We start from the raw sequence: 96,361 nt of genomic DNA on the forward strand, positions 1-96,361 counted from the left end.
TGATTTCGATGTTACTCGTGTTTCGCACCAATACAGCCTACGACCGCTGGTGGGAAGGGCGAAAACTTTGGGGTTCTTTAGTCAACAACAGCCGCAATTTTGCGCTGAAACTAGACCCCTTACTAGCCGTCGAACACGTTGAAACGCGTGCGTTTTTTCGGGCTATGATTCCTAATTTCGCCTTTGCGCTAAAAAATCACCTCCGTCAGGAAGACATCAACGCTGAATTTACCGAAACAGCTTCGTTTAGCCTACAGAACTTGCATCTGAACGAACACGTACCGCAACAAATTGCGCTGGCTATGTTTAGCAAGATAAATCAGCTCCAGCGGCAAGACATCTTATTACCTGAGCACCTGATCATACTCAATCCTGAAATTCAGGGATTTATGGACGTATGCGGAGCTTGTGAACGGATTAAAAACACACCCATTCCGTTTTCCTATAGCTCATTTATTAAGAAATTCATTTCCATTTATTGCCTGACGCTTCCCCTTGGCTACGTATCGATACTCCATTATTTAGTTGTTCCGCTGGTTGTATTTGTTTTTTACGTGTTAGGCAGTCTCGAAATTATTGCCGAAGAAATTGAAAATCCGTTTGGTACCGACGACAATGATCTTCCACTCGATACGATCTGTAAAGGCATTCATAAAACCGTAACCCAATCGTTCGATCATACCTTAACCCTCGAACAAGCCGAGCAGGTAGGCCCCCCAAAAACGGGCTTCCGGTATGATAGATAAATTGTAGATAAAGTCACATACCTTCAAATAGACCAATTTGTCCGGCCCGTCGGAATAAGCGGGTGGTAAGGTTTGGGAGTTCTCCATTTTTCAGGTATTTCTGGCAGGCAATGCGGTGCAATTGGGAAATGTTCTCGGCATAATTTCCCTGCCCTGTCATACGGGTTTTGAATCGGGAATCATTCAATTGGCCGCCATGACAATCAGCAATCTGATTCAGCACACGGTCAGCGCGATCAGGAAAGGTTTGATTGAGCCAATCGGTAAAAAGTGGGCCTAACGCTCCGTTTAGCCGGACAATAGTATGACCTGCCCAGCAAGCACCATTGTCGGCAGCAGCTTCAATCAGTTTAGGAATTTCCTGATCATTCAAACCGGGAATAATTGGAGCCGTCATTATACCAACAGGTATACCTGCCTGATGCAGCGTTTTCATCGTTTTCAATCGCTGGCCTGCCGTAACGGTTCGAGGTTCCATCAGCAGACGTAATTCTTCATTCAGTGTTGTAATCGAGATAGCGACATTGACCAGTTTGAGTTTGGCCATCGGCTCCAGAATATCTAAATCCCGGAGAATGAGCGCATTTTTCGTAATAATCCCGACCGGATTTCGGTACTGTAAACAAAGCGTAAGCAGTTGGCGCATGAGTTTATAGGTTCGTTCGGCTGGCTGGTAACAGTCTGTATTACCAGAAAAATGAATCACTGTAGGGCTGTAAGAACGCGACTGAAATATCTTTTCAAGCAGTGTAGGTGCGTTTTTTTTGACCATGATTTTACTCTCGAAATCAAGCCCCGCCGAAAAACCCCAGTACTCATGCGATGGGCGCGCATAGCAATAAATACAGCCATGTTCGCAGCCCTGATAAGGATTAATCGAAGCCTGAAAACCTATGTCTGGGCTATTGGGTCGACTAATAATGTTTTTGGGCGTCTCCTCAAAAAACTGCGTTTTTATCGTTGGTTCGGGAAAATCCTGATCGAACGATTCAGCCGATTGATCGGGTTCGTATTGATGTCGGGCAAACGAATTTGCCGAATTGAATTGCGCTCCTCTGCCTTTTTTATAGTCGCCCATGAGTATACAAGTGAAATGCAATTATATTTTACTTGTATTATATAAACAAAATTTTTCACGCTATTTTATTCAGAAGGACGCCAAAAGGCCGTTGACTAACTCACTAATTTGCCGCAGATTGCAGGAAACTTCGGCCTCATCAGTCAATCTTTATGGAAACGTGTCCAAATTGCTCAGCTACGTTAGAACAGCATTTTGCATACTGCCCTAATTGTGCACAGACAAAGGACCTGCCTCGCTTTAAAATCAGCCATATTCTCGACGAGTTTTTTCAAGCTATTTTTAGCGTCGATAAAGGTGTTTTGTCTCTAACAAAAGATCTGGCACTTCACCCAGGAGCAACTGCCCGCGAGTATATCATTGATCGGAAACGCAAAAAATATTTCAATCCGTTCTCATTTCTACTGCTGGTATTAGGCCTAAACTTATCCGTAAATAGTCTGGTAAAACCTTACACAGCTGGATTTACGACGCAGAAAACCAGCCAACGTGTAGCAAAAAACATCTCCAAAGAAGAGTTGCCTTATTATGAGCGACGACGACAGTCTACGCTTTTTATTGAAGAAAATATCAACGTGATTGGTTTAGCGGCTATTCCCGTTTTTGCGCTCGTTTTCTGGCTCTACTTCCGCCGAAGTGGTATTGATTACGCTGAGCATCTGGTCGCTCAGGTTTTCTTTTCGAGCTTTTTCTCGTTGACCAGCATTCTGGCCATCCTGATACTTGGTTTTCTTCTGAATGACTATTTGCCATTCCTGAACCGATCACTCCTCATTTTTCAACTCATTTATCTATCCGTTGCCTATTACCAATTCCTGAATTACCACAAGTTTACAGGTTACCTGAATACTCTCATAGCCACTGTATTAGCCCTTGGTAGTTGGGTAGTATTATCCGGTGGAGCCGTTTTTCTATACATTAAATTCGGCTAGCAATCCATTAGCGATATAAAACAAAAAGCCAGAACGGATTAGCATTCTGGCCTTTTGCAATACAATAAGTCGCCCGATTTATGCGAGTTTTTTCTCTATTTCCTCAACTTCAAGCATAGCCGTTTCCCACTCGTCCTGCAATTGAGTAATCTGGGCTGTTATACGTCGATATTCATCGTTCTTCGCTTGCATTAGTTTATCATCGCCGTAGGTAGCTGGATCAGCGAGTTCTGCTTCGAGTCGTTTTTTACGCTCTTCCAGCTGACCAATCTTCGTTTCTGATTCCTCAGCCTGCTGCGATAATTTTTTCAGTGTACGCTGCCACTCTTTCCGATCATTATCATTGGCAGTGGGCATAGGACTTGGAGTAGATGGTACCGTCTGATTAACTGTCGACTTTGAGTTCTTGCCCTCAGCCACTTGCCCTTTGCCCTCTGCCCGACGTTCTTCCATCCACCATTCGTATTCGTCATACGTGCCCGGATACTCTTTGATCTGTTCGTCTTCGATATACCAGATTTTATTGGCAATCTGCGATACAAAATATCGGTCGTGGGAAACAACTACATAGGTACCTTCGTATTGCTCCAGCGCCTGAATCAGAATGTTTACTGATTGCATATCCAGGTGGTTGGTCGGCTCATCAAGCAGCAGAAAGTTAGCCTGTGAAAGCAACACTTTCGCCAGTGCCACCCGCGACTTTTCCCCCCCAGATAACACTTTGATTTTCTTAAAAACCTCGTCGTTGGAGAATAAAAAGCAGCCCAATACCCCACGCAATTCACCTTCTGTTTTAGTCGGATTCGCTTGTTTCAATTCTTCAAGCAGCGAATCTTCTACGTTCAGTGACTCCAGCTGGTGCTGTGCGTAGAAACTGAAGGAGACATTATGACCCAACTGTCGACGACCATCGTTCAGCATTTCTGAACCTGAAATGATCCGCAACAGCGTCGATTTTCCCCGACCATTGGCCCCAATCAGCGCAACTTTATCGCCCCGTTCAAGTCGAATATCCGCATGGGTCAAAATCCGCTTGGCACCGTAATGTTTGGTAATATCTTCGAGATGTAGAATATGCCGACCAGGTTGGGTCGAGAACTGAAATTTGAAGTTCACCCGAGCCGATTCGTCAATCACCGCATCGACCAGTTCCATACGGGCCAGCTGTTTCACCCGGCTCTGCGCCTGTTTCGCTTTGGTCGCTTTAGCTTTAAATCGCTCAATAAACCGTTCCGTTTGTCGAATTTTAGCCTGCTGGTTTTCATAGGCTCCTTTCTGGATTTCATTTCTCAGTGCTTTTTCTTCCAGATAAAACGAATAATTACCAGGGTAATAATTGAGCTTGGCACCCGCTACTTCAACCGTTGTGTCGACCACATTATCCAGGAATTCGCGGTCGTGCGATACGACAATCACGGCCCCTTCGTAGGTCTGAATGTATTTTTCTACCCATTGGATAGAGGGCAGATCCAGGTGGTTAGTCGGCTCATCGAGCATGAGCAGCGATGGCTTCTGAAGTAATAATTTTGCCAGAATCACCCGCATCCGCCAACCTCCGGAGAAAGTCCGAAGTGGTTTTTGAAGATCGTCGGTTGAGAAGCCGAGACCTTCCAGAATTTCTTCAGCCCTTGCCTGTACGGTATAGCCATCAAGCGCATCGAATTCTTCCTGTACTTTTCCGAGCTTATCAACCAGTTCATCGCGATAATTTGTCTCCATTTCATGGAGCAACTCATCAATTTGAGTTTGAAGCTGATTCTGGCGTTCGAAAGCCTGCATGGCCACCGATAAAATTGACTCATCGGTTTGGTATGACAACAAATCCTGGTTTAAGAAACCGAGCGTTACGTCACCAGCTTTCGAGATTGAGCCTCCATCGGCCTGATATTCTCCATTGATAATGCGGAGTAATGTGGATTTACCGGTTCCATTAAGACCGATCAGACCGATTTTTTGACTTGGCTTGATATGAAGCGAGGCATTTTCATAAAGAGCCCGGCTCCCGAGGTAATACGAGAGGTTTGTGATGGAAATCATGGTGCAAATTTACCAAAAAGAAGCCGGATACTTGCGTTCATAAATTCCAAACGGTTATATTTGCACCCGCAAACAGCATAAAAGCCTCCTTAGCTCAGCTGGTAGAGCGACGCATTCGTAATGCGTAGGTCGCAGGTTCGAATCCCGTAGGAGGCTCATTTTCGTATAAAGGCTAATCAGTTTTAGAGTGAAAAACCTCTATATCAACTGATTAGCCTTTTTAGTTTTATAGCCTTTATTAAAGCCTATAAGAGAAAGTAAAGTAAATCCCTCCTGAAGTCTCCCCTGCTATATCTGCACTGATAAAGGTTGGCACATTCTGACCGAAGTAGCAAAGTCAACACCCTCGACTATCTGTCCCCCTTGACCCAGTTGGTTTACTCGTACTTTCCGTGCCGTTTCCTCACTCTGTGACGAGTAATCGATCCGTAATCTGTGGGACATGGTTAGTATAAAAAACAACGTTCATGAAAAACCTTTTTCGAAAACTGCCGGTACAGCGTATCGGCCCAGCAACCTTTGTTGCCTTTTTTATCCTATTCTTTGTTGCCGCTTGCCAGGATCACCGCATTCCGCTGCCCGGCCAATCGATCCAGTCTAATGCGCCCAAGCCTTCCTGGGGGCCAACCATCACTCCTCAAATGTTGGCAGTCATTGAGGAACTTGGGCGGCTCAGCCCCGTTCCGCTTTATTCGCTGCCACCTCAGCAGGCCCGCCAACAACCATCATTTAAAGATGCAGTCAATTCGCTGCTCGATAAAAATAAGATCGTGCGTCCGACCGCGAATGTCACAGTGACCCAGCAGATGATTCCGGGAGCCGGAGGGGTTTCCATTCCAATTGTGGTCTATACGCCTAATGGGGGTACAAGCCCAAAACCTGTTATTGTGTACTACCACGGTGGAGGCTGGGTAATTGCCAATACACAGGTATATGAATACTCTGTAATGGCTCTGGCTCAGTCAACAGGAGCTATTGTAGTATCGGTAGATTATCGTCTGGCGCCGGAAAATAAATTCCCAACGGCCCATGAAGATGCTTTTGCGGCCTATAAATGGGTGAAACAAAATGCGGCTTCGCTGAATGGGAACCCGACTAAAGTGGCTGTAGCTGGCGAAAGTGCCGGTGGAAATATGGCCATAACGGTTAGTATGATGGCTCGTGATCAAGGTGTGGGTTTGCCAGTACATATTCTGTCGGTTTATCCGGTGGCTGATAACAACCTGGATACCCCTTCCTACAACATCTATCAGGATGCTAAGCCACTGAACCGGCCTCTGGTAAAATACTTCACAGATAATTATTTCAACTCCCCAGCTGATGGAGATAGCCCATTGATTTCCTTAGTAGACAAAGCGAACCTAAGCGGGCTACCACCTACCACAATCATCGCAGCCGAAATTGATCCGCTACAGAGCGAAGGGATGGAACTGAGTAAGAAACTGCAAAACGTTGGTGTGAATGTCACGTATAAATTGTACAACGGCGTTACGCACGAATTTTTCGGCATGTATGCCATTGTCCCCGAAGCTCAACAGGCACAGGAGTTAGCCGCTACGCAACTTACGAATGCGTTTAACTAATGAATCTGTAGTTTACTGTTATACCCCTAAATCCCCTGAAGGGGACTTTTCTCAAGTGTTAAAATAGTCCCATTCAGGGGATTTAGGGGTATAACAGGCTGACAAAACCAAAGAATTATCCGTGAAAAGTAAATCCTAAAACAGCTTTAGTATCCTGAGCTAACGGATTCCAATCTCAACGTATATGATTTATGAAAAAAAGAATTCTGACCACGCCGTTGCTGTCCTTTACATTGGCAACCTGTTTATTAATCGCTTGCAATAAGAACGAAGTAGTTGATCCTCAAATTCCTGAGACCAACAAACAGCCAACCTCGGCACAGGTAGAGGGTAACGTCTTCGAACCTGCACTGGTGGAGGCTACCGATCAGCGGATCGCACAGTTGAAAGTACCGGCAGGCTTCAGCATTACGAAGTTTGCCGATCAGTTGGGTAAACCCCGAATGCTGGCTGTTAGCTCATCCGGTAATGTATATGTGACCAGTCGAGATGCCGGAACCGTTACTCTGCTACGCGATACGAATGCCGATGGAAAAGTCGACCAAAAACAGGTTGTAGCCAACATCAAGCAAGTACACGGTGTTACGATCTACGGAAATAAAATGTATCTGGTAGCTGTCAGAGAAGTTTATCGGGCGGATATAAATACCGATGGTACGTTAGCACAGCCGCAAATGCTAATCAGTAATTTACCCGACGGAGGTCAGCACCCAAACCGGACCATTGGTTTCGGCCCGGATGGCTTGATGTATCTTACTGTGGGTAGCACCTGTAATGCCTGTGCAGAACCCAACGCTGAAAATGCGACGATCCTACGCGCTAATGCAGACGGAACCGGCCGGTCAATTTTCGCTAGTGGCCTGCGGAATACGATTGGATTTGGCTGGCATCCGCAAACAAAGGAACTCTATGGGCTCGATCATGGAATTGACTGGCTGGGCGACGAGCAGCAGTTAGAAGAACTGAATCTGATTAAGCAGGGCGCTTATTACGGCTGGCCTTATATCTATGGCGACGGCAATTATAATCCGCACCCCCGACCCATGGGCGATACGACCTATGCGCAGATTCTGGCGAAAACAACCTTGCCGAGTTTATCCTACGATGCTCATGCGGCTCCAATGGGCATGGTGTTTTATACGGGTAGTATGTTCCCCACCGAATATCAAAACGATGCGTTTGCAACGATGCGTGGCTCCTGGAATCGTACGCAACCGTCGGGCTATAAAGTTGTGCGGGTTCATTTTGATAATGGCAAACCTACCCGCATCGACGATTTTGTGACGGGGTTTCTGGTGGATAACAATCAGTCGCAATTTGGTCGGCCGGTTGGTATTGCTACGATGCCCGACGGGACGCTGTTATTTACTGACGACAATAATGGGGTAATTTATCGAGTCGCGTATCAGAAATAAGTTGAGTATCTCATGCGCCTGCAAAGGCATAACCGGGAGATTTTCTTAAAAATTAAAGTAGGAGACGTAGTAGTTCAGAATGGTCTGTGTCGGTATAAATCGCTGATGCAGACCATTTTTCTACGGCTTTTCACCCAACCAATACCTCGCTGCTCCCTCGAATTTACCCATTTCGTAAGCCCTTTGTCCGATTTGACAGTTAAATATTGTGTTTCCACTAGACATAGACTTATGAGTGAATACCAGACGAAACACCACTGGTGGCAGGAAGGCATTATTTATCAGATTTACCCCCGATCGTATCAGGATAGCAATGGTGACGGCGTTGGCGATATTCAGGGGATTTTACAACGACTCGATTACGTTAAAGAATTAGGCGTTACAGCTATCTGGCTTTCACCGATTTACCCGTCGCCTATGGCCGATTTTGGCTATGACATTTCTGATTATGAGAATGTTCACCCTTTATTTGGCTCATTAGATGACTTCGATGAATTGGTGGTCGAGGTACATAATCGGGGGATGAAACTGATTTTGGATCTAGTTCCGAATCATACGTCGGATCAACACCCCTGGTTTCTGGAATCCCGCTCCTCGCGCGACAATCCAAAGCGGGACTGGTACATCTGGCAGGATAGTGGTCTCGATGGGGCTTTGCCGAACAACTGGCTGAGCGTGTTTGGTGGCTCGGCCTGGGAGTGGGACGAAACGACCCAGCAGTATTATTACCACGCGTTCCTGAAAGAACAGCCCGATTTGAATTGGCGCAATCCAGAGGTTCAGGAAGCCATGCTGGATGTAATGCGGTTCTGGCTGGAAAAAGGGGTAGATGGCTTCCGGGTGGATGTGATGTGGCACATGATCAAGGATAAGAATTTGCGCGATAACCCCGTAAATCTCAATTACCAGCCGCACATGGCGACTTATGAGCAACTGTTGCCCGTATATTCTACCGATCAGCCGGAGGTACACGACCTGGTGATGGATATGCGGCATTTGTTGGATAGCTATGACGACCGGATGATGATTGGCGAAATCTATCTACCTATCCATCAGCTGGTTGCGTACTACGGTATTGATGGTAAAGGTGCGCATCTGCCATTTAATTTTCAATTGTTGCTGCTTCCCTGGGACGCCCGGCAGATTGCGGCAGCCATTGACCAATACGAAGGCGCTTTGCCTGTTCACGGCTGGCCAAACTGGGTGTTGGGCAATCACGATCAATCTCGAATTGTCAGCCGGGTGGGGAAAGACCAGGCTGAGGTAGCGGCTATGCTACTGCTTACTCTAAGAGGAACACCAACTATTTACTATGGCGACGAGATTGGTATGCACGATGTACCTATTCCGTTTGAGGAGGTGCAGGACCCGCAGGGCTTAAATATGCCTGATAAAAACTTAAGTCGCGACCCATCCCGAACGCCTATGCAATGGGCAAGGATGCCCAACGCAGGTTTTACGTACGGAAAACCCTGGCTCCGGCTGGCCAGAGATTTTTTCCGAACCAATGTCGATCTGCAACAGCATGATTCCTATTCGATGCTTTCGCTGTACAAGCGACTCATTAAATTAAGACAACAAGAACCTTCGTTGCGGATTGGCGATTACACTCCCGTTTATGCCGATACGCAACTCATTGCTTACATACGACAATGGGAAGATGCGCCCCGCTTTCTGATTCTCCTGAATCTCAGCCATCGCCCGGCGTATTTCAAAGCTAAGGATAGCACACTCAACGGCGTCGTTGAAATCTCGACATCACCTGAATGGGAAGGAAGTCTGATAACGGACAGCATCAGTTTGGAAGGCGACGAGGGATTACTCATCCGATTAAACTAGCACTCTTATTTAGAAACGAATGAAGTCAATAGGTGCAAATTATACGGGAAACGGACATTGTGTATTCACGGTTTGGGCTCCGGAAAAAGAACGTGTGACTCTCCAACTCGTCGAGCCACTAGAACGGGAAATTCCAATGGAGCGTAGCGAATGGGGTTACTTCCGACTAGAACTGGATGACATAGAACCCGGTACGCGGTATTTCTATAAACTGGATAATCAGGGAACATTTGCAGACCCGGCCTCACAATGGCAGCCCGAAGATGTACACGGCCCCTCGGCGGTAGTTGACCATTCTACCTATGCCTGGCAAGACGCGGGATGGCGAGGACTACCGTTTCACGACCTGATTTTCTATCAACTACACGTAGGAACATTCACGCCAGAAGGAACATTTGAAGGCATTATTCCCCGGCTTGACGATCTGTTGCAGCTAGGCGTAAATGCACTGCAATTATTACCCATTTGTCAATTTCCCGGCGACCGAAATTGGGGATATGATGGCGTATATCCCTACTCGGTTCAACAATCTTACGGTGGACCTGAGGGGCTAAAAAAACTAGTCGATGCCTGTCATGCACGTGGTCTGGCTATTTTTCTGGATGGGGTTTATAATCACCTGGGGCCGGAGGGCAATTATTTCACCCAATTTGGCCCTTACTTCACGAACAAGTATCACACTCCTTGGGGTGATGCCTTGAATTTTGATCGGGACTGGTCGGATGGCGTACGGGATTACTTTTCGAATAATCCCCTGTACTGGTTCGAACATTATCATGTAGACGGCCTTCGGTTCGACGCGATTCATGAGGTATACGATACGGGCGCTGTTCATATATGGGAACTAGTACATACAAAAGTGAAGCAATTGGAGCAGCAGTTAGGTCGTAAGTTGTACCTGGTTGCTGAGACGGATTTGAACAGTCCACGAGTGCTTAAACCGACCGAATTAGGTGGATATGCATTTGATGCCCAATGGCTTGACGATTTTCATCACGCGCTGCATGTATTGCTCAATAAAGAAGGCAAAAAGCGCTACAGTGATTTTGGCCGCATGGAACAACTAGCTAAAGCGTATACCGACGGCTTTGTTTCCAGTGGTGATTATATGGACTTCCGAAAGCGAAAGTTCGGGGCTTCGTCCGCTGGAACACCCGGTGATCGATTCGTTGTCTTCAACCTCAACCACGATCAGGTCGGTAACTTATTGGGAACAGAGCGACTATCGAATCTAGTTGATTTCGATCGGCAGAAAGTAGCGGCTGCCGCTATATTGCTATCGCCTTATGTCCCGTTGCTGTTCATGGGAGAAGAATATGCTGAAGAATCGCCATTTTATTACTTTGTCAGCCATACCGATCCCGACTTAGTAGAGGCTGTGCGCAAAGGCCGTAAGAAAGATTTCGAAGCCTTTATCGGCGATGCCGAGTTGCCGGACCCGTTCGCCGAAACGACCTTTCTCGACTCGAAGATACAATGGCAAAAGCGCACCGACGGGAAACACCAGATAATGCTCACCTGGCATCGGGCATTGATTCAGCTCCGGCAAGCGGTTCCAGCTTTACGAAATGTCAGCAAAAACGATATTCGGGTAACAGTACTGAGTCAATCCGGTTTTGTACTGCATCGACAAACGGTTGATGGACAGCAACAACTAACCTGTCTGTTCAATCTGTCGGATGAAGAAATTCCTTACGCGCTACCCGTCTGGGTGAGTGTTTGGGAAAAACTGCTGGATTCAACCGAAAGGCAATGGCAGGAAATAGAGGGGGCGAAAAATGAAGGGTTACCGGTACAAGTTAAGCCTGGCGAATTGCTGACGTTGCCTCCCCGTAGTGTAAGTGTGTATAGAGGGAGATTGAATACGGATTGGGGCTGACCTCACCCCTAACCCCTCTCCTGTTTTAGGAGAGGGGCCGGGGGTGAGGTCGACTCTTTACTTCAACGCTTCTACCCAATCATGATGGCCACAATTGGAGCAGGTGTCGGTTGCTCGGTGTGGAGAAGGCTGTGCATTGCCGCAGTGATAACAAACGTATTGCCCCGGTGCTTTGGGCTGTTGAGCAATAAAATCAGTGTCCCATTCAGGTAGAATTGATAGACCAGGTTTTGGCGTAGGCTCCTCAATGAGTGTAAAAGCGCCATTTGCCTCCATGTACAGCCGTTTTACGTGCCCCAGATGCAATAAACCGCTAGATCGAAGCTGAGCAAAAAGCAATTCGCGGGTAATGCGCGACCCTTTCATATGGTCCAGCTGCATAACCGAATTCTCCACCATTGTGCTCAAAATATCCTGAGAAATACCCTCGAATTTCTCATTTTTGGCCGCCCAGTACGAAACAATCCGCTGGGTAAATATCACAATCAGGGCGATAATAAACGCGGGTAACAGGCCTCGATGTGCGTCCAGAATAGGTACCCCAATGGCGGCTGCTAATGAAATCATTGCCGCCATTTCATTCCGACTTAACTGCGAGGCCATGCGTCTGCCCATGAGTCTCATCGAACCTACCAGTAGTAAGTAGACAGCGGCTGCTCTAATCAGAATTTCGACATAAAAGATTCCCGGTACTTCCCCGACCAGAATCCGTTGCCAATCGTATAAATGAATATCTTCCTTGTTCATGCTGGTTTTATTGGATGGCGTCGGCCCAGTTATTGGCGTGGCAAATAGGGCAAGAAGCTAGTTTAGGGGCCGCCGGAAGGGTATTGCCGCAATTGGTGCAAGCCATACTTTTTTTATCGGGGTGTTGATGAATTGAATGAACTTCGTCGTCAGAGGATGGCAGGACGGATAAACCCGGTTTGGTTTCCTCATCCTGATACACACTGAACATGCCGTAGGCCTCTAAATACATCCGTTTTACCTTTCCCATATTGTACACATTCTCGCTGCGTAAAGCTGCGTAAATCTGTTGGTGAGAGAGCCGGTTTTTCGCCATCACATCCAGTTGGAGGATTCCATCTTTGATAATAGTCGTTTCAGTTCCCTGAATGGCCTGCTCGAATTTAGAACTTTTGAAACCTAGCAAGTTAGTGCCTCTCAGAAACGTTAGTGCACAAATCATGGCCAAAATGCCTGATAAAAGTCCCCGGTCGGGCAGCTGCATAGCGGGCGAAACAATGGCTCCCATAGTGAGCATTACGGCTAACTCCAGATTGGTGATCTGCCCATTCATTCGTTTCCCCAGCAGACGCAGGACAACCAGTAGGATCAGATAAATTAGCGATGTACGGATGAATACTTCGAGTAAGAATTCGGAGGGAGCGTCGCCAATCAATATTCGATGCCAATCATTCAGTTGAATATCTTCTTTCTTCATGCCCCCCTAACTTCTCATTTAATCAAAATGATTAGAGAAAAGCTAAGTTTTCTGATCTATTTATGTAATTACACAGATTATGAATAATTCGTAGGCCATAGCCTCACAAAAGGCTTTTATGACTAACAGATGGAGGTTGCCGGGGTTGAATTTATCAGCGAAAGATATGTCCATTCAGCACTTCTTCATGAAGAAATTAACGCTAAGTTTAGTCATCAGTTTATGTATTGCCTGCCAGAATAACCCTTCCGAAACAGAATCGAAAGAGATTCCGGCGGCTCCCATACCAACCGATTTCATCCAGGAACTGTGGTATAAAAACGCCCTTTTATACAGCGTTGATGTCGAAGTATTTAAAGACTCGGATCATGATGGCGTCGGCGATTTTAACGGCCTTACGCAACAACTCGGTTACTTGAAGAAACTAGGCGTTGAAACGATCTGGCTGGCTCCGTTTCAGCCCACACCAAACAAAGACGATGGCTACGACATTTCCGATTTTTACGGCATTGATAAGCGACTGGGTACAACCCAGGACTTCGACGAATTTATGCGTCAGGCCAGCCAGCAGGGGATTCGGGTGATTATGGACCTGGTTACGAATCACACCTCCGATCAGCATCCATGGTTTCAGCAAGCCCGTCAGCGCCCCGATTCGCCGTATCGTTCGTGGTACGTTTGGGCCAAAGAACGTCCGAAGAAATGGGATAGAGGGATGGTTTTTCCGGGCGTACAAAAAGATGTATGGACGCTTGACAAACAGGCTGGCGAATATTTCTACCACCGATTTTATGCGTTTCAACCGGATCTGAACATGCAAAATCCGGTTGTACAGCAGGAAATGCGCAAAATCATCCGGCATTGGCTCGACAAAGGCATTTCCGGTTTTCGGGTAGATGCCGTGCCGTTTCTTATTGAGATCGCTAACCCCGATTTCGATCCGGATAAGCCTGACCATCAATTCGATATCATTACTCAAATGCATCAGTTCATTCAGTGGCATAAACGAGATGCGATTGTGCTGGGCGAAGCGAATGTTGACCCAAAAGAGCAGGAACCCTATTTCGGAAAGGACGGCCAAAATATGCAGACGATGTTCAATTTTTTCGCGAATCAACATCTGTTTTACGCCCTGGCTACCGGCGAAACCAAATTACTCCGAAAAGCCCTGGACGATACCAAGAACATTCCTCCAACGGCACAGTGGGCACATTTCCTTCGCAACCATGATGAAATTGATTTAGGTCGGCTGAGCGATGCCGAACGTGGCAAAGTATACGACCGGATGGGTCCCGATTCGACCATGCAACTCTATGATCGGGGTATTCGACGCCGATTGGCGCCTATGCTGGGCGATAAACGGTTGATCGAATTGGCATATAGTGTTCTGTTTTCACTGCCCGGCATGCCCGTTATACGATACGGAGAAGAAATCGGCATGGGCGACGATCTGGGATTGCAGGAGCGATTATCGGTTCGTACACCCATGCAGTGGTCAAATGGTGTAAATGGAGGCTTTTCAGACGCGTCAAAAACCGTTCGGCCAATAATCAGCCAAGGTCCGTATGGTTATCCAAAGGTCAACGTGGCTGCTCAACAAGCCGATTCAACCTCGCTGCTAAATCAGGTTACCAAGTTGGCTAGGTTGCGCAAACAGTGCCCAGAAATCGGTTGGGGAACGTGGAAATTGCTCGATACGGGGTCGCAGCATGTGCTGGCTATTCAGTACGATTGGCAAGGCCGCTCGTTAGTAATGATTCATAATTTCAGCCCTGAGCCGCAACCCTGTGCGATAGCTACCTCGTTAAAAGCTAACCGTTCGTTGATCAACCTATCGACGAAGCAACCAAGTCAAGTTGACGCGAAAGGAGGGTATGCGGTTCAGCTACCAGGCTATGGCTATAGTTGGTTCCGGGTGATTAATGAATAACCATCATCTCACCTTTTACCGTTATACGTTGAATTGGCCTTTTGGAATATGCGTAATGCGGCAGGCCAGATCGCATTCCCCCGAAGCCACGATGTACTGATCGCCCGCATCGACAATACCTGTAGTAAAGACGACGTCGGACAGATACAGTTGGTCCTTAATAGGTTCGATCAACGCTGAATTTGATTCCAGTACAGGTTTTGTATCCTCCAGATGAAGAATATGGCTTGGGTCTTGCGCATCCAGCAGCGCCCAGAACGTGCGGTAAATGCCCACCACCCCTTGCAATTGAACACCATGATAAAGCATCAGCCAGCCCTGATCGGTTAAAATTGGCTGCGTTCCTCCTCCTAGTTTCATAGTCGAAGCGGAGCCTTTTCGGGCGCGGATGAACGGTTCATCAACTGGTTTCCAGTGTAGGCCATCCGGCGATTGAGCGAGATTAATGGATGGACCGGCATAATAAGGGCTACCCGGTCTAGTGGCAAAATACAAATCACCGAGTGGGCGGGTCAGAGCAAAAAACTTCCCTTCGATTTTACCCTCGAAAAACACCATATCCTTGTTCTGATGGTCCAGAATGATACCTTCGAGTGTATAGTTAAGTCCATCTGTTGACGTATACAGCGTTGTCGAGTGCCGATCCGAACCGACCGAACAGGTGGTCATGTAATAGGTATCGTCAATTTTTGTAATCCGTGCATCTTCTACGCCATATTCCTGATAGGTTCGCTGGGGCGCAATAATTTTGTCGTAATGAATCTGCACAACGCTTGTTCCATCGGCAGACAATTCGACCGGCAATAGCCACGACAGGGATGTGAGCGCCATAACCTTGTAAGGATTTCCCAGCAGTTGAAACTTGCGCGGGTCGGCGGCATTGACACTATTCAACGGATACGCATCGAGCTGATAACCCGCTTCGGCATCCCAGCGGATGGTATGAATTAGCTCGCCAATAATGGGTTGTCGAAGCGCTTCCGCTACCCGAATCATGATGAGCAGATTGCCATTGGGCAGCCAGGCAAGCCCTGGATTGAATGCCCCCAGCACATACGTATCGACCTGAATCGCTTCGCGCAGAGGGGAATAACTCAGGTCGATATCATTGGGTGAGAAGATGAGTTGATCGACTGAAAAAGCCATATAGTAACGGAATCTTGCTTCAAATAATCCTTCAGATGGGTAACAGGTTAACTACTTCTACCCTGAGTCTTCGACTTTCTTGTTGAGAAAATAAGCTAACGGCCCTGGGCAGTTGATTCTCCAGCAGAACCCTTTTAAACGAGTTAACTCCTAATGGTCTATCTCCTGTGTTGTTTCTTTACACATGGCCAGGGACCATTGCCTTATTGCCACCAGACGACCGTAAACCCATTTTTTTTTCTAAGGTTGTGCATATACAGTGAAGGCTGATAGCCACAGAACTGTTGTTGTAAAATGGAGTTTACTTTTTATGGAATCACACATACCTGTAGATACCCGATTGATTGGCGTAACTTTTCCAGCGGGTAATCAGGCTACAGTGCGCGTTTGGGCTCCGCTCGCCAATCACGTAGCGCTTCATCTACACGAATCCTCGAAGAAGCTGCCGTTGGTCCGGGAAGAGTTAGGATATTGGACACTGAAAACCGACGAAATCAAACCGGGTGATTTATATACGATCATCCTCAACGAAGAGGCCGAACACCCTGACCCCGCTTCGCTTAGTCAGCCGCAAGGATTCTACGGCCCTTCGCAGGCCATTGATATAACTACCTTCTATTGGGAAGATCAAAGTTGGGTTAACCCACCGCTGGAAGATTATCTGATTTACGAATTGCATACAGCCACGTTTACCCCCGAAGGTACGTTTGCCGCCATCGAATCGAAATTAGATTACCTCAAAGCGCTGGGCATAACGGCCATTGAAATCATGCCAGTCGCTCAATTTTCGGATGACCGAAACTGGGGATATGACGGCGTATTTACCCATGCTGTTCAACATTCGTATGGAGGAGCCAGCGACCTTCAGCATCTGATTAATGCCTGCCATTTTAGGGGTATTGCTGTTGTACTGGATGTAGTTTATAATCACTTCGGACCGCAGGGGGGCTTTCTAAAGGAGTTTGGCCCATACCTGACCAATAAGTACTGCACACCCTGGGGCGATGCCGTAAATTTTGACGATGCCTGGTGCGACGGTGTTCGCCAATTCGTGATCGAAAACGTGCTCATGTGGTTTCGCGATTTTCAAGTTGATGCCCTGCGCCTGGACGCCGTTCATGCCATTAAAGACTGTAGCGCGCGCCATATTTTAGCCGAACTACGTGAACATGTGGATCGACTGATGGCATCTACTGGTCGTCGACATTACCTGATTGCCGAATGCGACTTAAACGACCCTCGCTTCATTAACCCGCTATCCGAACACGGTTATGGCATGGATGCTCAATGGATAGACGAATTTCATCATTCGTTACGTGTGACGGTCGGGGAAAAACGCATCGGTTATTATGCTGACTTCAACGGAATCAATCACCTGGCAAAAGCCTATCAGGATGGGTACGTATATGATGGACAGTTCTCCGAAGTCCGGCAGAAATTATTTGGTTGTAAAGCGGAGAATAATCCGGGTCAGCAATTCATCGTCTTTTCGCAAAACCACGATCAGGTCGGTAATCGCAGGCGGGGTGAGCGCTCGAGTCAATTATTTAGTTTTTCGGTCGTGAAACTTATGGCTGGTGCAGTTCTGGTCAGTCCGTATATTCCGTTGCTGTTCATGGGTGAAGAATGGGGCGAATCGAATCCGTTTCTGTTTTTCTCCGGTCATCAGGAACCGGAAATAGCCAACATGGTTCGGGAAGGCCGGCAGGCAGAGTTTGCGTCGTTTCATTCGGAGCACGAAGCCCCCGATCCACAGGACGAAGAAACGTTTTACCAGTCGAAACTACAGTGGGATTTAGTGGATCAGGAGCCTCATCAAACGCTGCTACGCTACTATCAGACCCTGATTGCGCTTCGCCAACAGTTGCCTGCGCTTCATAAGCTCAACCGCCATCAGATGGAGGTAATAGCTTATGAGGATCAGCAGACGATTGTTCTGCATCGCTGGCACGACGATCAGCATACGCTTTGTCTGATGAATTTTTCCAAAGAATCCCAGTCGTTATCGATGGCTATCACAGGAGGAGGAACGAAATGGCAAAAACTGCTCGATTCTTCTGATAACCAATGGGAATTATCATCTGAGTCAGAATCAAATTCGGCTCCCGATTATTACGAATCCACAATGGCTCCCGTGTCAATACAGGCCGAGTCCATTGTTATCTATGCTCAAGGTCATGAAAAATTTCACATCAACGTACCGGATCCAATTTCACAAAGATTTCACTTTTCTTGATTTTGAGCGGGTTATCCCCTATCTGGATAAACTCGGGATTAATACCATTTATGCGTCGCCCATTTTTGAGGCCGTACCAGAAAGCCCACACGGATATGATGTCGTCAATCCGCTTCGCATCAATCCCGAAATCGGAACGGAAGATCAATTAAGAACGATCAGCCAGGAGTTGAAAAGCCGGGGCATGTACTGGCTTCAGGATATTGTGCCCAATCATATGGCGTTTCATCCGGCTAATGGGTGGCTGATGGATGTGCTGAACAAAGGTCAACGGTCGCCCTACGCCCGTTTTTTTGATATCAACTGGACCTTACCCTATCATCAGGAGCGGCTTATGGTGCCTTTTCTGAGCGATTCGCTGGAAAACGTCTGTAAATCGGGCGATTTGCAGGTGGCTTATCAGAACCAGCGACTGGCTTTTACGTACAACGAGGCCGCTTACCCGCTGCACTTACGTTCGTATACAACGATCCTACAGGCTGGTACGGGTGGTCCAGGTCCGGCAATTCAGACACTTGTATCGGCAATAGCTGACATTGAAGCTATTGAAGATGCCGAAAACTATGCCTTACTGTCAGACGAGTTTTACCAAAAGCTGGCTTTTTTGCTGGAAGATTCAGGCCAAAAAAAGTATCTACAAACTTGCCTGAAAGCGATTAATTCGGATGCCAGTCGTATCCAGCAAGTGTCTGATGAACAGGCATATCGGTTGTGTTATTACGGAGAAACGAACGAGCAGATCAACTACCGACGATTTTTCACGGTCAGCAGCATGATTTGCCTGAATATTCAGGACCCTGTTGTTTTTGAGCAAGTACACGCATACACCAAAAAACTACTGGAAGAAGGCATTTTTCACGGCTTACGTATCGACCATATTGATGGTTTATATGATCCGAACCGTTATCTGGAACAACTCCGGAAATTAGCGGGCGAAGAAACGTACATCATCGTTGAAAAAATTCTGGAGCAGGGCGAAGGCTTACCCCAGCGTTGGCCCATCCAGGGAGCGACTGGTTACCAATTCCTTTCGCTGGTGAACAACCTGTTGACGCAGACCAAGAGCCAACAGACGTTCACGAAGTTCTATCGGAAATTGCTGGGCGAAGCGAAACAAGTTCACGAAGAACTCCACAACAAAAAAGAATTCATTCTGTATGAATATATGCAGGGTGAACTCGACAATCTATACACGCTTTTTCTAGACCTAAATCTGGTCGATACGTATCAGTTAGAAGCGGTATCAGCCGAAAAGCTGAAAGCTGCGATTGCTGAGTTTTTGATTCGATGTCCCGTCTATCGATACTACGGTAATCAGATGCCGCTTAGCGCTTCAGAAACCAACGCTGTGCAGGACATTCTAACCCAGATAAGTACCGATAAACCAACACTAAAGCCAGCCACCGACTTACTGTGTAACAGCTTGTTATCGAAACCGAAAGAGGCTGATGAGGATTACAATAATCGGGTATTGCGGTTCTATCAGCGGTGCATGCAATTTACGGGGCCATTGATGGCCAAAGGGGTAGAAGACACATTGATGTATACCTACAATCGCTTTCTTGGACACGACGAAGTTGGCGATTCGCCCGAGTTTTTTGGCATGACGATCGACGAGTTTCACCAAAGCATGGTGGAGCGGCAGAAGCGCTGGCCGCTGGCGTTAAACGCTACGGCCACGCACGATACCAAACGGGGCGAAGACGTACGAAGTCGGCTGAATGTGTTGACGGATATGGCCGAGGAATGGACGAATGAAATCCTGAACTGGCAATCACTGGACCAAACGGTAAAGGCTCCTGATCGAAACGACGCTTATTTTATCTACCAGACCTTAGTAGGTGCTCATCCAATGCCTGGCCTGGAATCTCGCGACGATACGCCTTTCGCTGATCGGCTGATGGAGTACTTACAAAAGGCCTTACGAGAAGCCAAACGGCATTCGACGCACGATGCTCCAAATGAGGAATATGAGAAAATAGCCCAAACCTTCGCCCGTCAATTGTTAGATCAGGGCCGTCCATTCTGGGGCCAATTTTTTCCTTTCTATCAGCAAATAGCCGATTTCGGAATCATCAATTCGCTGGCACAGGTTGTCTTGAAATGTACCTGTCCAGGCATACCGGATGTGTATCAGGGTAGTGAACTCTGGGATTTGAGTCTGGTCGATCCAGACAATCGCCGACCTGTTGATTTCGACCTACGAAGACAAGGGCTGGATGAGCTTTTGGCCAATTCAGATGTTGATTGCTGGGCTGATTTGTGGAAAAATCGATATAATGCGCGAATCAAACTCTGGCTGTTGCATATTCTGTTAACAGAACGCCAGACACAGATTGATCTGTTTCGTGAAGGCATATATATACCTCTCACTATTGAAGGCCGTTATAAACAGCATGTTATGGCTTTTGCCCGACATCATGAACAAATATGGTACGTTGTGGCCATTCCATTAGGTATCGCCTGTCTCTGTCAGGAGCAAAAAACGGATCCTAGTCGCCTGACCTGGGGAGACACCCAAATTCTACTACCACCGGAAGCACCCACTCACTGGCAACACCGATTCCTGGATACAAAGGGACGGATTGAAACAGGCATTGTTCTGGAGCATGTATTTTCCTTTTTGCCGATGGCAGTACTGAAGCTGTCTGCCGCTGAAGATTAACATAAAGAGAATGTAAAATTCACATTTCTCATTCCGCTCTCAAGCTCTTCACCGGGTTTACAATGGCTACTACTTGGACGGATTGAAACTAACCGTAAATAAAGCGCTTACGCTGGTTCGTAATAGATTGTCTATTACGAACCAGCGTAAGCGCTTTTCAGGCTTCTAATACCCAGGGTTTTGTGGAAACTTCGGTCCTTCTACAACCCGGTCGATTTGCGTTTGCGGAATGGGACGTAGCATATGAAAATCCTGAACGTAGGGAGCCGCTTCCGGATTCCAGGCTTTCACGCGACGCACCAACGACCGTGTACGAACCAGGTCATGCCACCGTTGCCATTCGCCAAAGAGTTCGCGGCTACGTTCATCCAGAATAAAATCTACGGTTACGGCGTCCGCTGTTATGGTCATGGCCGTTGCAGCGGCTGCATTCTGGGCAGCGGTGTTCGTTTTGCGGTAAGCAGCCCGTTGCCGTACTACGTTCAGCAGCGCAGCCGCTTTGGTCGCATCACCAGCTTTCAGGTACGCTTCAGCACCCGTCAGGTATACATCGGCAAAGCGGTATAGTACACAGGGGCGGGTTGATGGGTCGTTGAAGTTGGCACCCCGACTAGGGTCCATGAATTTCTTTATAGCAGGGAAAACATTATTATCCCATAAACTAGGCGGAACAACAATTCCTTTGAACGGCCGCGTTCCGACAAATTGTGGCGCTCCCGCTACTTCAAAATCGGGTATCCAAACGGCCGTATCCGCTCCTACGACAGTCGTATAACCGATACCCCGACTGTTGTTGGCAGCATTGGCGGTATTGGTAACGGCCGTATTGGCAATATAAACCGTATAGAACGAGTTCATGAATCGGGAATCGGTAGTCCGGTTCGTAAAGGCCTGATCCAGAAAGTAATTCTTACCGGTATTGGCTCCCGTGGTCCACTTGTAGCTGTTGGGGCGCATGCGACTGTAAGGACGCCCATACTGAGAATCCCGGATCATCAGTGAGGTACCGTTATTGACAATCGTTCCCGCAGCACTTTTGTAGGAGTTAATACCGCTGAAGTTCGGGTAATTCCAGTTCGTGAACCAGGGCGAAAGATTATTGGCAAAGCCCCCTCCTTCTGCCGCACCTACTTTATAATAGCCATATTTCGGATCAAGTACGTGATCGCTGACAAACATGGTTTCTTTGCCGTAGTCGTTAGCCGGTACAAACGCATCGCCGTAATCCTGCCATAAATCCAGCCCGTACGAAGCTTTGTTGGCAATAATATCAGCACAGAGGGTAGCGGCCTGCGTAAAATCAGCGGCTGTATTGTTCAACCATCCCCGAGTCAAATACGCTTTAGCCAGCAGCAACTGAGCCACTGGTTTGGTAGCTGCTTTCCCCAAAAACGGTGCGGTAGGCTGGTTAGGCAAATCAGCTGCGGCCTCAGTCAGGTCCTTGATAATCAACTCATAGATCTGCGCTGCGGGTTGACGGGAGGCCGCCTGCGAAGGGGTTGTAATAAATTCCGTACTGAGCGGCACATCACCCCAGGTTTGCACTAAATAAAAGTACCAGAACCCACGCAGAAATTTAGCCTGTGCCAGATATTGCTTCCGGGTGGCTTCCGGCAGATCAATCGTTTGGCCGTACTTCAGTACGCCATTGATCGTATTGATATCTGTAAAAGCAGTACCCCAGGCCGAGCCGAAATTACTCCCATTTAGCCCATTGTAGGTATAGGGCGGTACACCTCCGCTGCTGGATGCCTGAATAAATTCGTCGGTTCCGGCCTGCATTTCAACCGTAAACCCTTCGGTGCCCCACTGGCCCCGGATGTCGTTATATACCCCCGCAATACCGCCCAACACACCAGACGGCGTATTGAAGTAAGAAGGAACAATCTGCGATTGGGGATTTTCCTGTAATATTTTTTCGCATCCCGTGCTTAGCAGAGCCGTAAGGCCGATCACGGCGCAAAGTTTTATGACGTTCATAGTAGCTTCCAAGATTAGAATTTAAGATTGACACCCAGGGTGAATTGTCGTACGGGTGGGTTGTTCAGGTTTACGGCGATTTGACGCTCTGGCGTCCCTCTCTCGCTGGCTCCCTGGGGGTTAAGCGTCGACTGACCACTGGCGTAGCTGTTTCCTTCCGGATCGATTGCCAGACGATCGCGAACCAGTGGCGAATACAGGATAAACGGATTGGTGGCGTTGAAATACACCCGTGCTGAACTCATCCCGATTTTCCGAATCAACTCGGTTGTAAAGGTGTAGCCCAGGTTGATACTTCTGACTTTGATGAACGATCCATCGTAATACCCTAACGTAGAGCCAAACCAGGCGACCGCCTGACCCGCATCGGGCGCAGGAAACGCATTGGTTGGGTTTGTTTCGGTCCAGTAATCGGTTTTTAACTGGTTTACCCGGCCCTGGTTGAAGAACGCAAAACCACCTGATCCGGTAGAATTACCCGTTAGGTACGGAACAATCACTTTCATACCCATGCGAGCAAAGGTGACAATCGACAGATCGAAGTTTTTAAAGCTGAACCGATTGGTTAGACCACCTTCCCAGGCGGGTTGGAAATTACCTAGTATCTGACGATCATTCGCATCAATTTTCCCATCGGCGTTCACATCTTCGACCCGGATTTGACCGGGAAACTGAACCGGTGAGGTTTGTTTAGCCAACGTTCCGTTTTCTTTATCCGACGTTTGCCAGATACCAATCTTTTTGTAGTCATAAATCACCGAAAGCGGTTGACCAACAAACCAGCCAGCCCCTACATTGGAGAGTTCAGCCGGGGTTGTGAGCTGCGTAATTTTTTCTCGATTAAAGAAGTACGTCACATCAGCACTCCAGTTGAATCCTTTCGGATTTCTGAAAATGTCAAACGTTAGCGCAGCCTCCAGCCCTTTTCCCTCCGTTCGTCCCAGGTTTTTCAGAGTTGAACCGGCCCCATTGCTGGGCGGAAGTGGTACAGACAGCAGTATGTCTTTGGTTTGCTGATGATACCAGTCGACCGAGCCGGTAATCCGGTTATTCAGGAAGCCAAAGTCAATTCCCAGGTCCACCTGCGAGGTCGATTGCCAACCCAGGCCGGTAGCCGGTAAACTGGTAACCGTATACGCCAGTTGCTGTCCAGCGGTTCCGGTACCAAAATTGTAGTAGCCAGCCGATAATGCGCCCAGCGTAGCATATGCCCCTACGTTTCTATTGCCGGAAATACCCCAGCTACCCCGCAGTTTCAGGTTCGAAATGAATGGCGCATTTTTCATAAAACCTTCCTCGATAATGTTCCAGCCAGCCCCAATAGCCGGGTAGTTAAAATACTGGTTACCAGGAGACAATGTAGAAGATCCGTCGCGTCTGAGCGTTAAGGTCAACAGGTAGCGATCGTTGTAGCTATAATTGACCCGGCCCATATAAGAAAGCAGGCCAAGCTCAGAAAAGGAATTACCAAAGTCCGAAGGGGCAACAGGCGTCCCGGAGGCTAGCGAGAAATTAGAGGTTTTGATATAGTCGGCCGGAACCCCGGTTATCGTAAATCGGCTACCCAGCGAGTGGTTTTTGGTGATTTCATACAGCCCCGTAACGCCTATTTTATGTTTTCCGAACGTCTTATCATAATACAACAGGTGCTGAAGATTGATATCCCAATATTCCGTATTGCTGATTTCGGCACTGGAAGACGACTGAACCGTAGCGTTGTTAAAGTAGGTCAGCGGGCCGCCATAGCCATTGTAGTTCGACTGGCTGTAGTTCAACCCTGCATTTACCCGGTAGCGCAGTCCGGGCAGAATGTTCACCTCCGCATATAAGCTGTTAAAAGTGCGTATTGAGCGGGTGCGGCCCAGGTAGGAATCCTTTTTGGTAATGATTGTCAATGGGCTGATTGTAGCGGCATCAATAGAACCTTCCGCTGGAAACAGATTCACCGAACCATCCGTATTGTAAGGTGCGGCCAGTGGCGTCAGGCGTACCAGACCACCCGGAACACCACCCCCACCCGGTGTATTGGTATAGGTAAGGGTGTTTAATGTATTCAGTCCAAACTTGATCCGTTTGCCAAGACGCTGGTCAATCGTCGCCCGGATGGTATAGCGTTCAAATTTTTGACTGGGAATAATTCCTGTTTCGTTGAAATAACCCAGTCCCATCGAGTATTGAGTTGTTTCAGTACCGCCAGCCATACCCAACTGATGATTGGTGTTGAAGCCTTGTTTGTACAGTAAATCCTGCCAGTCGGTCGAAATTCCGGCCGCCAACGCATCTTTTTCTTTCTGGGTAAGCGGATAGGCGGTCGTGCCAGGGCTGGTGCGGTTATATTTGGTTGCATCCTCCTTAAACTGTGCATACTCCGCGCCATTCATTATATTGAATTTACCCATAACCGTAGTTATGCCATGATACCCATCATAGCTGAATACGGGTTTCCCAACTTTACCCCGTTTGGTCGTGATCAAAATAACGCCCCCTGACCCTCTCGACCCATAAATAGCCGTGGCGGATGCATCTTTCAAGATTTCGAGATTAGCGATATCATCAGGATTAATATCGTTAAGTCCGCCATAGGGTATGCCATCCACAACAACCAGTGGACCATCAAGTCCATCTGCTGATCCAGAGCTAGTTGTCAAGGTACGGTTACCCCGAATTCGGATCTGTCCCTGCGAACCCGGCGTCGAGCCATTACTGACAATCGTTACCCCTGCAGCCCGACCTTTTAATTGGTTGACCAGGTTAGGCGCAGGCACTTCCCTCAGCGTTGTTTCATTCACCGAAACGACCGATCCTGTCACGTCGCGTTTACGTTGGACTCCGTATCCAACAACCACTACTTCGCTCAGGGTTTTGTCGTCGGTAGCCAACGTAACATTGACGGCCGACTGCGATCCAACCGTTATTTCCTGGCTAACGTAGCCAATAAAGGAAAACACGAGCACCGCATTACGGTCGGGTACACTGATCCGGTAGGTACCATTTCCATCAGTTGTAGTCCCCCGTTGTGTAGTCTTAATCTGAATGTTTACACCGGGCAATCCTTCGCCATTCTCACCCGTAACCCGACCGGTTATCTGGATATCCTGCGCCTGTTCAGTGTTTATCTCGCCAGAGGTCTTATCGGGCAAAACACTGGCGGGAATGCTCTCTCGCTTTATTACGATCTGTTGGCCAACTACCTCATAGCTTAAATTGAGGGGCGACAGAATATGGTCTAGTACCAGCGAAAGTTGTTCATTTTTGGCCTGATAATTCACTTTCCGCTTCGATTGGATGATCTCCCGGCTGAATAGGAACTGAACGTTAGCCTGTTTTTCAAGTCGCCGGATCGTCACCTCAACATCCTCATTTTGAGAAGATATACTCACTCGACGGTTCAGAAGCTCCTGCGCTTTGCCATCAAGGGCAAAGCCTATATTGGTTAGGGTAAGAGCAAGTAAGAGTTGCAGGCTTGAAATTTTCATAATCCTGATCCAAACATTGCGATTGGTGAAACTGTAATGCATACATTTATGCGTTTTTGTTGGTTTTTAGGAAAATTTGACAAAACACATGTCCGCTCACTAGGGAAAGTGATAATGTGTGTAGAAGACACATTTAAGGACAACTGAGCGATAGTGTTGGTAGCACTATCGCTTTTCTGTTGAAAAGAGACAGGTTTATACCATAGAAATGAAGCGGGTTAAACGGTTAAGGAGATAATTAACTACAACCGTGGCTGTAAATGACCACCTGGTTGTTAACGACTTCGAACGTTGACTCAATGGTTAGACAGATAAGTCTAATTTTTTCCAGAAAAGGGGCATCGTTGAGTTGACCAGTAAAGGTGCAGTTCGTAAGCAATTTGCGGTCATAGTGGATCGGCATATGGTAACTGGCTTCCAACTGGGTGAGTACGTCACTGACAGGAGTGAATTCAAACGTAAATTGCTGATCGACAATGGCGGGTGACTTATCCCTGGATGGAACAAGCTGCTGCTTAACCACTTTCTCCGTTTTGGTTTCGAACCGCAATTGTTCATTCTTTTTCAGGACAACCGGTTGTGTAGGTGATTCAACCGTGGTTACTGAAACGTTACCTGTTTTTACTTTGACAAAATCTACCGTTTCTTTGCCGAAAGAGCGCACCTGAAAGCTGGTTCCCAGCACTTTAGTTGTCAGATTGCTGGTATACACAATAAAAGGTTTAGCCGGGTTTTTAGTCACTTCAAAAAATCCCTCACCGTCAAGAAACACTTCCCGTAACGCATGCGTGTTTTGTTTATGAAAACGCAATTGGCTTCCCGGCGATAGTAATACCGAAGAATTATCTGGCAGGAGTACGACCAACGGTTGACTCGTTCTATTCTTGGTTAGTTTCCAATCAGCCTGCTGAACAGGTTTCTCGACTTGTTTATCGGATACTGCGGTCTGCCTGGAAATGGGATTATCTACTTGCCAATAAATCAGCAAACCAACGACCGCTGCTGCTGCTGCCCACCTCCCCCATTGCCAGTTAATTAGTGGCTTTACAACCGTAGGGGCGTCAGGAAGCTGTTTTACTAGTTCCTCCGTTTTGGCTTTTACCTGTTGATCAGAAATCAAAGGCTGTTTTCCTTTAAGCACCAGGAAGGTGGCAACAGCCTGCTCATAAAGATCTCTTTTTTCTGGGTGTTGGGTCAGCCACTGCTTCCAGTACAGCTGATCTTCCGGTAGCCCATTTGTGAGCCAGGTCCGAAATGCGTCGTTTTCTAAGAAATCCTCAACCGTCGACAAATCCTCGGGTAACCCATTCATTGGTACTTTTCTACTATTTTCAATGATAGTACGAAGAACTAGCCCAACGATACCCTACTCAAAGCAAATTTTTTTGAAAAAAAATACAAATGGCTGATACTAAATGAGCAACCCATTGACCACGCAGTTTATGGAGTGCTTTCTGCAGGAAATTTGAAACGGATTGGCGATTAACGTTCATTACTTCGGCAATCTCCGGGACGGACAGGTTTTCGTAATAGCGCAGATAAATTGCTTCCCGCTCACGCGGTGGTAAAGCCTCCAGTTGGGCTTTTATGGTATTCATTAACGTAGATAAGGATTCTTTCTGAATCAGAAGAGTTTCGGGATTTATCGTTTCGTCTAATAAGACTGAACTGTCCCAGTCCAGATCATCGACAGCGGTCTGTTTTTGCTGCCGTACGTGTTGAACAATGTGGTGCCTGAGCGCTTTGAACAGATAATGTTTTACGGAAATTGTGGAATTTATCTGTAGGCGATTTTGCCAGAGTCGTAAAAAAAGTTCTTGAATACAATCGTCAACCTCAAACTCATTCACTAAAAATTTCAGACCATAGTGCTTCAATCGACGATAATAGCGTTCAGCCAGTTGACCTAATGCCTGCTTATCGCCCTCACGATAGGATTGCCACAACACCTGGTCTTCAGAGTACATGAAACCTAGAGATTTATACTCAAGTTAAACTTAAGAAAAGATATAAATATAGAAAAAATTGTACAATAATAGGTTTACATGTTATTAGATTACAAACATAAACGCTTCTGGGCTCGACACAAAACTGGCGGTAAAGTGAGAACAGATGGCTTACTAAAGAAATACAGCGGCATTTCGGAACACTTATCATGGAAAGTCAGCAAGGAGCAGGAACAGCCTTTATAATTCACTTACCTGCCAGGAGTTAGTGGCCTTAAGCTTCTGAATTAGCTACTAATTGCGGATGTCCCAAACGGGATAGTTTATGGCCCAAACGAGATAGCCCTCTCTGTTTGGGCTCTTTAATTTTGGCTATTCATAAATCCGTATTGGCGGCCACCCTTCTACCATGAAAAACCTACCGTACCTACTTATCACATTCCCGGCTTCGGTCCGAAAACGAAAACAGATTTCCATTGATCGCTTTGCCGGATTAGATACCGCTTTTGCCCGCATTCTTACCGACTGGAAAGCGGTCGGTTTTGCCGTTGCTGTAGTCGAGAAAGATAAGGTGGTATAGGCCAAAGGTTTTAGTTACCGCGATCTGGGATAAAAATTACCCGTTACGACCAACACCCTCTTTTCGATTGGCGCCTGCACCAAAGCCTTTACGTCATCTTTGGCCAGGCTGCTCTAGAAAGAAGGTAAACTCGACTACAACAACCCGTTACGACATACCTGCCTGGCCGACCAGAATATGAACAGACCTATACCAGCAATCATCGTTTGCGATCAAAAAACGAAGCGGTTATAGGGCTCAGTTCGATATAAACGGCAAAGGAGAAGTAACGGTAATGACATCCATTCAGCCCAATGGCAATTTTAAAGCTACTCGAAAACCCCGAAGCCCGTCAGTGCCTCCAAGAACTGATTGTTTATTTTAAAAACGCCATCCATTCAACCGATGAAAATCAAGAAACGAACCTGGAAATTCTGGGTTTCCCGCACGGTATTGCTGTTGCTGCTGATTGCTGCCGGCTGGCTTATTAACCTCATCTGGTTTCGCCCTTTCAATATTCGACATTTCTATGATCGTGTATTTATTTCCGCCATGTTGCGCAGTCCTGAAACAATTACTTACCTGGGCCTTCCCGTTTTGTACGACTGGACAAAAGATGAGTGGGACGACCTGTCGGATGCCCAGCAATGGCGCAATGTTGACAAGTTGAAAGACGATTATCAAACCCTGCAACGCTATGATTTCGAGAGTCAGTCGCCTGAAAATAAACTGAATACCAAAATTCTGACCTGGTATCTGGAAAGCAATGTAGGCAGCGACGTATTCTTCTACTACAATTACCCACTCAACCAGATGGATGGGGCTCAGCTTAAAGTTGTCGACTTGCTTCTGAACAAGCACCAGCTACGAAACCGAAGCGATCTGGAGGCCTACATTGCCCGACTTACCGGCATCGCTACCAAGTTTGACCAGGTGCTGGAAGGAATTATGATCAGAGAGCGAAAAGGCATTGTCCCACCCAGGATTATTGTGCAACGGGTGCTGGAACAAATGAAAGAGTTTACTAGCGGAGGAGTCAGCAAAAACGTCCTTTATACTCATTTCTGCCAGAGGATAGCCAGCATCAACGATTTGTCGGCCACAGAAAAAAAGGACTATTCGAGCCGTGTAGCCGAAGCCATTCGTACGTCTGTTTTTGGAGCCTACCAGAAATTGATTGCTTATAATCAGGCCTTATACGAACGGGTTGCACCCGACGAGGGCGTTTGGAAACATCCCTATGGCGATGTCTATTACAGTCATCAGTTACGGCTACATACTACAACCGATCTGAGTCCGGAAGACGTTCACCAGCTTGGTTTACGGGAGGTTCGCCGGATTACTCAGGAAATGAGGGCTATTCTGAAACGTCAGGGCTACACCGATACAAGCCAGGCGATTGGACCAATTCTTCAAAACTTAGCCAAAGAAGAACGCTTTCTGTATTCCGAAACCCCTGCCGGAAAAGGGCTGATTCTGGCTGAATACAAACGCATCATTGACGACGCGGGTAAACGGGTCAATGTCGCCTTTAGCCTCCGCCCGAAAGCATCTATCACTGTAGAGCCAATGCCCGTGTTTCAGCAAAACACCGGAGCGCTTGGCAAGTACGACCTACCCGCTCTGGATGGATCGAAGGGGGGAGTTTTTGTGGCCAATCTGCGAACAGTGTCTGAACACCCCAAATTTTCCATGAAGACGTTGGCCTATCACGAAGCCATACCGGGGCATCATTTTCAACTGGGTATCCAGACCGAACTAAAAGGACTTCCAATCTTCCGCACTGTAATTCCCTTTAACGCCTACATCGAAGGATGGGCTTTATATAGCGAACAATTGGCTTATGAGCTAGGCTTTTACCAGAATGATCCGTTCGGTAATCTGGGCCGTCTGCGGGATGAATTATTTCGAGCCGTCCGACTCGTAGTCGATACGGGTATTCACCATAAGCGTTGGACGCGAGAGCAGGCAATTAGCTATATGGTTGCCAATACGGGCTTGACAACCCGTGCGGTAACAACCGAAGTTGAGCGATACATCGTCTGGCCTGGGCAAGCCTGCTCATACAAGATTGGGATGATGAAAATTCTGGAACTGCGCGAAAAAGCCAGACAGGCACTCGGTTCCCGATTCGATTTAAAACAGTTTCATCAGGTTGTCCTAGCCAATGGCTCTGTGCCGCTGCCCGTTCTGGAGGAGATTGTGGCTACCTACATCCAGCGGTCTAAGCCTTGATTGTATGAAAGGCCATATGCTAATTCCTGACACCATCAATCATGAAACGATATTTTACTATCCTGCTCCTTGCCTTGCTGGCCTTCATGCTGATCCTGGCACTGATTATCTGTTCCTTTTTTATACAGACCTAACTGCATCCATAAATCCAGGATAAATAGGCAATTCAACACTCTTATTCTCCTTATAATCTACTCCATATGTACTGAGCTGATAATAAATAACTTGTATCCATATCATGCCAGCTCTGTCAGCGATTGCGCCAATCCGGTAATTCCTCGCGGGTAATGACGTCCGTATCGGTGTAAACTGCTTTTAGTAAATCGAGAGGCTGTTTTTTGATCCAGTCCGAACCATTCCAGACAGCAAACCAGGACCACCACGTATTGAGTGTGCGAACATTCTCCGGCTTGGGTAGATGACCCACTTCCGAGAGCGTCACCAGTTTTTTACCGTTAAATGTTGTTTGAGTATTTGTCCAGTTACTGGTTAACGTGGCGGTCGGCTCTGTGTAGATGTCAAGCCCAACAATGTCAACGTAGCCATCGCCGGGATACCATTCCGGATTGATGGTATCGGTGCCAGTGTACACCCAAATCAGGTTATGGAGTTGATGATGGTTCGTCAAACGCTCGTACAGGATTTGCCAGAGTTCCTTGAACGGACCAGCGCCTTTTGCTCCCCACCAGAACCAGCCCCCCGGCGCTTCGTGCAACGGTCGCCAGAGCACAGGTACGTCGGCGTCCTGAAACTTTTTGAGTTGTTCGGCAATGGCGTCAATGTCACGTAGCAAAAGGCCGTACCGCTCGCCGTTTTTATCCGCTAGTGTAGCCGCCAGATCGAACGTAGTAGCTTTCGTATAAAAACCGCTCCACCAATGTTTGTCGGGTGCCTGATTGATCAGGTCGGTGGGAGCGTTCCAGTGCCAGCACAAACTGATGATACCTCGTCCCTCGCCTTTCTTCGCCCATTGAATACAGTTCTCGCTGGTACGTGTCGGCTTACCACCAAACGGAACGCGACTTGGCGAATAGTCCATTAAATCGAATGCACCTACGGCGGGCTCTTTGCCCGTTTTTTCCAGTATGTATTCCACATCATCCTGCTGCCCCGATATTACTTTTTGACCGTATTGACTGATCAAATACGAAAACAAGCCCTTTGTCGATGACGTAGCACGATCATCAACCAGTTGACTGGCGGGTTTTGCGGGATGTACTACGTTATCCGACTTCTGCGTGGTGTCAGCCGAAACTCGTGGTTCAGCCGCCCGGCAAGCGGATAAACTGCTCACTATGTATAAGGCAAGCAAAAATACTTTCATAAGGCTAAGCAATCTCCATATATGACATTCCCGTAGGCGGTGGCTCTACGGGAATGTTTTTTAGCGTTTTGTGATGGTGTTACTTCACCAGCATGATGTCATCAAAATAGAACGTTTCGTCCTGTTTATCAGGGCCTTTAATACGGAAGCCCACTTGCTTCAACGTTTTGCCCGCTAGCCAGAAATCCATGTCTGACAGCTTGATTTTGAAGTAATTCCAGACCCCCGCTTTCACATCAACCTTGTTCGTCTCCACATAATCGCCAAATGCGGCTTTGCCAGCATCCGTAGTCAGATACAGCGAATAATCGGCAGAAGCGCCCTTGATCCAGCCCGTCACGTAGGTATACTCCGCCGAATACGGAATAGCCGACGCCGACCAGTTGGCAAAGGCGATCAAGTGCCAGTTCCCTTTCTGATAGTTTTTGCCAATCGATGCCGCTCCCGACTTAAATTCTTTGGTTGAGATAGCAGCTGCATCGCCCCAGGAACCGTCCTGGAAACCAGTAGCGTAGGCATCGGTAAAAATCTGATACGCTTTGTCTACGTTCACGAATTCCTGCTTGGTCCGCATCCGTCCAGTGCTGTTGGTAATGCTTAACGTACCGCGCGAAAGCGTAGTCGTCGGCATCTGAACAACCAACTGCGTTTTCGATTTCGACACCACCGTAGCAGCGTCCGAGACGCCTTTCACCGAATCGGCAATGGCTACGGCCGTTACGTCGTCGAAGTTATTGCCAGTGAGCGTGATAACCGTTCCTTTTGTGAAGTTATAGTTTGATACGTCTGAAACTGTCGGATACGCCAGCGCTTTGAACGGAACGGTCAACGTAGTACCCGCGCTGTTGGTGAACGTAATGTTTTGTTTGCCGCCTAATACGTCGGTTGGCACCCGGAAAATTAGTGTATTCTCGGTGTTAAGCGTTGGCTGGAAACCGGCTGGTACGTTCTGTTTTTCGAAGACAATGCTACGTATGTCGCCCAGTCCTGAACCCGTCAACGTAACAATGGCTCCACCGGCGGCTGAGTCCGGCATGATCTTCGTCAAAACGGGGTTTCCGGCTGGAATTTGCGGACTGCCGTCGGTATCTTTTGTGCAGGAACTCATGCCTAAACCAGCAACTGCGGCCAGAAGGGCAAATCCTGCTATTCGATTTATCTTAGTCAATTTCATCAGCTTATTCAGGAGAAATTAGTTGTAGTATGGAACGGGATCTTTGCCTAGCTCGGGGTCCTGAACAATCTCACCCGCCGGAATCGGTAGAAATAGTTTGTCTTCGGTGAAATTGGTCAGGTACGTAGCGCCCGTCACCGTTCCGCGATTTTGTTTCTCGATAATCACCTTGGCTTTGGCAAAACCCTGCCGCTGAATATCATACCAGTAATCGCCTTCGAACGCAAATTCAACCCGACGCTCGTGCAGAATATCGTCGTTCGTGATAGCCGTTTTTGGCGACAGTCCGGCCCGGCGTCGTACCTGATTCAGCGCGTCGAGTGCTTTGGCATCGGCGGTCGATGCGCCACCCGCCAGCACGGCTTCCGCATAAATCAGTAGGACATCAGCGTAACGTAGCAGTACTACGTTGTTCCCCGAATTCTGGCCTAATACCGGCTCACCCCCGAAGCTTTTACCCGGACCGGCGAAGTACTTGACCAGGTTAGCGCGGGTTGGACTTAAGCTTCCGCCATCGGCCGTCGGCTGCAACGTATCGTATTTAAATCCGTTCGCCATGAATTCATTGTATTTCGGCGCATTGGCACGCTGGGGTTTCCAGTTCGGATTTGTCCAGCCCTGTTCCATCACCGACCATTTCCGGCGCAGATCACCAAACTCGTATTCTTTCAGCATATCCAGCGACGGTACGTACATTTCCCAGGCATCAGCTTCGGCGGTACGTAGCGCACCTGCCCCGCGATCCGGGTTTTTGATGTTGCCCGTTCCCCAGGGGTCCTGCGCAAACTGGTGCTGGATCGAGAAGATGGCTTCGGCGTTGTTGTTCATGCTCATCTTTGTGAACATGCCCGTGTAGTCGTCAACCAGCCGGTATTTACCCGAGTTGATTACTTCCTCAGCTTTGACTTTGGCGTTCGCGTAATCTTTGCTGTACAGGTACATTTTCGCCATCAGCGCCTTAGCCGCGTACTTCGTCACCCGGCCCGGTACATCCGATTCAGGCAGACCCGTTTCGGCCATTTTCAACTCTTCGAGCGCAAACCGCAGTACGTCTTTTTGCAGGTAACGCGGGATGTTGAAATTACCCGAAAGCGCCGTTGCCCCGGGATCGGTAATGATCGGAGCGGCTCCCCACGTCCGGGCGATGTAGAAGTAAAGCATCCCACGAATGAAGTGGCACTCAGCAATGGCGGGGTCCAGGTAAGCCGCACCGCCACCAGCAGCTTTCTTCTCTTCGAAGGTCTTGATCATGACGTTGGAATAGCCGATGATCTTGTAGAACGCACCCCAGGCCGCACCAATCCGGTCGGAAGCCGACGAGACGGTGAAGTTGAGATATTCGACGTCAGTATAGGTAAACATGTTACCGCCCATGACGTCGCCGATGGCATCCTGCGCCCGGCTTTCGTAGTTGCGCCAGGGCAAACCGCTGTAGAGTGTACTGGTCGCGGCCCGAACCTCGTCCGCGTTGTTGTAATAGTTACCGGTTGTGGTGCCTGACAAAGATGGCCGGTCAATGAAGTCTTTCGAGCAGGAAGACAACAGTACCGCCGGCAGCATCAGGGCATATAGTGGCTTGAGTTTCATGACTTTTATAGAATTTTGAATGATTGATTGATAGAATGATTGAATAGGCTGACGCCGGAGGTATTCACTCATTCTATCATTCACTCATTGAGAATTAAAATTGTAGATTCGCGCCTACGGTGAACGTACGAGGGTTCGGGTAGTGGCCTGTATCTACGTTCATCAGTTTGATGCTGTTGTTGAAAGCACCAATTTCAGGATCGTAGCCCGAGTACTTGGTGAAAGTTTTCAGGTTCTGAATCGAGCCGTAAATCCGGAGGTTCTGAATCTTCACCCGATTGAGCAACGTTTTTGGAAGCCGATATCCTAACGTAATGTTCTGGATACGAGCGTAAGATGCATCCTCTACGTAGCGGTCCGACATGGCCGTGTTGTTCTTGTTCGTATTCGTGAACCGAGGCAACGCGCCGTCTGTGTTATTTTCCGTATACCGGTCGGTTACGGTTTTCATTTGGTTGGTATAAGCGTTGTTCAAGCCCTCTAACTGCCAGCGCAGGAAGTTAAACGCTTTGCCACCCTGACTGCCTTGCAGGAAAATTGATAAGTCCAGATCGCCGTAATTCAACGTATTGGTGAAGCCCCAGGTGAATTTCGGTAGCGGGCTACCAAGGTACGTATAGTCCTGCGCGTCGATTTTCTTATCGCCGTTGATGTCCTTGAAGCGGATGTCGCCCAACCAGGTTTCGGTTTGATTCACCTTGTAGCCAAACTGTGGCAGACTGGCATCTAACTCCGCCTGCGTCCGGAATAATCCATCCGTGACCAATCCCCAGAACGAGCCAACGGGCCGACCCGGTGTTGTGTGTGTGACGAGGTAATTGTTGTAATACACTTTACCATCCAGCGCCGAAGCTGCACTAGCCGCCCGGTCATAGCTGTTGGTGAACTGCGTGAACACTACGTTGGTCTTCCAGCTGAAATTGCCTTTTTTGATGTTCGTCGTGGTCAGGCCAATATCGACACCGGTGTTGGTCATCTGACCAGCGTTGCCCAACGGTGCTTTGAGGTCGTCCCACTGGTCGCCGACGCCAATCAGGTTCGGCCCAGTCAGGAAGATGATCATGTCCGACGTAACCTTTTTATACACATCAATCGTCGCGTCGATACGTCCGTTCAGGAAGCCAAGGTCAATACCGGCGTTGGTTGTTTTCACCGATTCCCATTTGAGGTTCGGGTTCGGAATCCCGTTGATCATGTTCGACGAACCGAAACCTACCGGACCTGAGAAAAACTGCACCGCACCAACATAGGCTGGGTTCGGAGCACCTCCGGGGAAGTTCTGGTTACCCACCAGCCCATACCCAACCCGCAGTTTCGCGTAATTCAGTACGTTTGAAATTTTGCCTTTCAGGAATTTCTCGTTCGAGATCGTCCAGCCCGCCGATACACCGGGGAAATAACCCCAGCGGTTGTTCGGTCCAAAGTTCGAGGAACCATCCGCCCGGAAACTGGCCGACAGCGAGTAGCGATCATCGTAGGTGTAATTGGCACGCGCAAAGTACGACTCCATCGCCCACTGACCTTTTCCACCGCTCAAACCCCAGGTCGTCTGGTCGGCGCTACCCGTGTTGAGGTCGAAGATGTTAGCCTGCAAATCTACTTTCGTACCCGAAATCGACTGATAGTACGAGTTCTGCACCTGATGGCCGACCGTAGCCTGAATACCGTGTTTTTGCAAGTTTTTGGTATAGGCTAGGTAATTCGTCAGCGACCAATAGTAGCTATCGGAGCGCGAATCGATCAGTTTGCTGCGGAACGACGTACCACCCACGTTACCCGCTTTCTGGAACGCAATGTTGTTGTCCTGACCCAGCGAATACGACAGTTCGTTACGTAGCGACAGATCTTTGGTCAGTTGTAATTCAGCATATAAACTCCCAAATACGTTGTTCGAGGTTTTGGTATTGCCCCGAAACTGGCTGTTTCCGACCAGGTTGGCGTTGTTATACTGAACGCCACCAACCGTCTGACCACCACCCCACGTACCGTCGAGGTTTTTCACCGGAATCAGCGGGCTGGTTGAAGCTCCCCACCAGATCGTTCCTTCGGCAGCGTCGGCCAGTGATACGTTCTGAATGCTACGTGATACGTTGGCGCTTAAGCCCACTTTGACCCAGTTTTTCAGTTGGGAATCAAGGCTAAAACGGCTGGCGTACCGTTTGAAATCCGACCCCAGCAGAATGCCTTTGTTGTCGAAATAGTTTAACGACAGGTAATACGTTGTTTTGTCTTTCCCGCCCGAAAAACTCAGTTGGTGATTGTTGATTTTTCCGTGCTGGAACATGGCTTCCTGCCAGTCGGTACCCGTACCCAACAAATCCGGATTCTTAAACTCGTCGGCTACCGGGTTACCAATGATGGGCAACACCTCGTTCTGATAACGGGCAAAATCCCGCAGGTCCATCAGGTCCAGACGCCGGGCCACTTCCTGAACGCCCGTGTACATCTCGTAATTGATCTTGCCTTCGCCCTGCTTGCCTTTCTTGGTGGTAACCAGAATCACCCCGTTAGCCGCCTGCGAACCGTAAATAGCCTGCGCCGAGGCATCTTTCAGTACGTCGATGCTCTCAATATCGTTGGGGTTGAGCATGGCCATGACGCTGTTTCCGGTTTGACCATCGCCACCGCCTAGACCGGCATAACCGGTGCTGCTGGACGTATTACCCCGCACAAATGGTACGCCGTCAATTACAAACAACGGGTCGTTGCTGTTGATCGACGTAACGCCACGCACCTGCACCGATACGCCACCGCCGGGCTGACCGCCGTTGCTGGTGACGGTTACCCCGGCAGCTTTTCCCTGCAAAAGCTGGTCGATGCCAGCCGCCGGAAGGTCTTTCAATTCAGCCGCTTTGACGGTCGTAATCGAGGACGTAACGTCAGAACGCTTGGCCGTACCGTAGCCGATAACGACCACTTCATCGAGCGATTGATCGCCCGTCTGTAGCGTGATATTTAACGTAGTACGGGAGCCGATTTCCACTTCCTGCGTCTTCATTCCGATAAACGAGATGACCAGCACTTTCGACCCGGCTGGCATATTGAGCGTGAACGCGCCATTTACGTCGGTTGTGGTACCGAGCGTCGTTCCTTTTATCGAGACAGTCGCACCGGGAAGCGTATTTCCTTTTTCGTCGGACACCGTCCCTTTGACCGGCCCTTTCGTATCCGATACTACGTTGGCAACGGTTTTAGTCGCTTTTATGGTCGCCAACGTCGGCGGATTTTTGCCCACAGCTGCACTGGTTATGGCTCGCTCCTGCGCGTGGACACTCATCCAACTGCTCAGGAGGAAAGCCCCCGAAAGCACATGTTTGATCATATACAATAGAAATTAATTGTGAACTTAGGTAATAGGGTTACTAGGCTAGTTTATGAATACGCATCCTGGTTAAGCGCTCGACATGCGTTTATTAAGCGACGACTGTAGTTGTTTTGATGAGTTTCTGCATCGGCAGCGAGATCATAACCGACGTACCTTTTCCCACTTCGCTCTGCCACATCACCTGCCCGCCGAGGTACGCTATTCGTGATTTAATGTTGGCTAATCCATTGCCATTTGAAGGTTCTTCCGAAAAATTTCCGCCCTGCCCGTCATCGTCAACGCTGATCAAAGCGGTCTCGTCATTCGTCATGATTTGCACCGTAATGGTTTGGGCGTGAGCATGTTTAAGTGCATTGTTTAATAACTCCTGAATCACGCGAAAAAGCATCGCCGAGGCTTCTTCACCCAGGGGCGGCAATTCGCCGTAATGCTCCAGTACCAGCGTTGTTTCGTTAACCAGATTTAATTTCTGTACTAGATCTTCTAAAGCCGGAATCAGCCCGAACGTCGATAGTGCATACGGACGTAAATCGTTCGAAATCAGCCGCGTTTCAGTGCAGGCTTCATCCAGAAACTGGTTCAATGGCTCTTTTACTGACAGCGGCAATTGCTCCTGATGCGCTTCCACAAATAGCTTGATGCGTGAGAGCTGAATACCCAAGCCATCATGTAAATCGCGGGCAATCCGGCTCCGTTCGCCCTCCTGCCCTTCGATCATAGCCCGTAGCGACTTCAGCTCCAACTGGCGAATTTGCTGCTGCGCAATAACGGCCTGCTGACTGGCAATCAATTTTTGCTGACGACGTAAGAAAACCAGAGCCGCTACGCCCGCAATGCTGATTAACAGCACACCCACCAGCACCGAATTTAGAAAACGCTGCCCTTGGCTCTGTTCTTCAGCCAGTTGTTTTTCAACCGCCAGCGTCTTGATCTGACTATCCAGCTCCTGCAACCGAATGCTTTTAGTTTGTTCGGATTCGTAAAACTGATTCGCAAAGTCCAGTGTCTTTAGCGACGATTCATAGGCGCTTTTATAATCACCCATGTGGGAATACGCATCGGCAGAATGTTTGGACAATTCCCGCAGCATCGCTACGTTTTTCTCTCCTTCAGCCAGTTTGTAACTTCGCTGATACGCGTCGATGGCCCTTTTGGAATGATTGCCAAATTGATCGACAATACCCTGATAAAAATGATTCAGACTAATCAACCATCTGACATTCAGACGCTTCGATAGGATTAAACTCCGGCTAACGAAATACTGGGCCGAGTCTGGATTCTTAAATCGTAAGTACGTATTGGCCAGTAAATTCAGCGCATACGCCTGCGAAAACGGCTGCTTATGTTGTTCACTCATCCGTTCGGTTTCGCGCAAATCCGTCAGCAAACCAGCTGGTATAGGATTTTTCTGCTGAGCGATATTCGCCAGAGCCAGTCGGCACTCAATCACCTTGGGCATCTTATGCGTACGCTCAAAATACTGGCGCGCTTTGTTGAGGTACTTCTCCGCCGACGGCTGCATGAAATAATCATGCAAGTAGTAATCACCGATCGCCAATTGTGCGTTGTAATACCCCGCCGAATCACCATCCAGACTATAATATTTCAAGCTGTTGAAATACGAATCCAGGGTGTATTTGTTGTAGCCGTACACTTTATGATAATATCCGCCTAGCTGCTCATAGGCTTTAGCCGCTGGAACGTATCGATTATGTACAACCAGTTGTCTGATCTCTTTTTTAAGACTATCAATGCCCGGCGTCTGCGCTACGATGCTTACCGACGGGCACAAAACAGACAACACTACGAGCATGGCAGCTAGTAGACCTGTTTTTTTCGCCAGAAAGGACGTAGCATGTTGAAGCATATAGCGAGACAATCTGTAAAGCAAAATTCTGTTAATCAATGTATTGCATTTCCATGGCCGTTTTTATTAACAAAGCCGTGTTCGGTACGCTGAATTTCATGAGCAAACTACTTCGGTGAAACTCAACGGCTTTGGCGCTGACGAAAAGTTGGGCGGCCATTTGCTGGGTTGTTAATCCCTGTGCCATGAGCATTAGTACTTCCGATTCGCGGGGTGTGAGATTCGGTTTAACCCCAGCCGCCGATTTCTTGACCTTCGGTCCATCGTGCAGTAAGATCGACGTAATGATTTCGTTGAAATAAGGCTTTCCCTGATACACCGTCCGGATCGCCTGCAACAACTCGGTTTTGGTGGTATTTTTCAGCAGATAACCTTTGGCCCCTTTTTTCACAATCCGCTTGATCAGGCTGGCGTCATCGTGCATCGTCAGCGCCACTACGTTCGTGTTTGGATACGTACGCGTGATGTACTCACACAACCCAAGCCCATCGTCGATGTGTGGAAACGAAATGTCCAGCAACACTACGTCAATTGCCGCATGTGCCAGTTGCTCTATTACCGATGATACGCTGTAACACCGTTGTGCTACCTCAATCTCCGGCGATCCGGAAATCAGCGATTCAATGCCTTCAACGAAAACATTATGATCATCAGCTATCAGTACTCGTATCATGAAATCACTCGGTTGACAATGAATTCTGCCAACAAAAACTGGTTAACGTTCTAGTTTAATTTAACCGTTCAAGGTTATAATTGAACGATTCTCTTAAATAGAACTTTGTTTAGCAAAATTAGGATTAAGTATACGGCTTAGGGAATAGTGAAAACCCGAATTATATAAAACTAGGGTTTACCCTAGCAAAGGCCCCCCGTTTACTGCCTATCAATAAGGCTACCAAGAGATGAGTCTGAGCTTATATACTCCTTATTTGTTAACGTAACAGAACGGTTTTTAGATCGTATTTTGGTAAACTATACATGATAAAAATCACAACGCGCCGGCCTATCTAAACTCCCGTAAGACGTTGCTGATATTTGTTTTTTGTCATTCTGACGCAGGAAGAATCTTAGGGTATCATCACTCACGAGTAAGGATACCTTAAGATTCTTCCTGCGTCAGAATGACAAAAACCGTTCTAGAAAAACGCTTAAACAGGCTCGAATTTTTTACGGCTTACTTTTTAGCTACCCGTGTCTGCAAGGCTTCCAGCGCGGTGGCCAAATACACCAACGGAGCGTTCCAGTTGATGGCAATTTCATTGGAGGCATAGGAGCAGTCGGCATCTAAAAAAACCTCATCGGCGACTGTGGTTGTATAACCGGCGCATTTGTCCTGCCGGGCTGCGTTCGCGTTGGTGCCCCCCGACAGCAAACCGGGAACTGGGGCTTCGATGCCGTCGGCGACGGACGGACGGTGGTGGGGATGAAGTGGCGTTTTGCTACCAAAACCCGTCACGAAGGAATAGCCAACGGCGTTACGTCCCAGCAGATAATCCAGGTTGCTGAGTGCAGCATCGAGGTATCGCCAATCATTCGTAAGCCGATACGCCTGAAGCAGCGCGACGCCCTGATTAGCCGCCACCGCGCTACTGCCCCAAATGAAATCCTTCGCCGATTTCCCCATAACCGTCCCAAATGCCTGTTGATCAACACCAGCCAGCAACGAATCGGCCTGGGTTAATAAATGCTTTTTCACCGTAGGCAAATCCTTCTGACCGCGTGGCGTTAGTTTATCAGCGAAACGGGCCAGCGAATAGTACGCCAGCGTTCGGACCTGCGGCCACGATGGTAACGGGGTTTTGGTATCGGGAAAGAGATTGACGGCCGTGTAATACGTATCATCTTTGGTGGTCAGATACAGTTCGGTAGCCGCCCATATCCACTCGTCACTTGCATCACGATCGCCATACGTGCCCGTGACTACGTCAGGATCGAACTCTTTATTCATGGCGTCCTGATTGTATAACGTAGTGGGATTTTGTTTCGCCCACCCCCAGGCACGAACAGCCGCCTTCACGCACGTATCGGCAAGTCCCGGCAACTCGCGGTTGTACCCACGTAGCACCCGACTTGCCTGCGCCATAACAGCAGCAAAATCGAGAGCAGCCGTTACGCTCTTCTGCACTACGTAGCGGTCGGGTTTCGCGTTGTCGGGCATCACCATTCCATCAAATTTTGGATTAGTCAGTTTGTGGTAAATGCCCCCATCGGCGGGGTCCTGCATGGTGAGCATCCAGCGGAGGTTCCAGAGCGATTCGTCGAGCAGGTCGGGCAACCGGTTACTACTTTCGGGAATATTTGTAGTTAACGATTTGCAGAAATCGGGGAAATCTTCGTACAGCGAGAGCAGCGTTCCCATCGTGATGCCCGAATTGACGATGTATTTATTGTAATCGCCCGCGTCATACCAGCCCTGCGGTGATGCGATGGTACTACCCGCCGGGCGAGTGGCCGAAGCTGCCGAGGGATGAATCAATACGTGACTATCGGGGTGACCAGCCGGTCGCGCCCACTGTCCGGCGTATTTAGCGGGCAAGTCTGTAGCCGCTCGCTGGTAATAAAACCCTTTCAACGAACCTGCAGCCAGATCATGATAAACAGATGGGCGAATCTGGAATGGATACGACTGCCCTAAACCGGGAATAACCACAACGAACGTACCGGTTTGTTTGAAGCCAGAGAAATCGGCCATCACCGTGGTTTTTCCCGAAATGGCGTTCTTACGCGGTCCAATCAGCATTCCCGAAAACAAGACCTTTTTCCCATCTGGACTGGTAATTTGAAAGGGCTTTCCTGCTGAATTACTCTCTGTTTCGTTAACCAGTACGGCTATTTTTGGCGCGTTGGGATAAAAACCAAGCTGATTCAGGCGGATCGTCGTTTGAGGTATGGGTTGCGCATAGGTAAAGTAGAAAGTGAGTAACCAACTGGCAAGTAGGCTAATTCGTAAGCTAAAAAATGACTTATTCATATCGTTTTTTAACAAGCAATTCAGATAGTAGGCAATTATGGACAAAGGTAGCTGTTGAATCTCGTCTCAGGAATCCATTTTGTTAATATTGGCCTTTTGTCGTCTCAATAGCCAGACTGTCAATCGGCTTTACGATATAATTTATATAGGTCATTTGCCGTAATCTGTTCATTTAGTGTTCTACAGAAAAAGACTGCAACGACTGAACTTGGGTCTAGCCGTACGGCTACTAAACTGCTATTGACATTCGCCACGACCAAGTCGGCTTTCCCATCACCATTAAACTCACCTATTGTTACTGATCGAGGGTAGTGTCCAAAGCATAGTTGGGGGCCGACTGAAAACGCTGCATCCTAGCGATCCAGATTAGGTCATTTTTTTTATATAAAAACCTCAATAAATCAACAGAAATATAGATCAAAAAAAATACGTTTCAACTAAATGATAAATTATTATTTAATGGCCACAACGATCAAAAATCGAGTAAATAATTAATAAGAAATGAAAAAATATAATTAGTCAAAAATAGCTATAACATTATTATAATAATTTCATTTATTAACAAATAAAACAATAATAATAAATGACAAAAATAAAGTGATCATATATTTAAAAACAATTAATAGTATCAATTATTATTTCCAATGAAATATAAAGAGAAAATATAAAATCCAATAACAAGCAATTACAAAACATTAAAAGAAAAAAATTATAGATTTAAGCAGGTTTTTTAATCAATATCATTTGCATTCTCTTTTTTAAAACTTATGGAATCATTAAAAAGATACAGGATATCCTCCCTCGCCAATCTACTTGCTACACAGGAAATTATCAGTCAAGAATTAAGAAGAAGGCAACAACGTATTGTTGCGATTGATGAACATTTGAGGGTTCAGGATCTGCCTCTTCGTGCCGTAACAAGAACTACCTTGTTAATCGATGTAAAGCGTCATATTCCTGCAACCGCCACGTTTGATCAAACAATAACAGTTCAAAATTTATTATATCAATTACCTGTAACGTATTGGAGTGATTTCAGCAAATCTTATCCAAAGTTTTATTTAGAAATTAAAGATGCGCTTCGGCAAAAGAAAATTGATTTAAATCAATTTGCAGAATAACAATTTAGTTCTTATAAAAAGAGCCTCAATTAATTGAGGCTCTTTTTATAAGATTCACCTTTATCATTTCGGGAGTTTTTGACCATACGTCTATTTTTTACTTTTTTTATTTTTGTAATTAATTAGCAAATTTATACCTACGTACTACTTATCACCAAACAGTTTTTTTAGTTGAACTAAGCTTGCTTATTTGTAAGATTTAGTTCAACAAGTTTTTGATAAATCAGGATCATTTATTCCTTAATTCTGTCTTCAACATCAGTATAACTACCATACGTATTGATCTCAAAAATCCTTTGAGATCGGGCTCAATACAACATACACTTCGTCCCATTTTTAGCCCAATTCATCCCATTTTTCCATTCCGCCTGAATTGCCTCGGTATTCTTGCCGTAAGTTACTGGAGCATTTATTATCAACTGGATCATGATCGGAAGCTACATCAAAACATCGAGACGTAACTTATTGCACAACAAGCTGTTCTCATTCATCAATATTGCCGGACTTGCCATTAGTATGTCCGTTGGGTTACTGCTGATCGCGTTCGTACTCGATCTGCGTTCGTACGACAGGTTCCACGAGAATGGTGACAGGATTTATCGCATCACCAACGTAGCGACGGTCAATGGTGAACGAGGTGGCAAGTTTGCCACCACATCCATAAAGACCGGAAAGCTTATCCGGAAGAAAGTAACCGGCATTGACGAGGTGGCTATCATGCGTAACGATTTTTCGCAGGATGCCAAGATTGGCGACGATGTTATCCCTATCAAGGGGCTCTGGGCGGAGCCATCACTATTCAGGGTGCTTACATTCCCAATGCTGGAAGGCAATCCCGAAACTGCCTTGAAAAACCCGTACTCGATCGTCCTTACCCAGACGGCTGCCAGGAAACTCTTCGGCACCGAACATGCGCTGGGTAAGGCAATCAAGTTTGATACCCTCGCTTATCAGGTAACGGGCGTCATAAAGGACGTTCCCTTCTTTTCACACATTCATTTCGAAGCACTGGTATCGCTGTCGACAGCCGAGCAGCTCAATAAGACTAACAAGACCTTCTACAACTGGACAAGCATGTCATCGAACTACGTCTATCTCCGGCTGTCTCCAACTGCCGACCTGACATCAATCCAGTCGCAGCTCGACGCCATTGCCAGAGAGGAAAATCTCGCTGAGGAGACTACGAAGATTCAACTCGAACTTCTTCCTTTACATAGTATTGTGGTCGGAGAAGAGTTTCGGGCCTCCGAAGGAGGTCCCGGGGCTGTGGGCCCTCACATGTCTCCACGTGTACTTTGGATACTTGGCGGACTTGCCCTTGTCGTGATTTTGTCCGCTTGTTTCAACTATACCAATCTTTCGATGGCGCGCGCCATGCGCCGGTTTAAAGAAGTTGGTATTCGCAAAGCGATCGGTGCCGGGAAAAGCCAAGTGTGGCAACAATTCCTGGCCGAAGCCATCCTGATTTCGCTGGCAGCCCTCGTTCTATCTTACCTGATCTTCCTCGTCTTACGGCCGCAATTGATAAACCTGGCTCCAGAAATGCAACGCACCGTAAAGCTCGAGCTTACGCCGTCGATGGTTATCACTTTTATCATCTTTTCGATCTCCGTAGGAGTTATGGCGGGTTTCGCACCTGCCCTATTCTTTTCGAAAGTCAGCGCGATCAAGGCCCTCAGGAATGTGTCCGCTCCGACGTACCGGTCGGTGAAAGTATTCAAACATCTAACACTCCGACGCGCGCTGGTAGTGATTCAATACACGCTCACCTTGATCTTTATTACAACAACCGCCATTGGCTATGTACAGTATAAAAATATACTGGCATTCGACCTGGGATTCAACACCGAAAACATCCTGAACATTACTATGCAGGGGAATAAACCCGATGCATTTGTGCAGGAACTGAGCGAGATGCCGGAAGTAAAGGCATTATCGCGGTCGTTGATAATCACCAGTGTTGGGAATGCCTGGGGGGGCTATATGAAATACAACGATTCGCGCGACTCTGCGCTGGTGATGACCAACAACGTTGACGAAAACTACCTGACTGTGCATGAATACAAGCTCATTGCCGGGGGCAATTTTATAGCACGGCCTACTACAGCCAAAGCCGCTACAGAAGTGATCGTTAATCAGCAGGTGCTAAAACGATTTAACATCGGTAATAACGATCCCGAGAAAGCAATTGGGAAAGAAATCACATTCAGCAATTTCGGCGGTACGCGCCAGATGACCATTGTTGGCGTCATGAAAGACTTTCACTATGGCAAGGTCGACAATCTCGTTGGGCCGGTAGCCTTCATGCACTGGACACCCGAAGATAGAGCAGTCATTAACGCCAAAATACAAAGCAAAGACATTTTAGCAACCAGAGCCAAAATCGAGTCAATCTGGAAGAAGATCGATCGTGTTCATCCATTTGAGGCTGAATTTTATGACGAAGCCATAGAAGAGGCCTACAGCGAATTTTCTACCATGATCAAGATCATCGGCTTCCTTTCGTTCCTGGCCATTTCGATTGCATCGATGGGCTTGCTCGGTATGGTGGCATTCACAACCGAAACCAGGTTGAAGGAGGTCAGCATCCGTAAAGTGATGGGCGCAAGCCCTGGCAACCTGGTTTTTTTATTAAGCCGTGGCTTCCTCGTGCAGCTGTCGATAGCGGCACTCATCGCTCTGCCTGTAACCTACTTTTTCTTTGAGAAGGTGGTGCTCACTAATTTTCCGTATCACACTCCCGTGCAGGTCGCCGAGTTATTCGTCGGTTTGCTGGTGGTATTGCTGATCGCATTTCTGATGATCGGATCACAGACGATGAAAGCAGTAAAAAGTAATCCGACGGAAATACTGAAAAACGAATAAAGATAACTTTATGAGCGGCCAGCAAAGCTATTTTTTGAATCGATACAAATAAGGAGCTTTGTTGGCTGCCCCTGTAAATTTCTTTTCAAGGCGTTGCAAAACATTCAAATCCAGAAGCCTCTTCTGGAAATTAGTAATAACAAAGGGCCTATTATAAACGGCCTCGTAAAGCTCCTGAACTTCCCGCATGGTGAACGTTTCGGGCAGAAGATTGAAGCCAATTAATTTTTGATCAAGATTTTGGCGAAGGGCGTCCAGCGCATACGCCAGGATTTCGCTATGATCATGAATCATTTCGGGAATATCCTTGATGCTCCGCCATTCGAGATAATCATCAAATTCGCCGGATTGCGGAGCCACTTTATTTATGTCAACAAGGGCATAATAGCCAATACATACAAATCGACTTGTTAACCAATCAGTCACTTCGGCATTAAATCGTTGCTCATCAAATTTGCGTAGCTCCGATTTTACAACATTCTTATGATGACTATTTACGATCCGGTTTTCATCGCCAAAAACGCGGAATTGCTCTAAATAGATATCCTCCAGCCCAGTCCGTTCTTTTAATATTCGACTAGCGGCCTTATCGATTCCTTCTGTTTTCAGAATATAGCCGCCCGGTAAAGACCAGGTCCCTTTTCCAAATTTGAATTTGGAAATCAGCACGTTCAATTCTTTATCCCGATAGCCGAAAATCACACAGTCGATCGAAAGGTGTGCTATATACTGGCCGTCCCCAAATTTCTCCATTGTGCTGCAAAAGTAGAGTTTATACGCCTAATTAACTCCTTACGCTATATACCTATTCTAATTTATTACAGTAATAATTTTATCTATTTTATTTTTTTTATAATATAATAGCAAACTGACTACATTTGTCTTTGTCAGCTTTTTAGTATAAAATCAACCCTTTCATTTTATGAGAAATTCGCTTCTAGTACAATCCTCTTTGCTTCGTTTCAAATGGCTTGGCGGGGTCATCTTTTGCCTGCTCTACTCGTTTTCTTCCATGGCACAGGTCAAAAAAGATACGACGAGTTATATCCAAACGCTCGACATTAAAACGGGAAAGATCGATACCATTCTCGCTATCAAAACCCATTTTGAAGCCCCGAATTGGCATCCTGACAATTACCTGATACTCAATAGCAAGGGTAAAATTTACACCCTGAATCTGGCTTCTAAAAAACTAGACGTACTCAATACGGGTTTTGCAACTGCCTGCAACAACGACCACGGTATTTCGCCCGATAAAAAGTGGTTGGTGGTCAGCCATAATGACAAAAGCGACCCCTCTACAAAGCCCTATAAATCAGCATTATATATTCTTCCGATCACTGGCGGGCAACCGAAACGAATCACACCCGAAGTCCCTTCGTTCTGGCACGGCTGGAGCCCTGACGGTAAAACTTTAGCTTATTGTGCTGAACGTAACGGCAATTTTGATATTTACACGATCGGGGTTGACGGTGGAACCGAAAAACGATTGACAACCACCGAGGGCTTAGACGATGGCCCCGATTATTCACCCGATGGGAAATACATTTATTTCAATTCGTACCGTACGGGCCACATGCAGATTTGGCGGATGCTGGCCGATGGTTCGCAACCCGAGCAACTAACCGCTGATGAAAACTCAAACTGGTTTGCTCACCCCTCCCCCGACAGTAACTGGATTGCTTATATCGCTTATACATCTGATCAAAAGCAAGCGCATTTGTTTGGCAAAGACGTTAAACTACGCCTGATGAATACCAAAACCAAAGCGATCAGAGACCTCACTCCCGTTTTTTATGGCGGCCAAGGCACAATCAATGTACCTTCGTGGAGTCCTGACAGCCAGAAAATCGCCTTTGTCAGCTATTTAGTTAAATAACCATTAATCTTAAACTTCGCATGAAAAAGGGAAACGCCAGCTCCAGACGGCGATTTTTGCAACAGATTGGCGCTACCAGCCTGGTGGCAGCATCTTCACCATTGTCTTCTCTTGCGGCAAAGGCAAAAGCCGAAGAACGCATATTGCAGTATGAAAGGCCGATTTCGTCTAATGATACAATTCGATTAGGGGTTATTGGGTACGGCGTTCAAGGCCATTTTGACTTAAATACAGCGCTGAAAGTGCCCGGCGTAGAACTGGCTGGTATTTGCGATTTATATACGGGCAGAATCGAAAATGCCAAAGAGGCCTATGGCAATGAACTGTATACCACCCGTAACTATAAAGAACTCCTGGACCGGAAAGACATCGACGCGGTGATTATTGCCACGCACGATGTCTGGCACTCTCGCATCACGTTAGACGCTTTAGCAAAAGGCAAACACGTGTACTGCGAAAAACCAATGGTCTATAAAATTAGCGAAGGCTACCCCGTGATAGCAGCCGCCAAAAAGGCGGGTAAAGTGTTGCAGGTGGGTAGCCAACGGGTCAGCAGCATTGGATATGCCAAAGCCAAGGAATTGCTGGCATCTGGTGAAATTGGTAAACTTAACATGGTGAATGCCGTCTATGACCGGCAAAGTTCGATTGGCGCCTGGGAATACACGATTCCAAAAGACGCAAACGCTATGACAACCGATTGGGAACGGTTTGTCGCGGTCACGGCCAAGATGCCTTACGATGGCAAAAAGTTTTTTTGGTGGCGGGCCTTCAAAGAAGTGGGTACGGGCGTAGCGGGCGACTTGTTTATTCACCTGCTGAGTGGCACTCACTTTATGACCAATTCAAAAGGGCCCCGGAGTATTTACAGCACCGGCCAGTTCAGCTATTGGAACGACGGGCGTAATCTGCCAGATGTAATGTCGGGCGTGATGCAATATCCCGATAGTCCGGAACATGCTGCGTTTCAACTGACGTTACAGGTGAATTTTATCAGCGGTACGGGTGGCCAGGAAGTAATTCGTCTGGTTGGTTCTGAGGGCGTCATTGATGTGCGAGGCAACAATATCACCGTAAAACATAGTCTTATGCCCCAAGCGCCCGGTTTTGGTGGGTATGATTCGCTGTTTACGTTCTCAAAAAGTATGCAGGAGGAAATGCAAAAGGAATATGACGCCAAATGGACCCCCGAACAACGAAAGCGCCCAACCAAAGAAGATATTGTCTTTAAAGCGCCAGACGGCTACAGCGACCATTTAGATCATTTCACCAATTTCTTCGATTCGATTCGAACGGGAAAACCCGTGGTTGAGGATGCTGAATTCGGATTTCGGGCAGCTGCTCCGGCTCTGGCTTGTAACGCAAGTTATTTAAGCAAAAAGATCATACACTGGGACCCTGTTGCGATGAAATTGCCCACTACGAAAAAAACGTAGTTTTGGCCAATTAACGCGCAGATAGGCCTTGATTTACAATACGTTACCGGGTTATATTGCAACAGTTATCACCCGGTAACGTATTATCGAACACGCCAACAGCTACAAACTATCAGACTATTTCTAGGCTAATTTTAGCCAGATTCGCAAACGAACGGACTTAACTTTGGCCTTACGTTTATAAAGGATTAGTTGACCGATCTGTTATGAAAAAACTTTCTGTTTTAGTTGCCCTACTTTACAGTGATTATGTCCTGGCCCAACAACCGAATACCCTTCCTTCTGACACCAATCCTTCATCAACGACGGCTATACCCAAGCCAGCACTCGAAAAAAACGAGCTGAAATACAACCTCAACGAATCGGGTTCGCATTTTTTCAAAGTCACGTTTTTAAACCAGTCCTGGCTTCGTTTCAATCAGAGTAATCCGGGCTCTACGGTCATCAGTGAGCCGAAAGACAATACGTTCGACATTGGCCTTCGTCGAACTCGTATGCAGTTGTTTGGGCAACTCAGCGACCACGTCTTTATGTATTTCCAGTTCGGAATGAACAACTTCAATTACCTGAATGGAGGATTCAGTCCGGCCGCTTCCTCGAACCGTAAAATCCACGCTTTCTTTCACGATGCCGTCGGAGAGTACTTGGTCTGGAAAAATAAAGACTACCTGAAAATTGGCTATGGTTTAACCATCGTCAATGGCTTATCCCGTTTTTCGGCACCCGGTGTGAGCAACATTATGACGATGGATGTGCCCGTATTTGCTCAGGCCACTGTCGATCAAACAGATCAGTTTTCGCGTAAACTAAGCTTGTACGCACGGGGCCAGGTGGGGCATCTTGACTATCGAGTGGCCGTTAGCGATCCGTTTCCAATTCAAACCAACGGAGCCGCATTACCCACCTACGGACCGAATGCTATTTTCGCGTTGAAAGGGCACAACAAACAATTCCAGGGCTTGTTTCTATGGCAATTCTTTGATAAAGAGTCACACCAGACACCCGGTTACAACACCGGAACGTATCTGGGAACGAAGAAAATTTTCAATCTGGAGGCCGGTTTTATCACGCAGAAAAATGCGATGGTCAGTGTCCCTACAGCTGGCGATACTGTTTATCAGAACATGAATTTATGGTCCGTTGCTTCCTTCCTCGATATGCCTGTTAATAAAGAAAAAGGAACAGCGATCAATGCTTACCTGGGTTATTTCAATACTAATTACGGCGCGAACTACCTGCGTTTCAACGGTATTATGAACCCAGCTAGTGGCGTATTATCGGGCTACCCGGCCGGTACGCAAGGCAATGCTTTACCCATGTTTGGAACTGGTAGCGTTGTTTACACACAGTTTGGCTATCTGATGAAACGGGATTTATTTGGCCCCGGCAACGGTACGCTGATGCCGTATGTGCAGGCACAAATCGCCAACTATCAGCGTATTACCCAAACACTCGGCATTTATAATATTGGTATCAATTACCTAATCAAAGGCCATAATGGAAAACTGACGCTCGATTATCAGAACCGACCCTATTATCGGGCATCAGGAAATCAATACGCGCCCGGTGGTCGACGTGGTCAGCTAACCTTACAATACCAAGTGTTTATTTAACCCAGCTAATTGATATCGCTATTTGCCTAAATTATTTTGTCATCCTGACCGTAGGGAAGGATCTTAAGGTTCCCTAATACTCCAATAAAGAAGCGTTAAGATCCTTCCCTACGGTCAGGATGACAAAAATAATTTAATAGAAAATCCCCACTAGAAACTGGTGGGGATTTTTCTTGCGTACTAACCTAACCTAATCACTGAAAATCTTTATCGTAGGGAAACTGCCGGGACGCTTTCCGCATAATCGTCGTAATGATGGTGCCAGTATTGCTACCAAATCCCCGAGAGAGCGTTTTATCGTACTTCCAAAGTAGTTCGCCCGTTTTGCCGTCGTTGATGCTAATTGTAGTTTTACCCGTATTGGTAGGCCCACCAAAGCCAACGGTAAGCGCCATCGCAACAGCGGCTCCATTCGACATCGGCTGGGTACTTTCGAAGGTGCCGGATACAATGCCGTCTACATTCAGGATTTTAGCCAACTCTTCCGGAGTGAAACCCGATAGTGTTTCGTAGGTGACGGCGTTACGCTCCAGCAACGCATTAGTGCGAGCAGGATCCTGAAAATCAATCGTGATATCGTTACTTTCTTTGCGCTTCAGGAAGTATGAATGAACGGCACTTTGTACGTCTAATCCTTCGCGTTTTTCGAGAGCGGCTACACCAGTTGGACCGCCGTTTTTCTCTACCTCTTTGGGCCGAAGTTGTAAAGTCGTTTTGAAAGGTAAAATCGCCAGGATTTTATGCGTTTTCGCCAGCGTTGGAAAATTGGGGTTGGTGTAAATTTCGCGCGTCTGAGCGAAACCCGTCAGGATTGTGCTCAGCATTAGTACAGTTGTTAGTAAGTGTTTCATAGAAAGAGGACTGTTACAAAAACAGTACATAGTTACGACTGACCTCTTCCCTGTCCCAAACCAGTTGTGCTGAAACGACAGTATTGCTGCTTGAATTGACAAAATACAAAAACCGGCCGTAGTAGCCGGTTTTGCATGTATAAAAAAATGATGATGACTAAACACCAATGTTCAGCGTGCTCAGTACATTGTTCATATTCCGAACCGCATCGGCTGATTTATTGAATGCAGCCTGCTCTTCATCGTTCAGTTTATAGTCAATAATTTCTTCCCAACCGTTTTTGCCCAACACAACCGGTACGCCAAGGCAAATATCCGACTGGCCGTATTCACCTTCGAGCAATACGCAGGATGGAATTACACGTTTCTGATCGCGCAGGATACTCTCGACCATGTAAGCGCCAGCGGCTCCCGGTGCATACCAGGCTGATGTACCAATTAAACCTGTCAACGTAGCACCGCCTACCATTGTATCGGCAGCTACTTTTTTCAGCGTTTCTTCATCCAGGAAATTGCTTACAGGTACTCCGGCTTTAGTGGCTAGGCGAGTCAATGGAATCATCGTTGTATCGCCATGACCGCCAATTACTGAAGCCTGCAAATCATTAGGCGAGCAGTTCATGGCCAATGACAAATAGGTTTTAAAGCGAGCCGAATCCAGCGCACCACCCAGACCAATTACCCGATTTTTCGGCAAACCCGACGATTTCAGTGCGAGGTAGGTCATCGTATCCATTGGATTCGAGATGATGACGAAAATCGTGTCGGGCGAGTGTTTCAGAATATTTTCCGTTACCCCTTTTACGATGCCCGCATTGATACCAATCAGGTCTTCACGCGTCATACCTGGCTTACGCGGCAAACCTGATGTAATAACGACGACATCCGAACCCGCCGTTTTTTCATAATCATTGGTAGAGCCAACCAGCTTGACATCACAGTCGAGCAAAGTGGATGCCTGAAGCATGTCGAGTGATTTTCCTTCGCTAATGCCTTCTTTGATGTCGAGAAGAACAACTTCATGGGCGAGTTCCCGGCGGGCAATATTATCGGCACAGGTAGCCCCAACGGCTCCGGCACCTACTACGGTAACTTTCATACAGTATTCGGAATTAAGAGTTAACAAGCGATTGCAAAAGTACGGCCCCGGTTCAAGACAAACCAATAGCGATTCGAATAAAACTTCTGGTTCGGTTCCTGCGTTTATACTGGGAGCGTACTCTATTAGATACGTACTATCCCTTGCTTTGTATTCTGACACTCTCCGCAGTGGCAACAAAACCAATGAAAAACAACAGTCTTATATCCAGGATTCTGTCCTCTATTTTTTTTAAGCGGGCCAATGCGGGTGCCGCTCGTTACGCACGTAATACCCGAAGTTTAGTTGAATTGGTCCGGGAAGCTATCGAAAAAAGCGGTGGGCTGTCAGGCGCAAACTTTGCCACGTTTCGTGAACAACTGAGTGTAGTCACTAGATTGCTCAAAGCCTATGCATCAGGTGATTATCGGCAGTTACCCTGGAAAACGTTGCTCCGGATGATTGCGGTTCTGATTTATTTCGTATCGCCCATTGATATCTTACCCGACTTTCTGCCCATAGTAGGATTGACCGACGACATTGCTTTAATGCTCTGGTTATTCAACGGAATTCGGGATGATATTGATAAATTCCGCGACTGGGAAAGTAGTGGAACTACTTCTCGCAAAGAGAGTACACGTCAACCTGAGACAATTAAAATCGGGTAAGCTGACTGGCGATTTACAAACGACAGCGAAAAAAAGTGAAGATTGTAAATCGAATAATGCATTTCTATACGTAAGTTTCACTACGTTTTAATAGATTGTACGAGAGAGTTTTGTTAATTTTGCATACATTCAAATTCCAGAAATCATGATTTCGGCAAGTATTTTGGCATTTATGGGTTTAGGCGGTCAGGAAATGATCTTTATCTTCCTGGCATTGCTCCTATTGTTCGGCGCGAAAAAAATCCCCGAACTCGCACGAGGTCTTGGTAAAGGCATCAAAGAATTCAAAGACGCTACCAAAGACGTTCGCGAGAATATCGAAGAAGGTCTGAAAGAGTCGGATAAGCACTAAACATGTTTAGTGTCTAAACAGACAATCAGACGGTTCCAACGGGAGCCGTCTGATTGTCTGTTTTTATTAGTTTGATGTTCCAAGTTTGAGGTTTGAGGTTAACTGCTATCTACAATCTGTACGTCGGTCAACTCTAAAACGTCAAACCTTAAACTACTCCCTGTGTCCCTTTACCGTAGCTTCGCTTCAGTTCAGGCCGATCTTCAATCCGGCCAAATTACCTGCCGACAACTGGTAGAACACTATATCGCCCGCATTCAGGAACACCAGCATCTTAACGTTTTTACGGAAGTCTACGCCGAAGAAGCTCGTCTTCAGGCAGATATCGTCGATCAGAAATTAGTAGCCGGAACGGCTGGTCGATTGGCGGGTATGGTAATTGGCATAAAAGATGTGCTGAGTTATGCTGGCCACAGTGTTCGGGCAGGCAGCAAAATTCTCGAAAATTTTACCGCTCAATTTACAGCCACTGCCGTCCAGCGCTTGCTCGACGAAGATGTCATCATCATCGGTCGGCAAAACTGCGATGAGTTTGCGATGGGCTCATCGAATGAAAATTCTGCCTTCGGTCCAGTTCGAAACGCAGCGGATACCAGTCGCGTACCTGGTGGCTCTAGTGGCGGATCAGCTGTAGCTGTACAGGCCGGATTATGTTTAGCTAGTATCGGTTCCGATACAGGAGGTTCTGTTCGTCAGCCAGCCGCTTTCTGTGGCGTTGTTGGGCTGAAACCTACGTATGGGCGAGTAAGCCGTTGGGGTTTAATCGCTTATGCTTCTTCTTTCGATTGCATCGGTCCCATTGCCAATACAGCTGACGACGCAGCTCTTCTTCTCGAAATTATGGCTGGTTCGGATGATTTCGATAGTACTGTATCGAGTAAACCGGTTTCTGCTTATGCCCAATCAACCCTTCCTGATCGACCTTTACGTATTGCCTATTTACGCGATGGCGTGGAAAGTGAAGCTCTCGATTCCAGCATTCGGAAAGCTACCCAGCGAAAAATAGATGAACTGAAAGCAGCGGGCCACATAGTAGAACCTGTTGATATTTCCCTTCTAAAATATCTACTCCCAACTTATTATATCCTGACGACGGCCGAATCCTCATCAAATCTGTCGCGATTCGATGGTGTACGATACGGTTACAGAAGTCTATCTACTGGTACATCGGGAATGGATCTTTTAACGTTGTACAAAAAAAGCCGGACAGAAGGGTTTGGCGCTGAAGTACGTAGGCGCATCTTGCTGGGTACGTTTGCACTCAGTGCCAGCTATTACGACGCCTATTATACAAAAGCACAGCAAGTTCGGCGATTGATCCAGCAGGAAACCGAACGGCTGTTTGAGCAATACGATTTTTTACTTTCGCCCACCACACCCACACCAGCCTTTCGGTTGGGCGAAAAGACAGAAGACCCGTTACAAATGTATCTGGCCGATATTTTTACCGTTCAGGCTAACGTGGTAGGCTATCCGGCTATATCGATTCCGAATGGGGTTGATTCAGCAGGTTTACCAATTGGCGTACAACTGATGGCACCGCCTTTTGCAGAAGGAGCATTGATTGCATTGGCAAGAAAAATGATGTAGTATACTATGTATGATGTAGAATGTATGATGTATTACTAGTTCTATAAACTTACATCATACCTCCTATATCCTATATAATACCGAAATACGTAACGAATCTAAAATCTATATGAACTACCTGAACCGTAGCCTGTTAAGTATGGGGCTGTTGAGTGTGGTAGTGGGTCTGACAAGCATCGCCCACGCCGAGACTACGATTCAATTGGACAGTACAATCGTCAAGAAAGACACACTGGCCTACGTACCAACCGTACCAGACAGTCTAATTCGCGAACGACTATCGAAGTTACAGAAAGACATTCCCTTAAATTACCACAAAGCCGTTCAGGCCTATATTGACTATTTCACATTCCGCCGAGCCAGCTACACACAAAGTATGCTGGAGCGGATACCGCTTTTCTTCCCACTTTATGAGCGCATGCTGGCAGAATACGAACTGCCAAATGAATTAAAATACCTCTCTATTGTTGAATCAGCCTTAAATCCGCGCGCTATTTCCAGAGCCGGAGCAGGAGGATTATGGCAGATCATGCCCGGAACGGGTCGCGATCTCCGGTTGTATCAGGATGATTATGTCGATGAGCGAATGGATCCCGTAAAAGCAACGGAAGCGGCCTGCAAATATCTTCGGGATTTATATAAAATCTTTGGCGATTGGGAACTGGCGATGGCAGCCTATAACTGTGGACCAGGTGCTGTTAAACGAGCCATGCGCCGAACAGGTGGTGATTCGTTTTACACCATCTATGATGCGCTTCCGAAAGAAACGCGTGGTTATGTTCCTCAGTTTGTGGCCTTCACGTATCTGATGAACCATGCGAATGACCATGGCATCGTCGCCGAAAATTTTCAGTATCCGATTCCGCACGATACCATTCAGATTACGGGCTATTTCAATCTTGAAGCGTTTGCCAGACACAGCCTGATGCCGTTGGCTGATTTGCAGAAGATGAATCCAGCCATTACGACAACCATTTTGCCTAATTATACACGTAATTATCCATTGCGTGTCCCCCGCGAACAATACGATTATTTTGCCAGTCATCGCCGGATGATTATGGATTCATCCGGCCGAATACCTGGACGCATGGAGCATATTTTGCTGGCATCGGCCGAAGATGTTCGCTATGGTGCTGACTCAATGGGTTCCTGGGCAGCAAGAAGCCATAATGCATTGGCAAACATTACGCTGGAAGCATCGGCTGCGGAATCGGTTCGGGTAGCAGCCGTTGATCTAGATGATGAAGAATCGGAAGAAGATATCGAAACTGTTGTTATGCGGAAACCCCGCAAACAGACGTATGTCGTCAGAAAAGGAGATAACCTGGGCGAAATAGCTGACCGTTTCAACGTTGAATTATACGATCTAAAACGATGGAATCATCTTCGTTCCACCAAAATTCAGCGGGGACAGAAGTTGACGATTTTAAAAGAAGTAAAAGAAACCCGCACCGAACGACTTGCTCATCAGGGAACAACTAAAGGCCGCAAAAAAGCGGAAGAGCTTGCCAAGACAAAGCGTTATAAACCACGCTACCACCGTGTTCAGAATGGTGATACGCTCTGGAATATTGCTCAGCGATACGACGGGCTGACGATTGAACGACTCAAGAAGCTGAACCATATCCGTAACAGTTCACTCCGACCAGGGCAGAAATTAATCGTAGGCTAGGGTAACCAAACAGTAAGTATATCGTCTGATTCATTATATTTACCTAATTGATGAATCCCCATGACCTCTGACGAGCGATTAGACCAAATTGAACCTGTTTTAGCCGATGTAGTTCGGACGCAGGGACGTATTATTTTCCAGATCGGAAAAATTGTCGATTACGTAACGGATACCCGCGAACAGGTTGAAGTCGTTATTCAACGCCTTAATCGACTGGAAGTAAAAGTTGATTTATTAGAAGAACGGACCAACCAGATTGCCAATGATGTTGCTGGCTTAAAGACGGACGTCGCCGTTCTAAAAGAAGATGTTGCTGGTTTGAAAACAGACGTCGCCGTTCTAAAAGAAGATGTTTCAGGTTTAAAAACAGATGTTGCTGATTTAAAAGCTGGTCAAGCTCGTATGGAAGCCCGGCAAGACGAAATGCAGCAAGACGTTAAAGCGATTTTTAGACTACTGCAGGAAAAACTTAATTAAGAGAACACAGCAACGTAAAACCGACGATTTTTCCTAGAAAAAGTCGTCGGTTTTTTGTATCTTTATATACACATAACAGGCTTATCTATAAGCCTTTAAAGCTCAGTAATGATTGCTTATTTAGACGGGATTCTCACCTACAAAGAGCCAACTCATACCATAATTGATGTTCATGGAGTTGGCTATATGGTTCATATTTCTCTACAGACCTACTCAGTGTTGCCCGGCGGTGGTGATCGCATAAAACTGTTTATTCACCACCTGTTCCGCGAGGATAACCAAGCGCTTTATGGGTTCGCTAATGCCGACGAAAAGTCACTTTTTCTGGACTTGATTGGTGTTTCGGGAGTTGGTCCGAATACCGCGTTAGGCATGCTTTCGGCTATGCAACCAGGCGATTTGCGATTGGCAATTCTGGGTGAAAACGTTCGGGCAGTACAGGCAATTAAAGGTATTGGCGCGAAAACGGCTCAACGAATTATTCTCGAATTACGCGACAAGATGAAGCGTTCGGGTGTGGTTCCTGATGGGCCAACCTATCGCCAACAAACGACCAATCCCGTTCGTGAAGAATCGCTGGCGGCACTGGTTGCGTTAGGATTTCCCAAGCCAACCGCCGAAAAAAGTGTGGACGATGCACTAAAAGCAGAGCCAAATCTGACGGTTGAGGAAGTCATACGCCGGGCATTGCGACAAGGATAGCCATAAAAAAACGTAGTCAGAGGATTCTGACTACGTTTTTTACTTGATGTGAATCAATTGATTATTGAATGGTGGAAACTCTATTTATTCTTAACTAATCCGCTGCTAATCAACACCAGCGGCTTTTTTCGTTTTTACTTTAGCGACAGCTTTTAGCTCTTTAGCTTCGCCTTTTAATTCTTTCTTTTCAGCTTTTTCTATTTTTCGGTCGGCTTTGGCCATTCTTGTTTTCGAATCGGAAACACCAGCTACTTCAATACCTTTGCCAGTTCGGGCATTATGCCGAAGTTCATGCGCCTTAGATACTTTCTTCTCAGCTTTCATTTCTTTTTTAGCTGCTTTCCCTACCTGAACTGCCTGAGCAAATCCTGGTTGTGCGACTGCCAGCAGAGCGCAGGCAGAGGCAGCGATGATTAACTTTTTCATAACGATTACTGATTAAATTATGCCTCTATCAGTTAGTAAAGGCTTTCAGTATTAATTAACCACTAACCAATAAGTTTGTTTAAGATTCTGCTAATCAGCCACATAGACTATTAAATCTGTGGAGAGTAAGTATTTTTACTAAGTAATTGATTATGAGTAATTTTTGTTAAAAAAAATAAACCCGACTAATATGGAGTCGGGTTTATTTTTTAATTTACTGGAGCTCCTTTCAAATTCGTTTCCAGATAGGTTGTGTATTGCTGATAGAGGAGCAATTGCGTTTCGGCACTATAAGCAACGCCATGCGCACCGGGTGGATAAATCCGCAAATCGGCATCCTTCCCAGCGTCTTCCAGGGCGTTCATGAGTTGAAACGTATTTCGGACGTGTACGTTTTCGTCCATGGTCGAGTGCGCGATGAACATCTTTCCAGCCAAGTTTTTGGCGTAGGTTGTCACGGCACTCGCTTTATATTTCTCGTTATTCTCAGGCAGTAATCCCATGTATCGCTCCGTATAAATCGAGTCGTAAAGCCGCCAGTCCGTGACAGGAGCACCAACAATGGAGAGTTTGAATACACCGGGATGGGTCAGCATGGTATAGCTGCTCATGAATCCGCCATAACTGTGTCCCCGAATTGCCATACGGTTGGCGTCTATCCAGGGAAGTTTCGCCAGGTAGGCAGCCGTCTCCGCAAAATCCAGGCTTTCATATTTACCCAGCTTTTCGTAAACAATCTTCTCAAAATCACGTCCGTAGCCACCGCTACCCCGGTTGTTTACGCTTACAACTACGTAGCCCGTTTGAGCCAGCCACTGGTGCCAGCCCGTTGTTGCAAACTCGTTATACACTGATTGAGCGCCGGGGCCACCGTAGATATCCATCACAACCGGATATTTATTACTTGGGTCAAAATCAACGGGTTTGATAATCGAAATATCTATTAGTTGACCATCCGAAGTCGTAAAACTAGCCAGTTCTTTAAAAGCGTAGCCATGATTGGCAACGTAATCAGACACGCGTTTATTCGTTTCCAACGCCTTGATTAACTGGCCTTTCGTATCCCGTAATTCAACCTGAACGGGCGTTGATACGTTTGAATATTTATCAATAAAATACTGACCATTTGGTGAAAAATTTACTGTATGCTTTCCAGGTACGGTAGTCAGTCGTCGCTTGTTTTTACCATCTACATCTGCCACAAATAATTGCCGCTCTAATGGCGACGCTTCGGTCGAAGTGAAATAGACTTTCTTCGCTTTCGGGTCAATGTGGTGCACGTAGGTCACTTCCCATTTCCCGCTCGTAACGGCATTGAGTAGTTTGCCAGCATAATTATACCGATACAGATGAGCATATCCATCGCGTTCAGAAACCCAGAAAAACTCCTGCACACCAGCCGGAAAATAGATCAGGTGATTGATTCCCGCGAAGAAATCAAAGATGTCGATCCAGGCATTTGACTTTTCCTCCATGACCTGACGAGCGTTACCCGTGCGCACATCGGCCATGAACAATTTCAAATGATTCTGTTTGCGGTTCAGATGCATCAATGCCAGTTGACCTTCCTGCGATGTCCAATAGATTCGCGGAATGTAGCCATCACCTAGCTCTACTTTCATCCACTGCTTTGTTTTGGCCGTAACATCAATGACACCAATGCGAACGGTTGGATTTTGATCGCCAACACGTGGATAAGGTAAGGAATCGTATTTTTCATCGAACCCTTTGTAATCAGTCAATCGGTAGATTGGGACCTGTCGTTCATCCGATTGCCAGAACGCCATAAACTTGCTATCCGGCGACCATTCCCAGGCCTGCGCTAAACCGAATTCTTCCTCATACGCCCAGCCAAAACGACCGTTGTAGAAAGCCGCTTTCGCATCGTCGGTTAGTTGCGATTCTTTTTGGGTAGCAAAATCAAAGACGAACAGATTGCCTCCGCGTTCGTAACCGATTTTCTGTCCATCAGGTGATAGCTCAGCCGTTTGCGCATCTTTAGCAACTAATTTCAGGTTTTTATTGGCTACCGAATAAACGTAGTAATCCGAGATACCAGAATGCCGATAAACAGGCCGAAAATTGCTTTGGAACAGGATATTTTTCGAGTCTTTCGACCATTGGAAGGAGCCATACGCAAAAGCCCGGTCTGTGCCCGGAAACTTTAGCTGACTTCCGTCGAAAACGACTTCTTCTTTCTGATCTTTGGGCGACAGCGTCTTGATCGTATTCTGCCCGTCGATAAATGAAAATTTAGCCCCTTCCTCAATCCAGTTGACTGAACGAGGCCCTTGCGAACCCATCAATTGCCCTCCTGCAAAGAGCGCTTGCCGCAAGTCGGAATAACGCTGTTTGGTTTGCTGGGCATTGGCCAGTTGGGTTACCAGAATAAGAATGCTGACTATCCAGCCGGTTTGCGAACGATTGATCATGAAGTATATAGAACTTATCAAAGATTCAAATTTACTAAAAAAGGCATTTAGATCTTTTGCAACGAAACTCGAAGTGACAATGTCTTTAGGCAGGCTTTTATAGCTATATTTCCTGTTAAATTTAGTTTCCTTTTTATTTTACCTACTAACTTTTACTTACCTATGAACAACAAGTACGGGTTTGTTCACCAGCGTATTCATCATCTGTGGATGGTATGTCTGGCTTTAGTGCTTTGTACGTCAGCAATGGCGCAAAGTAATCGATTTACAATCAGTGGCCGCGTGACCGATGCTAGTGGCTTAGGACTTCCTGGTGTGACTGTACAAATCGTAGGCACCAACACCGGAACGGCCTCCGATCCAGATGGGAATTATTCATTTAGTACGAATCTGGCACCCGGCGCTTACTCGCTTAATTTTTCGGCGATTGGCTATGCTTCTGCGAAACAGAGCATTTCGCTTGGAAACGCCGAAACCGTAACGGCAAACGCCACGTTAAAGGAAGACATTGCTAATCTGGATGAAGTCGTTGTTGTCGGTTCTACATTGAGTGGCCCTCGTCGTCAGTTGGGTAATGCGATCAGTACAATCAAAGCCGCTGATTTACAGCAGACGGGTTCTGCTGGTTTGTTGAATGCTTTGCAGGGTAAAGTTCCGGGGGCTCAGATTACCCAGAACTCCGGCGACCCTTCCGGGTCAATCTCGATTCGTTTGCGAGGTATAAAATCGCTCTCCGGCTCTTCAGATCCACTGTATGTTATTGATGGTGTTATCGTTAGTAACCAGAGTGCAAACGTATCACAACTGGCGGTGGCGGATCAGATTGGTTCTGCTCAGCCCGGAACAAACCGTCTGGCCGATATAAATCCAAACGATATTGCTACCCTGAACGTCATTAACGGAGCGGCTGCGGCTGCTCAATACGGATCGCGGGCAGCTAACGGGGTTGTTTTGATTACGACTAAACGCGGCTCAACAGGCGCCCCCAAGGTTACTTTCTCAACTTCGTACAACATCAACGAGCTACGAAAAAGCGTTCCTGTTAACTTATATAACAAAACCTTTGGTAACGCACAACAACGGCTTTTCCCAATTCAGGTATTTGCACCCGGATCGGCACAGACAGCAGCATTGGCGCTAAATCCAGCCACTACGTTTACAACCATTGTTCGAGATGGTACCAATAACCCACTGCTGTCGAATGTGGTTGATAATGTACCGCGTTACAATTATTTCGATCAGATCTTCCGGACAGGCTACGGCACCGACAACGCCATTTCGATTTCGGGTGGGCGTGATAACACGCAGTATTATGTTTCGTTCGGCTACCTGAAAAATGAGGGTATTATTAAAGGAACGGATTTCACACGCTACAATCTGCGCGCCCGCGTCGATCAGCGGCTAACAAACTGGGCTAAACTTTCGGCTGGCTTAAGCTACGTAAACAGTTTCTCCAACGAGAAAGCGAACGGGAACGTATTCTATAGCCCAATGAACTCGGTGACCATTCTGAACAACATCTACGACATTACGAAGCGGGATGCTTCAGGCAACTTACAGGCCGTGGAAGGCCCACGTGTGAACCCATTGTCAACTATTGAGGACATGAAGTTTACGCAGTCGGTCAACCGGACGATCAGCGATGTACAGTTGAATCTGACTCCACTGAAAGGGCTAACTGTAGACTACATTCTGGGGGTTGATACATATGGCCAGGTTGGGCAGAACTACATCCGGCCTTATCCTTACGTCGCTCAGGCATCTTTGGGAGCGAACTTATATCCACAAGGTTTTTCGGCTACGGGTAACAACACTGTATTACAGTTGAATTCAGATTTCAATGTTAGCTACGAACGTCAACTGACGGACGATTTTAAACTGAATGCCGTAGCTGGGTATAACTATCAGTTTTTCCGATCCGATTATTCGACAGCTCAAGGCCAAAACCTATCGCCATTTATTGAAACAGTACGCGGAGCCGCTAGTACGACCGTTCTGGCCGACTACAGTCTGGATCGCTACAATCTGAGTGGTTATTTCGTCCAGGCAACCTTTGGCTACAAAAACCTGGCCTTCCTGACAGGAGCCATCCGTCGCGACCAATCATCTAAATTCTCTCCTTCCGTAACCAATCAATTCTATCCGAAGGTAAGTGGATCGCTGGTTGTATCTGATCTGGATTTCTGGAAAAATGGCGCGTTCAATGATGCGTTCAATAGCTTGAAATTACGCGCGAGTTATGGTGAAGCCGGAAACCTGTCGGGTGTTGGTTCATATAGCCGATTCTATCAGTTCTCGCCAGTGGCTTATCTGGGCAAAAATACATTGCTGCCAAGTTCACAATTGGCAAACCCGCTGGTTCGTCCAGAACGGATGGCTGAAATTGAAGTGGGCGCTGACCTGTCGTTCCTCAAAAACCGGATTGGTTTAGGCGTTACGGTTTACAATCAGCAGATTAAAGATCTGGTCGTAAACCGCGTGCTGGCTCCATCAACAGGCGGAGCAAGTATTGTTAACAACGTGGGCACGATGGAAAACAAAGGGGTTGAAGTTGTATTGGACGTTGTTCCGGTTAAAACCAAAGATTTCAACTGGGATTTCACCGCGATTTTCAACCAAAACCGTAACAAGGTACTGTCGTTAGGTAGCCCTGCCATTGCTATCTCGTCACCGGCTGGTGCGCCTTATCTGTTACAAGGTCAGCCCGCCAGCGTTTTTTACGGAACAGGCTACGCCCGCAATCCAAATGGCGACCTGTTGTTAACTCCACAAGGATTCCCGCAGTCCGAACGGGCATCCAGCCAGGTAGTAGGCTCGACAGACTATACAGTCGCTCGTATTGCAGAAGGACAAACGAATGCTGGCCAGCCCGATACAAAATTCCCAACCGCCAATATCGTTATCGCCAACCCAAATCCGAAATGGACGGGCTCGTTCTCGACAAACCTGAATTACAAGGCGTTAACGCTGCATATTCTGTTGGATATGGTTCAGGGTGTTGATGTCTTCAACGCAGACCGACGGACTCGCCAAGGGGTGGGTATGGGTGATTACGTAGAGAAAGAACTAAAGGGCGAACTACCTCGGGGCTACATTTTCGCCATTTATAATACCGAAGAATGGCGGGTTGAAAGTGGTGCCTACACCAAATTGCGGGAGGTTTCGCTCAGCTATACGCTGCCTAAACTGATTAAATCGGTAAGCAATATCAACGTATCGTTGATCGGTCGCAACCTGTATTCGTGGGATAATTACACTGGCTTTGACCCTGAAACTAACGCAGGTGGCACTAACGATTTATTACGTGGTCTCGATTTTGGTAATGTGCCTATTCCACGTACATATCAACTCAAACTGGGCGTAACATTCTAAACCAGGTCAATCGCCGTAATGACTTATAAAATCATGAAAAAACTTCTTATAACGACTGTTCTATCAGGTCTGCTCATCACGCAAAATGCCTGTAATCAGGAATACCTGAACCCCAGTACGGCCAGCCAGCCGCAGGTAGTTAGCTCTGCCGATGGACTGATCACCGTATGTAATAGTCTCCAGTACCGCTATTCAGTTGGCGGTGGTGGTTCTGTCCTTGGAAGTGCCGTAACCGCTAGTGGGCTAACAACCAACGAAATGATTGTACTCAATCAGGGAAATGGTGAAGAATTTGCGCTGCAACAAGGGCAAGCCAACGTGACCAATAGCAATGGTGTTGTTCGCACGATCTGGACACAGGCCCAATTACTTCGTTCCAACGCTGATTTGGTGCTGGCTAATACAGGTGTTGTCAACGATCCGGGTACGAAAAGTGGAATCGTGGCTTACGCATCTATTTTCCGGGCGCTGGCGTTGGGCACACTGGCTCAGTTTTTCCAGTCTGCGCCGATTATTTCGCAGGATAATTCACCCTTTGTTGAACGGGCACAATTGCTGAAAGAGGCTATTACGTCTCTTGAAACAGCCGCTACGATGGTAGCAGCCAATCCGGTATCCGCTAATTTTACGGGTAAGGTTCCTGCTGGTATTGATATTCCGAATACATTACAGGCACTCATTGCTCGTTACGCACTTTTTGCAGGTGATAACGATAAAGCGTTAGCCGCAGCTGCCAAAGTTGACTTGACCAAGAAGTCGGTTTTCAATTTTGACGACAACTCCCGGAATCCGTTCTTTCTGTATGCGTTCAGCAATGTGAACGTGGTGGCACCAACAAACGTAAATCTTGGCTTGTCGGGAGCGTTGCAGCCAGATCCGGCTGACAAACGTATCGCGTTCTATACACAGACAGCCAATACGAAAGCCAATCTGGGCACTGGTTTCTACACTGCCAATAATTCGCCAATTCCGCTCTATTTACCCGGAGAAGTATTGCTGATTCAGGCAGAAGCGTCTGCCCGGAAAGGTGATTTAGCCGGTGCTGTAACAGCGTTGAATAAAGTACTGACCAAAACGGCAGCAACCGATATTTATGGTTTAGGAGCAGGTTTGCCCGCTTACAGTGGCCCTCAAACTGCCGATGCGATTTTGCTGGAAATTCTACGTAATCGCAATATTGAATTGGCTTACTCAGGGTTCCGGCTGGAAGATAGCCGTCGGTTCAGCCGTCCTGGTCCAGGGGCTGCCGGTTCGGAACGGACTCGCAATTTTTATCCCTATCCACGTACTGAGCGGGATAACAATACCCAAACGCCAGCGACTGATCCGAGCTAGGTAAAGCGTAGGAAGTACAAACCAAAACGGGCAGAAGATCGATAGTAATGATCTTCTGCCCGTTTTGGTTTTGATCCAAGACTACATCTTCACGGGCAATCCTGTCCGGGTCGATTCGTAAATGGCCTGGAAAAGAGCGACTACTTTACGTCCATCTTCGCCAGTCACAATTGGCGGGCGATTCTCGCGGATAGCGTCGCGAAACTCAGCGATTTGCAAACCGAAATAGTAGACTGTTGCGTCGATTGTATTGAAGAAAGCAGTGTCTTCAGCGACAAATTTGGCTAATTGATCTTCTTCGCCTGGAACCGTCCAAAGATCATTGACAGGTGGATCGGTAATGGTGGACATACCAGCGATAAATAAAGCTCCTCCATCAGTTTGCACACCAACGGATGCGCCATTTTCGCCATGAACGTGGACTTTTCCGAAAATCCCCGGTTTCTGACTGTTGCTGACGATGATGTTGCCTAGGCCACCATTTTTGAATTTGATAATCGCCAGAGCCGTATCGTCAACTTCAATATACGGGTGATTCAGGTTTCGCCAGACACCGTATACTTCGTCAATATCGCCCATGTACCAAAGCAATAAATCCAGTTGGTGAGGGGATTGATTCACTAATACGCCACCGCCTTCGTCGGCCCAGGTACCGCGCCAGGCATCACTTTTGTAATATTCCTCGCTACGCCAACCTAGCATTTGTACAGTACCCAACACAGGTTTTCCGATCTTCCCCGTATCAATTGCTTCCCGAATCCGCATGGAAGGCGCATAGAAGCGACGCTGGCTAATCGTCCCGAGATACCGGTTATTTTTTCGGGCTGCTTCGATCATGGCATCACAATCTTCGAGCGTCGACGCCAGGGGTTTTTCCACCAGTACGTGCGAGCCAGCATTGAGTGCTGCTACCGTTGGCTCCCGGTGCGACGGGTGTGTTGTACAAACCAGACATAGATCGACGTTCTCCCGGTCAACCATGTCGTAAATATCACTGTACGCCCGAATGTTATATTGATTGGCAAAATCTTCCGCTTTTTGGTAGGTACGTCCATAAACGGCGACTAATTCGGTATCGGGTGTTTGCAAGGTCGCTTTAGCATGTAAATGCGCAACTTTGCCAGGGCCAATAATGGCGACGCGAAGAGGAGTAGGCATTAGGTTATTATTTGTTCATCAAAAAATTGGTCGAATCCACGTAAACGAAGTCCGGTTTTTAATGCTTCATCGCGCGTCCAAAGTTGACCATTTAACTCAAGTGTTAAGGCAATGTAAGCCGTATCGTTTTCATCAATGTCTTTACAAAGATGATATGCCGTGAAGAAGTTTTCGGTGCTAATTAGTTCTTCATTGAAAAAATGAACTTTCTGTATGACCTGATTCAGGTAGCTAAGAACCTCTTCTTCAGTCGCTTTGGATTTCTCAATGATTCGCTGTCGATGCTTAAATAATTCAGCAATAAGATAATTGGGTGTATAAAAATGAAACGAGTTCGTCAGTAAACGTTGGCGGGTAAGTGACGAGCTTGTGTAAATGGCCGCAAACAAAATGTTATGGTCAATAATGACTGGACGCATCAGGACTCTTTAATAAAACGATGCTTGTTTTGTTGCCACCAGTTTGCATTGATTTCTTTACCCAGCGTAAGTATTGATTCATCAAAATCAATTTTCTGTGCTAATTGCTCCATTTGTAATCGCTCAAGTAAATCAAGCATAAACTCTTGACTAACTGAGCCTTTGTCAATACTGATCACATAGCGATCAGCTTGATTTTGTATGTTGATTGCATTCATGGGTTGATCCTTTTAATCAATATACAGAAAATTAATCGCCCGAAAGTACGCTGAATCGCCCAGAATTATATTGATATAGTCTGAGTATTGTTCAGATTCTATAAATCGTGTTCCAACTAAATGCCCAAAAATAGAGTCATCTACTCAAAAACCGATAATATATATGAAAGGCTGGCTTTGGGGATTATTTGTCTGGATCGTTGTTGCAGGGTGTAGCAAGGAAGAAGAAGCTTTGCCTACTGACCCCCTGTATCGAAAATGGTTAATGACCAAAGTACAGTATCAAACCGGCGATCCGTCAATTGTATCACCAACAAGTTTGTGGGCAATTGTTGAGTATAAATTCAACGGAATGATTCTGTATGGAACCGATGGCAAATATGATCCGTGCTGCTCGCCCTATCGATTTAAGCGGAAGGGTAATATACTAGACCTTGTGAATGTAGAATCTATTCCAATGCCTGAACGCACGCCCAATGGCATATGCGCTCAAGTTAGTTGTGTTGCGATTGATAATCAATGGGAAATTGTTGCACTAGATTCCACACAACTCGTAATAAGAACATCGCGGTCGACGGTCTACTATAAACCTTATCCCTAATTAAATAGTAGCTAGCTGATAAAGGTCATTTCGTAAAGGCATATGAGAAACCTCCTGATTACCATCGCTTTTCTAGTAGGTTTAGCTGAAGCCTGTAAAAGCGATACCTCAATTGGCTCAACAGATGATTTATATAAGCGTTGGCGTCTAAACAGGGTTCGTCAGGCACAGGATTCGGAATGGACAATGTACGATACGGATGCAGCTTACGACATAGAGTATACCTCCGATGGTACGCTTGTTTATAGGCGAAATGGAGTCGTATACGCGACGCCTTGCTGCTCAGGAGGACGATTTAAGCGAAATGGGGTACAGATTGAGTACAGTGAATTCCCAATATGCCCAACCGTCAAATGTGCGTTTCGTTCAACTGCTACAATCATCATGTTGAACAAAAACGTACTTCAAATTCAGATAGGTACTCAATTTGAAGAATACCTATCCGTTGATTAAGGTCGGTTAAGGCTTCAATACGACTTTAATCAATCCTTTCTCTTTTGCATACAACCGGCGGAACCAGTCTGCCCCTTCTTCAAGCGGGACTTCGGCACTCAGAATCGCTTCAACATTCATTCGACCGGACGAAATCAACGCTAGAGCCGCTTCATATTCTCCATTGATCGCACAGGACCCCTGAAGCCGCAACTGGCGCGTTACAACGGCTTGAAGCGGAAGCTCAACCGTTGGAGCCAAATTGCCAACCAACGTAACCGTTGCCCCTTTGCGGACACAATCAATCGCCGTTTTGACCGTTGGCCCAGCTCCGACAACCTCGAACGATACGTCAGCTCCGCGACCGTGCGTCAATGCCTGCACTTGTTTAGCCATATCGCCACTACGAGCGTTCAGCGTGTGCGTTGCTCCTAACGTCTCCGCCAGCGCAAGTCGATCATCATCAAGATCAATTGCAATGATCGTTTCGCAGCCTGCCAGTTTCAGCGCCTGAATGACGAAAAGGCCAATCATCCCAGCACCAACCACAACCGCCGAATCATTGACTTGAATAGGCGTCAGGCTCAAGGCGTGAAGCGCTACAGCAACTGGCTCAACCAGAGCGGCTTGGGTAAAGCTAACGTTATCGGGAATGGCATATAAAATATGCTGAGGTACGGATACATATTCGGCAAATGCCCCCTGTCGTTTGAAATCGGGTGTCGATACGCCCACCACTTCCCGACCATCACTAAGGTTATATTGCCCCCGTCGACTGTACCAATCATCCAGTGCATACACTGTCGAATCGAAAGTGACCCGATCACCCGTAGACCAGCTTTTTACGTCCTCTCCCACTTCGGCAATAATACCCGACGCTTCGTGCCCCATGACGATAGGTGGAATCCGTCGGCCACTACTTCCGTCCATACCATGCACATCGGAACCGCAGATACCTACGGCCTGCACGCGAACAAGTACTTCGTTTGGTTTGATGGTTGGCTTCGGAAGATCCTGTAAGTCAAACTGATTGTATTCGGTTAGAACGAGGGCACGCATAGTGGTTTTTGAATTACGATGGCTGATCGTGCAGGGGCTCCATCACGATTTATTTCGTCCATCATTTTTGATAAATCCGGATAAACGTTTCTACTGGTACCTGCACATAGTTTCCCTGTTGCAGGTTCGGGTTGATTTCGTACGTTACAACGTCATCAATAGCATCAGGCATTTCACCAAATAGTTTATTAGCATTACTGGCCGTGTATTTCTTTTTTGTCCAGACCAGTCGCTGATCGGACTCTTTGCCCCAGGCCGAATTATCGCCCAGCACCAACTGAATTTTGGCCCAGTCATTGAAGAAATACTCCTGCAATAGTGGAATAATCCGATCGCGAAACGCCTGACAAAGATCAGCATGTGTTTGAACATTTGTTAAATACGCATGACCAATCTGATGATCGCGATCCAGCAAACATTCAATGCGCTCGTTCATCGTTCGAAGCAACTGCGCCAAATCAACACTTTCGACTGGACCTAGTATCGACGGATTGGGCATCATTTCACGAAACGAAAACCGCCGACGTAAGGCAATGTCCAGCAGTGCAATCGATCGGTCAGTTGTGTTCATGGTTCCGATCACAAACAGGTTGATAGGTACACCAAATCGCTCCTGCGAATACGGCAACGTTAACCAAAGCTCCTGTTCAGCCCCAAGACGTTTGTCTGCTTCGAGCAACGTGATTAAATCACCAAATACGCTGGCGACGTTGGCGCGGTTTACTTCGTCAATCAGCAGATAATGAGCTGGCGCCCGTTTCAGCTTTTTCGCCCGATTCTCAGCAGAGTCGTTCAGACAATCGGCCAACGTGCCATATCCTGCCTGTTGAATAGCCAATTGGCAGGCGCGATAAAAAATACCTTTGCGAATTTTATAACTAATCTGTCCACCAGAAACTTCTGGCCGAATACCTTCTACAAATTCCTCATAACTGTACGATGGATGAAAGGTAATCAGGCTTGAATTTTTGTCTTTCAGATACGGCTGTAAAGCAAACGTTTTCCCCGTACCCGGTGGCCCAAACAAAATCAGATTGTGCGGCTGATCGGGTAATGTTGGTTCTGGCTCGTAAGTCGTCTCTGGTTCTTCTACTGCAAGTCCATTCAAGACACGGTCACCTAGTGTAGGATCATCGGCCAGTCGGATCAATTCGGTCAGGAAAGCCTCGTCTTCGGCAGCTTCATACACATCGGTATTGTGCCGAGCCAGGTGCGGGCCTCGCTTCGTGCTTTCAACCAGCTCGAGCAGGCAATCTTCCCAACAGGTTCGTAGTGTCAGATTATAAAGCAGATGAACGGTCGATTGGCCGACAATAACCGTCAGGTAATCAGACTTTTCAGTCAACGGCTCAAAGACTAATTCCTCTATGTTTTTGAGCCGGTCGTAACAGGATTTCTTAATCGTTAAGTGATATTCAACCTCTCCCTTTCGCGGTTTTTGAATTCGTAAAGCCTGAAAGAAGTTAATGTTGGCCGTAATCGATGCTTTATCCGATCTAACAACAAAGGCCAGTCGCGCATCGCCGTTGGGCAGGTTGATGATGTCGATCAGTTCTTTCAACAACCCAAAAAAACGCCGGACGGCTTCGGCATGACCGATGTCGCGAATACGTTCAATAAGGGCTTGTTGCTGGCTATCGGCAATCACAGAAAGAGCTATGTATAGCTTACTAAATTACGATTTTTTCGGGATAATTCGGCAAAGATGACACAGTTTCATTCATGCACAATTAACTCGTTATTATTTAGTTCGATGAAACTATGCTTTTCGAATAATGTATCAATTTGTGACATTGTCAGCCGGAATAAATCGAGTAATTTCCTGTTTTTGATATTTCCAGTCGTTACAAACAATAAACGAGGTGGTTGCTTAAAAAGCAGATAACTGTCTTGGAAATCAGAATCTTTAGAGACTACAATCCAATCGTTATATGCAGCAAGCTGGCGAATTACAGTATCACTTGTTTCATCTTTATTAGGAAGTTCATCGGTATGCGTCACGTCAAATCCTTTCTGACGTAACACTTCGGCCAACAAATAAGGTAATTGAACATCAATAAGATACTTCATGCGAGCACTTTATGAATGCTTTTCACGCTCGCTAACCGACTTGCATACGCTAGGCACGCACGAATGTCATCTTCTTCCAATGTTGGATAATCATCCAAAATCTCCTGATGAGTCATTCCAGCTGCCAGAAGGTCAAGAACTAATTCAACCGGATAACGTTTATTACGAATCGTCGGCTTGCCATGACATATATCCGGATTAAGAGTAATCCGTTGTAACAGAGCATTTTCCATAGTAGCTTTTTTCATTTTAATACAAACCTACGCCAAATAACTCCCGATACTGACTACATCGGCGAATACGCCGGAAGCTGTTACTTCAGCACCCGCACCGGGGCCTTTTATCACCAGCGGACGATCTTTATAGCGCTCTGTTGTAAATGAGACGATATTATCGGCACCAGTGAGTTGATAAAATGGGTGCTCCTGTCCTACCGGACGTAAGCCAATTGTCGCTTTGTTATTCTCGAAACTTGCCACAAACCTAAGTTTTTCGCCATTTGCTTCGGCTTCAGCAAGCAGACTTTCAAAATAGTCGTTGTTACGTTCGAGTTCGTCAAAAAAGGCGGGAACAGACGGTGCCTTCTGGCAGGATTCGGGTAATAAGGGTGTAATGGTAACGTCCTCAGGTTCGAGCGGGAAACCGGATTCGCGAGCTAAAATCAGGATTTTCCGGGCTACGTCCAATCCACTTAAATCATCACGAGGATCGGGTTCGGTATATCCTTTTTCTTTCGCTTCGCGTACGACATCAGCGAAGGAGGTACCGGGTCGGAAGGTGTTGAAAATGAACGATAATGTACCCGACAGAATGGCTTCTATTTTCAAAAACTGATCGCCAGCCGTCATTAAGCCCTGAACGGTATTGATGATCGGCAATCCGGCTCCTACATTGGTTTCGTACAGGAATTTAACACCCCGATTTAACGCTGTCCGCTGCAATCGACGATAGTCGGCGTAAGGCCCCGAGTTAGCCACTTTATTGGGTGTCACGACCGAAATATTACCATCTAACAGCGACTCGTAAAATTGCACAATATCTTTATCAGACGTACAATCAATAAATACAGAATTCGGCAGATTATAATCTTTAATTCGATCAACAAAAGCTGGCAATGAAGTAGTTACCCCTTCGGTCAGTAGTCGCTCCGGCCACTCGTCCAGCGAGATACCTTTAGGATCAAGCAGCATTTTTTTGGTATTCGTCATTCCGACTACGCAAACTTTCAGCAGCTTTTCGGTGCGAAGAAATTCCGACTGATTGTAAATCTGTTTCAGGAGGGTTTTACCAATCAATCCAGTTCCAACCAGATACAGATTCAATACCCGCGCTTCGGATTGGAAGAAAATATTGTGCAGTGCATTAAGTGCTTTTGATAGGTTATTTTTATTGATAACCACCGAGATATTAATCTCCGAAGACCCTTGCGCAACCGCTACAATATTGACCCCATTTTTGCCTAATACAGAAAATAGTTTCCCGGCAATACCTGAGCTTTTTTTCATCCCCTCGCCCACTGTAGCAATCACCGACAAATCGCGTTCAATGGCAATGCTATCGATGTGACCATGTTCAATTTCGGTGGCAAATTCAGCCTCCAGAATCACCTTTACGTGTTCGGCTCCGCGTGGATCAATGGCAAAACAGATGGAGTGCTCCGACGAAGCTTGTGAAATCAAAATCACGCTGATACGGTGCATGGCCAGTACACCAAACAGTTTGGCCGATACCCCCGCGACACCAATCATCCCCGAACCTTGTACGTTCACCAACGCAATGTCATCGATACTCGAAATACCGGTAATCGTGTATTGTCGACGTTCAGCCGTTCTACTAACAACGGTGCCATTGTGCGTTGGATTGAATGTATTCAGTACCCGAATCGGGATGTTTCGGGCGAACGCGGGTTGCAGGCTGGGTGGGTAGATTACTTTCGCGCCGAAGTGGCTGAGTTCCATTGCTTCGGCGTAGGTAATCGTCGGAATATTGAACGCGTTCGGTACTTTGCGCGGATCGGCGGTCATCATTCCGTCAACGTCGGTCCAGATGTCGATAACGGTGGCATTCAGGGCAGCGCCAAGAATACTGGCCGTATAATCTGATCCACCCCGACCTAGCGTTGTGGTTTCGTTCTTCTCCGTCGACCCGATAAAACCCGTAACCAGTTGTATATCTGTGGCTTTCGAAAAATGGGCTTGAATTAGTTGGTTAGTCAGCGTATAATTTACTTCGGCCTGCCCAAATTGTGCGTCTGTTTTGATAAGCTGGCGGGCATCACAAAACTGCGCTGGAATCCCGCGACTTTTTACACATTCGGTAATGATGGTTGTAGAGAGTCGTTCACCAAAACTGGTGATCAGGTCGTGGGTACGGAGGGTAAGTTCACGAATCAGCGAAACGCCCCGCAGCAAATCTTCCAGTTCATTGATAATACCCCGCACATGCGCAAACACCTTACTTTGTTCCTTCACCGGAATCAACGCTTTCACGATAGTAAAATGCCGGTCTTCAATGCGCCGAACCAGTTCCATATAATCGGTTTCGCCCGTCGTGGCCATCCGCCCGATCTCAATGAGTTGGTTCGTGACACCGCCCATCGCCGAAAAAACTACGACAATCTGGTCGCCGTTCTGACGGTGATTTTCAATGATTTGGATAACTTGTTTTATGCTCTCAACCGAGCCAACCGACGTGCCGCCGAATTTAAGAACCTGCATTAGTAAGGATAAATCAGTAAATGGCCTAACTAGGCTTGTATCATCTGCTTATCTAGCAAACAGACTGCCAAATAGTCGCGCAAGTTAATCAGGAAGCAGTTGATGAGGGTAATTTTGTCTACGGAAGATGCGATTAAGGCCAGAAGCCATAATTGATTCTTCCTCTTCATACGATTAGCTAAAGCCAAACCGCCCGTTTTGCAAAGCATTGTAAAAGAGAAATATAAAACTGCATATTTTACATATTCCTACTAAATCGATCAATATCTACTGGTGAACCCCCTATTTTCTACTGACTTATACGTATCTTCAAAGCCTAATTTAACTAAGCGCAAAAAATTATCTCCTTTGATGAAAAAACGTAACTTATTAGCCTCTTCACTGGTGTTAAGCGGTCTCATCGCTCAATCGTCGTTCGGACAGGTGGCTACCTTAAATACCCGAATGGATAAAATGGCGGAAGGCCTTGAAAAGAAAGTCGTTACCTGGCGCCGGGATTTCCACCAACATCCTGAACTGGGTAATCGTGAGTTTCAGACAGCCGCCAAGATTGCCGCTCACCTGCAATCGCTGGGTATGGAAGTAAAAACAGGCGTTGGTAAAACGGGCGTTGTCGGGTTGCTTAAAGGAGGAAAACCCGGACCCGTCGTGGCTTTGCGTGCTGATATGGATGGTTTACCTGTAACAGAACGAGTTGATTTGCCTTTCAAATCGCAGGAACGGACGGAATACAATGGGCAGCAAACGGGCATTATGCACGCTTGCGGTCACGATACGCACGTTGCTATGCTCATGGGTGCGGCTGAAATTCTGGCTTCCGTAAAAGCTGATTTGCGCGGCACGGTAAAATTCATTTTCCAGCCTGCTGAAGAAGGAGCTCCGCAAGGTGAAGAAGGGGGTGCCTATCTGATGATTAAAGAAGGTGTTCTGGAGAGTCCCAAAGTCGATGCCATTTTTGGTCTGCATATCAATTCACAAACCGAAGTTGGTACCATTAAATACCGTCCTGGTGCAACGATGGCTGCAGTTGATTCTTACGCGATCAAAATTAAAGGTCGTCAGGCACACGGCGCAGCCCCCTGGTCGAGCGTTGACCCGATTGTTACCTCAGCCCAGGTAGTTATGGGGTTACAGACAATTGTTAGCCGAAATCTTACGCTTACCGAGAATCCTGCTGTAGTGACTGTTGGCGCTCTGCACAGCGGTATTCGCCAGAACATCATTCCGGAAGAAGCGAACATGATTGGTACCATTCGGACGTTTAGCCCCGAAGCACAAAAATTGGTTCACCGACGCATCAACGAAATTGCGACGAACATTGCTGAGAGCGCGGGTGCGAAAGCTGAAGTGAAAATCGACATTATGTATCCGGTAACGTACAACGATCCGAAGCTAACCGATCAAATGGCACCTACCCTCGAAGCGGTTGCCGGTAAGTCGAACGTAAAACTTACAACTGTGCAGACGGGTGCCGAAGATTTCTCGTTCTTCCAGCAGAAAGTACCGGGTTTTTTCTACTTTCTGGGCGGCATGAGCAAAGGAAAAAAAATCGAAGAAGTACCTTCGCACCATACGCCTGATTTTCAGATTGATGAAAGCTGTTTCGTGCTGGGTATGAAAACGCTCTGCCACCTCACCACTGATTACATGGAACATTCCAGCAAAGGTGTTGCGGTGAAAGAATTGACGGTGGGCGGACAATAGATTGGTTTGAAGCTGAAGTTCAAGCTTTAATTCCAGTAAATTTTTGTCATTCCGACGCAGGAGGAATCTCAAAGTTCCATAGTAGTCAAGCTTGAGATTCCTCCTGCGTCGGAATGACAAAAAACTATTTACAGAAACTCCAAAGAATTAAGTATCACGTGCCTTTCCGCTTCCGTAAAATTCTCGATAGCAAACTGGGGAAAAATCGCTTGAGGTAGATACCGTAGATTTCGCTACCGCCAATGTACACTTCCTCTTTTTGCGCGCCAACGGCTTTTAGCAATCGCTGGGCAAATTCATCAGGTGCCATGCCTTTCTCCTGATTTTCATCCATTTTAGCGTGTTTGCTTCCCGTAGCGTTTAAAGCATTTAGGGAAATAGCCGTTCGGATATAGCCAGGACAAACGATTGTCACACGACCCCCTTCGTCATACGTTTCGGCCCGTAACGCATCGAAAAAGCCATGTAACGCATGTTTGCTGGCCGAATAGCCAGAGCGCTGTTTGGTAGCCAATTTTCCAGCTACACTGCTTGTGACAATAAAATGTCCACTTTTTTGCGCTAATATAATCGGTAAGACAGCTTTGGTAAGTGCTACAACACCAAAGAAATTCACGTCCATAATTCGCCTATAAACAGACAAATCGGTATCTGAAACGGTACTTCGCTGAGTAATGCCTGCGTTCTGAAACAGATAATCAATTCGTCCAAATCGTTGGCGTACCGTTTCAACGTGAGCTGGCAGACTGTCGAAATCCGTCATATCCATCGGCAGCACCAGTACATCATCAGCTGGTAAACCTGTTTGCTGAGCTACTCGCTGCAACTCTTCTTCACGCCGTGCTGATAATACTAGTTTGATGTTCTGGCGCTTGGCAAATTCTACTGCAATCGCTTCCCCAATCCCCGACGAAGCGCCCGTAATCCAGATAACCGAATTGAGAAAAGTCATGTGATGCGTTCTACGATTGATTAACGAGTTGGCCGAAATTGATTTGAGCCGTTTGCTCCTGCACGATTAATTCAACAGTCCCGCCGATCGGTAAAGCCAGATTAAACGGAACGTGCCCAGCCGGGAAATTGAAGAGTACAGGATAGGAATAATCGGCAACCGTATCGGCAATAATTTCAAAAGCGTCTTTCCCAAAAGGAAGCGACGCATTGGCGCGCATATCGGTGAATTGCCCAACGAGTAAGCCTGCCAGTTTTTCCAATCGCCCGGAACGTCGAAGCTGGGTCATCATCCGATCAAGCGAGAAGAAGGTTTCGTCGATATCTTCAATGAACAGGATTTTTCCGGCAAAATCTACATCGGTTGGTGTTCCGAGTGAATTGCTGAGCATCGTTAAATTACCCCCAACCAATATTCCCTCTGCGCTTCCAGGTCGATTTAGCGAATGAGGTTCTACTGCATAATGTGAGGGAAACCTGCCAAACAGCCATTGCCGAACTGATTCCAGCGAGGCTGCTCGGTCAGGATCACCAAATTGGCGAGGCATTAGTCCGTGTAGACTAACGATGTTGTTTTTAGAAAAAAGACTTAACAATACTGTCACATCGCTGAAGCCAATCAGCCACTTTGGATTGGCTTGTAAACCTGAAAAATCGAGGTCGTCAGCAATTCGGTAGCAACCGTACCCTCCCCGAGCGGCAAACACCGCCCGAACGGTTGGGTCATCGAATAGCCGTTGTAAATCAGCCCGACGGAGATCATCGGAGCCGGCAAATGGACCGTCGATGGCGTGTAAACTATCGCCTTCAATCACGTTCAATTGCCAATCGTCGCGCAGAATGCGCAAACCATCGGCTAGTTCGTCATAAGGAAACCAACTGGCGGGCGCCACTACACCAACCGTATCGCCAGGGCGTAAAAAAGGGGGGAGAATCACAATGTATTAGTTTGAAGTTCGAGCTAATTCAATTCAGCTTCTTCTGTTTCGTCAAGTGTATCGAGGTCGAGTGTTGTCTGATGCTCGGAATCGAACATAGGTCGGAACTTATGTCCCCAGCGAATTTCGTCGTATCGATACGAGAATCTCGTATGTACACTCTGCACAAACGTATCGTCCAGTGCCTGTAAGGAAATCAATAGTTCGGTATCCGATTGAGCTAGTTCTTCAGGAGTAGACCCGTATAGCGGGCTTTTTTCAGTAATCGGATGAACTAGCGTCCAGTTCGCCGGAAAGAAGGAGACTTTGTTCCGTTCCAGATTCAGCGGATAGTATTTTCGGGAAAGCGTCCCATCTACCTTTGGCTCCAGCCGCGATAAAGTGACGGTTACCTCTAAATTGATTAACTGATTGGCGCGCGTGTTCACGATCCGAAACATCCAGGCATTAACATCCAGATACGGCGCGAAAACGGAGTTTTTTGAAAAGCGAATGTGTGCCAGTGGACGAGAAAATCGTCCATAAAGCAGTCCCGTTGCCAGAGCGAACGCCAGCAAACCAAGCATCGACTCAAACGCAGCAATGGAACTGGTCAAAAACGTATTCGGAGAAATATGTCCGTAGCCAACAGTTGTGAGCGTTTGCGAGCTAAAAAAGAAGCATTTCCAGAAAGGACCATTTACGTTTTTATCGGCAATACCGATCAGCGTATCCGAACCGGCCAGCATATAAATACCCGCGAAAAGCGTGTTGACGACCAGATACGCGAGCAAAAGCCAGCCAAAAAACGCGGGCCAAGTCATCGTAATCAGGCGATTATAGATATTGAGTCGATCCCAAAGACCGCTGTTGATTCGGGCAATGTTAAAGGTCCCATCCTGATTGACCAGTCTCGATTTCGAATCGGTTAGTTTCGTTCCAAAACCAAGGTCAGTCCGACGTTCTTCCTGTTCAACCAATTGGCTATCGGTCGGTGTATGTGTAAAAAGTTGTCGGTTCGATGAATTCATAACCACTACATTTGTTACGTAGCAAAGGCTCTAGTTCGCTAACAAAGTTATAGCAAATTTGTCGCGCACTTCATTGCATTCGTTAATCAATCCATTGCATGCATCCAGTTGAGATCGTAACCGGTTTACTTGGCGTAACAACATTATTGGCGGTAGTTGCCCGCCGACTCCGTCTCTCCTACCCGATTCTTCTAGTTATTGTAGGATTGCTCATCGGTTGGATTCCTGGTTTACCGCCGGTTATTTTATCGCCCGACGAAGTGTTTCTGGTTTTCTTACCACCACTGCTCTACGCGGCTGCCTGGCAAATTGACAACATCGAACTAAAGTTATATAGTCGCTCAGTATCGTTACTAGCCGTTGGACTGGTGTTATTTACTTCAACAGTTGTTGCGCTAGTTGCTTATGCCGTCATTCCTGGCTTTTCATTGGCGCAAGGTTATTTATTGGGTGCCATTATTGCTCCTCCCGATGCGGTAGCAGCCTCCTCAGTCATGCGCGGGTTGAATGTTCCAAAACGAATTACGACCGTATTGGAAGGAGAAAGTCTGGTCAATGATGCCACCAGTTTGATTATTTACCGATATGGGCTGATTGCTATTCTCACGAATCAGTTTGTGCTTTGGGAAGCAAGTCTCCAGTTTGTCGGAATTGCGGTAGCGAGTGTCGCCATTGGGTTAGCGATTGGCTGGATCATGGTTTATGTACATCGTATAATCAGCCGAGATAACGTAACCAGTACGGCTCTTACACTTTTGACGCCATACGGATCGTATCTTTTGGCCGAAAACTTTCACCTGTCGGGTGTGCTGGCAGTTGTGACCACCGGGCTTTTTTTATCGGCACGTACCTCTACCTTATTCTCCTATCATAGTCGTCTGCAAACCAATTCGGTTTGGGAAATTGTGGTCTTCCTGCTCAACGGACTGGTTTTTATTCTGATTGGCTTACAACTACCCATGATTGTTTCCAACCTGAATGGGTACACACTTCCACAAGCTGTTAATTATGGCTTATTGATCAGCCTCGTAGCCATTATTTGCCGATTGGCGTGGGTTTTTCCCGGTGCTTATCTGCCTCGCTGGCTAAGCGCAGGTATTCGTCAACGGGAGGTTAGGCCTACCTGGCAACAGATTGCTATTATTGGTTGGGCGGGGATGCGTGGAGTTGTATCACTGGCAGGTGCATTGGCGCTGCCTAATACCTTACGTGATGGCCAGCCATTTCCAGCCCGCGATCTCATTCTGTTTATTACGTTTATTGTTATCCTGATTACGCTGGTGTTGCAGGGGCTAACGCTTCCACTTCTAGTGGAAGGACTTAACGTACGAGAAGATATTGACGAGAAAAAAGAAGAACGTAAGCTACGGCGCAAAATGGCGCTACAGGTTATAACGCATCTAGAGGCTAATCACGCGGGCGGGTCGGTGCACGACGATGTATTGAACTACGTAAAAAACACATACGAACTACGTATCAACGAAATCAACGGCTTTTTACGAGGGTCCGATAACGCCCAACGCCCACCCGAACTTTATCAACAGGCCATCCAGCTTCAACTGGAATTGATCAACGTTGAGCGAACTGTTTTGACAGAGCAACGCCAAAGTACGTTGCTGGATGGAGAAATTCTCCGAAAAATCGAGCAGGAGCTAGACCTCGAAGCAGCACGACTTTCGCTAGCTCAACCTATGAGCTAAACAGATCCTCCAGCGTAAAAAAGCAGAAGTTATTGATTAATAAAGGATTAACATTTCATATAAAATAAATATAAGCTAGATTACCTATACAAGTATTGATCTTTAGGTAAATATACCTATATTTATACCCAGTTTGAAAAAACGATCTCCGTAACTACTTTGATAAAATAAATCATCTATGAGATTTCATCCAGGTATGATCAGCTTGGTTGTACCAGCTTTTAACGAAGAAGAAAATTTGCCCGTCTTGATCCATCGCCTTATGGCCGTTATGGAGCGATACGATTCCTACGAAATCCTGATTGTAGATGATGGTAGCTCAGACCAAACTCGATATGTACTACGACAACTGAGCCAGGAATATCCAGTAGTACGATTTATCTCTTTTTCACGGAATTTTGGTCATCAAATGGCTCTTCGGGCGGGTTACGATAACGCTCGGGGAGAAGCGGTTATTTGCCTTGATGCCGACCTTCAGCACCCACCCGAGCTAATCCCAACCTTGATCGACAAATGGCGTCAGGGCTTCGAAGTAGTTTATACCGTCCGGCAGGCCGACCCAAAACTTTCCTGGTTTAAGCGGACCACATCAAAGTATTTTTACCGAGTACTTCGCAGCGTTTCTAATCTGGAAATTGAAGATGGCGCAGCTGATTTCCGGTTACTGGATCGCAAGGTGGTCGATACGATCAAGCAATTCAAAGAGAATGATTTATTCCTGCGTGGGGCTATCTCCTGGGTTGGGTTCCGTCAGTGCCGCATACTTTACGAACCAGCCGCCCGCTATGCAGGACGTTCCAAGTACTCGTTCCGTAAAATGCTGAAACTGGCTGCCATGGGAATTACATCATTCTCGACCCGGCCGCTGTATTTATCGGTTATGCTCGGTTTTGGTATGTTTCTGTTTGCTACGCTATTCGGCATGGAAACGCTTTATGAGTATTTCTTTACGAACGCAACTGTATCTGGCTGGACGACTCTGGTGGTGCTGTTAGTGCTAATTGGTGGGGTCCAGTTTATTATGATCGGGATTATGGGCGTATATTTGGGGAAAACGTTCGTTGAAGTGAAAGGCCGACCGGCTTATATCATTGGCGATACGAGCGAGATCGAGGAGACTACAACCCCATGGCGATCCCCAATCGAGGAAGAAATATTTTATTCACCGTTGACGTAGAAGAATTTGATACTGCTGTTGAATTCGGCCACGACATTCCGTTGAGTGAACAAGTGGCCGTTTCAACGCGGGGTTTAACCTTATTAGCCGAACGCTTTGATCAGATAGGAGCTCGTACAACACTCTTCACAACGGCCAACTACGCGCTTCACGAGCAAAATCTAATTAAGCAATTAGCGCAGAAGCACGAAATTGCATCTCACGGCTACTTCCATACGACGTTCGAACCCGCTGATTTACTCAAATCCCGGTTAGCGCTGGAAGAATTACTAAAGCGTCCAATACTAGGTTTCCGTCGGGCGCGTATGGGCTATGTTGACCCAAATGACGTTCATCAAGCTGGTTATCAATACAATTCTTCGCTGCATCCAACCTGGCTTCCGGGCCGTTATAATCACTGGGGAGAACCGCGACATCCCTTTAAGGAATTAGGTGTGTGGCAAATTCCGGCTTCGGTTACGCCTACGCTTCGGCTGCCTTTGTTCTGGCTCAGCCTTAAAAACTTTCCGTTCGCTTATTACAAAGCACTTTGTCGGCACACACTTGAAGCGGATGGTTTTCTGAATCTATACGTGCATCCCTGGGAATTCACGGATTTGTCAGGATATGAAAAAATCCCGACATACGTACGCCGATACTCGCGCGACGAACTCCTCGATCGAGTGGAAAATTTGTTGCGCTATCTAAAACCGATGGGTGAGTTTAGCACAATGGGTGAGTTCACACAGCAATTGGCTTCTGGCGCTTCCTGAGCCTACAATCGTTCTAACCTGCTGATGATATCCTTTTTTAAAAAGCCAATTTTTAGCGATTACCGGTTTATTTTCGGCATTTACGCACTCGTCACCTTATTTGCCAGCACCCGAACGGTTATTCTCCTCGATTCCAATAATTACCGGATTTTCTATTATTCGCTTTATCATCTGATTGAGGGGGTAAGCCTCTATTCGGTTTATCCTGCTCAGTATGAAGATCATTTTCACTACGCGCCCACGTTTGCGGCTTTATTTTCACCCGTTTTTGCCCTGCCATTTCCGGTAGGATTATTTCTCTGGCATTTGTTGTTTGCGGCTGTCTGGATGCTGGCGATCCATAAGTTACCATTTACGCATCAGCAGAAAGTATTTATGTATTGGTTTGCCTTGCAGGAATTATTCACTTCACTCGTGAACAGCCAGACCAATCCGTTGATTGCCGCGATTCCGATTTTTGCCTTTTTGTGCTTCGAGAAACGACAACCGATCTGGGCTGCTTTTTTTATCGTTTTGGGTTTTAACATCAAGATATACAGCCTGGTAGCGGGTGCTTTATTTCTGCTTTATCCGCAAAAGATTCGGTTTTTAGCCGGTATAGCTCTCTGGGGAATTGTGCAGGGATTACTTCCCGTATTTTTCACATCACCCGCCAAATTGATATGGCAATACCAACTGTGGATCAATCAGTTATTGATTAAATCAGATCATGACAAATGGGCGAATACGTCAATTCACCGACTGATTCACGTATTTATTTCTCCCGATGTAGAAACGTCTGTAATTATTGGCTTAGGTGTGGTCGTGTTCTGCACCGTTTATATACATATAAAACGATTTGGAGAGCGGTCTTTTCGGATGTTGATGGTTGCTTCGATTTTAGTTTTTCAGGTCATTTTCAATCCGGTTTCGGAATCGCCAACCTACATTACAGCAGTTACAGGCGTACTCATCTGGTGGTTTTATTCTCCTCAAAACTGGTTCGATAAGGCACTTTTGATTAGCTGTTTTATCCTAACTGTACTGTCGCCCAGCGATTTTTTCCCGCATTTCCTTCGGTCGAAATTCGTCACACCGTATGGTCTGAAAGCCTTACCTTGCGTGCTTATCTGGTTCCGAATCATTTATCTTATGCATCGGCCAGAAAGTAAACCTGCGAGTATTGGCTCACCCCAGTTGACAACCTAAATTGTTCTTAGGTGTTTCATAGAAGTCTATCCGGCTTTAAAGAAATAATATACGATTCTCTAAATAAGTAAATCGAATGGCAGTAACATGGCTTGATTTCTGGCAGCAGGAAAACGAATTTGATCAATCGATGTCCGTAAATTATGCCTATTTTCTGGCTCGGGTCGAGAAGTATATCCCGTTATCACCAACGCAGACAGTGCTGGATATAGGATCTGGGCCTGGTAATCTGGAGGATGCCTGGTACGATCGGGTCAAAGAGATTCATGGGCTGGATATTTCCAAACGCTACAACGAAATCGCCCGCGTCAAACACGCGCAACATCCGACTATTTATTTCCACGATTTATCGGCTGATGACTATCTGAATTTCAGCCCGGTAGCCAATAAGCGATTCGATGTGATCATTGTGATGAGCGTGGTACAGTATTATCGGAACGCATCGGAAGTGGAGCAACTTCTGGCAGCTATCAAACAAGTCGCTGCTCCCGGTGCCAAAGCTATGATCTGCGATCTGATGGTTGGCGGCAGTGTCCTCAGAGATATTGGGAGTATGATTAGTCGTTCCCTCAAACAGGGACAATTACTGGATACGATTAAGCTCCTTTTCCGACTACGGTTTTCTTCTTATTACGCTGTGCGACAGGAAAATGGGTTTCTGATTTTACCGAAACAGGATTGGCTGAAAATTTGCCAGAAACTGGGATTAAATGCCCGGTTTATTGAGGAACCTCTAACGATGCAACAGGAACGACAGAACCTGTTTATTCAATTCTAAATACTAAGCAAACCTAGCTGAGGCTATTTCCAGTCTGTTTAAGCCCTGAATTCGCAGAAGGGGATTGGGGTTGGGGTATTAAATGAAGATAACGTCTTCAATGACATCACTTCCCATGTCTTTATTGACGAGTTGGATAAGCTTCTGCTTAGCATTGACCAGTTCGTTTCGTAAAGGAGCTGATCCAATTTCGATGTAGAGTTTTCGATCACGAACATACAGCCGGTTCGTGCGCGACGCGATGGCAGGGCCCATCATCTTACCCCAGAAGGCCTCCAGATAAGTTTCATTAAACCGTGTCTGGAGTTGATACGCCTTCAGTAATTGCCCAATAGCATCCTTAACGGTTGTAGTCCCGGCTACACGAGTAGCATTTTCGCGATTGTAACGGTAGGTTTGGTTCATACTGGGCGGATGTCTTATTACAAAAGTAAACAAGGAATCGACTTTATACATACCGATTCATTCGACTCGGCAAAAAAATAAGCGAACGGTAGAAAAACCCTTTCTCGTTTGGATTCACGCCATTTGGCTGTTATACTTGCGTTATCAAGTCAATGGCGAAGCGTCTAATTCATCACATCGGCGCGCGTTGATTTATAAAGAAGCGGGGAGAGATCAGGCTCTGCGAACCGCTGGCAACCTACCTCACGGCAAGGTGCTAACTCCTGCCTAAAACCATTTTAGGGCCTATAAATCGTTCACTCAAATGCACTACACTGGTCAATGTATGCCCCGTGGGGCCTACTAAGCAACCTCACCAACGACCACGAAAACTGGGAGAGTTTGTCGTGTATACCGCTTCGGTTTATCGTTTTCGGTATATAGTGAGCTAATGCAGCAACTTTTGCGCCAACTTACTATATACGAAACACCGTAAATCGTAATCCGTAAATCGTAAATTCTTTTTCCATTGGATCTGCATTATTTCGATTATAAATATTCGTTTACGCTCGAATCGGGCGAACGCTTGCCGGGCTTCCGACTAGCCTATACTACACGTGGCACCTTGAATGAAGATGGCTCGAATGTAGTGTGGGTATGCCATGCCCTAACCGGCAATGCTGATGCGGGCGACTGGTGGGGCGGTATGGTTGGATCAGGCAAATACTTCGATCCAGAACCACCGTCTGGAGAGGGGTATTTTGTGGTCTGTGCCAATGTATTAGGCTCGTGCTATGGATCTACTGGCCCCCTATCCGTCAATCCCACAACAGGAAAACCCTATTACCATGATTTCCCGATGGTTACGATTCGGGACATTGTAAATACGCTGGATTTACTCCGGCAGGAACTCGGTATCGAAAAAATCCATACGTGCATCGGAGGGTCAGTCGGTGGCGAACAGGCAATGGAATGGGCGATATTACATCCTAATCTCATCCAGAATCTGATTATTATTGCTGCTAGTGCAGTGGCATCGCCCTGGTGCATTGCCTTCAACGAAGCGCAGCGCATGGCTATCGAAGCCGATCCAACCTGGCGTGAAAAATACGACACTGCGGGAGTAGCCGGAATGAAAGCGGCCCGTGCTATGGCTATGATTTCGTATCGCAACTACGATACGTATGGGTTCACGCAGGCACTCGACAACAATGAACAATTGGATGACTACAAGGCCGCTGGTTATCAACGCTATCAGGGCGACAAACTAGCTGATCGGTTCAACGCCTTTACCTATTGGACACTCTCTAAAGTAATGGATTCCCACAATGTCGGCCGAAATCGGGGGAGTATTCTAAACGCATTGGCCCAGATTAAAGCGCATACGCTAGTTGTTGGTATCCGGTCGGATTATCTCTTTCCGCCTACTGAACAGCAATTTCTGGCTCGTCATATTCCCGAGGCTACCTACGAGGAAATTGATTCGTTATATGGTCATGATGGCTTTCTGATTGAATTCAGACCCTTGACCAATATGATTCGGAAATGGATGGCCAGCAAGGCCATGAATCCAGTAACTAATTTTGAGAATGTTGTGAGCCGACAGGTTAAATAGCTGCCTATGTTTTGGTATGAAGCCGAAGTTCAGCAATTAGAAACGAAACTCAAAACGTTGTCTCCTGCATCGGACAGGGTCGTTTTTTATGGCAGTTCCTCCATCCGACTCTGGGCAACATTAGCGCAGGATTTTCCGCAAATCAACACTGTTAATCTGGGTTTTGGTGGGTCTACGCTTGCTGCCTGTACCTGGTTTTTTGACCGGTTATTGATTCCCGCACAGCCTAAATCCATTGTTTTTTATGCGGGAGACAACGATTTGGGCGATGGGCGAAATCCTGAAGAAGTTTATCTTTTCTTTTGCGCTTTTGCCGAAAAAATGCACTGTCTTCTCCCTGCTTTACCCTTCTCATTTTTGTCTATTAAAATTAGTCCCGCTCGCTTGCATATCGTCGACCAGATTCGCTATACCAACCATATCATTGGCAAGCAGATCGAGAAAATTGAGCGTTGCCAATACATTGATACAACTACGCCTTTGCTAGGAACAAACGGCCAGCCACGTCGGGAATTCTTCGAAAATGATGGGCTACATTTGAGTCCAGCCGGATATCAGGCCTGGAAACAGACACTCCAACAGCAACGGCAGTTTTTTTAACGATTTTTTTACTTAAACCTCCACCATTTTCCCTTGTAGTAGTTGTATTTTCATGAATACTTAATACATACATAGAAAATGCACCGTGAGTATCATAAGTGGTTCAGTCCGAACCTGAACCGGGATATGGAATTACTCGTTTTTGGTCATGCAGGAGCACGGGTGTTGGTATTTCCAACCCGGCGGGGACGATTCTATGAGTATGAAAATCTTGGTCTGGTCAATGCGCTGGCCGATCGGATTGACAACGGTTGGCTACAATTATTTTGTGTGGATAGTGTCGATCGGGAGAGCATTTATAACCGTCACGCATCACCTTTCGACCGTATCCGACGACACGGGCACTATGAACAGTACATTCTAAATGAAGTCCTGACGTTTTCGCGTCTGAAAAATCCTCAGCCGTTTATGATTTCACACGGCTGCAGTTTGGGAGCTTATCATGCACTAAATATTGCCTTTCGCCATCCGCAGTGGTTTGGGAAAGTGGTGGCTTTCAGCGGGCGTTATAATTTATCCGAACCTGTAGCTGAATTCCGGGGACTATTCGATAATTATTACGATGATGAAATCTACTTCAATAGCCCCAATCATTTCCTCCCAAATCTCTCCGACAATACACAGCTTGACCATTTACGCCGAATGGAAATCGTAATGACCGTTGGAACGGATGACCCATTTATTCAGAGTAATCTAGCCCTGAGCGATACGCTATGGTCTAAAAACATTTCGCATGAGTTATACCTGTGGGATGGCCGGGCACATCAGGCAGACGATTGGTATAAAATGGCGCAGTTGTATATGTAATAACCTGGCTTTCAGGGCAACTTCTCCGCCAAGAATAAGTAAGGCGGGTGGAAGTGGTGTACAAAAATCTGCTCTTTACTATCCGGATATTTTGCGAAATAAGCGCTATCAGCTAGCAGCACAATTGTATTCCCGGTTCTGACGTAGTGATTGCTTTTATAATACTCGGGTGCTACGTAGCCGTTCAGATTTTTCTTTACCGTATTGGAAGCCAGTTTGCCTAGATATTTCTGGTAGTTTTTCTGTGCTTTCAACGATGGTTTACTCATGCTGTTATATACGTATTTCAGGACTATACGCTTCAACAATTTCTGCTTTTTGATCATAGCTGGCGCCCCAACAAACGGATTCGTCGGGTTGAAATCGTTCACAGTTTGTACGGAGAACGGCACTTCAGGCACCCAATCAGCAGAGTTGACAACGTTATACGCCCAACCCGCCTGCGTAGCCGCTTCATACTCATACGCAAAATGCAGATTCCCAGGTTTCGGACCAGCGCTGCAATACGTTTTAAACTGAATATCAGTAGGCAATCGACCTTGTTTCTGTAAATTACGAAGATGAGCTGTGAGCAAAAAAGCAATGGCCCCACCCTGGCTATGCCCCAGAATAATCATGTTTTTAGTGCCAGACCGGTAACTTGAGTCAATTTTAGGCAGCATATCTTTGGCTAAAAAAGCCGTACTCACCAACCAGCCGACATGCACAGCCGCCAACGGGCTAGATGCCAGTTCATACGTAAATTTCTCGGTATCGCTAAGTTGGAGTTCTCCTTTGGCTGGAACCATAGCGGCATAAAAATTAGCCAGCCAACTTACGCTGTTAGCCGTTGTTCCCCGAATGCTAATCACCGCAACCCCGTGATTATCCATCCATAAATCCCAGCGATTTTCCAACCCAATAATGGCAGATCGATAAATCGGCTTGAAGCGTTGGGGAGAAGGAAATGCACTAACATAAGTCGAATCGCCAAAGCGAGCCGAAACTTTCAATAGCTCGATGTATTCTGCCTTATTGAAGCCCGGTTTTAAGGCCTGACCGAATAGAATCGATGGTAGTATGACCAGGAAGAAAACGATGAGCTTTTTCATGGTTGAGGAATGGCTAGCGGAAAATTCCATTTTGCACAATATACTCCCAAAAATGACCGAAAAAGAGTTTGTTGAGTAGTATACAGACATCTTTTGACGGAACGGTTTACAAGGCCTTTACCAGCGCAATCACCAATTTTGCTGAATTCCGGGCGGCTGTCGGGTAAAATTTGTCGTAGGCAATATGTGCCTCAGCATCAGCGCGGTCGCTCAGGCTGCGGATAATGAGATGCGGCACCTGAATCTGATAGCAAACCTGAGCTACAGCAGCCCCTTCCATTTCGGTAGCATCTGCCCCAAAATCAGCTCGTAAACTTTTCACTTTATCGATTGAGGCAACAAATACGTCACCCGTCACAACGGTTCCGGTCATGACCTTCACAGGACGATCTGAAACTCCTCCTGATGCCAGCGGAATGCCTTCTAATGGCACCGTTTTAACCACAGTCTCAGCCAGTCGCATCAACGCTGAATCGGCAGGAAAATACAAGGGATTGAACTCTTTGGTAATCGCATTACGAGTCTGGCGAGTAAGCGTATTTTTAGCTGTAGTCGAACTGTAATCGTGGTGAGCAGTTTTGCCGGAAATGACAATATCGCCGGGCTGTAGTTCTGGATTAGTCCCCCCGGCAATGCCTGTAAAAAGGACCCGTTGCGGTCGAAAATGATCGAGCATCAGCGACGTAGTCATGGCGGCATTTACTTTACCAATCCCCGTTTCAGCCACAACAACCCGTTGATTCCCAATTCGGCCACAGGTAAATACCACGCCATCGACAATAACTGTCTTCGGCTTCCGGAGCGATTCTTTGACTAAGGCTACCTCAGCCCCGAAAGCCCCCAATAAACCGGTAATTGGCCTGGATTTATAGCGTTGAGCAACAACGGGCGCCGGAGAAAGAGCGAAAAAAAACACGGTAAAAGCGAATAGCTTCTTCATGGAATAAAAAAATCAATGGCTGTTTGTTAAAGCCAGCACGCAAAATGCATCAACAATCCATAGACTCAAGGGTACTTCATTCGTTTTTCCAGTCGCCACTTTGATAACTGTCCACGATAAGAATCCCCAAATCAATCCCTGCGTTATGGAATAGCTAAACGGAATAAGGACCAACGCCAGAAAAGCAGGTAGCGCATCACCCAAACTTCCCCAATTAATACGGGTGATGGGTTTCATCATGAAAGCTCCCACAAGGACAAGGGCGGGAGCCGTAGCAATGGCTGGAATTACCGACAATAAGGGCGATAGAAACAGAAAGGGCAGAAAACAGCAACCCGCCACAATAGCCGTTAATCCTGTCCGTCCACCTTGAGCAATACCCACTGCCGATTCAATATAAGCCGTTCCGGGACTGGTACCAAATAGGCCAGCCAGCGTCGTAGCAACGGCATCCGTTAATAAGGATCGATTCAACTGACGCGGATTGCCGTCGGCATCCTGCAAACCACCCGCTTCAGCAACGCCCACAAACGTAGACAGACTATCGAATAAATCGGTGAAGGCAAACGCAAAAATAACTGGCCACAACGACCACGACAGCGACCCGGCTAAATCCAGTTTTCCCAACAAAGAGAAATCGGGCGTTGCCAGAATTCCCTGAAAATTGACCAGCGTTTTCTGTCCGAAATTAACGGCCGACGCATCACCCCAGAATCGACCGATAGGCCAGGCAACCAATGTTGTCAGAACAATACCGATAATAATCGCCCCCGGCACATCACGAACGACTAAGACACTTGTCAATAATAATCCGAAAATAAATGTCAGTATAATGGGATCATTTAGGGGGGCAATACTTACCAGTGTAGCTGGATTTGCCACAATAAACCTGGCATTCTCGAAACCAATCAGCGTGATGAATAAGCCAATCCCTGCTGAAACGGCATATCGTATCGGATGTGGAATGGCTCGTACAATGGCTGAGCGAACGTTTAATACGGACATTAGCAAAAACAATACGCCCGCCCAAAAAACGGCTCCCAATGCCACTTCGGGACGGATTCCCAATCCTTTTACGGCGGTAAACGTAAAAAATGCATTCATACCCATGCCTGGTGCCACCACAATCGGGTTCCGAGCATACAAACCCATCATCAGACTGCAAAAAAACGACAGGAGTACAGTTGCCGTCAGAACCCCACTAAAGGGTAGCCCGGATTGGCTCAGAATAGCCGGGTTGACCACAATGATGTACATCGTGGCTAAAAAAGTCGAAATACCAGCTAAAATTTCTGTGCGTTGGGAAGTAGTAGTTGGTGAAGTAGTCAATCGTTCGAAGGTTGTAGTTTGAGAACTAAAGCTATTATAAAAAGACTTTTGTCATGCTCACGAAGAAAGCATGGCAAACTACCCATTTTATACTTGTCTTAAACGGTTACATAGCTTTAAACCTCAAACTACAAACTTTAAACAATAATCTCAAACCAAACTTCCAGCGGCCTCATCAACCCATACGCGCACGTTTTGCTGCGTTTGGACTAAACTGGCAGGTACTTGCTCGGTTACGGGCCCTGTCAGAACATCACGCAGAATAGACGCTTTTTTCGCTCCGCTAATCATCAGAATAACATCATGAGCACCTGCCAAATGACGAAGCCCCAGGGTAATACCCTGACTTAGTGCGGTCTCTGTTTTAAAATATTTCTGACCAACCGTTATGGTACTTTCAGCTAAGTCGCCCACATGACAGCCTAACGTAAAAGGCGTTCCAGGTTCATTCAGGCCAATATGTCCGTTCATCCCCATACCGACAAGTAATAAATCCAGCCCCCCTTTTGAATCAATTAAGGTATCAATTCGGGTACATTCAGCATCGAGATCGTCGGCTTTTGCATTGAATACATACATCTGTTCTGGGCGAAGATTCAGCGGGACAAACAAGTCGCGAAAGAGGTAGTACGAACAGCTCCCAAAATCTTCTGGACCAAAACCAACCCATTCATCTAACCCAACAAACGTACATTGGCTACTATCCACACGTCCTGCTTTTACCAAATCGACAAACCGATGATAGGTTTCGATGGGTGTATCGCCCGAAGCAATGCAAAGAACCGCGTCTGGCTTTTGACTAATAATTGCAGCCATATGCTCAGCTGCGCGTTGCGAAAGGGTAGCGTGGTCAGGAAATTTTTGAAGAATCATAAATATTTGAGTTGGGAAATACAGCGAACGAACCTGCGTAATCTTGCCAATCAGGCTCGATTACGCAGGTTCAATTTTTTCCGTCGGAATGAAAAATTATCGGGTTTGTCGGCTACAGCCGAAGGGGTTGGATCTGAAACTGGGTCGGGCAGGGCAGGCTCACCGTCTGGCCCCCGATTCACACGTTGTATATGTGGTTTTTGCTGAGTTCCACCCGACCGGTGAGCGGGTGGTCTGTAAAAGTCGCTTGTTGGCCGGAACGAACTTCTATAATCGCTGAAGGCTGCTGACTAAAAGCAAAATAGGCTTTCAGAAGGATTAGTATCAGTAGATAGCACCGAATTTTGTACATGGTGGAAAGATGGCGTAATTTTGCGATTCGTTTCATGAAGTTATGCAACTCAATAACCAGATTTATCAGATTCAGGGCGTCGATGTACTCACTATAGCGAACCAGTTCGGACTTCCGCTCTATGTATACGATGCAGACAAAATTACCGAAAAAATTGGCTTGCTTCGGTCTTCGTTTGCCGGAGTTAACCTGAAAATAAAATACGCTGCCAAGGCATTGACCAATATATCGATTCTAAAATTAATGCGCCAGCAGGGTGTAGAAATGGATTCGGTGTCGGTCAACGAAGCGCGGATGGGTATGCTGGCTGGTTTCGAAGCGGGTCAGATTATGTTTACGCCCAGCGGTGTTTCGTTCGAGGAAATTCGGGAAGCGATTGAACTTGGTTTACAACTGAATGTCGATAGTCTGTCCTTGCTGGAATGGGTTGGTCAGAATTATGGCAGCCAGGTTCCGGTTAGCATTCGTATCAACCCGCACATCAGCGAAGGCGGCAATATCAAAATTTCAACCGGCCACGCTGATTCTAAGTTTGGCATTTCGATTCTGCAACGGGACGAGATACGTAAACTGGTTGAAACCTACCAGATTTCGGTAACCGGATTACATATCCATACCGGATCAGATTTCAAAAATGCCAACGCCTTTTTGAAAGGAGCCGATGTTCTGTTCGATCTGGCCAGTGATTACCCGAATCTAACGTTTATTGATTTTGGCAGTGGCTTTAAAGTGGCCTACAAAGAAGGCGATCACATTACGGACATTGCCGAATTAGGCAACCAGGTATCAACAGCTTTCCAAAAGTTTTGCCAGCATTACGGTCGGGATCTGGAGCTTTGGTTTGAGCCCGGCAAATTTCTGGTCAGTGAAAGTGGGCATCTATTGGTTCGTACTAACCTTGTTAAAGAAAATCCAACACGTACGTTCGTCGCTGTTGATTCAGGGTTGAATCATTTGATTCGCCCGATGATGTACGATGCGTATCACGACATCAAAAACATCTCGAACCCAGCCGGATCGCCAAAAACATACAATGTCGTAGGCTACATTTGCGAAACGGATACCTTCGCTACAGATCGTGTCCTGCCGGACGTACGGCCGGGGGATGTACTGTCGTTCGAGAATGCGGGAGCGTATGGATTTAGCATGTCGTCAAACTACAACGCCCGCGTACGACCAGCCGAAGTACTTGTTTATGAAGGCAGCCCTTATTTAATCCGCCAGCGCGAAACCTTCGAGGATTTGCTGCGTGGTCAGGTTGATATTCCAGTATTAAATTCAGAAGTAATTGAGCAATAAAACTAGTTCGGCGTTTCTGTAAACATCGAACTACAAACTAGTAACACACAATGGGAAGAGCGTTTGAATACCGGAAAGCGCGCAAAATGAAACGGTGGGGTCAGATGGCCAAGACCTTTACCCGCATCGGCAAAGACATCGTTATGGCGGTAAAAAGTGGTGGCCCTGACCCTGATTCCAATGGTCGGCTTCGGGCTATCATTCAGAACGCCAAAGCTGCGAACATGCCTAAAGAAAATGTCGAGCGTGCCATCAAAAAAGCTTCATCGAAAGATCAGGAGGATTATAAAGAAATCGTCTACGAAGCCTATGCACCACATGGCATTGCGCTGGTCATTGAAACGGCGACCGACAATCACAACCGTACCGTAGCGAACGTTCGCAGCTATCTGAACAAATTGGGTGGCAGCCTTGGTACGCAGGGAATGCTCGATTTTATGTTCGATCGCAAATCTGTTTTCCGTATTCCAGCGGAAGGTATCGATCAGGAAGAACTGGAATTAGAACTTATTGATTACGGCGGAGATGAAATCGAACTTGATGACGAAGCCAATCAGTTTGTCATTTACGGCGAGTTCACTGCTTTCGGCAGCATTCAGAAATTCCTGGAAGAAAAAGGCTATGAAATTAAGCAGGCTGAATTTGAGCGTATTCCAAACGACTATAAAGAGCTGAACGACGAAGAAGCTGCTGATGTTGAGAAGCTGATTGAACGCATCGAAGAAGACGATGATGTACAAATGGTCTACCACAATATGAGATAATTGAGATTACTTAGAGTCAATAAAAAATGCGGAAAGAAACTGAGTTTCTTTCCGCATTTTTTATTGACTCTGGCTATGAATTATAAATTTCCTTCTCTTAGTATTTGGACCCAGCCCTTCAGGGTCTGGGCAGGAGCATTCTTCTCCAGCAGGGCATAGTGAACCACCGCCTGATAATAGTATAACCCCGTC

General features: G+C 46.8%; 75 protein-coding genes, 1 tRNA gene, 1 pseudogene and 1 riboswitch (1 of these 78 cut by a window edge). Of the genes and pseudogenes, 39 read left to right on the top strand and 38 right to left on the bottom strand.

Annotation, left to right across the window (positions count from 1 at the left end):
* A protein-coding gene (locus ACYVE4_RS30555; protein WP_461044216.1) for a bestrophin family protein crosses the window boundary here: on the top strand, positions 1–746 show its 3' portion. 199 nt of this gene lie to the left of the window's left edge; 746 of the gene's 945 nt are visible here — the last part of the coding sequence; its start codon lies beyond the left edge, outside the window; the stop codon is at positions 744–746.
* A gap of 13 nt (positions 747–759) precedes the next feature.
* Here ACYVE4_RS30555 and ACYVE4_RS30560 read toward each other — a convergent pair whose 3' ends face one another.
* Positions 760–1,824, bottom strand: coding sequence for a PA0069 family radical SAM protein (locus ACYVE4_RS30560; protein ID WP_461044217.1), 1,065 nt, complete (start codon positions 1,822–1,824; stop codon positions 760–762).
* Positions 1,825–1,976: 152 nt separating this feature from the next.
* Between ACYVE4_RS30560 and ACYVE4_RS30565 the strand changes: the two genes are divergently transcribed.
* Positions 1,977–2,756 (top strand): DUF3667 domain-containing protein, encoded by a 780-nt coding sequence (locus ACYVE4_RS30565; protein ID WP_461044218.1) that lies wholly within the window; start codon positions 1,977–1,979, stop codon positions 2,754–2,756.
* 78 nt (positions 2,757–2,834) lie between these two features.
* On the opposite strand, the gene ACYVE4_RS30570 is transcribed toward ACYVE4_RS30565, so the two are convergent.
* Complete coding sequence (locus ACYVE4_RS30570; protein WP_461044219.1) at positions 2,835–4,793, bottom strand: ABC-F family ATP-binding cassette domain-containing protein; 1,959 nt, start codon at positions 4,791–4,793, stop codon at positions 2,835–2,837.
* Between the two features lie 83 nt (positions 4,794–4,876).
* Between ACYVE4_RS30570 and ACYVE4_RS30575 the strand changes: the two genes are divergently transcribed.
* From ACYVE4_RS30575 to treZ (ACYVE4_RS30595), 5 genes are all read left to right on the top strand, one after another.
* Positions 4,877–4,949, top strand: a tRNA-Thr gene (locus ACYVE4_RS30575).
* 311 nt (positions 4,950–5,260) lie between these two features.
* Positions 5,261–6,376, top strand: a complete 1,116-nt coding sequence (locus ACYVE4_RS30580; protein WP_461044220.1) for an alpha/beta hydrolase — start codon at positions 5,261–5,263, stop codon at positions 6,374–6,376.
* A 191-nt stretch (positions 6,377–6,567) separates the two neighbouring features.
* On the top strand, positions 6,568–7,791 hold the full coding sequence (locus ACYVE4_RS30585) for a PQQ-dependent sugar dehydrogenase (RefSeq protein WP_461044221.1): 1,224 nt from the start codon (positions 6,568–6,570) through the stop codon (positions 7,789–7,791).
* 231 nt (positions 7,792–8,022) lie between these two features.
* The gene (locus ACYVE4_RS30590) at positions 8,023–9,630 is read left to right on the top strand and encodes an alpha-amylase family glycosyl hydrolase (protein ID WP_461044222.1); all 1,608 of its coding nucleotides are present in this window, start codon (positions 8,023–8,025) and stop codon (positions 9,628–9,630) included.
* A 19-nt stretch (positions 9,631–9,649) separates the two neighbouring features.
* Positions 9,650–11,509 (top strand): malto-oligosyltrehalose trehalohydrolase, encoded by a 1,860-nt coding sequence (gene treZ / locus ACYVE4_RS30595; protein ID WP_461044223.1) that lies wholly within the window; start codon positions 9,650–9,652, stop codon positions 11,507–11,509.
* A gap of 57 nt (positions 11,510–11,566) precedes the next feature.
* On the opposite strand, the gene ACYVE4_RS30600 is transcribed toward treZ (ACYVE4_RS30595), so the two are convergent.
* Both ACYVE4_RS30600 and ACYVE4_RS30605 read right to left on the bottom strand, forming a co-directional pair.
* Complete coding sequence (locus ACYVE4_RS30600) at positions 11,567–12,256, bottom strand: DUF421 domain-containing protein (protein WP_461044224.1); 690 nt, start codon at positions 12,254–12,256, stop codon at positions 11,567–11,569.
* A 7-nt stretch (positions 12,257–12,263) separates the two neighbouring features.
* Positions 12,264–12,953 (bottom strand): DUF421 domain-containing protein, encoded by a 690-nt coding sequence (locus ACYVE4_RS30605; protein WP_461044225.1) that lies wholly within the window; start codon positions 12,951–12,953, stop codon positions 12,264–12,266.
* A gap of 187 nt (positions 12,954–13,140) precedes the next feature.
* Between ACYVE4_RS30605 and ACYVE4_RS30610 the strand changes: the two genes are divergently transcribed.
* A complete protein-coding gene (locus ACYVE4_RS30610) occupies positions 13,141–14,883 on the top strand; it encodes an alpha-amylase family protein (RefSeq protein ID WP_461044292.1) in 1,743 nt (580 codons plus the stop codon).
* 21 nt (positions 14,884–14,904) lie between these two features.
* Here ACYVE4_RS30610 and ACYVE4_RS30615 read toward each other — a convergent pair whose 3' ends face one another.
* On the bottom strand, positions 14,905–16,029 hold the full coding sequence (locus ACYVE4_RS30615; protein WP_461044226.1) for a glycoside hydrolase family 130 protein: 1,125 nt from the start codon (positions 16,027–16,029) through the stop codon (positions 14,905–14,907).
* Between the two features lie 310 nt (positions 16,030–16,339).
* Between ACYVE4_RS30615 and treZ (ACYVE4_RS30620) the strand changes: the two genes are divergently transcribed.
* Together treZ (ACYVE4_RS30620) and treY are read left to right on the top strand one after the other, a co-directional pair.
* Positions 16,340–18,265, top strand: a complete 1,926-nt coding sequence (gene treZ / locus ACYVE4_RS30620) for a malto-oligosyltrehalose trehalohydrolase (protein ID WP_461044227.1) — start codon at positions 16,340–16,342, stop codon at positions 18,263–18,265.
* Complete coding sequence (gene treY / locus ACYVE4_RS30625) at positions 18,207–20,930, top strand: malto-oligosyltrehalose synthase (RefSeq protein ID WP_461044228.1); 2,724 nt, start codon at positions 18,207–18,209, stop codon at positions 20,928–20,930. Before treZ (ACYVE4_RS30620) ends, treY begins: the two co-directional genes overlap by 59 nt.
* 165 nt (positions 20,931–21,095) lie before the next feature.
* Here treY and ACYVE4_RS30630 read toward each other — a convergent pair whose 3' ends face one another.
* The 4 genes from ACYVE4_RS30630 to ACYVE4_RS30645 form a co-directional block, all read right to left on the bottom strand.
* The gene (locus ACYVE4_RS30630) at positions 21,096–22,910 is read right to left on the bottom strand and encodes a RagB/SusD family nutrient uptake outer membrane protein (RefSeq protein WP_461044229.1); all 1,815 of its coding nucleotides are present in this window, start codon (positions 22,908–22,910) and stop codon (positions 21,096–21,098) included.
* Positions 22,911–22,924: 14 nt separating this feature from the next.
* Positions 22,925–26,428: a TonB-dependent receptor gene (locus ACYVE4_RS30635; RefSeq protein ID WP_461044230.1), complete on the bottom strand. Its 3,504-nt coding sequence runs from the start codon at positions 26,426–26,428 to the stop codon at positions 22,925–22,927.
* A gap of 196 nt (positions 26,429–26,624) precedes the next feature.
* Entirely contained in the window at positions 26,625–27,698 is a 1,074-nt protein-coding gene (locus ACYVE4_RS30640) for a FecR family protein (RefSeq protein ID WP_461044231.1), read from the bottom strand.
* 58 nt (positions 27,699–27,756) lie between these two features.
* The gene (locus tag ACYVE4_RS30645; RefSeq protein WP_461044232.1) at positions 27,757–28,353 is read right to left on the bottom strand and encodes an RNA polymerase sigma factor; all 597 of its coding nucleotides are present in this window, start codon (positions 28,351–28,353) and stop codon (positions 27,757–27,759) included.
* 388 nt (positions 28,354–28,741) lie between these two features.
* On the opposite strand from ACYVE4_RS30645, the gene ACYVE4_RS30650 reads away from it, so the two are divergent.
* Both ACYVE4_RS30650 and ACYVE4_RS30655 read left to right on the top strand, forming a co-directional pair.
* Positions 28,742–28,912 (top strand): hypothetical protein, encoded by a 171-nt coding sequence (locus ACYVE4_RS30650; RefSeq protein WP_461044233.1) that lies wholly within the window; start codon positions 28,742–28,744, stop codon positions 28,910–28,912.
* Between the two features lie 384 nt (positions 28,913–29,296).
* The gene (locus ACYVE4_RS30655; protein WP_461044234.1) at positions 29,297–31,126 is read left to right on the top strand and encodes a DUF885 domain-containing protein; all 1,830 of its coding nucleotides are present in this window, start codon (positions 29,297–29,299) and stop codon (positions 31,124–31,126) included.
* A 250-nt stretch (positions 31,127–31,376) separates the two neighbouring features.
* Here ACYVE4_RS30655 and ACYVE4_RS30660 read toward each other — a convergent pair whose 3' ends face one another.
* The 8 genes and pseudogenes from ACYVE4_RS30660 to ACYVE4_RS30695 all read right to left on the bottom strand — a co-directional run.
* Positions 31,377–32,450 carry a glycosyl hydrolase gene (locus ACYVE4_RS30660; protein ID WP_461044235.1) on the bottom strand — a complete coding sequence of 358 codons (1,074 nt, stop codon included), beginning with the start codon at positions 32,448–32,450 and terminating at the stop codon, positions 31,377–31,379.
* Positions 32,451–32,529: 79 nt separating this feature from the next.
* Positions 32,530–33,624 carry an IPT/TIG domain-containing protein gene (locus tag ACYVE4_RS30665; RefSeq protein WP_461044236.1) on the bottom strand — a complete coding sequence of 365 codons (1,095 nt, stop codon included), beginning with the start codon at positions 33,622–33,624 and terminating at the stop codon, positions 32,530–32,532.
* Positions 33,625–33,642: 18 nt separating this feature from the next.
* Entirely contained in the window at positions 33,643–35,211 is a 1,569-nt protein-coding gene (locus ACYVE4_RS30670; protein ID WP_461044237.1) for a RagB/SusD family nutrient uptake outer membrane protein, read from the bottom strand.
* Positions 35,212–35,305: 94 nt separating this feature from the next.
* Positions 35,306–38,533: a SusC/RagA family TonB-linked outer membrane protein gene (locus ACYVE4_RS30675; protein ID WP_461044238.1), complete on the bottom strand. Its 3,228-nt coding sequence runs from the start codon at positions 38,531–38,533 to the stop codon at positions 35,306–35,308.
* A 91-nt stretch (positions 38,534–38,624) separates the two neighbouring features.
* Entirely contained in the window at positions 38,625–40,403 is a 1,779-nt protein-coding gene (locus ACYVE4_RS30680) for a sensor histidine kinase (RefSeq protein ID WP_461044239.1), read from the bottom strand.
* Positions 40,404–40,434: 31 nt separating this feature from the next.
* A complete protein-coding gene (locus ACYVE4_RS30685; protein ID WP_461044240.1) occupies positions 40,435–41,076 on the bottom strand; it encodes a response regulator transcription factor in 642 nt (213 codons plus the stop codon).
* Positions 41,077–41,577: 501 nt separating this feature from the next.
* Positions 41,578–43,374, bottom strand: a complete 1,797-nt coding sequence (locus tag ACYVE4_RS30690; RefSeq protein WP_461044241.1) for a glycoside hydrolase family 9 protein — start codon at positions 43,372–43,374, stop codon at positions 41,578–41,580.
* 119 nt (positions 43,375–43,493) lie between these two features.
* A pseudogene (locus tag ACYVE4_RS30695) lies at positions 43,494–43,679 on the bottom strand (FG-GAP repeat protein); the annotation flags it as partial.
* A gap of 462 nt (positions 43,680–44,141) precedes the next feature.
* Between ACYVE4_RS30695 and ACYVE4_RS30700 the strand changes: the two are divergent.
* Together ACYVE4_RS30700 and ACYVE4_RS30705 are read left to right on the top strand one after the other, a co-directional pair.
* Positions 44,142–44,495 (top strand): hypothetical protein, encoded by a 354-nt coding sequence (locus ACYVE4_RS30700; protein ID WP_461044242.1) that lies wholly within the window; start codon positions 44,142–44,144, stop codon positions 44,493–44,495.
* 426 nt (positions 44,496–44,921) lie between these two features.
* Complete coding sequence (locus ACYVE4_RS30705) at positions 44,922–47,360, top strand: ABC transporter permease (RefSeq protein ID WP_461044243.1); 2,439 nt, start codon at positions 44,922–44,924, stop codon at positions 47,358–47,360.
* A 27-nt stretch (positions 47,361–47,387) separates the two neighbouring features.
* On the opposite strand, the gene ACYVE4_RS30710 is transcribed toward ACYVE4_RS30705, so the two are convergent.
* On the bottom strand, positions 47,388–48,113 hold the full coding sequence (locus tag ACYVE4_RS30710; RefSeq protein ID WP_461044244.1) for an NUDIX hydrolase: 726 nt from the start codon (positions 48,111–48,113) through the stop codon (positions 47,388–47,390).
* Between the two features lie 169 nt (positions 48,114–48,282).
* Here ACYVE4_RS30710 and ACYVE4_RS30715 point away from each other — a divergent pair, with 169 nt between their 5' ends.
* The 3 genes from ACYVE4_RS30715 to ACYVE4_RS30725 all read left to right on the top strand — a co-directional run bounded on the left by ACYVE4_RS30715 (position 48,283) and on the right by ACYVE4_RS30725 (position 52,288).
* Positions 48,283–49,239 carry a TolB family protein gene (locus tag ACYVE4_RS30715; RefSeq protein WP_461044245.1) on the top strand — a complete coding sequence of 319 codons (957 nt, stop codon included), beginning with the start codon at positions 48,283–48,285 and terminating at the stop codon, positions 49,237–49,239.
* 20 nt (positions 49,240–49,259) lie between these two features.
* Positions 49,260–50,675, top strand: a complete 1,416-nt coding sequence (locus tag ACYVE4_RS30720) for a Gfo/Idh/MocA family protein (protein ID WP_461044246.1) — start codon at positions 49,260–49,262, stop codon at positions 50,673–50,675.
* 206 nt (positions 50,676–50,881) lie between these two features.
* Positions 50,882–52,288 carry a hypothetical protein gene (locus tag ACYVE4_RS30725; protein ID WP_461044247.1) on the top strand — a complete coding sequence of 469 codons (1,407 nt, stop codon included), beginning with the start codon at positions 50,882–50,884 and terminating at the stop codon, positions 52,286–52,288.
* 194 nt (positions 52,289–52,482) lie between these two features.
* Here ACYVE4_RS30725 and ACYVE4_RS30730 read toward each other — a convergent pair whose 3' ends face one another.
* Positions 52,483–53,139: a hypothetical protein gene (locus ACYVE4_RS30730; protein ID WP_461044248.1), complete on the bottom strand. Its 657-nt coding sequence runs from the start codon at positions 53,137–53,139 to the stop codon at positions 52,483–52,485.
* Positions 53,140–53,296: 157 nt separating this feature from the next.
* Positions 53,297–54,238, bottom strand: coding sequence for a malate dehydrogenase (gene mdh / locus ACYVE4_RS30735; RefSeq protein ID WP_461044249.1), 942 nt, complete (start codon positions 54,236–54,238; stop codon positions 53,297–53,299).
* Positions 54,239–54,423: 185 nt separating this feature from the next.
* Here mdh and ACYVE4_RS30740 point away from each other — a divergent pair, with 185 nt between their 5' ends.
* The 6 genes from ACYVE4_RS30740 to ruvA all read left to right on the top strand — a co-directional run bounded on the left by ACYVE4_RS30740 (position 54,424) and on the right by ruvA (position 59,678).
* Positions 54,424–54,885 (top strand): YkvA family protein, encoded by a 462-nt coding sequence (locus tag ACYVE4_RS30740; protein ID WP_461044250.1) that lies wholly within the window; start codon positions 54,424–54,426, stop codon positions 54,883–54,885.
* 145 nt (positions 54,886–55,030) lie between these two features.
* Complete coding sequence (locus ACYVE4_RS30745; RefSeq protein ID WP_461044251.1) at positions 55,031–55,237, top strand: Sec-independent protein translocase subunit TatA/TatB; 207 nt, start codon at positions 55,031–55,033, stop codon at positions 55,235–55,237.
* Between the two features lie 162 nt (positions 55,238–55,399).
* Complete coding sequence (gatA, locus tag ACYVE4_RS30750; RefSeq protein ID WP_461044252.1) at positions 55,400–56,827, top strand: Asp-tRNA(Asn)/Glu-tRNA(Gln) amidotransferase subunit GatA; 1,428 nt, start codon at positions 55,400–55,402, stop codon at positions 56,825–56,827.
* 109 nt (positions 56,828–56,936) lie between these two features.
* Positions 56,937–58,499, top strand: coding sequence for a lytic transglycosylase domain-containing protein (locus ACYVE4_RS30755; protein ID WP_461044253.1), 1,563 nt, complete (start codon positions 56,937–56,939; stop codon positions 58,497–58,499).
* 60 nt (positions 58,500–58,559) lie between these two features.
* Complete coding sequence (locus ACYVE4_RS30760) at positions 58,560–58,976, top strand: hypothetical protein (RefSeq protein WP_461044254.1); 417 nt, start codon at positions 58,560–58,562, stop codon at positions 58,974–58,976.
* A gap of 108 nt (positions 58,977–59,084) precedes the next feature.
* Positions 59,085–59,678: a Holliday junction branch migration protein RuvA gene (gene ruvA / locus ACYVE4_RS30765; protein WP_461044255.1), complete on the top strand. Its 594-nt coding sequence runs from the start codon at positions 59,085–59,087 to the stop codon at positions 59,676–59,678.
* A gap of 105 nt (positions 59,679–59,783) precedes the next feature.
* Here the strand turns inward: ruvA and ACYVE4_RS30770 are convergent, their stop codons facing one another.
* Both ACYVE4_RS30770 and ACYVE4_RS30775 read right to left on the bottom strand, forming a co-directional pair.
* Positions 59,784–60,104: a hypothetical protein gene (locus ACYVE4_RS30770; RefSeq protein WP_461044256.1), complete on the bottom strand. Its 321-nt coding sequence runs from the start codon at positions 60,102–60,104 to the stop codon at positions 59,784–59,786.
* A gap of 209 nt (positions 60,105–60,313) precedes the next feature.
* The gene (locus tag ACYVE4_RS30775; protein WP_461044257.1) at positions 60,314–62,536 is read right to left on the bottom strand and encodes a S9 family peptidase; all 2,223 of its coding nucleotides are present in this window, start codon (positions 62,534–62,536) and stop codon (positions 60,314–60,316) included.
* A gap of 162 nt (positions 62,537–62,698) precedes the next feature.
* On the opposite strand from ACYVE4_RS30775, the gene ACYVE4_RS30780 reads away from it, so the two are divergent.
* Entirely contained in the window at positions 62,699–65,908 is a 3,210-nt protein-coding gene (locus tag ACYVE4_RS30780) for a SusC/RagA family TonB-linked outer membrane protein (RefSeq protein WP_461044258.1), read from the top strand.
* A 33-nt stretch (positions 65,909–65,941) separates the two neighbouring features.
* Entirely contained in the window at positions 65,942–67,243 is a 1,302-nt protein-coding gene (locus ACYVE4_RS30785; RefSeq protein ID WP_461044259.1) for a RagB/SusD family nutrient uptake outer membrane protein, read from the top strand.
* 81 nt (positions 67,244–67,324) lie between these two features.
* On the opposite strand, the gene ACYVE4_RS30790 is transcribed toward ACYVE4_RS30785, so the two are convergent.
* The 3 genes from ACYVE4_RS30790 to ACYVE4_RS30800 are packed head-to-tail and all read right to left on the bottom strand — an operon-like array spanning position 67,325 to position 69,038.
* Positions 67,325–68,401, bottom strand: a complete 1,077-nt coding sequence (locus ACYVE4_RS30790; RefSeq protein WP_461044260.1) for a Gfo/Idh/MocA family protein — start codon at positions 68,399–68,401, stop codon at positions 67,325–67,327.
* Entirely contained in the window at positions 68,401–68,820 is a 420-nt protein-coding gene (locus ACYVE4_RS30795; protein WP_461044261.1) for a PIN domain-containing protein, read from the bottom strand. Before ACYVE4_RS30795 ends, ACYVE4_RS30790 begins: the two co-directional genes overlap by 1 nt.
* On the bottom strand, positions 68,820–69,038 hold the full coding sequence (locus ACYVE4_RS30800; protein WP_461044262.1) for a hypothetical protein: 219 nt from the start codon (positions 69,036–69,038) through the stop codon (positions 68,820–68,822). The genes ACYVE4_RS30795 and ACYVE4_RS30800 overlap by 1 nt, the downstream gene beginning before the upstream one ends.
* Before the next feature lie 163 nt (positions 69,039–69,201).
* On the opposite strand from ACYVE4_RS30800, the gene ACYVE4_RS30805 reads away from it, so the two are divergent.
* Complete coding sequence (locus ACYVE4_RS30805; RefSeq protein ID WP_461044263.1) at positions 69,202–69,639, top strand: hypothetical protein; 438 nt, start codon at positions 69,202–69,204, stop codon at positions 69,637–69,639.
* 42 nt (positions 69,640–69,681) lie between these two features.
* Positions 69,682–70,092: a hypothetical protein gene (locus ACYVE4_RS30810; protein ID WP_461044264.1), complete on the top strand. Its 411-nt coding sequence runs from the start codon at positions 69,682–69,684 to the stop codon at positions 70,090–70,092.
* 6 nt (positions 70,093–70,098) lie between these two features.
* On the opposite strand, the gene ACYVE4_RS30815 is transcribed toward ACYVE4_RS30810, so the two are convergent.
* The 5 genes from ACYVE4_RS30815 to thrA form a co-directional block, all read right to left on the bottom strand.
* On the bottom strand, positions 70,099–71,130 hold the full coding sequence (locus ACYVE4_RS30815; RefSeq protein ID WP_461044265.1) for a galactitol-1-phosphate 5-dehydrogenase: 1,032 nt from the start codon (positions 71,128–71,130) through the stop codon (positions 70,099–70,101).
* A gap of 61 nt (positions 71,131–71,191) precedes the next feature.
* The gene (locus ACYVE4_RS30820) at positions 71,192–72,778 is read right to left on the bottom strand and encodes an McrB family protein (protein ID WP_461044266.1); all 1,587 of its coding nucleotides are present in this window, start codon (positions 72,776–72,778) and stop codon (positions 71,192–71,194) included.
* Positions 72,779–72,846: 68 nt separating this feature from the next.
* Complete coding sequence (locus ACYVE4_RS30825; RefSeq protein ID WP_461044267.1) at positions 72,847–73,200, bottom strand: DUF5615 family PIN-like protein; 354 nt, start codon at positions 73,198–73,200, stop codon at positions 72,847–72,849.
* Entirely contained in the window at positions 73,197–73,448 is a 252-nt protein-coding gene (locus tag ACYVE4_RS30830) for a DUF433 domain-containing protein (protein WP_461044268.1), read from the bottom strand. The genes ACYVE4_RS30825 and ACYVE4_RS30830 overlap by 4 nt, the downstream gene beginning before the upstream one ends.
* A gap of 12 nt (positions 73,449–73,460) precedes the next feature.
* Positions 73,461–75,917 (bottom strand): bifunctional aspartate kinase/homoserine dehydrogenase I, encoded by a 2,457-nt coding sequence (thrA, locus tag ACYVE4_RS30835; protein ID WP_461044269.1) that lies wholly within the window; start codon positions 75,915–75,917, stop codon positions 73,461–73,463.
* 351 nt (positions 75,918–76,268) lie between these two features.
* On the opposite strand from thrA, the gene ACYVE4_RS30840 reads away from it, so the two are divergent.
* The gene (locus tag ACYVE4_RS30840) at positions 76,269–77,621 is read left to right on the top strand and encodes an amidohydrolase (protein WP_461044270.1); all 1,353 of its coding nucleotides are present in this window, start codon (positions 76,269–76,271) and stop codon (positions 77,619–77,621) included.
* A gap of 154 nt (positions 77,622–77,775) precedes the next feature.
* Here the strand turns inward: ACYVE4_RS30840 and ACYVE4_RS30845 are convergent, their stop codons facing one another.
* From ACYVE4_RS30845 to ACYVE4_RS30855, 3 genes are read right to left on the bottom strand one after another with little or no spacing between them, the layout of a single operon-like run.
* Positions 77,776–78,573, bottom strand: a complete 798-nt coding sequence (locus ACYVE4_RS30845) for an SDR family oxidoreductase (protein WP_461044271.1) — start codon at positions 78,571–78,573, stop codon at positions 77,776–77,778.
* A gap of 10 nt (positions 78,574–78,583) precedes the next feature.
* Positions 78,584–79,510 (bottom strand): S66 peptidase family protein, encoded by a 927-nt coding sequence (locus ACYVE4_RS30850; protein ID WP_461044272.1) that lies wholly within the window; start codon positions 79,508–79,510, stop codon positions 78,584–78,586.
* A gap of 23 nt (positions 79,511–79,533) precedes the next feature.
* Positions 79,534–80,520 (bottom strand): ion channel, encoded by a 987-nt coding sequence (locus ACYVE4_RS30855; RefSeq protein WP_461044273.1) that lies wholly within the window; start codon positions 80,518–80,520, stop codon positions 79,534–79,536.
* A 98-nt stretch (positions 80,521–80,618) separates the two neighbouring features.
* Between ACYVE4_RS30855 and ACYVE4_RS30860 the strand changes: the two genes are divergently transcribed.
* The 5 genes from ACYVE4_RS30860 (at position 80,619) to ACYVE4_RS30880 (ending at position 86,115) form a co-directional block, all read left to right on the top strand.
* Entirely contained in the window at positions 80,619–82,220 is a 1,602-nt protein-coding gene (locus ACYVE4_RS30860) for a Na+/H+ antiporter (RefSeq protein WP_461044274.1), read from the top strand.
* 178 nt (positions 82,221–82,398) lie between these two features.
* The gene (locus ACYVE4_RS30865; RefSeq protein ID WP_461044275.1) at positions 82,399–83,397 is read left to right on the top strand and encodes a glycosyltransferase family 2 protein; all 999 of its coding nucleotides are present in this window, start codon (positions 82,399–82,401) and stop codon (positions 83,395–83,397) included.
* Positions 83,349–84,149 (top strand): polysaccharide deacetylase family protein, encoded by an 801-nt coding sequence (locus ACYVE4_RS30870; protein ID WP_461044276.1) that lies wholly within the window; start codon positions 83,349–83,351, stop codon positions 84,147–84,149. Before ACYVE4_RS30865 ends, ACYVE4_RS30870 begins: the two co-directional genes overlap by 49 nt.
* 24 nt (positions 84,150–84,173) lie before the next feature.
* Positions 84,174–85,337 (top strand): glycosyltransferase family 87 protein, encoded by a 1,164-nt coding sequence (locus tag ACYVE4_RS30875; protein ID WP_461044277.1) that lies wholly within the window; start codon positions 84,174–84,176, stop codon positions 85,335–85,337.
* A gap of 76 nt (positions 85,338–85,413) precedes the next feature.
* The gene (locus ACYVE4_RS30880) at positions 85,414–86,115 is read left to right on the top strand and encodes a class I SAM-dependent methyltransferase (protein WP_461044278.1); all 702 of its coding nucleotides are present in this window, start codon (positions 85,414–85,416) and stop codon (positions 86,113–86,115) included.
* A 78-nt stretch (positions 86,116–86,193) separates the two neighbouring features.
* Here the strand turns inward: ACYVE4_RS30880 and ACYVE4_RS30885 are convergent, their stop codons facing one another.
* Complete coding sequence (locus ACYVE4_RS30885) at positions 86,194–86,520, bottom strand: DciA family protein (RefSeq protein ID WP_461044279.1); 327 nt, start codon at positions 86,518–86,520, stop codon at positions 86,194–86,196.
* 189 nt (positions 86,521–86,709) lie between these two features.
* Positions 86,710–86,814: riboswitch (SAM riboswitch) on the top strand.
* A 214-nt stretch (positions 86,815–87,028) separates the two neighbouring features.
* On the opposite strand from ACYVE4_RS30885, the gene ACYVE4_RS30890 reads away from it, so the two are divergent.
* The 3 genes from ACYVE4_RS30890 (at position 87,029) to ACYVE4_RS30900 (ending at position 89,521) form a co-directional block, all read left to right on the top strand.
* Positions 87,029–88,114 carry a homoserine O-acetyltransferase family protein gene (locus ACYVE4_RS30890; RefSeq protein WP_461044280.1) on the top strand — a complete coding sequence of 362 codons (1,086 nt, stop codon included), beginning with the start codon at positions 87,029–87,031 and terminating at the stop codon, positions 88,112–88,114.
* A 6-nt stretch (positions 88,115–88,120) separates the two neighbouring features.
* Complete coding sequence (locus ACYVE4_RS30895) at positions 88,121–88,714, top strand: GDSL-type esterase/lipase family protein (protein WP_461044281.1); 594 nt, start codon at positions 88,121–88,123, stop codon at positions 88,712–88,714.
* Positions 88,715–88,792: 78 nt separating this feature from the next.
* Entirely contained in the window at positions 88,793–89,521 is a 729-nt protein-coding gene (locus ACYVE4_RS30900) for an esterase family protein (protein ID WP_461044282.1), read from the top strand.
* A gap of 11 nt (positions 89,522–89,532) precedes the next feature.
* Here ACYVE4_RS30900 and ACYVE4_RS30905 read toward each other — a convergent pair whose 3' ends face one another.
* The 4 genes from ACYVE4_RS30905 to ACYVE4_RS30920 all read right to left on the bottom strand — a co-directional run bounded on the left by ACYVE4_RS30905 (position 89,533) and on the right by ACYVE4_RS30920 (position 93,754).
* Positions 89,533–90,612 (bottom strand): lipase family protein, encoded by a 1,080-nt coding sequence (locus tag ACYVE4_RS30905; protein ID WP_461044283.1) that lies wholly within the window; start codon positions 90,610–90,612, stop codon positions 89,533–89,535.
* Between the two features lie 106 nt (positions 90,613–90,718).
* Positions 90,719–91,552: a 5'-methylthioadenosine/adenosylhomocysteine nucleosidase gene (locus ACYVE4_RS30910; RefSeq protein ID WP_461044284.1), complete on the bottom strand. Its 834-nt coding sequence runs from the start codon at positions 91,550–91,552 to the stop codon at positions 90,719–90,721.
* A gap of 12 nt (positions 91,553–91,564) precedes the next feature.
* The gene (locus ACYVE4_RS30915) at positions 91,565–92,881 is read right to left on the bottom strand and encodes an NCS2 family permease (RefSeq protein WP_461044285.1); all 1,317 of its coding nucleotides are present in this window, start codon (positions 92,879–92,881) and stop codon (positions 91,565–91,567) included.
* Positions 92,882–93,031: 150 nt separating this feature from the next.
* Entirely contained in the window at positions 93,032–93,754 is a 723-nt protein-coding gene (locus ACYVE4_RS30920; protein ID WP_461044286.1) for a glucosamine-6-phosphate deaminase, read from the bottom strand.
* Between the two features lie 88 nt (positions 93,755–93,842).
* On the opposite strand from ACYVE4_RS30920, the gene ACYVE4_RS30925 reads away from it, so the two are divergent.
* The 3 genes from ACYVE4_RS30925 (at position 93,843) to ACYVE4_RS30935 (ending at position 96,169) form a co-directional block, all read left to right on the top strand.
* The gene (locus tag ACYVE4_RS30925) at positions 93,843–94,034 is read left to right on the top strand and encodes a hypothetical protein (protein WP_461044287.1); all 192 of its coding nucleotides are present in this window, start codon (positions 93,843–93,845) and stop codon (positions 94,032–94,034) included.
* A 114-nt stretch (positions 94,035–94,148) separates the two neighbouring features.
* Positions 94,149–95,405: a diaminopimelate decarboxylase gene (gene lysA / locus ACYVE4_RS30930; protein ID WP_461044288.1), complete on the top strand. Its 1,257-nt coding sequence runs from the start codon at positions 94,149–94,151 to the stop codon at positions 95,403–95,405.
* A 50-nt stretch (positions 95,406–95,455) separates the two neighbouring features.
* Positions 95,456–96,169, top strand: coding sequence for a YebC/PmpR family DNA-binding transcriptional regulator (locus ACYVE4_RS30935; protein WP_461044289.1), 714 nt, complete (start codon positions 95,456–95,458; stop codon positions 96,167–96,169).
* The last annotated feature ends 192 nt before the right edge of the window (positions 96,170–96,361 follow it).

The organism is Spirosoma harenae (assembly GCF_054776975.1).

Bases quoted from the DNA above. Each gene is read 5' to 3' on its own strand.
- ACYVE4_RS30880 (WP_461044278.1), top strand. From the start codon at position 85,414: ATGGCAGTAACATGGCTTGATTTCTGGCAGCAGGAAAACGAATTTGAT.
- ACYVE4_RS30905 (WP_461044283.1), bottom strand. From the start codon at position 90,612: ATGAAAAAGCTCATCGTTTTCTTCCTGGTCATACTACCATCGATTCTA.
- ACYVE4_RS30830 (WP_461044268.1), bottom strand. From the start codon at position 73,448: ATGAAAAAAGCTACTATGGAAAATGCTCTGTTACAACGGATTACTCTT.
- ACYVE4_RS30725 (WP_461044247.1), top strand. From the start codon at position 50,882: ATGAAAAAACTTTCTGTTTTAGTTGCCCTACTTTACAGTGATTATGTC.
- ACYVE4_RS30665 (WP_461044236.1), bottom strand. From the start codon at position 33,624: ATGAAATTGACTAAGATAAATCGAATAGCAGGATTTGCCCTTCTGGCC.
- ACYVE4_RS30720 (WP_461044246.1), top strand. From the start codon at position 49,260: ATGAAAAAGGGAAACGCCAGCTCCAGACGGCGATTTTTGCAACAGATT.
- ACYVE4_RS30840 (WP_461044270.1), top strand. From the start codon at position 76,269: ATGAAAAAACGTAACTTATTAGCCTCTTCACTGGTGTTAAGCGGTCTC.
- ACYVE4_RS30610 (WP_461044292.1), top strand. From the start codon at position 13,141: ATGAAGAAATTAACGCTAAGTTTAGTCATCAGTTTATGTATTGCCTGC.
- ACYVE4_RS30715 (WP_461044245.1), top strand. From the start codon at position 48,283: ATGAGAAATTCGCTTCTAGTACAATCCTCTTTGCTTCGTTTCAAATGG.
- ACYVE4_RS30810 (WP_461044264.1), top strand. From the start codon at position 69,682: ATGAGAAACCTCCTGATTACCATCGCTTTTCTAGTAGGTTTAGCTGAA.
- ACYVE4_RS30580 (WP_461044220.1), top strand. From the start codon at position 5,261: ATGAAAAACCTTTTTCGAAAACTGCCGGTACAGCGTATCGGCCCAGCA.
- ACYVE4_RS30900 (WP_461044282.1), top strand. From the start codon at position 88,793: ATGCACCGTGAGTATCATAAGTGGTTCAGTCCGAACCTGAACCGGGAT.
- ACYVE4_RS30675 (WP_461044238.1), bottom strand. From the start codon at position 38,533: ATGATCAAACATGTGCTTTCGGGGGCTTTCCTCCTGAGCAGTTGGATG.
- ACYVE4_RS30805 (WP_461044263.1), top strand. From the start codon at position 69,202: ATGAAAGGCTGGCTTTGGGGATTATTTGTCTGGATCGTTGTTGCAGGG.
- ACYVE4_RS30655 (WP_461044234.1), top strand. From the start codon at position 29,297: ATGAAAATCAAGAAACGAACCTGGAAATTCTGGGTTTCCCGCACGGTA.
- lysA (WP_461044288.1), top strand. From the start codon at position 94,149: ATGCAACTCAATAACCAGATTTATCAGATTCAGGGCGTCGATGTACTC.
- ruvA (WP_461044255.1), top strand. From the start codon at position 59,085: ATGATTGCTTATTTAGACGGGATTCTCACCTACAAAGAGCCAACTCAT.
- ACYVE4_RS30885 (WP_461044279.1), bottom strand. From the start codon at position 86,520: ATGAACCAAACCTACCGTTACAATCGCGAAAATGCTACTCGTGTAGCC.
- ACYVE4_RS30855 (WP_461044273.1), bottom strand. From the start codon at position 80,520: ATGAATTCATCGAACCGACAACTTTTTACACATACACCGACCGATAGC.
- ACYVE4_RS30745 (WP_461044251.1), top strand. From the start codon at position 55,031: ATGATTTCGGCAAGTATTTTGGCATTTATGGGTTTAGGCGGTCAGGAA.
- ACYVE4_RS30800 (WP_461044262.1), bottom strand. From the start codon at position 69,038: ATGAATGCAATCAACATACAAAATCAAGCTGATCGCTATGTGATCAGT.
- ACYVE4_RS30910 (WP_461044284.1), bottom strand. From the start codon at position 91,552: ATGAAGAAGCTATTCGCTTTTACCGTGTTTTTTTTCGCTCTTTCTCCG.
- ACYVE4_RS30660 (WP_461044235.1), bottom strand. From the start codon at position 32,450: ATGAAAGTATTTTTGCTTGCCTTATACATAGTGAGCAGTTTATCCGCT.
- treY (WP_461044228.1), top strand. From the start codon at position 18,207: ATGAAAAATTTCACATCAACGTACCGGATCCAATTTCACAAAGATTTC.
- ACYVE4_RS30645 (WP_461044232.1), bottom strand. From the start codon at position 28,353: ATGTACTCTGAAGACCAGGTGTTGTGGCAATCCTATCGTGAGGGCGAT.
- ACYVE4_RS30780 (WP_461044258.1), top strand. From the start codon at position 62,699: ATGAACAACAAGTACGGGTTTGTTCACCAGCGTATTCATCATCTGTGG.
- ACYVE4_RS30865 (WP_461044275.1), top strand. From the start codon at position 82,399: ATGAGATTTCATCCAGGTATGATCAGCTTGGTTGTACCAGCTTTTAAC.
- ACYVE4_RS30635 (WP_461044230.1), bottom strand. From the start codon at position 26,428: ATGCATTACAGTTTCACCAATCGCAATGTTTGGATCAGGATTATGAAA.
- ACYVE4_RS30795 (WP_461044261.1), bottom strand. From the start codon at position 68,820: ATGCGTCCAGTCATTATTGACCATAACATTTTGTTTGCGGCCATTTAC.
- ACYVE4_RS30585 (WP_461044221.1), top strand. From the start codon at position 6,568: ATGAAAAAAAGAATTCTGACCACGCCGTTGCTGTCCTTTACATTGGCA.
- ACYVE4_RS30670 (WP_461044237.1), bottom strand. From the start codon at position 35,211: ATGAAACTCAAGCCACTATATGCCCTGATGCTGCCGGCGGTACTGTTG.
- ACYVE4_RS30690 (WP_461044241.1), bottom strand. From the start codon at position 43,374: ATGAATAAGTCATTTTTTAGCTTACGAATTAGCCTACTTGCCAGTTGG.
- ACYVE4_RS30710 (WP_461044244.1), bottom strand. From the start codon at position 48,113: ATGGAGAAATTTGGGGACGGCCAGTATATAGCACACCTTTCGATCGAC.
- ACYVE4_RS30630 (WP_461044229.1), bottom strand. From the start codon at position 22,910: ATGAACGTCATAAAACTTTGCGCCGTGATCGGCCTTACGGCTCTGCTA.
- treZ (WP_461044223.1), top strand. From the start codon at position 9,650: ATGAAGTCAATAGGTGCAAATTATACGGGAAACGGACATTGTGTATTC.
- ACYVE4_RS30740 (WP_461044250.1), top strand. From the start codon at position 54,424: ATGAAAAACAACAGTCTTATATCCAGGATTCTGTCCTCTATTTTTTTT.
- ACYVE4_RS30600 (WP_461044224.1), bottom strand. From the start codon at position 12,256: ATGAACAAGGAAGATATTCATTTATACGATTGGCAACGGATTCTGGTC.
- ACYVE4_RS30705 (WP_461044243.1), top strand. From the start codon at position 44,922: ATGATCGGAAGCTACATCAAAACATCGAGACGTAACTTATTGCACAAC.
- ACYVE4_RS30845 (WP_461044271.1), bottom strand. From the start codon at position 78,573: ATGACTTTTCTCAATTCGGTTATCTGGATTACGGGCGCTTCGTCGGGG.
- ACYVE4_RS30615 (WP_461044226.1), bottom strand. From the start codon at position 16,029: ATGGCTTTTTCAGTCGATCAACTCATCTTCTCACCCAATGATATCGAC.
- ACYVE4_RS30685 (WP_461044240.1), bottom strand. From the start codon at position 41,076: ATGATACGAGTACTGATAGCTGATGATCATAATGTTTTCGTTGAAGGC.
- ACYVE4_RS30895 (WP_461044281.1), top strand. From the start codon at position 88,121: ATGTTTTGGTATGAAGCCGAAGTTCAGCAATTAGAAACGAAACTCAAA.
- ACYVE4_RS30680 (WP_461044239.1), bottom strand. From the start codon at position 40,403: ATGCTTCAACATGCTACGTCCTTTCTGGCGAAAAAAACAGGTCTACTA.
- ACYVE4_RS30925 (WP_461044287.1), top strand. From the start codon at position 93,843: ATGAAAAATTATCGGGTTTGTCGGCTACAGCCGAAGGGGTTGGATCTG.
- mdh (WP_461044249.1), bottom strand. From the start codon at position 54,238: ATGAAAGTTACCGTAGTAGGTGCCGGAGCCGTTGGGGCTACCTGTGCC.
- treZ (WP_461044227.1), top strand. From the start codon at position 16,340: ATGGAATCACACATACCTGTAGATACCCGATTGATTGGCGTAACTTTT.
- ACYVE4_RS30650 (WP_461044233.1), top strand. From the start codon at position 28,742: ATGAAAAACCTACCGTACCTACTTATCACATTCCCGGCTTCGGTCCGA.
- ACYVE4_RS30815 (WP_461044265.1), bottom strand. From the start codon at position 71,130: ATGCGTGCCCTCGTTCTAACCGAATACAATCAGTTTGACTTACAGGAT.
- ACYVE4_RS30870 (WP_461044276.1), top strand. From the start codon at position 83,349: ATGGCGATCCCCAATCGAGGAAGAAATATTTTATTCACCGTTGACGTA.
- ACYVE4_RS30605 (WP_461044225.1), bottom strand. From the start codon at position 12,953: ATGAAGAAAGAAGATATTCAACTGAATGATTGGCATCGAATATTGATT.
- ACYVE4_RS30760 (WP_461044254.1), top strand. From the start codon at position 58,560: ATGACCTCTGACGAGCGATTAGACCAAATTGAACCTGTTTTAGCCGAT.
- ACYVE4_RS30935 (WP_461044289.1), top strand. From the start codon at position 95,456: ATGGGAAGAGCGTTTGAATACCGGAAAGCGCGCAAAATGAAACGGTGG.
- ACYVE4_RS30785 (WP_461044259.1), top strand. From the start codon at position 65,942: ATGAAAAAACTTCTTATAACGACTGTTCTATCAGGTCTGCTCATCACG.
- ACYVE4_RS30770 (WP_461044256.1), bottom strand. From the start codon at position 60,104: ATGAAAAAGTTAATCATCGCTGCCTCTGCCTGCGCTCTGCTGGCAGTC.
- ACYVE4_RS30570 (WP_461044219.1), bottom strand. From the start codon at position 4,793: ATGATTTCCATCACAAACCTCTCGTATTACCTCGGGAGCCGGGCTCTT.
- ACYVE4_RS30565 (WP_461044218.1), top strand. From the start codon at position 1,977: ATGGAAACGTGTCCAAATTGCTCAGCTACGTTAGAACAGCATTTTGCA.
- ACYVE4_RS30730 (WP_461044248.1), bottom strand. From the start codon at position 53,139: ATGAAACACTTACTAACAACTGTACTAATGCTGAGCACAATCCTGACG.
- ACYVE4_RS30590 (WP_461044222.1), top strand. From the start codon at position 8,023: ATGAGTGAATACCAGACGAAACACCACTGGTGGCAGGAAGGCATTATT.
- ACYVE4_RS30560 (WP_461044217.1), bottom strand. From the start codon at position 1,824: ATGGGCGACTATAAAAAAGGCAGAGGAGCGCAATTCAATTCGGCAAAT.
- ACYVE4_RS30825 (WP_461044267.1), bottom strand. From the start codon at position 73,200: ATGAAGTATCTTATTGATGTTCAATTACCTTATTTGTTGGCCGAAGTG.
- ACYVE4_RS30860 (WP_461044274.1), top strand. From the start codon at position 80,619: ATGCATCCAGTTGAGATCGTAACCGGTTTACTTGGCGTAACAACATTA.
- ACYVE4_RS30920 (WP_461044286.1), bottom strand. From the start codon at position 93,754: ATGATTCTTCAAAAATTTCCTGACCACGCTACCCTTTCGCAACGCGCA.
- ACYVE4_RS30875 (WP_461044277.1), top strand. From the start codon at position 84,174: ATGATATCCTTTTTTAAAAAGCCAATTTTTAGCGATTACCGGTTTATT.
- thrA (WP_461044269.1), bottom strand. From the start codon at position 75,917: ATGCAGGTTCTTAAATTCGGCGGCACGTCGGTTGGCTCGGTTGAGAGC.
- ACYVE4_RS30640 (WP_461044231.1), bottom strand. From the start codon at position 27,698: ATGAATGGGTTACCCGAGGATTTGTCGACGGTTGAGGATTTCTTAGAA.
- ACYVE4_RS30790 (WP_461044260.1), bottom strand. From the start codon at position 68,401: ATGCCTACTCCTCTTCGCGTCGCCATTATTGGCCCTGGCAAAGTTGCG.
- ACYVE4_RS30700 (WP_461044242.1), top strand. From the start codon at position 44,142: ATGGAATCATTAAAAAGATACAGGATATCCTCCCTCGCCAATCTACTT.
- ACYVE4_RS30755 (WP_461044253.1), top strand. From the start codon at position 56,937: ATGAACTACCTGAACCGTAGCCTGTTAAGTATGGGGCTGTTGAGTGTG.
- ACYVE4_RS30775 (WP_461044257.1), bottom strand. From the start codon at position 62,536: ATGATCAATCGTTCGCAAACCGGCTGGATAGTCAGCATTCTTATTCTG.